Genomic DNA, 113,770 nt, shown 5'->3' with positions numbered 1-113,770 from the left:
CCCCCCCCCCCCCCCCCCCCCCCCCCCCCCCCCCCCCCCCCCCCCCCCCCCCCCCCCCCCCCCCCCCCCCCCCCCCCCCCCCCCATCGCGGGACGCAAGTAACCGGCGTTTCCGATACAGCGCGACAGGCTCTAACGTGTCGCGACCAGCTTCTTTCCTTGCGGACGCGTGGGCCGCATGGCGTCCTCGGCGGTGTCGCCGGCAGCCGGTTGCGGGCCGGGATCTGCGCTGTCCGCCAGCCCGGTGACAGAGCCCCCCAGTCTGGCCATGCGTTGCAGGGCATCGGCGCTGCGCCTTGCGGAACCGGCGATGGATATCAGGGCAAGGCTTGCCCCCGCCAGTAATATCAACACCGCCGCGCCCAGAAGCCCGGCAAAGATCGGCATGGGGGGAACACCCTCTGACTGACGGATCAACAGGATCACCGCCACGACCAGAGCCGCAAGACCGGCCAGGAAGACCACAACCACCAGTCGTTGAATCCAGATCATCGCACTTGCTCGCATTATTGCTTTTCCGGCTTTGTCCCACTGTCCTGCGGGTGCCATCAGTCCCCGCATATTTCAAGAAGTCTCGCGCGGTCCGCCGGTCACCTTGTCGTGCGCGACAGGCTTGCCAGATGCCCGGCCCCCCGTCCGGTTCGGGCCTGTCTATGCGCCCGGCAGGCATTTTCTTGCCGACATGAAGGTCGCGAAAATGCCGGAATCGGCGGGACCCCGCGCGCGGCCATTATTGCCGGTCCACGCGGCGAACCAATTCTGTCAGAGGTCGTTATGTCCGAGTGCGCGTCATGAGCCGCGCACCTGCATGACGGAAAAGGAGTTACATATGTTCCGCCAAATTACCCTCGCTCTCGGCGTCACCCTTGCGGCATCCGCGGCGTTCGCACAGGAAACCGGCGAAGCACCGGCAGCGCCGGAAGCGCCGGCGGCAGAAGCGCCCGCGGCAGGCGCAGTAGACCCGGCAGAGGTCTATGAAGCGGCACGCAACCAGTTGGGGATCCTCAAATTCTGCCAGGAGCAGGGTTTCTCTGGGGAAGAAGCGGTCGCGTCGCAAGAGAAAATGATCGCCATGTTGCCCGAGGGCGATGCTGATGCCGGTGCGGCTGCCGAACAGAAAGGTGCCGAAGGTACGGTTTCAGGCGGCGGCGCGGAAATCTCGCTTGAAGAAGCCGCCAGCCAGCAAAGCACAACAGTTGATGCTCAGTGCAAGCAGATCGAAGCGGCGGTGAATCAGGTCGCAGAGCAGCTTCCCGAGGGGTAAGATTGAAGCTTTTCGGCATTTTGGCCGGTTAAAATGATTATGGGCCAGCGGTTTCGCTGGCCCTTTTCATTTACCCGGTCAGGTCACGGGGTTAGATCGGGTGATCGCCTTTGGAATCGATGACCCGCGTCGGCAGACCCATTTCGCCCAGAAGCTCCAGGAACGGACGCGCGGGCAGTTCCTCGACATTCACCATCTTCTTGACGTCCCAGACGCCGCGCGCGATCAGGATCGCTGCCGCGACCGGAGGAACACCCGCCGTATAGCTGATGCCCTGACTGCCGACTTCGTTATAGGCATCCTTGTGATCGGCGACATTGTAGACGAACACCTCGCCCGCCTTGCCGTTCAGACTGCCCTTGACCAGATCGCCAATGCAGGTCTTGCCTTGGTATTCGGGCGCAAGACTGGCCGGGTCCGGCAGAACGGCCTTGACCACTTTCAGCGGCACGACCTCCTGCCCTTCGGCGGTCTTCACCGGATGCTCGGACAGAAGGCCAAGATTTTGCAGCACGGTGAACACGTTGATGTAATGATCGCCGAAACCCATCCAGAAACGCACATCCGCATCCTTGTAGCGGGCCGAGAGGCTGTGCACCTCGTCATGGCCGGACAGATAGGCGGTGCGTTTGCCGACCACGGGCAAATCCCATTCGCGGCCGATCTCGAACATCTTGTTTTCCTGCCATTCGCCACCCTGCCAGGAATAGACGGTGCCGGTAAATTCGCGGAAATTGATCTCGGGATCGAAATTGGTGGCGAACCATTTGCCGTGGCTGCCCGCGTTGATATCCACGATATCGATGGATTCGATCTTGTCGAAATACTCGTCCTCGGCAAAGCGGGCATAGGCATTCACCACGCCCGGATCGAAACCCGCGCCCAGAATCGCCGTGATCCCGGCCTTTGCCACATCCTCGCGCCGTTTCCATTCATAATTCGCATACCAGGGCGGCGTCTCGCAGATCTTGTCGGGTTCTTCGTGAATGGCGGTGTCGATATAGGCCGCGCCCGCACGGATACAGCCTTCCAGCACGGTCATATTGATAAAGGCCGTGCCCACATTGATCACCACGCCCGCATCGATCTTCTTCAACAACGCCTCGACATTGTCGGGATTCAGGGCATCCAGTTCATGACTGGTAAAGGCCATCTCGTGACCCTTTTCACGCAGCGACTCGACGATCTTGTCGGCCTTGGCCTTGGTGCGGTTGGCAATATGCAATTCGCCAAACTCGCCCGCCCATTGCGCAACCTTATGTGCGGTGACCCGAGCGACGCCGCCAGCGCCAATGATAAGGATATTCTTCTTCGCCAATTCTGTCTCCTTCCGGGGGTGGCAGAGGTTGGGTCGCCTTATGACAGGCTGCCTTTATAGTCATCGTAAGTAAAGCGGCGGACCAGCCGCAGCCGTCCATCCTCTTCGCGGATCGCAATAGCGGGCATGGGCACGCCGTTGAACCAGTTTTTCTTGACCATCGTATAGCCCGCCGCATCCGCGATGCTGATCCGGTCGCCGACCTTCAGCGGCTGCGGAAAACGCGCCTCGCCGAAGATGTCGCCCGCAAGGCAGGTCTTGCCCGCGATCTGGTATTCATGCCCGCCGTCCTGCGGCAATTTCGCGGTTTCGCGATAGATCAGCAGATCCAGCATATGCGCCTCTATGCTGCTATCCACGATGGCGACATTCTTGCCGTTGTCGATCAGGTCCAGAACCGAGACTTCAAGCGTGGCCGCGCCGGTGATGCTGGCCTCTCCGGGTTCAAGATAGACCTGCACGCCGAATTTCTGGCTGAATGCCGCCAGACGGTCGGCCAGACGATCTAGCGGATAGCCCTCGCCGGTGAAATGGATCCCGCCCCCAAGGCTGACCCAATCGAGGCGTTGCAGCATATCGCCGAATTCTGTCTCGATCCGGGTCAACTGGTGATCGAACAGATCGAAATCGCCATTCTCGCAATTGTAATGGATCATCACACCGCTGATCCGGTCCAGCGCTGCCTCCAGCCGGGCCGTATCCCATTCGCCCAGCCGTGAAAAAGGCCGGGCGGGGTCGGCCAGATCGAAGCCGCTGGTCGAAAAGCGCGGGTTCAGACGCAAGCCGGTGGTGATGCCTTGGGCGCGATCTGCGAAACGGTCAAGCTGACCCAGCGAATTGAAGATGATCTTGTCGGCGTAACCCAGCGCCTCGTCGATCTCGTGATCCGCCCACGCAACGGAATATGCGTGAGTTTCCTTGCCAAATTCCTCGTGCCCCAGCCGCAGTTCGAACAGCGAGGACGACGTCGTGCCATCCATGAAATCGCGCATGAAGTCGAAAACCGACCATGTCGCGAAACATTTCAACGCCAGCAGCGCCTTGGCACCCGAGCGTTCGCGCAGAAGGGCAATCTTTTCCATATTGCCGCGCAGACGGGCCTTGTCGATCAGGTAATAGGGCGTCTGCAATTCGGACATCTGGCAACCCTTCATGGCGAAAACGGACATCCCGTATAGCCATCACCCCCGCTTTTCGCAAGGAAGCATGACAGACAGGTGACGCAAGGCCGCGCCGTTTATTCGAAGGTCGCGAGCCGGCGGAATTCACGCTTGAGAAGATCAAGCTCGGCACGCATGAGCTTGATTTCGGCCACCAGCTCATGCTCCAGCGGAGCGCCTGCCATCAGATGCAGCCGATCCAGTTGCACCGCATCCGGTTGCGGCGCCTCCGCTTCCTGCCCTCCGTCCGCGATCAGGATCAGGCTATGCGCGCCATCCGACAGGAATGACGCCGGCAATTCGACCGTGACCTGCCAAAGCCCCTCGCCTTCGGCCGCGGACAGATTGGCAAGCGCCACGATCTCGCCCAGATGCACCAACGCGACACGGGCAGGCGCCTGGGCGGCGGTCAGCATCCCGGTCCAGATCCCCGCCTTCAATCCATGATTTTCAAATTGCAACATGGAAACTCCTACATCTCGGCCCGCGGATAACGCGCAAGGGCGATATCGCGAATGGTGACGGCATTCATATATGGTGACGTGAAAATCAGGTCCAGCCAGACCTTCTCGACCGACCTGTCGGACAGATCGGCATAGGCCAGATCATATTCGCCAATGCTGTAATCGCTTGTCGCGCCTTCGGGAATCCGAAGTTCGCGCAGCACCTGTTCGGTATTCGGCCCCTGCACAAGATTCAGCCGGCCATAAACGGTCAGCGGAGTCTCGGTCCGGAAAGCCGCCTCAAGCTGGATGACATGGCTTTTGCCAAGCCCGTCCAGAATATCGGCGGGCAGATCCAGCGACAGGGACAGATAGCTGCCGGTGAATGCCATTACCTCAAGCCGCAGCCCGAATGGCGCGTTATCCCCGGCATCCCGGTTCTGCAATTGCCGCAGGATCAATGCCCGATGTTCGCAATCATGCCAGACTGCGATCTCATCGGCCAGTTTCTGTCCGGCCCCCGGCGCCGCTATTCCGGCGGGAATGACCGGGCCGCACATAATCCCCGGCCGCCATGCCCAGTCGGTGCCCGGCCGGGACACGACCCGGCCCAGCCCCTGACGGGCGCGAATCGCCCGAGGGTCCGAAAGCTGCAGAAACGTGCCAACCTCACGATACAGTTTGACTGCCTCTTCGCGCAGGCTGCGCACGGGCGGACGCCCCCCGTTACGCAATGATTCTGACAATACAGACCATTTCTGCGCGGCCTTTTCACGGACAGGAGGAGCCAACCAGGCCTTCAATCCGAATGCCATCTTAAATATCCCCGATAAAAACTAATCCGGGCATAAACCGACACGCATCCGGGAACAAGCATCAGGCGACCAATGCGTTAAGTCTCGCGGCGCAAATCAGGTCGTTTTCGGTCACTCCGCCTGAATCATGGGTCGTAAAGGCGACCTCGCAATACCCCCAGCCAAAGGAAATATCGGGATGGTGACCCTGCTTGTTGCCAAGCCATGCCGCCAGATTGGCCATCTCGACGGCTTTGGCGAATCCCTTGAATTCGAACCGCCGGGAAATGGTGGTCCCGTCCTCCGACAGGGTCCAGCCGGTCAGATCGGCAAGCTCTTGCCGGATCTCATCGCGGGCCATGGGCGAAACCCCGCCCCGGCAGGGTTCGCAGCTTCGGTTTGCCCAATCCGCATTGGTCATTTGTCCAACCTGTCTGTCCATATAACGAGTTCAACATGACTCAGGTAATACTGAACCCGCTGGCAGCAAGATGCAAATGCTTGTGACGGAAGCACTAACCGGAAGATCAACACATCGAAATACTGAACCTCAAACTCGCGACTTTCGACGGCATAGCTCCACGACCGTCATGCGAAAAGCCGCGCAAGCCTTGCCTGGCCTAGAAATGAAGTGAACCGCGAAACTGTATCAGGTCCAGATCAACATCTAGGCTGTCTGGATAACCACCGCTGACATCAAACGACTGGTGGGTGAATTCCGTACCAACGGTAAACTCTTCAGACACTTTGAATTCCACGCCGAGTCCGTAGGTGAAATCGGTTTCCGAGAGGCCAGGGTCGTCGGAAAGGTGAGCGACGCCCGCATTCAGGTAAGGTAAGAAGCGATTCCAGCCGTATCCAATGCGACCGCGCAGACGCCAAAGGTCCGCAGTACCATCGAAATCATCAAACTGGACGGCGTTGTAATCAAACTCGCCACCGACGACAAACCCTCCAAGCTCACGCAAATAACCGGCGTGAAGGCCATAACCGTCGAAGTCCTCATTTTCCGACCGACCTTCCTCACTGATTTCAGCTTCGCCCTTCCCGAATTGCAATCCTGCATATCCTCCGGTCCAGTCTGTACCGGTTTTAGCGAAAGCGACATCGATAAGTTCGAAACTGGCGGGCTTCTCGCTGCCCGCGCTTGCGGCAGAGGCGACTAAAGAAATTACAATAGCTGTGGCAACGGGTCTCATCGGGATCTCCTGTATATTCTGCCACCGTTATGACCCCAAGAGCTTAATAATCCGTGTATTTCTGATATCGTCGCGGCAAACACCGCTACAGAAGCGGCGATGCCAGCGCGAGAAGGTTGTTGCGCAGCCGCCTGAGCCAGCTCCAGTTCCGCACCTCGTCCAGCGAAATCTCGCGCGATCGCTCGACATAGCTTTGCTGCCTCTGGTCCAGCCCGGCGACGAAATCCGCATCGAACAGCGCCATGTTAACCTCGTAATTCAGCTCGAAGCTGCGCCGGTCCAGATTCGCGCTGCCGATCATGGTCATGCGCCCGTCCACCGTCAGGATCTTCGCATGCAACAAGCCGGGCTGGAACAGAAAAATTCTGACCCCGGCGGCCAGCAACCCGTAATAGAACCCCTGGCTTGTCGATCCGACAACCAGCGAATCGTTCCGGGCGGGCAGGATCATGGTCACCTTGACGCCGCGCCGGGCCGCCGCCCTGATCGCGGTGTCCAAAGCCGTATCAGGCACATAATAGGGCGTGGTGATCGTCACCCGCTCGCGCGCGGCATGGATCATCGCGGACAGGCAGTCCGACACGCTGCCTTCACGCAAATCCGGCCCCGTCGCCACGACCTGCGCGATCATGCCGGGCTCCGCCACGCCGTCCACAAGCTTCAGCATATCGCCCAGATCGCGGCCCGTATAACTCATCCAGTCACCCAGGAAAACCGCCTGCAATTGCCGCACGACAGGGCCTTCGACCGAGACCAGGATATCGATCCAGGGCGCGAAACGCGGCTTGACCGCAAATGCCATGTCCGAGCAGTTCCGGCTGCCGGTAAAGGCGATCCGGTTATCCACCACCACGATCTTGCGGTGATTGCGCAAATCCACCCGCTGGAACAGAAAGCTGATGAATGGAAGCCCCCAGGGAAAGGCGGTCACGCATTCGGCGCCCGCATCCTTCATCTGCTGCCACAGTTCCGAGCGCACCAGCCCGCGCGAGCCAAGGGCATCCACGATCACCCGGCATTCGACCCCGCGCGATTCGGCGCGGATAATCGCCTCGGCAATCTTCCGGCCGCTGGGATCGGGCAGCCAGATATAGAACAACACATGGACGTGATCCCGCGCACCGTCGATGGCATCGACCATCGAATCGATCGCGGCATCCGATTCCTCCAGCAGGCGCAACCGGTTCCCGGTCACCGCCGGCATCCCGCCCACCGCAGCATTGGCGGCGATCACCGGCCGGGCGAAATTCGGAGGCTCGCTCAGAACCCGGCTGCTGGGCAGGCGCAAACCGGTCAGCCGGTCGCGCACATCCGCCATACGCTGCACCTCGGCCCGGTTCATCCGCACTTCACCGAACAGCAGATAGGCGATGATTCCAAGCAGCGGCAGCGCCTCGATCACCATGATCCAGGCAAGTCGCGCCGAAGGGTCCAGCCGCGGTCTCAGCAACACGCGGACAATCAGTGCCACGGCAATCAATGCATGAACGAATACCAGGATCGAAGCCCACATTGCGCCATCTAGCCCCGGCCATGCGGGAATTGCAATTCCCGTCCTTCCCCCCTAATTGGAACGGGGAAACAGCAAAGGCCGCACGCAATGAACTGGATCACCAATTACGTCCGCCCGCGCATCAACTCGCTGTTCTCGCGCCGCGATGTGCCCGAGAACCTGTGGACCAAATGCCCCGAATGCGGAACCATGCTGTTCCATCGGGAATTGTCGGATAACCTGAACGTCTGCACCAATTGCGACCATCATCTGGCGATCACGCCGCGCGAACGCTTTGCCACGCTGTTCGACGGCGGCCTGTTCAGCGAGGTGAAAGTGCCCGAGCCGCTGGCCGATCCGTTGCAGTTCCGCGACCAGAAGAAATATCCCGACCGGATGAAGGCCGCACAGAAATCCACCGGCGAAAAAGAGGCGATGCTGGTCGCCGAAGGCGAGATGGGCCGCACGCCCGTTATCCTTGCCGCGCAGGATTTCAGCTTCATGGCCGGCTCGATGGGCATGTATGTCGGCAATGCGATCGTCGCCGCGGCCGAGCGTGCGGTGGCTCTCCGGCGCCCGCTGGTGCTGTTCTCCGCCGCCGGCGGCGCCCGCATGCAGGAAGGCATTCTCAGCCTCATGCAGATGCCCCGTACCACCGTCGCCATCGAGATGCTGAAAGAGGCCGGTCTTCCCTATATCGTCGTCCTGACCCACCCGACGACCGGCGGCGTCACCGCCAGCTATGCCATGCTGGGCGATATCCAAATCTCGGAACCCGGCGCATTGATCTGCTTTGCCGGCCCCCGTGTCATCGAGCAGACCATCCGCGAAAAACTGCCCGAAGGTTTCCAGCGCGCCGAATATCTGCTGGAACATGGCATGCTCGACCGGGTGACGCATCGCAAGCAGCTGCGCGACGAACTGATCTCGGTGCTGCGCATGCTGGGCGGCCTGCCTGCCCCGACCCGCGCCGACCTGCCTCCTCCGGAACCTGCTGCCGAAATCGCAACGGCCGAGGAAAAACCGGCATCCTGACGTCTTCTTCTTTGTCCAAATACCTCGGGGGTGGGGGGGGGGCCCCCCCCCCCACTGCGGGCGCTGACGCCAGGCGCCCCCAACCGAAACCCCCCACAACCGGCGCCCCCCCCCCCCCCCCCCCCCCCCCCCCCCCCCCCCCCCAACGCCCCCACCCCCACCCCCCCCCCCCCCACCGGCGCCCCCCCCCCCCCCCCCCCCCCCCCCCCCCCCCCCCCCCCCCCCCCCCGCTTGTGCAGCATGAGCCATTCTGACACCATTCTCGACCGCCTCATGTCGCTGCACCCCAAGGTCATCGACCTGTCGCTGGACCGGATGCACCGCATCCTCGCCGCGCTTGGCAATCCCGAGCGCCGAATCCCTCCGGTGATCCATATCGCCGGAACCAATGGCAAGGGCTCCACCCTCGCCATGATCCGCGCCGGGCTGGAGGCTGGCGGCGCGTCTGTCCATGTCTATACCTCGCCGCATCTGGCGCGTTTTCACGAGCGTATCCGGCTTGCTGGCAAGCTGATCGCCGAACCCGATCTCGCCGCCGCGCTGGAGGAATGCGAAACCGCGAATGGCGGTCAGCCGATCACCTTTTTCGAGATCACCACGGCCGCCGCCTTCCTCGCCTTCTCACGCGTTCCCGCCGACTATACCCTGCTGGAAGTCGGCCTTGGCGGCAGGCTGGACGCCACCAATGTGATCCCCGACCCGCGCCTGACGATCATTACTCCTGTCAGTATCGACCATACCCAATATCTGGGTGAAACGCTGGCCGAGATCGCGGGCGAGAAAGCGGGCATCATCAAGCCGCGCACACCCTGCATCGTCGGCCCGCAGCAGGAAGAAGCCCTGCGCGTGATCGAGGCCCGCGCGTCCGGCATGACGGCGCCGCTGTCGATCCATGGTCAGCAATGGCAGGTCGCAGCCGACCGCGGGGGAATCGTCTTTCAGGACGATCACGGATTATGGGATCTGCCCCGCCCCAATCTGATCGGCGATCACCAGATACAGAATGCCGGCAGCGCACTTGCTGCCCTGCGCGAATTGGGTGCGGACGAGACGCAGGCCCGCGCCGCCATGACCGGCGCGGAATGGCCCGCCCGGATGCAGCGCCTGAGCCACGGCCCGCTGGTCGAGGCCGCCGGTCCGCAGGCGGAACTCTGGCTGGATGGCGGCCATAACCCGGCGGGCGGAGATGCGCTTGCGGCTGTGCTTTCCGGCCTGCCCTCCCGTCCGACGCATCTGGTCTGCGGAATGCTGAACACCAAGGATATCACCGGCTATCTGCGCCCGCTTGCCACCCATGCCGAAAGCCTGACAGCCATCGGCATCGAAGGCGAGGTCAACACCCTGCCCGCCGAAGCGACAGCCGGTTTCGCGCGCGAGGCGGGCATGACGGCGCATATCGCCGAAAGCCCGATGCAGGCGGTCACCCGGATCGTCGCATCCTGTCCTCAGGCCCGGATCCTGATATGCGGTTCGCTTTATCTGGCCGGCAGGATATTGCGCGAAAACGGGTAACCGCCCCTTCCCATCAGTCCGGGCTCAACCGGCCGGGCTTCAGATACAGCGCCCGCCATCGACCTCCATCGCGACCCCGGTGATCATCGACGCCTCATCCGAGGCAAGGAAACAGGCGGCATTACCCAGATCCTCGGGCGTGGAAAAGCGCCCGATCGGAATGGTCGACAGGAATTTCGCCCGCATTTCCGGGGTATCCTCGCCCATGAAACTTTTCAGCAGCGGTGTTTCTCCGGCAACCGGATTAAGTGCGTTCACCCGGATGCCGAACGGCGCAAGCTCGATCGCCATGGCTCTGGTCGCGGTGATCAGCCAGCCTTTCGAAGCGTTGTACCAATTCAGCCTTGGACGCGGCGAAACCCCGGCGGTCGAGGCGATATTGACGATATTGCCCTGCCCGGCCCGTTTCATGATAGGCACGATCTCGCGCGCCAGCAGATAGACCGACTTGCAATTGACCGACAGAACGCGGTCGAAATCCGCCTCACTGACATCTTCCAGCAGGCTGGGCAAATGGGTCACGCCGGCATTGTTCACCAGAATGTCGATCCCGCCCAACCTGTCCTCTGCGGTCCCGACCAGTTCCGCCACGCCGGCGCCGTCCGCGATATCGGCGGCCACTGCGATGCCCCCGATCTCATCCGCGATCCGCCCGGCGGCGTCGGAGTTGATATCCGCAACCACGACCTTCGCGCCTTCGGCCGCGAATTTCCGGGCGATCCCCGCGCCGAAACCCGAACCGCCCCCGGTCACGATCGCCCTTTTATCGGCCAGCCTCATAATCCCTTCTCCCATGTTGTGACGGATCAATGTCAATTCGGCGCGAAGGGCTGTCAAGCGGCCGGCCGGGAAAGGGGCCTGCTGCCACCGCCGTTCCGGCAACACGGGTGCGGCACTACAGAAAGCTTTGCGGATCGATATCGACGGACAGCCGTAAATTGGCCGGGGGCTTATGCGGAGCCAGCCAGTCGGCTATCGCGTTTTGCAACTGCGCCTGACGCGGCGCGTGGATCAGCATCCGCATCCGGTGCCGCCCCCGGATCAGGGCAATGGGGGCGGGCGCGGGTCCCCACAGTTCGGCCCCGGCCTCACGCAGGGGTTCGGCATGTGCGGCCAGATGGCGGGCAAAAGCTGCGACGGTCTCCAGATCGGGATGCGACAGGATGATCCCCGCCAATCGCCCGAAAGGCGGCATCCCCATCGCCTGCCGCCCCTCGGCTTCGGCATTCCAGAACGCCTCGTCCTCGCCCGACAGGATCGCGCGGATTACCGGATGATCGGGCTGATGGGTCTGTAGCATGGCCACGCCCGGCTCGGCCCCCTTTTGCCGCCCGGCCCGGCCCGCCACCTGCCGCATCAGTTGAAACGACCGCTCCGCCGCCCGCAGATCGGCCCCTTGCAGGCCAAGATCCGCGTCAATCACCCCGACCAGTGTCAGACGCGGGAAATTATGCCCCTTGGCGACGATCTGCGTCCCGATGATGATATCGGTATCGCCTTCGGAAATCTCGGCAATGGTTTCTTTCAGCACCCGCGCCGAATGAAACAGATCCGAAGACAGCACTGTCGCCTTGGCCTGTGGGAACAGCGTGGCCACTTCCTCGGCGATCCGCTCGACCCCCGGACCGACGGGCGCCAGCTTGCCCTCGACCCCGCAGGACGGGCAGGCTGTCGGAATGGGCTTTGTCTCGCCGCATTGATGGCAGACGAGCCGGTTCTGAAACCTGTGTTCCACCATTCGCGCGTCGCATTGGTGACAGCCGATCTGCTCGCCGCAGGCCCGGCAGACGGTGACCGGTGCAAACCCCCTGCGGTTCAGGAACAGAAGCGATTGCTGGCCTTTCTCGATCCGCGCCGAAACCGCCGCCGCCAGCCGGGGTGAGATCCAGCGGCCCGTGGGCATATCTTCGGCCCGCAGATCCACGGCCACCATATCGGGCAGTTCCGCCTCACCGTAACGCGCCCGCAGATCGAGGCGGCGATATTTTCCGCTGCCCGCATTCACCCAGCTTTCAAGACTGGGCGTCGCCGAGGCCAGCACCACCTGAGCGCCGCAAATCGAGGCCCGCAGCACCGCCATGTCGCGGGCGTTGTAATAGACGACATCTTCCTGTTTATAGCTGTTGTCATGTTCCTCATCGACCACGATCAGCCCCAGATCGCGGAACGGCAGGAACAGCGCCGAGCGCGCGCCGACGACCAATCCGACATCGCCGCGCCCCGCCATATGCCACAGGCGGCGGCGCTCTGTGCGGGTGATACCACTATGCCATTCACCGGGGCGAGCGCCGAAACGCGCCTCGACCCGTTCGAGGAACTCGGCCGAAAGGGCGATTTCGGGCAGCAGGACAAGCGCCTGCCGGCCCTGCGCCAGACATTCGGCGACGGCTTCCAGATAGACCTCGGTCTTGCCTGAACCGGTGACGCCGCGCAGCAATGTCGTGCCGTAACCGCCCTTTCCGATCTCCGCCCGCAGCGTATCGGCCGCGGATTGCTGATCGGCGGCAAGCGGCTTTCCGGGCAATGCGGGATCAAGCCGCGGATAGGGCGTATCGCGCGGCGCTTCGATCTCGGCCAGCGTTCCCTGAGCGACCAGTCCCTTCACGACTGACCTCCCCACACCGGCAAGCTGCGCCAGTTCCGATGGTGCGAAACTTGCGCCGCCATGATCGGCGATGACCCGAAGAACCTGAGACCGCGCCTCGGTCATCCGCGCAGGGGGATCACCCGCCGGCACGATCACCCGCCGCGCGGCGGGCGGCTGTTCCAGATCGGGCGCGCGCGTCGCCATGCGCAGCATTAAGGGCGGCAGGGTCAGCGTGTAATCGGCCGCGCGGGTCAGGAAATCGATGAAATCGGGCGGGAAGGGCTCGGCCTCGATCACCCGCCCGACAGGGCGCAGCTTGGCAAGCTCGAAATCGCCCCTGCCCTCGCCCCAGACCATCCCCAGCACCCGACGCGGGCCCAGCGGCACCTGCACCAATTGCCCCTGCCGCACACCGCCTTCGGGCGCGAGATAGTCAAGCACCCCCACAGGCTCGGTCGTCAGCACCGCAATGCGGCTGCGTTCGGGGAAGTATTCGGATGCGCTTTTGTGGATCATGTCGGGGCATTTCGATGCACAGGCCGATCAGAGCCGCGCAGCGCCCGTCCGCCGGGTGGGCGTCCCTTGGGTTGCGGTTCGCGTTTTATGGTGAAACCCCGAGCAAAGCACGATCCGCAGGTTAACGTCGCCAAAGCGCCCATCCGATGGGGCGGACGGGCGCTGCGCGGCGGCCCGCCGGGCCTTGATTCCGCGCGGGGATCATAGCTGTGATGATCGGATCTATTCGTTACATATTTCGTCAAATTTCCGAACAATCTCTTCCCGGCTCTTCCCAAAAACACCCATCTATAAACCCGACCCTTCGGTGCAGTTGCAAGAGCTTGTGAAAATCCTTGTCCCTCTTTCGGTCGGAACCCATGTGGAGTATGACGACAATCGAACCACATGAACGGAGCCGGGCCATGAAATTCTTTGTCGATACAGCAGATGTTTCCGCTATCAGGGAACTCAACGAACTGGGCATGGTGGATGGTGTGACAACCAACCCCTCGCTGATTCTGAAGGCCGGACGCGACATCACCGAGGTCACCCGCGAAATCTGCGAGATGGTGGATGGACCGGTCAGTGCCGAAGTCGTCGCCGAAAAGGCCGATGACATGATCCGCGAAGGCAAGACGCTGGCGAAGATCGCCGACAATATCACCGTGAAAGTGCCGCTGACCTGGGACGGGCTTAAAGCCTGCCGCGCGCTGTCGGATGACGGGCATATGGTCAATGTGACGCTGTGCTTTTCGCCCGCGCAGGCGATTCTGGCGGCCAAGGCCGGCGCGACCTTCATCAGCCCCTTCATCGGGCGGCTGGACGATATCCATCTGGACGGGGTCGATCTGATCGAGGATATTCGCACCATCTACGACAATTACGGATATGAGACGCAGATCCTTGCCGCCTCGATCCGCTCGGTCAATCATATCATCGAAGTCGGCAAGATCGGCACCGATGTCATCACCGCGCCGCCCAATGTCATCAAGTCGATGGCTACGCATATCCTGACCGACAAGGGTCTGGCGCAATTCACCGCCGACTGGGCCAAGACCGGTCAGAAGATTGGCTGATCGCGGCGAGAACCCGGATATGCCGCCGGAACTCGATCAGGATATCCGCGACAAGCTTTTGGCCAATCCCGGCGCGATTCTGGCCGATCGCGATCTCATGCGGGCGCTGGTCGACGCGCGAGAAGCCGAGATCGGCGAGAATGTGATCGACATTCGCGGCCGCGCGATGGAGGCGCTTGAACACCGCCTCGACCGGCTGGAGGCGCAGCATGAGAACGTGATCGCCACAGCCTATGACAACCAGTCCAGCACCGCCGTCATTCACCGCGCGGTGATCGGCCTGCTGGAAACCGCCGATCTGACCGGTTTCGTGGACAGTCTGCAATCCGCGATCGCACCGCTTCTGCGCATCGAGACGCTGCGGCTGGTTATCGAGGAAAGTCCGGCGGTTCCCGGCCTGCCCGAGGATGTGGTGCTTGCGCCGAAAGGCGGCATCGCCCGGATCGTCGCGGCTGGCAGCCGGACGCCCCGGGGCGACGATATCGTCCTGCGCCCGTCCGAGCCTGTGACCCAGCCGATCCATGCCCGCAAGATCGCATCCGAGGCGTTGTTGCCATTCGACCTTGGCGCGGATCTTCCCCGCGCGATGCTGGTCATGGGCAGCGCGGATGCCGCGCGCTTCATGCCTGCGCATGGCACCGATCTGTTGCGTTTCTTCGGGCAGATTTTCCGGCTGGTCCTGCTGATGCGGCTAAGGTCATGACCGGGTCCGGCCCGCTTGCCCTTGCACCGGCCATGTCGGATGCACTGGCCCGCTGGCTGGACACCGAAAGCGCGACGCGGGGGCGCGCGGCCCATACGATCAACGCCTATCGCACCGATCTTCTGGCATTTCTTGCTTTCCTCGGCGCGCATCACGGCGAGGCGGCGACCCCGAAATCGCTAGCCTCGCTGCGGCAGGCCGATATGCGTGCCTTTGCCGCATCGGAACGCGCGCGCGGATATGGGGCGCGATCTCTGGCACGCAGGCAATCGGCGGTGCGCAGCTTCCTGCGCTGGATATCGGACCGCGAAGGTTTCGACCTGTCCGCCGCCCTGTCCAGCCGCAGCCCGAAATATGCCCGCTCGCTGCCCCGCCCGTTATCGCCCGAACAGGCGCAGGACGCGCTTGACATGGTCGCGGCCGGTCATGACACGCCCTGGGTCGCGGCGCGCGACATGGCGGTGATGACCCTGCTCTGGGGCTGCGGGCTGCGCATTTCCGAAGCGCTTGGGCTGGATGGCCGCGAATGGCCCTTTCGCGACGCCCTGACCATCACCGGCAAGGGCGGGAAAGAGCGTCGCGTGCCGGTACTGCCGGTAGCAAGCGACGCCGTGGCCGAGTATCTGCGCCTCTGCCCCTGGCGCCTCGCACCGGATGAGCCACTGTTCCGTGGCGTGCGCGGCGGCAGGCTCGGCCCCGATGTCGTCGCCGCCTCGCTGCGCCGCGCCCGCGCCGCGCTGGGCCTGCCTCCGACCGCCACCCCCCACGCATTACGCCATTCCTTCGCCACCCATCTTCTGGCCGCCGGGGGCGATCTGCGCAGTATTCAGGAATTGCTGGGTCATGCCAATCTCTCCACCACACAGGTCTATACCGGAGTGGACGACGCCCATCTGATGGCGGTCTATCGCTCTGCGCATCCCCGGAAATAGCCGAAGCCGCCGCGCCAGATCCATGCGGCCCGCAAACGCTTTCGTCGACCGGGTTTTCATCCCGCTCTTTTCCGTCAGATATAGCAGGACGACTGTAATCCGATCATACCCGCCAGCAGCTCCACATCTTCTTCTTTGTCCAAATACCTTGCAGGGGGTCCGGGGGATGCAAAATCCCCCGGCCATCGCGGGACACAAGGGATGCGTTACCGCTGCACCCGCACCGGCTCATGCGCAGCTGCCGCCTTGTGATCCACGATCCGATCCGCGACCCAGGCACCGATGAAAAAGCAAAAGGTCGCCAGCATCAAAGGTCCGACAAAGATCGAGACCCCGGTCACCCCTGCCCCGATGGCGCAGCCCCCGGCCAGCACGCCACCGAATCCCATCAATGCCCCGCCAGTAAGGGATCGCAGCATCTGGGACACGCTGTGATAGCCTTCCAGCCGCAATTCACCGCCCACAAGCGCGCCCAGAAACGCACCAAGGAAAACGCCGGGAATCAGGCCAAGGCTGAAATCGAGGGCGAATTGCGCCGTCATCAGCGACATCACGACAGTGGCGGACGGCGCGGCGAATGTGGCCGAGACCACGCCCAGCGGCTCGAACGAGACCTGCGATTGCGCATAGGTCAGCACCCATCCGACGCTCACCGCCGCACCGGCGATCAGGGCGAAGATGCCCGCTTTCCAGCCGGTCCCCGCCCGCGCCGCCAGCCCGAATGCGGCAAGCAGGACCGCCCCGCCGATCACCATGCCCGGCACCGGACCGCCGCCGAAATGGGCCAGCAGATCCATATTCCGCCCGCCCTCGGTCATCGCCAGACCGTTCACGACCCTCCGGACCGGGGCAAGGAAGCCTCCGATAGTGAATTGGGCGACAAGGGCAAAGACCAGACCGGCCATCACGCAGCGCAGATTGCCGCTGCCCGCCAGCACCAGAAGCCTGCCCGAGCAGCCGCGCGCCAGCACCATTCCCACGCCAAAGATCAGCCCGCCGATCACCGCGCCCGACCAGCTTCCGGCGAAATTCATCAATTGCGCGGTATCGGTATCGAACAGCCCCGCCATCCGCGCCGCCTGTGCCGACAGCACCGCCGCGCCCACCGCCATCAGCCAGATCGCCATGCGCGGGCCGGGGCGTCCCCGCGCGAGTTCGACCGCCGCCGAGCGCAGGCAGAAAGCCGAACGTTGCGCCGCGAAACCGAAAAGCCCGCCTGTCAGAATGCCGATCAGCAACGCCGTATTCAGATCGCCCAGCCGTTCGGAAAGGGCGGTCAGCAATGTCAGCAGATCCATGGCGGGCTCCTTTCGCTTTCGGGCGGCTGTTTAATGACGTTTCGCTCGGGCAACTGCAAGGGCCGGCTTATTGCCGCCCGGCGACCTGCCGCCAGCAAAGCCGCCGGTCTCCTTCAACCGAACGCGCGGCATGAACGCCTCGGGCCACCGCCCGGGCCAGACTCGTCGCCGCGGCATGGCCAAGCAGGAAGGGCGCGGAAACCGCATTCGGCATCGGCTTCCTGCCGGTGGAAACCGCAAAAACCAGATCCCCGTCAAGCGGTGTATGGCTGGGCACCAGCGACCGCGCCAGCCCGTCATGCGCCGCCGTCGCCATCCGCAGAAGCCCGGCCTTGTCCATAACGGCATCCGTGGCGACAATGGCAATCGTCGTCGCCTCGCCCGGCTGTTTATAGGGCTGAGGCTCGGCATCTGCCGGAAAATGCGCGGGCAGGCCAAGGCCCCCGAACTCATCCTCCAGCTCCCACGGGGCGGCCCAGAAATGCGCGCTATCGCCGACGGTGGCCGAACCAAGCGCATTGACCGCCACAAGGGCGCCGACCGTCAATCCGTTCTCCAGCACCGCCGAGGCAGAGCCAAGACCGCCCCACAGGTTCCGGGTCAACGCGCCGGTCCCGGCGCCTTCGCTGCCAAGCGTGAATTCCTGCCCCGCCTCCGCATATGCGGCCCGTCCCAGTGCCGGATAGGGATTATCCCGCCAATCCTTGTCACCGCCATTCAACAGATCGAACAGGATCGCGCCGGGCACGATCGGCACCCGCGCGCTTCCCACGGCAAAGCCCCTGCCCGCCGCGGCAAGCGCCCCCATCACCCCGTCACAGGCGGCCAACCCGAAGCCCGAGCCCCCCGACAGCACAAGCGCATCCGCCTGCCCGACCAGCTTGTCGGGCGCCAGCAGATCGGTTTCGCGCGTGCCCGGAGCGCCGCCCATCACATTGACCGCCGCGACGAAAGGCGCATCCGCAGTCAGCACCGTGACGCCCGAGCGAAGCCGCCTATCCTGTGCATTGCCGACCTTCAGCCCCTCGACATCGGTAATAAGATTACGCCCGCCCGGTTTCATGTCCCGCTCCCCGCTATGGATGGCTCAGCATCACTGGCATAGCCGATCTTTACAAGCCATGCAGCGCCCCCTATCTGACTCCGTCATGGCTAATGATCGTGACAACAAGAATTACAAGGTAATCGCCGAAAACCGGCGGGCGCGTTTCGATTACTTCATCGAAAGCGATCTGGAGGTCGGCATCATGCTGACCGGGTCCGAGGTGAAATCCCTGCGCACCGGCCAGTCGAATATCGCCGAAAGCTATGCCTCGGTCGAGAATGGCGAGCTTTGGCTGATCAACGCCCATATCGCCGCTTTGTCCAATGCCGGGGTTTTCGGCCATGAAGAGCGGCGGCGGCGCAAGCTGCTGGTCAGCAAGCGGGAATTGTCCAGACTGTGGCAGGCCATTGGACGCGAAGGCATGACGCTGGTGCCGCTGGTGATGTATTTCAATCATCGCGGGCTGGTGAAGCTGAAAATCGGCGTCGCCAAGGGCAAGAAGGTCGCCGACAAGCGCGAAACTTCGGCCAAGCGCGACTGGAACCGGCAGAAGCAGCGTCTTCTTAAACAGGGAGGATAACCGCTCTTGGCAGATATTCTTGGCCCATGGTTGCCATTCATTATCCTGATTGCGGCTTTCATTCTGGCTGCGCGTTGGCAGACCAGGCAGTACCGCAACTATCTGGCCCAGCATACGGCCAGCACCCAGGAAATGGTCAAGGCGCAGAACGGCGCCCGCGACGCGGTTGAGCGTCAGACCGCCGCATTGGAGCGTATCGCCGTCGCCCTTGAGAATTCCCGCGAGCGATAGCGCCAGCAGCCATTGCAGCCAGCCCCGTCCCCCTGTAAATCATGCGTCAGCCGATAAAGGGGGAGCGATGCAGGACGATCCGAAAACGCTGGTTTCGACCGAATGGCTGGCCAGGCACCTGAACGATCCCGATCTGCGGATTCTGGACGCAAGCTGGCATATGCCTGCCACGGGCCGCGACGCCCGGGCCGAGTATGACACCGCGCATATCCCCGGTGCGCGCTTTTTCGATATCGACGCCATCTCGGAAAAACGCAGTGATTTGCCGCATATGGCGCCTCCGGTCGAGATGTTCATCAGCCGCATGCGCGCCATGGGCGTCGGCGACGGACATCAGGTCGTCATCTATGACAATTCCGATGTGCGCAGCGCCGCCCGTGTCTGGTGGACCTTCCGCCTGATGGGCAAGACCGATGTCGCGGTACTGGATGGCGGTTTCGCCAAATGGCAGGCCGAAGGGCGCGAGACCGAAGACCTGCCGCCGGTCATGCGCGACCGCCATATCACCGTGCAGCGGCAGGCGGGGCTGGTGCGCGACGTCACGCAGGTCGCGGCGGCCAGCAAGCTGAATGATCACGAGATCATCGACGCCCGCGCGCCCGAACGCTTTCGCGGCGAGGCGGACGAACCGCGCGCCGGTCTTCGCAAGGGCCATATCCCCGGCTCGAAGAACCTGCCTTTCGGTCGCCTGCTGAACAAGGATGGCACGATGAAGGACCCGGACGCCCTTCGCGCCGAATTCGAAGCCGCAGGGGTGGATCTGTCGAAACCGGCCATCACAAGCTGCGGCAGCGGTGTGACCGCCGCGATCCTCAGCCTTGCGCTGGAACGGATCGGCCATCGCAACCATTCACTTTACGACGGAAGCTGGACCGAATGGGGCAGTTTTCCAGACCTGAACATCGAAACCGGAGACGCCTGATGCTGTCGAACCTGAAACCGCAAGCCCCCGACAAGATCCTGATGCTGGTCGAGGAGTTCAAGGCCGATACCCGTCAGGGCAAGATCGATCTTGGCGTCGGCGTGTACAAAAACCCCGAAGGCGTGACACCGGTCATGCGCGCGGTCAAAACGGCGGAACAGCGCATCTGGGAAAGCCAGACCACCAAATCCTATACCAATCTTTCGGGCGAACCCGAATTCCGCAGCGCCATGGCGAAAATGGTGCTGGGCGACGTCCCGACCGACAGGCTTGCTTCGCTGGCCACCGTCGGCGGCACGGGCGCGGTGCGGCAGGGGCTGGAACTGGCCCGGCTGGCCAATCCGGATGTGACCGTACATGTCTCGGATCCGACTTGGCCGAACCATCTGTCGATCATGAAATTCATGGGCGTGCCTTTTGTCGAATACCGTTATTTCGACAATGAAACCCGCGATGTCGATTTCGACGCGATGAAGAAAGACGTCGCCAGGGCGGTCAAGGGCGATATCGTGCTGCTGCATGGCTGCTGCCATAATCCGACCGGCGCGAACCTGACGCCCGAACAATGGGTAGAAATCGCCGCGATCCTGGAGAAATCCGGGGCAATTCCGCTGATCGACCTTGCCTATCAGGGTTTCGGTGACGGGCTGGACGCGGATGCCGCGGCCACCCGCCTTCTGGCCTCGCGGCTGCCCGAAGTTCTGATCGCGGCAAGCTGCTCGAAAAATTTCGGCATCTATCGCGAACGCACCGGGAACCTGATCGTGCTGTCGGACAACACTTCCGACCGCGACCAGTCGCAGGGTTCGCTGGCCTTCCTGAACCGCCAGACCTATTCCTTCCCGCCCGATCACGGCGCCCGGATCGTCAGCACCATCCTGAACGATGAGGGGCTGCGCGCCGATTGGGCCGCCGAGCTGGAAGAGATCCGCAGCGGCATGCTTGCCCTGCGTGAACAGCTTGCTTCCGAATTGCGCGACCTGACGAATAGCGAGCGGTTCGACTTCATCGCAAGGCATCGCGGCATGTTCTCGCGACTGGGTGCCACGCCCGAGCAGGTGCAGAAGCTGAAATCCGATTCCGCCGTCTACATGGTCGGAGATTCGCGCCTGAATATCGCCGGGCTGAACCGCAATACCGTTCCACTGCTGGCCCGCGCAATCATCGAAGCAGGGATCTGATCCCACTATCGGGCAAGCTTGCGGCAAATAGCCGGCTGGCTTGCCCGACAGGTTTCGCAATGCGACGCACAACACGACCGCCTGCGCAGGGACAGCGATATTTCCGGGCGTGAAACCGGTGACGGTTTTGCCGGAATGCTTTAACGGCGCCCCAGTTTTCTTTCGATGAATTCGCGCAGATCTTCGATTTCGGCGCGGCTTTCGCGCAGGCTGTCCATGGCCGCCTGAAAATCGACCTGAGTCGCAGCCAGTTTTTGCCCAAGATCCGCCTCGCGTTCTTCCAGTTTGGCGATGGCGGCATCACGGGCATCCTCGGCCTCGTGCAGTTGCTGGGCCATGCGGTCAAGTTCGCCCATATCGGCACGGGTCGGCCGGGTCAGGCGCTGGATGATAAGGCCGATCAGCCAGCCGACGACAAATGTCGTGAACAGGATGACCGCGGTTGCGATTATGAATTCGTTTCGGTTCATTCGGCGGCGGCTTCGCTTTGCTGTTCCTGTCCTTCGTCGCCCCCGTCCTCTTCGATATCGGGCCGGCGACTGGGGCGGGGCGTGTCCTCATCGGGCGTCTGTACAGGTAGCCTAATGTTTTCCTCGCGCTCGTCCAGAGGCTGGTATTGCTCGCTTGCGCCCATCGTCGCGGGTGCGGCGCCCTGTTCGCGGTCCAGCAACTGCTGTTCGGGCGCAGGAGCTCCGCTTTCGGCTGCGGGGGCATCATTCCGTGGCCGCGGCACGATTTCCACGTCGTTATCCTCGTCCTGATCGGCGACGACCTCAACGATTTCCGGGTCATTCACCGGCTTGGCATCATCCGCGCTGGTCACGCCCTCGACCGTTTCCGGCGCCGCCAGGGGTTCGCTGCGGACCGGCTGGCTGGATACAAGACGAAACTCTATCCGGCGGTTCTCTTCGCGACCCTCTTCGGTGTCATTCGTCGCGATAGGCCGGCTTTCGCCATACCCGCGCGAGGTCATGTTCGCCGTATCGATGCCCGACTCGGACATCGCGGTCACCACGGCCTGAGCGCGCGCCCGCGACAAATCGGCATTGAACCCTTCCGAGCCCTGCGAATCGGTATGGCCACCGGCCTCCATCCGGAATTCCGAACAATCGGTCATCGCCTCGGCCAGCCGGTTCAGCGTCTCGGACGGATCGCCCGCGATCGTGGATTTGTTCGGCTCGAACCCGATCGTGGCTTCGGACATGATATTATTCAGCCGCCTGACGCATTCATCGCCATTGGGCAGCGCCAGCGCCGGATCAAGGCGGCGGTCATAACGGATCGCAAGCTTGTAATGCGCCCCCGCCCCAAGACGCTTGGAAAGAACCGCAGCGACCTGTTCGGCAGCGCGCGGATTGCCGGAATCGCCGGTCAACTCGATGAGATCGGGCGTCACCTTCAACGATCCTTTCTGCAATCCGTCAAGCGCCTCGAGCGCGGCCATGACCTTGACCGTCCAGCCAGCCGGAGCATTCTCGTCATTGCGCAGCTTGCCCTGAACATCGGCGAAGCGCGCGCGGGCGAAACTGTCTACCACTTCCTGCATCTTTTCGCCGGTCACGCGGCCGCGCATGCTCAGTTCCCGGCTGGGGGAAACGACAGCGGTGAATTCGAACGGCCCGGAAGAACCTTCCTCCGGCGCAGCCTCGAGTTCGGCATGCAGTGTAAAGACGTCGGGCAGCGCCTGTTCCAGATTGACGGTGGCCTTGTCGAATTCGCTGCGCTCGACGCCGGGGGGGATGGTCAGGGCAATATCGGCATTGGAAATCGTGACCGTACCCTGCCCCAGGGCGGCAACCGCCCCGATGGACGCAACGACGGCATCCGCCCAATCCGGCGAGGGTGCGCCAAGCGCCAGTGTACAACCGACCTGCCCCTTGGCCCCGGCTCTGATTGCCGCTCTCAGAATACGTTCCTGACCGGCCTCGTTATCAGCTGCGCAGGCATCGAAGCGCGCGCCCTGATCGTCAATCAGAAAGCGCGTCGTGAATGGCGCGATGACTGGCCGCGGCGCGGAAATATCGGTTTCAAGCTTCACGCCCTGCGGGCGCAAACGGTTCAGTTCGGTTTCAAGCCTGCCCTTCTCGTCCCGGCTTTCGGCAAGGATGCTGATCCTGACCGCTCTGGGCTCGATCGAAATCTTCGCCTGACGCGCAAGCTGTGCGGCGCGCATGGCGAAATTCAGCGAATCCTCCCATGTGTCGGGCGCCGGATAATCTGCCTGCTCAAGCAAATCCGTCACTTTCGGAGCAGCCGTCTCGCGTTCCAGCATATTGACCAGCGCCTTGCGGTCGGTCGAGGCGGGAACAAGGCCGATCAGGGAAATCCCATCATCGTTCCGCAAAAGTTCGATCGTGAAGTCGGGCGCGACAACGGGCTTCGCGGCGGTCACGGTGATCTCATCCACGATCCGGCTCGAGTCCACGATCTTGCCTGCCTCGGTGACCGCGCGGAATCGCTCGACCTCGTCCGGCGCGGTACCCGAAAGCCTGACCTGCAACCCGTCGCTTCTGACCTGAACCCAATCCTGCCCGGCGGAGATCATCGCCGACCTGACCCCTGCCTCGGAACGTTTCTCGATGAAATCGGTCCCTTCGCGCGCACCGTACCAGCACAAGCCGGCGACTCCGGCAAGGACGACGACAGTCGCCAATCTGTTTGACACGCCTTTACGGGACGACGCCATCTGCGGCACCTCGGGGTTGTTGCAAGCCGGGAAGGTCTAGCCCCGGCATCCGGCTGGCGCAATCACACAAGTCCCGCCAATGCGAGAAATATCGCCAGTATCAGCCCGGCATCGCGATTCGAGCGGAACAGGCGCAGGCAGATATCATTTTGATCTGGCTGGAAAATTCTTAGCTGCCAGAACAGATGGCCCGCGAACCCGGCCAGCCCCAGCCAGCCTATCAACAGATTGCGACCCGTAAGTGAGATCGCCACCGCCAGAAGCAGAACCGTCAGCAGGGCAAAGCCGCCCAGAATGCGCGGACTGTCATCGCCGAACAGGCGGGCGGTGGATTTGACGCCGATCAGCGTATCGTCCTCGATATCCTGATGGGCATAAATGGTATCGTAGAAGATCGTCCAGGCGATTCCCGCCAGCCACGCGATCACCGGCGCGATATCCAGCCGCCCCATATGTGCGGCATAGGCCAGCATGACGCCCCAGTTGAAGGCAAAGCCCAGGAAGATTTGCGGCCACCATGTGAAGCGCTTGGCGAAAGGATAGATCGCCACCAGCGCCAGAGACGCCACGCCCATCCAGATTGCCGCAGAGCCAAGGGTCAGCAGGATCACGAAGCCCATCAGAGCCTGCGCGACCAGCCAGATATAAGCCCCTTGCAGCGTCACCCGGCCCGATGGCAATGGGCGGGATCTGGTGCGGGCCACCTGATCGTCGATCTTCCGGTCGGTGATATCGTTCCATGTGCAACCGGCCCCGCGCATCACCAGCGCCCCCAGCCCGCAGGCAATCGCGATCCACAGGTCGCGCCACAGGGGCGCATCCGCCATCATCGCCAGCCCGATCCCCCACCAGCAGGGCAGCAGCAGCAGCCATGTTCCGATGGGCCGGTCGGCGCGGCTCAGATGCAGAAACGGCCTCCATGCTTCCGGCGCATAGCGGTCCACCCAGTTTCCCGCCGGTGCATCTGCGACTGTCTCTGGCTTTTTCGTCTGGCTTTGCATAGCGTCTGCCCATCATGGCAAGGATCAGGCTTTACATAGATCACCCGATGGCCAAGGGACAACCCGTCCCGGTCGAGGCAGCACAAGCGCATTACCTGTCGGGCGTCATGCGTCTGCGTGCGGGCGACGACATCCTGGTCTTCAACGGGCGCGACGGCGAATGGTCGGCGCGGATCGTTCAGGCGGGAAAACGCGGCGGCAGCCTTGAAATCGTCGCGCAGACCGCGCCGCAGCGCGATCCCCCGGATCTCTGGCTGCTCTTCGCGCCGATCAAGAAGGCGCGCACCGATTTCATCGTCGAGAAAGCCGCCGAGATGGGCGCCTCCCGGATCCAGCCGGTTCAGACCGAATTCACCAATTCCGAGAGGATCCGGCAAGACCGGCTGCAAGCCCATGCCATCGAGGCGGCCGAGCAATGTGGCGGAACCTATGTGCCCAAGGTCGGCGATCTTGTTTCCCTGCCGCGGCTTCTTGATGACTGGGACGAGCGGCGGCGGATTCTGTGGGCGGATGAGGTCATGGCGGGTCCCGTTCAGACATTATCGGAACTGCCTCGCGGTCCGTGGGCGATTCTTGTCGGCCCCGAGGGCGGTTTCTCTAATGCCGAGCGCGCGCGGCTGTCCGGGATGGCCGCGGTGACGCGAATCAGCCTTGGGCCGCGTATCCTGCGTGCCGATACCGCTGCCGTTGCGGCAATGACCTTGTGGCAGGCAGTGCTGGGCGATTGGCAAAAGGGCCCCGATTGAATAACCGGCCCGGTAAAAGCCACAAATATGCCGCATCGCAGCATTAACCAAAAATTCACCTACTGCGCGAAAAACGCATAGCTGCATTGCCATTTATGCGCCTACAATTCTGCAACTGCACAATCTATCTCCTGCTTATCCGAAACATGCCCGCAGATCGGGCAATCTGAATACAGGTGATAAGATGTCCGTCATTGAAACGAACCGCAGCGTAGCCGTTGGCGGGGTTGGCAATGTCGTCGCAAAATTGGTCTCGATGATCGGGTCGTGGAATGAAGCACGCAAGACTCGTCGTGAGCTGAGCCGCCTGTCGGACCGTGAACTGGACGATATCGGCCTGAACCGCGGCGACATCGAGCGGATTGCACGCGGCTACTGAGCCAAAGCAACCAGATGAACGAACCCCCGGAGGTTGTAACTCGCGGGGGTTTTTTCATGCCCGAAGCGATGCGGGCCATCCGTCTCGAAACCGGTGCCGGCATCTTTACCGGCTAATGACTGCCGGGACACAGCACTGCGCCCCGGCAGGTTCGTTCATTCGCCCGGATTCAGCGTGATCTGATGGCGCGCGGCGCGCTCGACCGCGTCGCGGGTATAGACCAGCGGGGCATATTCGCCCGCCGCCCAAAGCGGCGCCAGATCGCGGTAATGCGCGCTCATCGGATCGCCGGACTGACCGGGCGTATTGATAAAGCGGCTGTCATCCCAATTCCCCACATCCAGCACCATCCGGAACGACGCGCCTGACGTAACCCGGAACGCATCATTGTAACTGGCCGCACGCGGACTGAAGGCCGAGCCACCCATGGCAAGCGGCCCAACGTCCATCTGCTCGGCCAGACGCTCGGGCGCAAGCGTGCCAAGCGGGCTGACGAAATGCGCCTTGTGCAGATCACTCCAGCGCCAGTCCTGCATATCCTTGCCCAGAAGTTCGGTCGTCTCATCAACCGCCGCCGAAAGCGCCGCCGCCAGAATCTCGTCGCGTGCCTGTGCGGGATCGTCTCCAAGCCGGTCATCGGGCGTTTCCAGCAGATCGACGACCGCTGTCAGTGAACTGCGGCCCAGAAGATCGACCAGATCCCCGCCCAGAACACGCTCGCCGGTCAGCTTGATCAGATGTTTGCCGATCATCACCTCGGCCACCGCCGCCGCGGCGCTGTCGGCCGAGGTGACGCCATCCCAGTCCCGGATCAGCACCAACGCATCGCGATCCGCATCCGACGCGTCTTCCGGCAATTCGATCGCCTGCAACAACGCGACGATACGGCGCTGCATCATGCTGTGATCGTCATTCTGCAATGCCATGGAATCGGCGAGCGAGCTTTTCTCGGCCTCGCCCAGCACCTCGGCGATCCGCTGATAGCGCGACGGGTCGGACCATTCGAAACCGACCTTGTTCTGCTCATAGGGATAGTCGTCCGGCAGGTTCATCTGGTTCGCGGTGGCGAACCAGCCCTTTTCGGGATTATACGAGGACGGCAGTTCCGAACGGTCGAGGAACTCCCATTCATAGCTGCCATCCCCCGGCACCGGCAGCAAGCCGTCCCAGTTGGACCGCCGCGGCGACATCGCGCCGACGATCCAGCCGATATTGCCCTCGACATCGGCATAGACCTGATTTTCCGACGGGGCCGAGAAACGCTCCATCGCCGTGCTGAACTCATCCCAGTTCTGCGCGCCCATATAGTCGACCGAGCCGAAATAGGCCGAGGTGCCGGGTTCGAACCAGACGCTGCGGAAGGCGAAAGCGCGGTTGTTCTCCTCATCGATCTTCAGGACCGGGCCATGCCGGGTGAATTTCATCTCGATATCCTGCGGCGCACCGTCCCGGACATCCACCTGATCCTCGATCACCTCCATGTCGACCCATTCGCCGTCATAGCGGTACTGGTCGGGATTGTCGGGATTCAACTCGTAGACAAAGATATCTTCCTGATCGACCGCGAAGATCGTCAGTCCGAAACCGATCGTTCCGTTATGGCCGATCGAGATGCCGGGCAGCGCAGGCTCGCCCGCCCCGATGATCGACATGTCGGGCGAATTCAGATGCACCACATAGCGCAGCGACGGCACACCATGGTCACGATGCGGATCGTTGGCCAGGATCGGTCTTCCGGTCTCGGACCGGGATGGGGCAATGGTCCAGTTGTTCGAGCCGATCTCGCTGACATTCGCCCCGCTGGTGCGCAGAAACCTTATCGAATCCAGCTTTGCGTCTTCCTGCATTTCCTCGTCGGCTTCCGGCTGGGCCGGATCGATATCCGCAGGCGGTGTCTCTTCCGGCGGGGCAGCATCGGGTGGCGCGGCATCATCGGCCTTTTCGTCCGGTGCGACAAATTCGACCTTCTGAGTGGCGAGTTCATATTCGGCCAGAACGTCCTTGGGGATCGTGCAAGGATCCAGCCCCTCGGGAACGGTCGGGGTCCAGTCGGGTTCCAGCTTCTGCCGCAGTCCGTCGGCCTCGATCCCGTGTTCACAGGCGATCTGCGCGCGCGATACCTCGGACGCGGCATTACGGGTCAGGCCGTGGCTGCGAATCCGCACCACATCCTCGGTCGACCAAAGCGCCGGTTGCGAGCCGGTCAGGCCGAATTCGACCGGCAGCGGCAGTTCTTGGTCAAGAACCTGCTGGACATAGGCGTTGACGCCATCGACGAAGGCTTCGGCATAAGGTTTGCTGTTCGGGCCATAGGCTGCCCATTCCGCTTCCATATCCCCACGATACAGGAACATGCGGGCGGCTCTGTCCTGATCGACGAAACTTGGACCAAAGCTTTCCGCGAGCTGACCCAGCCCACGCTTGCGCCACAGATCGATCTGCCATAGCCGATCACGCGCGGCATTATAGCCTTGCAAAAACAGCGCATCGCGATCCGACCCGGCATAGATATGCGGCACACCCCATTGATCGATGATGATCTCGGCCGCCTGTTCCAGCCCGGGCACGTCGCGCGTCTCGCGCGTGACACCCGACGCGAGTTCTGCCGCCACCGGCATGCTCCACAAGGCGGTTCCGGCAGCCAGAAACCCCAGGAATGTCCAGTTCGTTCTCATGTCTTTTTCTCCTCTCTCCCTGCCGGACTATCGCCCGCAGGTTGAAACGAAGAAAGGGTGAAACTTGCACATCGTGAAAACTGGCAGGGTTCAGCCGGTGATTACGGGCCCGTTCCCGCGGCCGCATGCAATCGGAGCGGGTATAGCAGTCAATTTCGCACCAATCGATATGCTGATACCGCTCTTCCCGGGCTGGTTTCCAGCCTCGCGGGAATGAGATGTTGGGAAGTGTGGATTGCCGCACAATTCGCCCTTTCGGATTAAATGAAATCAAGGGGTTAGCCGAAGCGTTGCTCACCATTTTTTCCTTTTTCGCCAAGGAAAAGTACCTTTAGAGCGTCCGGTGCAATTGCTTGCTCTGCCGCGACTTTAGCCATTATGAGGAGAAGCAGATGTTCTGCGCACCACGCCCGGTACCTAGAAATAGCTGTCAGGCAAGCTGAGAGACATTTTGATCCCCTGCCTTTTACTGGCGCGCATTTCAGTCTATCACCAAGAGGCCATAGGTGAGCAGGCTTGGGCGGCAACATTGGTAAGACAGAACGATACCGGTGCCAAAATAGCGCTGATTCGGCAGCAACTGTCCGCGTTGGATGCTCGGCGAAAGAAGCTCCAGCGGGATCTGTACGCGCTCGAGGCAGAGCAACAATCCGAAAGGGCCGTAGCTAACGCGCCGCCCCTGACGACGCATGCCCCCGTAACAAGCAATTCGCCGTCGTCAGAGAAAGTCAGGCTGTTCAAGCGCATGTTCGCCGGTCGTCCTGACGTTTTCCCCATACGATGGGAGAACAAGAGAACGGGACGCTCCGGATACTCCCCAGCCTGCTCCAATGAATGGGTCAAAGGTGTCTGCGGTAAGCCGAAGGTGAAATGTGGGGCCTGCCCCCACCAAGCCTTTATCACGCCAACAGATGACATTATCGAAAGGCATTTGCGTGGCGGGGGCGGCGGCACTGGTGATTTTGTCGCCGGTGTATATCCCTTGCTCACAGATGAAACCTGCTGGTTCCTCGCCGCGGATTTCGACAAGCAGTCCTGGGCAGAAGATGCAAGGGCGTTGCTGGAGATTTGCCATGCCAAGGGGATACACGCTGCCTTGGAACGATCAAGATCGGGAAATGGCGGGCATGTGTGGATATTCTTTTCCGAACCTGTTCCGGTACGCGCAGCTCGGCAGCTTGGCGCAGCCCTGATCACCGAAACGATGGAAAAGCGGCCCGAAATCGGCTTCGCCTCGTATGATCGCTTCTTTCCCAACCAGGACACGATGCCGCTCGGCGGTTTCGGCAACCTGATCGCGCTTCCGCTGCAGAGACATGCGCGGGAAGCGGGTAACAGCGTCTTCGTGGATGCCGAACTACAACCCTATGAAGATCAGTGGGCGTTCCTGTCTTCACTGCCAAGACTGCCGGCCAGTACGGTTTTCAGGATTGTAGACGAAGCCGAACTATCGGGACGCGTGCTGGGGGTTCGGATGCCGGTGGATGACGAGCATGCGGACGAACCATGGAAAATGCCTCCGTCGCGGCGTAGCAAGCCGCCTGAACTTAACGCGGTGCTTCCACAGAGCATCAAGATCACGTTCGCGGATCAGGTCTACATCGATAGAACTGACCTGCCGCCAGCCATGATTGCTCGACTGGTGCGCCTGGCCGCATTCCAAAACCCGGAATTCTATCGCGCACAGGCCATGCGCCTTCCGACATTCGGGAAACCCCGGATCATCTCCTGCGCAGAGCTTCATAACCGGCATATTGCCCTGCCGCGCGGATGTATTGACGACGTTGTCGAACTCATACGGGGTTGCGGCAGTGACGTTACATTCGATGATCAGCGTGAACAGGGAAGACCGCTACAGACGAGCGTGTCGTTTGAGGGGGAATTGCGAGAACGGCAGCGCCAGGCTTTTGACGCGCTCACTGCCCATCACAATGGTGTACTTGCCGCTACAACTGCTTTTGGCAAGACGGTCGTGGCGGCCGCCCTTATTGCCCATCGTGCCCGGAATACGCTGATTCTGGTTCATCGCCGGGAACTGCTGACGCAATGGGTGGAGCGCCTGAGTTCCTTTCTGAAGATCGACCGAAAACAGATTGGCACCATCGGCGGCGGAAAACGGCGGCCGACCGGCATTGTGGATGTCGCGCTTATCCAAAGCCTGGTGCGCAAAGGTGAGGTGGACGATATCGTCGCCGATTACGGAAACCTGATCGTCGATGAATGCCATCATCTTTCCGCGGTGAGTTTTGAACTTGTCGCCCGGCGATCGAAGGCCCGTTACGTGACCGGCCTGTCTGCAACCGTTGCCCGAAAAGATGGACATCACCCGATCATTTTCATGCAATGTGGCCCCATCCGTCATCGAGTTGAGGCAAAGGAGCAGGCTCTCGAGCGAGGTATCCGACAACGCGCTCGCGAACGATCTACCGAATTTGAGCTCCCATTATCCCTGGCGATGGACGAGCGACCATCGATGCCGGCAATCTACGCAGCAATCGCACAGGACAGCGCTCGGAATGATTTGATCTTCGACGATGTCCTGAATTCGCTTGAAGCCAAGCGTTCGCCCATCGTGCTTACCGAGCGAAAGGATCATCTTGAATATCTACAGCAGAGGTTCTCGAGTTTCGTGAAGAATCTTGTTGTTCTGCGTGGCGGCATGTCCGCGAAGGACCGTAAGACGGCCGATTCTTCCTTGAACGTCGCCGACAACACAGAGCGCCTGATTCTCGCCACTGGTCGATATATAGGCGAAGGATTTGATGATGCTCGGCTCGACACATTGTTTCTTACCATGCCGATCGCCTGGAAGGGCACGCTGGCGCAATATGTCGGTCGGCTGCATCGTCAGTATGCCGGCAAGAAAGACGTCTTGGTCGTCGATTATGTCGATAGTGCTGTTCCCGTCCTTGCAAGAATGGCGACAAAGCGGCGTGCGGGTTATCGCGCTTTGGGTTACGTGATGGAATGATGGCTGCTTTCAGGAAGCGCTTGCAAGCTATTAACAAACGTGCCCGGCCAATTTGGCATAGATGTCACGCTCGGCTTGTTGCTCCCCGCGTCCATCCCCGACAAAAACGAACTCGAACCATGGCTTTCGCAAACGCCACCTTGCCCATAAGGCGCATCATCGTCCATGACCTTTCTTCGGATCAGAGGATTTCCGTTCAGCTGGACCGCCAAGAGTGTTGGTTGGGAAAATCTTCGATCTCACGCGGATGGGAGCTGCTCCTGCGGGCCTAGTCGAGCGTAGTTCGGGGCCTGCCAGAGGCCCCGAACCAGACGGAATGCTACTCGGAGGCTCGGTACCCCTTCGTCTGCCGCCGTTCCGCGAGGCGCTCTACAAGGTCTTCGGGCAGATCGTCCCAACGGTAGATTCGACGCACGCCAGTTTGTGCAATAGCGGGTTCGACACCAAATGCTTTGAGATCGGCGTGCTGCAATCTTAGGAGACCCGAACGATGGCGTTGAATTTTGCCAAGTGAGCCGTGGGTCGTTCGAAACCTGTCAAGTGACTGCGGTGTGACGAGAAGATTCGTAATCCGCGTGACCGTGCATTTACGCCTACGGGCTGTTAGAAAGCCGGTGTCGATCAAATACCGAAGTGTTCTCATATCGAGAAATAGTTCCCGGCAAACCGGGCCAAGAGGATACCCGTTGTGGGGCTGGTCCCGTAGCGCCTCGAGAACCTGGTCGCTCTGAACCAATAGTCCATCGAGCCGGTAAGCCTCGGTAAGCCGACCCGCTGCTGCGGTTTTTCCATCCAGGATTAACCGCAGGACATCCGGCGTACTGCACTTTGCCTTCCGCGTCGCATCTGCGACGCGTTCCATGCCGAGGCCAGGATATTCGAGGTGCTCCGTGCCTTGAAAAATGCGCGCGAGGAAGTCGTCCAGATAGAATCTGTCGAACCCTTTGTGCTTTCGCTTGTTCGGCCCTGTCCGCGGCTGAAGCAAGCCGCTCCTGTGAAGCTGCTTGAACATGTTAAAGCTGGCGCCGATATAGTCAGCGGTTTCTGCCTCGTTCAAATAACGAGCTTTCTCAGCCACCAGTTCGGCTACTATTTCAGCTGGAATTGGGCCGTCCAACCGAAAGCGGCCAGCGCCATCTCGCTCCCCGATCCCACGCGACAGCAGCATATCTTCAAGGATCTCACGCCGGCAGCCAACTTCGAGGTATGCGGAGCGTAGCGAGTGAAGACGACGCTCTTGTAGTTTCCGCCCCAGAACGACGGTTCCTGACTTGATCGGGTAATTCTCGATGAAATAAGCACGAACGACATCGCGCAGTGCCCTCAGATCCTGGCGGTGTTTTCCGTTTGCTCCCAGAAGACGTTGCAGTTCCCCATACTGGGGCGACGGCTGGTTGGCCCGTGGCTTTCGGCCACCGGCGGTGAATTCCGCAAGCGCATCGGTGATGGCCGCCTCTCCCCCATCAAGGATACGAAACCCTGTCAGAAATGCCTTCCGGAACGCGGTCAGGTCAAGCCTGGAACTGTACGCGTTCTTCCCATGACCCAGCAATGTCCCCAATGCGACCGACGCTTTGCAGAGGGCCGGGATTTCGAGATTGTCACACCAGGACGCTTCATGTTCACCGTATATTCGGGCGGTGAGATAGCGATCTATGTCGTCCGCTTCCCCGAAGGTGGCCGTGCAATCGCTGGACCCGTCGCAATCACCAAAAGCGGCACGTATAAAACCGGTTGTGTCAAGGCGGTGATACCCCTGTCCTTCCGGACGATGGGTGAGCAACAAATCTCCATGACGTACGCAGCGCATGATTTGGGGGATTTGCCAATGGAGACGATGGATCGCAGCCCAAATGTCTGATCCTGCCTCCAGATCTTCGCGGATGCACGCGGGGCAGACTCTGATTTCCCCGCGCGAAAGCGTCTGTGTGTCCATTGCTTCGGCCCCCACTCGGTAGCGCATGGTGGAGGACTTGATGACCGTCGTGGCATCAAAGGAATCGGCTGGCAGTCCTGCCAGTTTCGTCACCTCAGTCACGGTTTCCACGGCACCGGTCGAGAGTGCCGGCAGGTCGATCCCGACATCCAGACAGAAGCTCATAAGGCTTTCGCAGTGATTTCGGGCAGCCAAACGCGACAGGTAGGATGTTGGTGGTTCAGTCGGCGCGGGAGCCAGGGTTAGCGCGAGCCGGGTCATATCAAATCCCACCTCCCAAAAGTTTTCTGCTGTCGATCCGCTCGAAATCCTCTGCAACAAACGGATTCAACCCGTCCACACAGCCGGAGCGCAGCGTGAAGGCTTCTCGGAAGTCCCTTGGTTCCAAAACCGATGCTTCACGCAATAAAGCCCTCTCAATAGCTGCAATGATCAATTCAATCGTCAGGCCAAACTCCCCGGCCGCCGCATGGATCAAGCGGGCCGCAAAATCTGGCAACAGAAGGTCTTCGGCCGGAGTGAGATCGGCCTTGGCCGCATAGAAGGATATCGTGGAGAAAACTTGTTCGATGTCGTTGATCGCGTTCAGACTGGGGAACTCTATCGGATAGAAGCGTCGCGCAAGTTGCGGATCGTGGTTCAGCATGTTTTTCAGTGCGGGCATGCCCGACAAGATCATACCCACCGGCCACGACCTGTTTTGCATCAGGGATTTGAGCGTGTTGATCACCGACTGCATCTCGCGAGGAGTCTGATGCAGTGACAAATCCTGAGCTTCATCGAGATGTAGGAAGAGGGTCCGACGGGCGTGCAAATGCTCTCGAACCATGTCCCAGATGATATAGGCCGTCTTGTCCCGGCGCAGGGGATAGCCAAGAGAATGCAACGCCGTTTGTCCGACAAATTTCAGCGTTGCAGGAGAAGGCACCGGAAAGCTGACGACATCACACCTGATGTCGTCAATTCCGCCGAGAACCAGATCACTGGAGCTGCGTAGAAGCCGGTTGACGGCAGTGGTCTTGCCCGAACCGGACGCGCCGATCAGTGCTATGCCGCGTGCTTCGCTTACTACGCCTGCGTCCATCTCGAAGCGGCGGCGCTCAAGGAGGGTCTGAAACTGCCTCTGGAAGCTGGCATAGGTAGGGTTGGAGGCAAACGCTGCGCGCAAGGCGAGCATCCGTTTTGCCACATCGTTATTATTCATCGAAAAACTCCCAGCCAGTATCCGATTTCTGCTGTTTCGGATCGGTGATTTCCGTTGCTTGTCGGGGCGCGGGTTTAATCACGTCGCCCAGAAGGCCGGCACCTGTCGGAGCATCGGCAACAGGCGCTTGCTGCTGCTTCGGTTTGATCGATAAACCCAGAAAGAGTTCTCGCTCCAGCCGCTCGAGATCACGTGCGGTCAAATCGATCGGCTTTATGCGCCGCCTCGCCATTGCATCGGCATTGATTTTTCGGATTTTCTTGCGCGCCCGTATCACGATCTCTTCGGTGAGTTCCACTTCCTGTCGATGTTTCAGGCGGATGTGCTGGACCACCTCGCGCCAGCCTTCGAGAGTCATGCCCCAAACTGCCTCGGAGACCGCTTTCGCACTGTACCACTCATCGACGATGAAGACGGAAACATGCGTCAGGTCATTGGGGTCGACACGCACCGGAATCGGCTCCCAATCCCCTCGCAGGTAGGCCTCTTGAAGCTCCGGGCAACTGTAGTCGATCCCGAACACACGAAGACCATGCCGACCAACCTTGTGCTTTGCTGGAATGCCGAATGCCGCGCACCAGGTGGTCTGATCGGGAGCTGAAACTACCCCTTGCTCTCCGGCAAGGCGACGCCATGCATTGGCAGGTGTTTCTTCATTCAGACCCGCGTGCTTGCTGTTGTGGTAGATGTCCACGATGAAGAGCGTGAATATCTTCGCAAGATCATCGTCCGTCAGCGCAGCCAGCTTTTCGCCGGGATAGTCCCCCAGTTGTTGCACATTGGAAAAGGACCTACCGCTCAATTCCGGCATCAACTGGGAAGCAAAGGTCAGGAACACCCGTTCAACATGGGCGCGAAGCTTCGGCACACCAGCCGTTGTTGCCATTTGAGTGCAGCCTAGGTCGGTTGCGGTTCCGATGAATTCCGGCGCGATGAATGCGGAACCTTGATCGTGGACGATCGAACCAATCCCGCCGTAAAAATCCCATGCGCATTCACAACCTGTCGCCCGTGCGATCTCGGTCTTGTCCCTCGTTACAAGCGCCAAAGTTCTGATCGCATCAGCAGAATTGGGTTGGGCGCTTATCAGGAATCCAACCACGCAACGCGTCGCCACATCGATTGCCAGATAGAGATAGCGCCGCCCGACGTTGTAGCGGGCTTTTTCAGCTTCCTCTAAGTCATCAAGGCAACCAGCTTCGTGAAAGAGCGAGAAAACATCGATCGGCCATTCATCAATCTCGACGCGCTGAAGCGGATGGAAAACCGTGACGCCGTTCTCATAGAGCGCCATATCCCGCTTTGTTTCATCAGCACCTCGACGCGTTGCTTTCTTGATGAGTTTCCCGAGTCGCGCCAACCGGCGATAGACTTCACGCTCAGATGGTACCCGAAGTGTTGGCAGTCCGTTCGCGCGACGCCGAGCGTTCTCGTCATGAAAGCAGTCCTTCACGTCCCTGGCGATTTTCGCTTTTGGTGGCTGTCTGCGAGACAGATATCCGCCCAAGCATTCGTTCAGGAGTTTAACCGTCTCAGGACAATAGCGCGCGGCATAACTGGTATCGGATCGTTGTTTCCGCACCAGGGCCAGAGGGTCTCGGCCGTGGCGTTCGTACCGCCTCACCCACGTAAGCAATGTTCGAGGACTTGGTGGATCGAGCAGCTCGCTTTTTCTGCCGACCCTCTTGGTCGTTCCGATGTGCTGCACTGAAACTGAGCGCGCATTTACCCGCTGTGTCAGGATTGGCATGAAAGACTCAATGCTGGCTTCGGTACGCTGGACCTCTTGACGCATATAGGCACTCAGGAACTCAACGCAGTACCAGCATCCCCACGCCGCCTTCCAACGCTTTTTCTCGGGCAGAGTGCTGAAATACGTGTGCTCGTGATGCAGGCGCTGAAGGGAACGCTTTCTTGACAGGTGGCCACGTCGCAGGCGCGTCGTAGGGGCCGCGAGCAGGGTTGCCACCTCCTCCATGGTGAGAGGGCGTGTGATTGTTGGGTTGTCAATCTGTTGAAGAACAACGCCATCGCGGTGTTGGTCGGATACGAGGTAGTCGACCCCGTCCAAAGAGATGCAATCCGTTGGGTCGAAGCGAAAGCGGAGGGTCATGCTGCACCTCCCGGCACAATTCTTGTGTTCGGTTGGATGTCGCCCATGTCCAAAGCGCGCGCGGCACCGGAATAGAGGGCTCGGAAGGCGGCACGGAAACCTCTCCCCTCCAGCCTGCTCGCTTCCACACATTCCGCGATTGTTCTCTCTGAGGTGAGTGACTGCAAAACATCCAGAATGGCAGCGTCTGCCTCGGGATCCGGGTGACGCCGGAATTCATGTAGCCGTTCCGCATTTCGGGCTTCTGCGGAGGTGAACGAGCGATCCGTTACCAGCAGAACTTCATCCGCGAAATCAAACGGCGTTGCCTCGCGAATTCGTTGTAACTCAGGGCGGAATGCCCTTCGCTCAACAATCGCGGCGGGCTTGACTGCCAAGGCAAAGCGTTCGTCGGACTGTAACGTAATCAGGAAATCGAAGAAATGATCCTTGGCTCGACCTTCACCGTCAATATAGCAAATGGACGGCGGCTGATCCCAGATATCGACTACATCGGGACGTGCCAGCAGCAAGTGAAGGACCTGGAGTTCGAGATGGCTCTCGAAAATCAGCTTTCTGCTGTGTGGTTGCCCGTGAAGCCTAGCGGAAATCGTGCCACGGCAGCTAGCTCGAGAACGTGCTGGTGGACGTCGTGTCGCACGCGACGGCATGGGGGGACGGAACGAGGATGAATTGTGTTGTACCATATGGTCTGGCCCCGACGATCAGCCACAGTTCACCGATCGCCCAAAGGCGCTTCTCCTTTCATGAGACATAAAGAACCTGACCGCCGCGAGAAGCGGCGCTCAGTGTTGACTTTTTGTTCGGTTCACGGGAAAAGAGAGTATCGACGCAATCGATATTTTCTGACGGCCTTGGGAGTGTCCGCTTCCAGGGCCGTCCCCGTTTCAGGGGGGGGGTTAGGAGGTCATCATCTTGCACCCCCTTTCTCCAGATATCTTGAAGGCCAGAGTTGTTCGGGGTTGGAACCAAGCTTTTCGGCGATTGCCAGCTCGACCCGACGAGATGTGCATTTGCCTTGGCTGGCAGTGATGACAGTTGTCGTCGACAATCCAAGCTCACGGGCGATTTGTGAAAACGAACTGCCCACTGCATGCAACCGCATCTTGATCCCGTAATGGCAGTGTTGGTCCATATTCGTGCTTGACTCCAAGATATGGTGTTTGTGAGCAGTGCCCCATAGTCTATAGATTCGGGCCGCGAATCGGTCAATATGTTTAAGAATCAATTAGTTGCTGTATTCGCTCTCGTTTATGTACACCTTATAAGTTTGTTGGACGAGAGATCGAAAATGACGGGCACAAGATATGGCGAACCGAGAGGAGGTCCAATGGTCGTATATAATTTCGATGGGGCATACAGACATGACGGTGGATACGTCCCCACCCACGAAGGGTTCACATTTGTTCCCTTTAGCGAACTCATTGAGAAAATGGAGCAAACCAGGTCGCTTCTCGAAACCAGAAAGCACTTCAGGATTTCATCCCAGGCTCTCCGCGCACTTCTGACCAAAACGGGATACGATTTCGAAGCGCTGATCGTTGGTCAGTATAAAAACGAGAGGGTCAGCGCCGGCACGCTCATGCAGCGACATGGTCTGGGCTTTGCGAAATTGCACGAAATCCTGACGAAGAATGGGGTTGTTCTTAAGCAAGGCAATCGTAAAGACAAGATCGATAGTGAAATTTGCCGAAAGGCTGTCGAGCGGCACGGAGGAAATAAATCCGCCGCAGCACGGGCTCTTGGTATTGATCGGGGCACCCTGGCAAAGCGCCTTGTTGCTCGTGAGGCGCTGACCGAACCTCGCGTCAGAGGCTCAGAAACCGGGCAGTAGCCAGTTGAGCGTCGGTCTCGGAGCTGCGGAGACAAACGAAATTCGGGGCCTGGTGGATCACTTTCAGCGCCTATCTCCGGGATCGCCGGAGTTGAGCGGGATTGTGAACTCGCTGGCATCAGCCCCATATCCCCTGGAACCGCACCGCCGCCGTGCGGGTGTAGCGGGAGGTATGGCGGGGATCGCGATGGCCGAGATAATCCTGAATCAGGCGCAGATCGCGCCCGGCATGGGCAAGCGCATGGCCGCAGGAATGGCGCAGCATATGCGGATGGATCGGCCCGAGCCCTGCCCGCCTGGCGATCGCAGTGACCAGGTAATTGACGGCCTGGCGGGTCATTGGCTGGCCACGCTCCGAGAGAAACAGCCAGGGCAGCGCATCGCGTCGCACGGACAGGACACGCCGCAAGGCGCGGAGTTCGTCTCCGGTCAAGGGCTGGTTGGTGGCAAGACCGCGTTTCAGCCGCCGGACCCAGATGTGCCCGGAGTTGAGGTCGAGATCATTGCGCCGGAGCGCAATCAGCTCGCTGACCCGCAGCCCGTGGCGGTACATCAGCAACAGCATGAGATGATCGCGCGCACCATGCCGGCCGGATTTCGCCGCCGCAAGCAGGCGCGTCATCTCGGTCGGGATCAGGTAATCCCGGTCGCGCAAATGCGCATCGACCGGCTCGGTGCCGTCACTCTTGACAAAAGACCGGTTGGGACGCGGGTCGCTCATGCCATTTCTGTCCTGCAATTGCCGGGATTGCTTCCGTCAACTCTCGACAAAACGCATATTCTGTAAAGAGTTTAAGCCCTGTTCAGCCTATCGCGAAACGCTACGGGTGACGAGCCTTGAGGCTGTGACGGTTAGCTTCACTTCTCAAAGGCGTAGATTTTTTTGTGAGATCAAGAGGGTGGTGCAGAAGTGGGATTGCCGGCCTCGCCCTGGTACTCGTATGCTGAGGCAGTGGCCGCTTTTGCACCGGGATTTACCATGGCTCGATACAATCCAAGCGCCGACCTTTCGCCGCTTTATGAAACGATGGATCGCCTTCGCACCGATTGCCTGATCAATGATGGTTCGCTTCTATCACCAGGTCGGTCACTTTGGACCGCTGATAACTTTGCCGGACTCCAGCGAACCTATGTCCAAAACCTTGACGCCGGCGAAGGAAACTTTTTCGAGAAGCTCAAAGCTCAGCTTTCTGATTCCACGAGCGACGGCCGCTGTCTGATGGCCGAGTTGATCTGGTTGCTCTACGCGTTCCAGCGCTCTGATGTCGCCCCCTCGACCAAAGATCAAAAGGTTCGCGAAGTCTGGTCATGGTCCGGCGGGGAACTGCAGCCAGAGGTTGCGGCACTTACCGACCCAGTACTTCAAGGCGTCGGGCGCGCCGGACAGGGATATAATAACAATAAATGGCGCGAACTCGTCCTACTGATAACCGCCATGCAGGATCTGAAAGCGAAACCCGAGAACGAGCGTCGTCATTTAGTCTCTGACGGAGAAGCATTCGCTTCATGGATGGACGTGCATGTCGAAGGTGATAACCGTCAATTGCGGCACATCCTGCCGTTTCTGTTTTTCCCTGATGACTATGAGCGCATCAGTGCTGCATCGAATAAGCGTGACATCCTTGTAGGCTTTGGCGCAGCTTCGCCGGCGGAAGTGCGAAGCATGAGTTTTGTTGAGCTCGATGCGGCGCTCGTAACACTGCGGAAGGAACTTGAGGCAAAACACGGTTCGCGGGTCGATTTTTACGAAGGGGATTTCAGGACCGTCTGGCAGAAACCTAAAAAGAAAAAGCAAACTTCTGCACAGGAAATGAACGAGGATGAGATCGTTCCACCCTGGAACAACCATGAACTGAATACGATTTTCTACGGCCCACCTGGTACAGGAAAAACATTCAGCACCGCGAGACGTGCTGTCGAGATTTGTCTGGGGCAGGCACCGGAAGACCCGATCGCTATGCGTCAAGCATACAACCAATTGGTCAAGGACGAACGCATCGGCTTCGTCACTTTCCATCAAAGCTATACCTATGAGGACTTTGTCGAGGGACTGCGGCCTCGCCCGATGGCGTCAGGCGCGGGTTTCACCCTGGAGCCGGAAGCTGGAATCTTCAAAATAATGGCAGAGCGTGCGTCGGAACAACAAGGCAATCATGTTCTCATCATCGACGAAATCAACCGCGCGAACATTTCCAAGGTCTTGGGCGAACTCATCACGCTGCTCGAGAGCGACAAGAGAATGGGGGCATCAGCAGCGACAACGGTGACATTGCCTTATTCGAAATCCGCCTTTTGCTTGCCACGAAACCTTTACATCCTTGGCACCATGAATACCGCGGATCGCTCGATCTCGCTGCTGGATACCGCATTACGACGCCGTTTCGTCTTTGAAGAGCTCCCACCTGATATATCGATACTCGTGGATATCGAACTCGATGACAGTGCGCTCGATCTGGCGGCCGTCCTAACAAGCATCAACCAGCGACTGATTTATTTCCTCGGTGAGGACGCTCAGATCGGCCACGCATGGTTTATGGGGATGAAGACGAAGGCCGATCTAGACCGGATCATGGCCTTCAAGGTCATCCCTCTGCTGCGCGAGTATTTTCATGATGATCTCGAACGTGTTCGGGTCGTTCTGGGAGGTGGCGACGGATTTCTATCGCGATCGCAGCTGCCTGTCCCGAACGGGGCGGAAGGTTATGCGGAAGATCGGTATCGTTATTCGGACATTTATCGCGAAGAGGGGGCCTATCCGGAAGAAGCTTACATTACGCTTCTGGGTCAATCCTAATGTGGCCTGGCCGTCACCACTATACGGTGCCGGAATGGTCGTCCCTGCCCGTCGGGCCCGATGGCATAAGTGAACTACAGGCCGAGCAACTCCATCTTGCTGCGATTTCAGCGGCCAGACGACTTGGTGTTCCCGAAAACGGTGTGTTGGCGCGGGGCTTCCGGCGGTTGGAAACACGACAAGTCTGCGGGATCATTGCTGCGCCGGGGATCTCTTTGGAAATCCTGCCCAAGCTGAAAGATGACGACGGTGCGTTGCGCGCGACCCTAATCCGGATGCTCGCCTTGGCTTTTGATGTTCCACTTTCGGAGGGCCAAATCACTGGTTTGAGCACACAGGACAATGATCTCCTTGAAGTATTCATCAACTTGTTTGTGACGCGTCTTGCGCAACAGGTGCAGACTGGACTCATGCGGGCCTATGTCCCGAAAGAGGAATTGTTGCCCAAGTTGCGTGGCAATCTTGATCTACGGCAACAGATACTGCGCCGTGCGATTGATCCTTCCCGGCTGCATTGCCGTTTCGAAGAATTTTCCGAGAACACGCCTTTGAATCGCCTGCTCAAGACATGCCTTTTGCATGCTGGTTCCTTCGCGCGGACTGAACCGCTTCGTCGGCGTATTACCAGTCTAACAGAACGGTTTGCGGGAATTCCGCAAAGTCGCGCACCGTTAAAGGAGCGGATCGTCTGGAATCGGTTGAATGAACGCTTCCGCGACACTCATACTTTGGCACGCATGTTGCTTGAGGCGGTGTGGCAAAATACGACATACGGCACCTTCACTGGGGTGGCCCTGTTATTTCCAATGAACCTGTTGTTCGAGCGCTATGTATCGCGCTGGCTGCAAAGGGCGCTGCCTGCAGGAACGGTGTCGGTGCAACGCCGGACGTACACATTGCTGCAGCACGGGGCTTATCCGTTGATTCCCGACATCGTGATCGAAACCGATGCCGGACCGCTGATCATTGATACCAAGTGGAAGGATCTTGGCGACCCAATCGGATCAGTCTCCAAGGTCAGCCAAGCCGACCTCTATCAGCTCGCATCCTACGGAGCGGTTTATGACGCCAACCGCGTAATACTTCTGTATCCGGGAACTGCACAGGATCGGCAGCCAACGGTGTGGCAATATACCGCAACAGATCGACAGGTAGAAATTTGGCTCGTCGATTTGCGGGCCACTCAGAACAGGAAGGACTGGGAAATGCTCGCGCGGCAGCTCGTCACGCAAGTTTAAAGCAAGATATATCAGCGCAGGAACTTTACAAAACGCACTTTCTGTAAAGAGTGTATGCAGGCAGCCCACCTCGACTGGATCATCAGAGCATTCATTGCTACATTGCTGCTCTGAACCGGAAGCACAGGAGTTTTCCCCGCCTTCCCCACGCACCTTACCCCTGATCTCGGTATCGCATTGATGAATCTTCACCTCCACGGAACCGTGGATGTCGAGGCTGGAAATGCGCTCTGCGATTGTGGCCTCGCCTTCCCGAAACGCTTCTCTGACGTCAACACGCAAGGTCAGTTTCTTGGCTTCGACGCTATCACCTTGGAGCTCGGTGCCTATGTGGAGATCGGCCGAATCGAGCAGACCCGGGCAGCGAGGCATCGTTTCGTGACTGAGGCTTTCGCCCGAATGGCTGTCGATCAATACGCGACGGCGGAAATTGTGGTGTTCGAGCACTCTTATCTTGAGAAACTTCTGCCTGACTGGCTGGAAGCGGCTCATGAGCGCTCGGCCAGGCTCTGGCGTATCCCGCTGTCAACTTCAGTCAGCACAAAACCGTAACACGTGCAATTTCCCAAAGGATTGATTCCCGAGTCTCATCAATTTTGACTCAACGATCTCATCAGGTTTGAATAACGACCGTTCCACGCGTCAGGATGTCTGTGCATGTGCAACGGTAGCGAAACCTCTGCATCAGTTCCAGGCAGCTTCGGCACAGGCACGACGGTAGTGAAGGCGGGAAGCGCGGAGACCTCCAGTATCGCAGCGTTTCCCGCCTTCGCGGTTCAACGGGCATATTTTGTTGAAAAACTCCGCTTGTTTGACGGCCCAAGCGCTGATTCAATTCTCATATAGGGGCGGGAGGATTGGCGATGATGGGGCCGAGGCAGGAAGCGCAACCAGCGCTGTTCTACGAGTTCTCGCTGGAAGATCATGTCCCGGATGATCACCTTCTGCGATCCATTGATCGGTTCGTAGACCTGGGCAGCATCCGCGCCCACCTTGCGGATTTCTACAGCCACACAGGGCGTCCGTCCGTCGATCCCGAGTTGCTGATCCGCATGCTGTTGGTCGGCTATTGCTTTGGCATTCGCTCCGAACGGCGGCTCTGCGAGGAGGTGCATCTGAACCTAGCCTATCGCTGGTTCTGCCGCCTCGACCTGACCGACCGGCAAGGGGCGCGCCAAATATCGCGCCCTGCAACTGACCTGTCAGGTTTGTCCGTCGAAACAGAAATGCTGCCCGAACGCCGATGCCCGATGAATAGGCCTTACCTGTTCTCTAAATGTATCGATGCATCTCGGCTGGTTTGTCGCGCAACGCCCGGTTACCTTTAGTGCCGATTCGAGCCTGTAACTGGAATGAATGACGTGACGCCTGAAGAAATCGAACACGAGATGCACAAGGCGGCGTTCGACCAGAACCACGCCTCGTTTCGCTCCTTAAACCAGCAGATGTGGCAAATCCCCCTGATCTCGATGACGCTCACCGGCGGTTTATGGTTTGGCGTATCGCGCGTGGAGGAATTTCCTCTATTTCAGCTAGCTCTGCTTTTCCTCGCAGCAGCCGGAAACGGCGCGCTTTTTGTGATCATTATGCGCCTGCGCTTTGTCATGCAGCAGCATCTCGATTGGTTGGAGAAGACCTATCCAGCCGGACATGTCTCGGCCAAGGGTGCCCAATGGTACAACAAACCGTTCCTTGTTCGGTCCTTGTTCCAGTTCATGCTATTGCTCGCAGCGATCCTCAGCTTGATTCTCTTGATCGTGACTGCTTGGACTAGCCGTGGAGAGGTATTTGGCACCATGCCGCAAGACCCAGCCCTGACCTATTACGAGGAGCACGCAGCCCGCCTTGCAGACGGCTACGAAACCTTGTCACTGGAAACCGCGCACCCAAAGATTCTCACACTAATCAACGAGCATTTTGATGAACAGCCTTTGGCCGTCCTCGATGTCGGCGCGGGGACAGGACGCGATGCGTCATGGTTTGCAGCTAACGGCCACCGGATCGTTGCCGTGGAGCCCTCGGAAGCCATGCAGGCCATCGGTAAGCGTCTGCATCCATCGCCTGATATCGAATGGCGATTAGACAGCTTACCTGATCTAGCCGACACGCGCGCAACCGGCGAGACGTTTGACCTGATCATCCTCAGCGCCGTTTGGATGCACGTCAAACCGGATGACAGGCGCCACGCATTGGAAACCCTCGCCAGCCTCCTGAAACCGGGCGGACGGATTTACCTAACCTTGCGGATCGGCCCCTCCGAACCTGGGCGCGGCATTTACCGCGTCTCCGAAGAAGCATTGCAAGACCTGCTCAGGAAGCTCGCGCTGATGGCAGAAAGACTGGGCGAGCAAGCGGATTTGCTCGGACGAAATAACATCCACTGGGTCGCTATGGCCGTTTCAGCTTCGAAGAACTAAATTTCCAGTTCGAAAGTGCGTCGCCAATCTACCAAAGGAAATCTTCAGCGCTATAATCGTCTCCAATGCTGCGTTTGATCCTGGAAGATAGAGCTTTGTCCACGCTCGGCTTGATCAGGCCATAATGTTTCAGAATAACATCACGCACAATCGCGGCTCTTCCAACGCTAATCTTGTGAGTGTCGGGATCGAAGATCAGACCTGCGTATGGTCTATATGCCAGCTCCGTTGGCAGATCAGAATACAACGCAACCGCTTTCTTTATCTCATCGACTACCTTTTGCTTTACAGCAGATGGAGATTGCTTGGGTTCTTCGAATGTAGCAGTAATTGACGGTTTAACTGCCGCAGCCACCAGTTGAGCAAACATGCGAAGTCCAACAGGGCGAAACAGAATATGACCGCCGTCTTGTCTGCGGTTCTCTATGATGACCTTTTCTGGATCATTGCCCGCGAGGCACCTCTTCGTCTCAGGGAAAGCTTCCATCAAAGACGTGAAAAAACACTCAGCACACGCCCGATAAACGTCAGTCCACTCGTCATCCGGGCGGTTATACCTCAAGTCGTCTGCCGTCCTTTTAGAAATAACTTTAAAAAGATCAAACAGAAGGTCGTACAGTGTCACAATCGCGGTAAAGACCTTGGTGTCACTCGGGGAAATGTTCGCGCTGGTGCGAAAAGAGACAATGCTTTCCCTCGATAATGGATCGAACTTCTCGACGAGATGGCGAGTGGCAATAGCCATTACATCATCCTCATCCAGCGCAATTGTTTCATGTTTCTTCACAGAGACGGCTCGTTTATTCAGAGTTGTGAACAAACGTCGTGATCTTGTCCGGCCAGCATCGCTGGGATCGTGCGCAACAAGCATCACGGTCACTTCCTCAGAACCAAGGTATTCATTTTCTTTGTTAGGGTCTGAAAGTGCTTCCCGAATTCCGGCGAGTCGATGCTGGCCATCCAATGGAAAGAGGTGTTCTTCACCACTTAATGACAAAAATCCAAATGAATCTAGCTTGGCCCGATCCAGCGTGTCTGGGTCGAATACAAGATTGTCGTTCTGTTTGCGGATTGAAAACTCCAGCCAGTTGGGCTCGCCTTCAAAAACGGCGACGACCATGGCAGGGAAAAACCTTTCGACTTCATTCTTGAGGTAGGATGCAATATTCTCAGCGCGACCGGATTTGATGGAGCGCTGCACCATATCAGACAGGCTTTTGTTCTGATATATCTCATCGCTCAAATAGATGCGCTCGTTGACTTCATCCAGTGTCATCAAGGTAGTATAAAACGCCCATTTTCCGATCCTCCCCTTGAGTGCGGGTAGGTACGTAGGATCGGGTCTTTTCTTCTTCTTCATAGGCCTATCCTCTCAACACTGGAACTATGCGCCGTATCTCCGCGCTAAAATCATCTGTAACACAATGTGGTATGACGGCATCATTCAAGGCTTCTTCGATCTCTTTTAGCTCGCACATGTCGTCATCTATCGGAGCAAAAAAGAAGTCCAGATCATTTGGCCATAGCCTAAACAGGTTTTCAAATTTGGGTCGTTTGGCTCCTATTCGGCAATCTCGGACATATTCTTTGTATCTCTTGCGAAGGGTCCTGGATGTTTCACCAAAATAGACTAAGACGCCATGGGACGGCATTATCGTGTCCTTCACCGAGACACAAAAAGCATAAACGCCGCGTTGTTCCGGCACGTCATTGGCGGTATTTTCACCAAAATCAACTTTGTCCCAGTTCAACGCCTGCGCCGTTGCCGCGTTGCGCCACGCATCCGGCCATACGAACACATTGATCCTATGTTCGCGAAAATAATCTAATGGTGACTTCGGCTCACTCTTCTTGGCGGCGAGATCATATAATTCACTCACTGGTAATACTCTCCGCATACGCCACCTGATCCGCGCCCTTGGCAACCTACCATGCCTTGACCTTCTTCGTTGTCTTGTCGAACCGGACGAAGCATTGGCCTGTTTGCAGGTTAGTAAGGTTCGCGCCTTTGCCAAGCACACGGGCGGCTGCGCCGGGCTTGGCGTTTGTCGCAAAGGCGGCGACCAATCCCATGTTGTCGAGGAACTCGTCATCTTCACCCGAGAAGTCATCTGGGGATTGCGAAACCAGCATCACCGCACCACCTTTCGAGCGGCTCATGCGGATCAGGCGAGAGAGTGAAGGTAGCTTTGTGCCGAGTATCTGATGCGCTTCATCAATCATGCACAGTACGCGCAAGCCGCGCGCGCCATCCGTTCCTGTCTCGGCATCGGCAAGCCCGTTTAGATGCTGGTCTAGCGCGTCCAGAAGAAGATTGACCACGATCGTACGGCTATCTTCCGGTACATTGGGTGGCAGTTTAATGATCCAGCTCTTTTGGAAGAATTCCGCCGGAGACATCTTCGGTTCGAACAACGGGAAGCGACACAGCTCCTCCATGCTGGACGATGCGCCGTCTTCCTTGGCCTCATGTTCTTCATAGACTTCCAGCAGGCGGTCACGGATATGATGCATCTCGCAAGGCTCTTCGCTCGACAAAGCCCGCGCCGCCGCCTCATGGACATAGTTGCGTTGCCGGTCGCCAAGCTTGGAGCCCTTCAGGCGTGAGAAGGACTGACGGAAGCGAAGCGCGGCTTCGTCAATCCCGAACTGATCCTTTTGAGAGAGTGCGAGCACGTCCAGAGGGATTGGCATACGCGGAGGCTCAATAACTTTCGCTTCAAAGGCTTCACCCAGGGCCGTTTGTCCTTGCGTTCCGGTAAAGTCTGCCAAGTCACCCTTAAAATCGAACGCAATCAGCGGCACCGGCGCTTGCTCGCGAACCGAGCGCAGCATCGCAGCCGCCATAACCGTTTTGCCCGAGCCACTTCCGCCCATGATCGCGGTATGCGGCGCGCTGCCCTTGCCGTTCAGGCTCCAGAAAACTTTCTCCTTGGTCGAAACATCTTCGCCAATCTCGCCCAGGGGCACTTTGATCTCACCGCTGGAGAAGGTGACACCAGTTTCGCCCTCAGCGCCGGAGAAGAGCAACCGGCCACCAGAAGTCGGCAATTCGGCAACTTCGGCCAAGTGGCGCACGAACCTCGCAATATCCTCTCCCGCCTGCCCCCACTCTTCATCCAGCTTGGCCAACCCGCGCCGCCAATGGGCACCGACCAGAGAAATCAGGCGCTTGGTGTCAATATCCGGCTCGCCGGTTCGCTCTACAATCAGCGCTAGCCAGACCGACAAGGCCGTGCCCGTACCAAATAGCGTATCTCCTTTGATCACCTTGCCTTGATCGAATTCTTCATCCGGCAGTTGTACGGGCGCATTCATTGCCAAGGACCGTGAAATCGCCAAGCGCGCGGGCAGATAGCGCTTGCGCATCCCGAGCCGTCCCATGAAATCGGTGTTCAGCTTGTCGCTGTCATAATCGGTACGAAAATTCGCGCCCGCCACTTCAACAAGGGAGATGCTCATGCCTGACCTCCCGTCTCTTCGAAATAGCCGGGCCGGACTGTCGATTGCCCAATATCTCCAACCCGTTCAAAATGAACGAGATATTTCTTCTGGACATGCGGCTCGATTTCCCGCAAATACTCTCCGACGACTTCCGTGTTGGTCGAGAGCAGGATGACTTGATGCTCGCGCTGCACCAGGTGATTGAGGACGCCTTTGCGGTGCTCGATGTCCAGTCGCCCTAGCGGTGTATCGACCACCATGGGGAAGCCGCGTCCCGAAACGGATGACACCGCAGATATCAGGGCTTGGGTAAAAATCTGCTTCTCGCCCGCCGAGAGGTCATAGCCCCGCAAATCCATGTCATCGGTATTCAACAGTTGTACATCGCAGTTTTCGTCAATCGCGATCCGCTCCACCAGGTCCTTCTTATGGGCCATGGCACGGTGTGCCTTCGTCATGGCAGCAGCAATCGCATCGATCTGGCTCGGCACAGCCTTGGCGACAATCTCATCGACCATCAGCGCAACCTTGTTGGCACGCGCGGCGCGCCGCGCAGATGGCGCGGCCTGATCAAGCTGGCCGGAAAGCTTCGTCAATTCTGTGTTCTTCTGATTGATCTGAGTTTCTAAAGACGCCATTTCACGCTTCAGTGCGCCGATCTCCTGATCATATTGCTGAATCTCGCCGTTCACCTGGGTCAGGCGTTCGCGTTTTTTATCGACATGCGGCGCAACAGCTTCGGTGCGCGTCACCTCATCTTGCAGACGCTTCAGGGAATCCTCATTGGCCGCGATCGTGCTCAAAAGTTCTACAATCGCCGGAGCCCCCAGCTCATCCAGCTCATCCAGCCGGTCGATCACCTTGGAGCGCTCCAGCTCGTTCAGATAAGGATGCAAGTACTCATCAGCGCAGTTATCGGGCGGGGGATACCAGAGTTTTTCCCAGGCACCTCGCGCGCTATCCAGCACGCCTTCCCGTTGGCCGTCACTCAAGGAAGGATTGATCTCCTGCATTCCGGTATCAACTGAAGCCAAGAAGCGCTCCAGATTACTATCGCCCTGGTTTTTTCCACTTTCCCAACGCTCCCGCACGCCCTCACTCAAGAGCCGATCCTTGATGCTCTTGCGCAGGCCAAGGCCGGAAAGCGCCAATGCCAAATCCTTCATAAGCAGCTCTTCAAGCTGGGCATTCCCGCCTTCGATAGCGCGCTCATGGTTCTTAATTTGCTCGAATTGCTCTTGAAGCAAAGCTTGTGACCCCGAGCCAAAGCTCGCCAGCTCTCGGATTAGATGCTCCTGTTCTTCTTTGAGGGTCGCCCGGTACGGTTCTATTTCAGCAAGGCGGTCGGTCTTCTTATCGTTCTCGAAATTAAGCTGGTGGCGTTCTAGCTCAATTTTTTCGATTGTTTTATCAGAAACATTGGGCGAATCTTTTCGGCGCACTTCCGCATAAGCGCGCAAGTCTTTTGCCAACCGCTTCAAAACAGGCATTCCAAGCATGCCTTCGATACCATGCCGCACTTGATCCGACATTGATCGCTCAGCCAAAACACTTACCTGTTCGCCGTCGAACATGAAGAAATGTGCGAGCGTGAACGGCAATAGATTCTCGGCTATATACTCACGAAACCAGTCCGCGCGGTCATTGCCCTGCAACGCGCCCGGACCAACAGCTTTGCGCGTCGTGCCCTCATAAATATGAATTTCTTCGTCCTGCGCGCGGTAGACGCCGGAATCACTGAAGTGCCAGATACGCTGGATTTCCAGCGGCTCGTCATTCTCATCGGTAAAGATCAGCTTTACGGAACAGGATGTGCGGCCTGCTGCTGTCGCACCCCGGTGAAGCGCCTTTTCAAGGAAGTTCTTGTAGGATGTGGCAAGCCGTTCTTTATCCGCTCCTGAGAACGGAGAGCGGGCAATGAGCGGCAAGCCATCGCGCCCGAACATACCAAGCACAATAGCTTCGAAAAGACTTGTCTTGCCGTAGCCGTTGGGCGCGCCAATGAGAATGATATTCTTGCCGCTTGCCGGTGCGGGAAAATCGAAATTGGCCGTCGTATAGGCCTTCCAGTCTCGCAAGGTGATCTGTGAAATGTGCATAAGTTATTTTTCGTCCACCTGAATGCGGTCCAGAATATCGTCAAAGGAATCCCAGAGGCCAGCACGGCGCTGCTTTCCCGTTTGTTCGACTTCCGCCTGAACAAGCTCTTCGAATTCCGCAAAATGCATGCCGTTGGCTTTGCAGGCGTCCTTGATCATGGCGCGCCCTTCCAGGTTATCGAGAAGCACGACAACATTACGCGGCATCTACTTCTCCTTTACAATTTCACGAACACTCATGGTTCTGGCTTTACTATGGCCTGCGATTTCCTCTGACCAGAGCTGGTGAATGAGATCAACTTCCTCTTCCGTGATCAAGCTCTGCCCTGTTTCTTTTTCCAGAGCGCGCAAGCGCTCGAATATCTCGGCTCTGGTTTGAAGCGTAAAAGGGCCAGGGACAAAGATGCCGCCATCAGTGATCGTAATGCGGCCATCGCGCCGCCGGGCTTGTCTGCGATCTTTCTCGTTGCGGATAGAGGCAAGCCAGTCGCGAAAGTCGAGAAGCGGCGTGAACTCGGCGTAGCCGGACTCAACAAAGCCTTCCAGGCTCCTGTCTTTCTCCACCACAGTGCAGGTCCAGCAGCCAAAACGCGATGACGTGGTGCCGCAGGACGGAGCATCATCCTTCGACGTGACCACCGGGCATTCGCCGCCACCTGCATCACGGTACAGACCGATCAGCTTGAGATGCGACCCGCCCCAAGGCGGCTCGTTGAGCGCAAGAAATTCCCAGACATCATCGGTATCCAACTCAACAATGGGGCGGAAAACCATGCAGCCAGGTAGATCGTTGTGCTTATTCAAACGCTCACCATTGTCGTAGCGGCCCACCGAGGCCGCGCGCGTGGCGCTTTCGGACCTGCGCACTCCAAGGAGCAGTATCACTTGCCCGGCTTCTTCCGCCAAGCTCTTGATATAGCGGCTTGTTGGCAGGATTTTCATCCTGTCCGTGCACCAACGGAACGAGCGGTTCGGCGAGGGGTAGCCGCGCCCGATCAGATTCACCCAGAAAGACTGATCAGGGGCCGGTCGCGTGATTTTAGTAACGATTGGCAAGCTGAACGCTTCGGCGGCGTTGGAAATTTCTTCAATGCTGTCAATGATGTGCTGGACAACCAGCGGGCTCTCGACGAGCGTATCATTGGCAACGATATGCACCTGCCGCGTGCGCTGCGAAGGCGGAAGCGTTAGCAACATCTCGAACACGAGATGCGCGACCAGTGTGCTGTCTTTTCCGCCGGAATATCCGATAATCCAGGGCCAGTCATGTTCCTGGCGGTATTCATCAAGAAGTTCTGAGCGGATGGCCCTTAAGAGTGCCACGCTTTCATCTTCGAGTGCGAGTGCTTCAGCGCCGTCCATCTTCCTGCCATCCCTTTGCTCTCCGCGCTTCCCGCGCTTTTTCTGTATCTTGTCTAACAGGAGCCCCTTGCTACTGTAAATCGCGGATTAGTGTCTCAGATGGCATTGGGCAGGTAACACTCGCAGCGAATGGCCAGCTCCCACGGGCCGCAGCGCGGCACCCAGATAGACCGCTCAATGGCCGGTTCGTGCCGTTGCCGGTCCACCGATTTCGAACCGAACGTTCGAATTTCGCGTTGTCCTTCCCGACGCCTCTTCCTCACACAGCGTCCTCGTCATCATCTTCGGCGACAGGAATCTCGCGGACATCAATCTCAACGAGGCGCCCTATTCTGCGTTCGCGGTACTCCTCCTCACTGGAACGTCGCTCGTATTCGGGGTCATTGGCATCAATTAGGCCGTCGATCTCCCGACTTGGCCCAACTGAAGCGTTCAATTCGTCGAGCGTCGGGAAACTCCTAACGGCGACGCTATCAATGGCACGCGCCTCATCTGTAACTGAAGACAACACTCCAGAAGCTATCACGAAGCGCATCTCGGAGCCGTCCACTTCCAAAATGTCTGAAACTTCGGCGCCGACATACCGACAGCGTTCGACCAGATAATGCCAAGGGATGCAATGTGTCTCTATATCGCCCAGAGCCTTCGGAGCAATCGCCTTCACAGTATTCGCGCTGACAAGCAGGCAACCGTATTCGAATTCGACAAAATCTCCCGGAGTGGGCTTTGTGGCCCAGTGGTTACGCTGGTTCTCAGCAGAATAAATGCAGTAGATAGGCTGCAAGCGGTTGGCCTTGGCATCCTTGCTCAACAAGTCGATCTGCTGCGCGCCTGACGATTTCACCTTGTGTGGTATCTTCAGCGCGCCGTTTTTCTGCAATCGCTTCGCCTGAACCCGCATTCGGAACTTCCCGCGCCGTCCGATAATGTGCCATTCCCAGTCCGCGCCGTTCAGAGCCTCTTTCTTCTTTCCGAATGTATGCAAAGTGACAATTGTAGGATGGCGGCGACGAAGTTCCAGCAGATTGGTTTCCGTAATTGTTTCTTCGCCATAGCTGACATGAACATCGTCCCGATGCGCGAACCCAAGATTTTTCGAGGTCGCATGGGCCAACTCCAGCAAGCTATATAAAAGTGATCATCTCAAATCCACGCCTCTGCATCTTTCTGCCACAGCGTGCCGGAAATTTTGTCGGAAAAATCCAGCTTCCGGCGGTCTAAGGTTGGCGACGAGAAAACTAGGAGTATTCCTGGCCGCTCGATACGGCAGCGTTAGCGAGGGCAAGGCAAAGCTAGGAGGCTTACCAGCAGTTCGGGCTGCATTTCGCAGCATGCAAGAAGAACTATACTCAAACTGAACGACTACCAGCTAGCGCCGGTAGAATCGGCCTGGCTGTCAGACCGCATGCTGACCAGCCGCATCCACCGCCGCAAGCCAGCGGGCAAGCCGATGCCGCAGGCGACCTCCCGGGCCAATGCGAAGATCTTCCACGAGCGCCGCGCAGCGACGGGATTGGCTCCGTCCGGAGCGGCCTGAGAAGAACAAAAATCGGCCCCGAATCCTCAGGATCAGGTCCAGAAACACCCTGTTATGCGCTGAGCGCGCCGCCAACGATCAAGAAACTCAGTGGGTACTTGCGGGTGTCCACTTCATGCAGGATCAGACTACGCTCAACGGCTTCGTCAGCCACTTAAGATAGGTCAGAATCACTACATCAAAGGAAGTTTATGTGCCAGAAAGGCAGAATATCTCTGCAATCCACAGGAAGCACAAATGGTCGGAGCGAGAGGATTCGAACCTCCGACCCCCTGCTCCCGAAGCAGGTGCGCTACCAGGCTGCGCTACGCTCCGACCGTAGGATGGGCAGGTAGCGCGGCAGGCGCGGGAATGCAAGGCCCTTCATTTCCGGCGGCGCCATATTCTTTGGAGAATGGTCGATTTGGGCGTGGTCACCGATTCCGTGCGCAGGCGGGCCACCATCGCTGGGCGGTTGTCCGAATTCCCGCCGTGGCTTTCCCGCCAGACGATATAAAGACCCGAACCGATAATCACCCCGGCACCGGTCAGTGTCGCCGCATCCGGCATCTCGCTGAACAGATACCAGCCATAGACCGTCGCCCACAGAATCTGGGAATATTGCATCGGCGCGACAAGCGCGGCCTCTCCCGCGCGATAGGCGAGAATGACCAGAAACGCCCCCGCCAATCCAAGGCAAGCAATAACGCCGGTCAGGGCCAGATCGGTAAGCTGCATGGGCTGATAGGTCACGCTTAGCGCGGTGCCGGTGACGAACAGGTTGCCCAGCATCGGCCACATCAGCAGCACAAGGGGACGCTCGCTTCTGCCCAGCTTGCGGGTGATGACGGCGACGCTGGCGCTTGCGGCAGCACCCAGCATGGCGGCGAAATGGCCGGGCTCCAGGTTTTGCGCACCCGGGCGCAGCACGATCAGCACACCGACCAGACCGAACAGGATCGCCCCCCAGCGATGCAATCCGACCCGCTCACCCAGCAGCGGGATCGACAGGATGGTGATCAGCAGAGGCGTGGTGAAGAGGATCGAGTAGACCTGCGCAAGCGGCAGGACCGAGAAGGCGAAGAAACCGCAAAGTCCCGCCGTGATGCCGCAGCATGCCCTTAACACGACCCAGCCGGGGCTGTTGGGTCTGAGCGTGCCGGGATTGGGATCCTGCAGCAGGATCAGTGAGACCAGCGGAAATGACAGCAGCGACGAGAAGAACAGGATCTGGAAAGAATGGTAGCTCTCTCCCAGAACCTTGATAATGGCGTCATGGGTCGCGTAAAGGCCCATCGCCGCCAGTTGCAACATGGCACCGGCGGCATTGCCGGTCAGCCGCATTCATGTCCTCGTGGAAAGTGCCGCGACGATCCTGTCGCCCATTTCCGAGGTGCTGACCGGCGTTCCGCCCCCCGGCCCCATCAGATCGGCGGTGCGCGCGCCATCCGCCAGAACCTTCTCGACCGCCCGCTCCAGTTCGGCGGCGGCATCGCCCTGATCGAAACTGTAGCGCAGCGCCATCGCGAAGCTGAGGATACAGGCGATCGGGTTCGCCTTACCCTGCCCGGCGATATCCGGCGCGCTGCCATGCACGGGTTCATACAGCGCCTTGGGCCGGCCATTCTCCATCGGTGCGCCAAGGCTGGCCGAGGGCAGCATTCCAAGCGAACCGGTCAGCATCGCCGCCGCATCGGACAGCAGATCGCCAAACAGATTGTCGGTCACGATCACGTCGAACTGGCGCGGATTGCGGACAAGCTGCATCGCGCCGTTATCGGCATACATATGCGACAGCTCGACATCCGGGTATTCATTGTCATGCACCCACTGCACCTCTTCGCGCCAGAGGATGCCGGATTCCATGACATTGGCCTTCTCCATCGAGCAGACCCTGTTGCCGCGCCGCTTCGCCAGCTCAAAGGCGGAACGGGCCACCCGCCGGATCTCGCCGCTGGTGTAACGCTGGGTGTTGATGCCCACGCGGCCGCCCTCGTTTTCCGGGGTATTGTTGTCGTCATGGATCCCGCGCGGCTCGCCGAAATAAATCCCCGAGGTCAGTTCGCGCACGATCAGGATATCGAGGCCGGTCACGACCTCGCGCTTGAGCGACGAGAAATCGGCAAGCGCGTCGAAACATTGCGCAGGCCGCAGATTGGCGAACAGGTCCATTTCCTTGCGCAGGCGCAGCAAGCCCCGCTCGGGTTTCAGGCTGAAATCGAGATCGTCGTATTTCGGGCCACCGACCGCGCCCAGAAGCACCGCATCGACCTGTTGCGCCTTCGCCATCGTCTCATCGGCCAGCGGCACGCCATGCTTGTCATAGGCCGAGCCACCGACAAGATCGTGGCTGACATCGAAGCTCATCCCGCGATTGGCCTGAAACCAGTCGATCACCTTGACCACCTCGGCCATGACTTCGGGGCCGATCCCGTCACCGGGCAGAACAAGCAGTGAATAGGGGGCGGTCATGCGTTTCTCCTCAATAGCATGGCATGGGGTTAGACCCGGCGCGTCGGACGGTCAAGATCATCACCGCACCTGCTCCATCAGAAGCTTGCCCCGCGAACAATCCCAGCTTGCGTCCGGGGCACAATCGCGCGGTTCCAGATCACGGGTCAGGCAGATCCGCACCTCCTGAAGCGCCTCGCCGCTGCAAGTCACGGTGATGCCTTCGCGGGTCAGGTTCGGATTTACCTCGATAAAGGCATCCTCGACCACGGACGGAGGCAGGGTGATATCCTTGTCAAGATCGTCGAACACCTCGGGAACAGGGACCTGTTCTGCCGCGTCGCGGATTGCCTGATAATAGCCGCGCGCCGAAAGGCCGGAACAGCGACCGTGTTTCTTCCACTGATACCACGCAAGCCCGCCCGAACCCATGATATCCTGCATCGACTGGCTTTCGCGGCGTGACGGATCGCGTTCATCGGTTGCGCAATATTCCGGCCAGCCGTCTTCGTATTGCGGCCACAGGCCATGCACCACGAAATCGGTCTTGCGCCCCGTGTCGCATTGCGCTGCGTCCCTTCCGTCGCCTTCGTTCCGGCACCATGACGGCGACCAGCTAAGCGACAAAATGTAATAGTCAAACTCGCCGGCGACATCTTCAGCATGAACGGTCAGCGGGCACAGGGCGCACATGGCGGTGGCGATCAGGTATCTCATGGGCGTTACCCTAGCCGCATGACCGGCATCGTCCAGCCCATATTGCGCGAATCCCCTTTTCTAACCGCATGGAAATCGCTATATGCACGGACAATTCCCCCGAAAACGAGGAATGGCCCCCGCCGAAAGCCGTTTTCCCGGCACGGAGGGGACATGCAATCGGGGCAGAGACGCGAAGGAGACTGACATGAACAAGCCATTGATGGCCAAGGCCACCGCCGTCTGGCTGGTCGACAATACCACGCTGAGCTTCAAGCAAATCGGCGATTTCTGCGGATTGCACGAACTCGAAGTGCAGGGCATTGCCGATGGCGATGTGGCGGCCGGCGTCAAGGGATATGATCCGATCGCCTCGAATCAGCTTGACCCGCAAGAGATCAAGCGCGGAGAGGAAAACCCCGCCTACAAGCTGCGCCTGAAGCACAACCCCGCCGCCGAGGGCGAGGAAAAGCGCCGTGGCCCCCGCTACACGCCCCTGTCCAAACGCAAGGATCGCCCCGCAGCGATCCTGTGGCTGGTGAAATTCCATCCGGAACTCGCCGATGCCCAGATTGCGCGGCTGGTCGGCACCACCAAACCGACCATCAACGCCATCCGCGAACGGACGCATTGGGATATTCAGAACATCCAGCCGATCGACCCGGTCGCGCTTGGCCTGTGCCGTCAGTCCGAACTTGACGCCGCCGTTCAGAAAGCCGCCAAGAAGCGCGGCGCCGAGGGCGAGGTGATGACAGATGACGAACGCCGCAAGCTGGTCAGCACCGAAACCTCGCTGGCCATGGGCGAAGAGGCACGGTTGCCGACCGCGATTGCCGGGCTCGAGAATTTCTCGCTGTCAAAGGATGACAATGCCGAGAAGGAAAAAGAGCTTGATGCGGACAGCTTCTTCAACCTGCCCGATCAGGATGACGAGGAAGAAGAAGGCGACGACGACAAGGACTGATCGTTGACGGCGGTCACATCGCCGGCGATCACATCAAAAGGGCCGGTGCGGCTGTTCCGCACCGGCCCTTTGATTTCGCAGATCCGCCGCTTGTCAGCCGCGGCTACGTATGGCGCGATAGCCCCAGATCAGGATACAGGCGCCGATCACGGCGATCACAAGCTGACCGATCCAGCCCCCGGCGGTTGTGCCAAAGATCAGCCGCGCCAGCCAGTTACCCAGCAAGGCACCGACAATACCCAGAATGATGTTCGTCAGCAGACCGTGATCTGCCTTCATGACTTTTTCGGCGATCCATCCGGCGATACCGCCCAGAATGATTGCCATAAACCAACCGACACCTGACATCTGGTACTCTCCCTTTCTTGTTGAGACGGGCGCTTGGCCCTCTTTAGCAGGAATGCGTGAACACATGAATTGGTTCCCGCAATCCCGTTGGTTTGGCCCGATCCGTTCAGCCCGGATCAGACACCTGTCGTCACTTCGGTAAACGCGCGTCGCGCCACAGTTTCAAAGCCTTTCCGGATCACCACTTGCTTGATCTTGTTAGAGGTAATGCTTGCCGCTACCCCTGTTGCGGCACTGCGGACCCCGGCGCGGAAATAACTTTGCCAGATCCCATCCGCGACCAGACCGGCAGCAAATGAAGTGAAGATATCCGCGGCGACAGTCCGGATCGACGGGTCGCGCAGATAGATATCCACATCATTGCGGGCAGCCATGGCGACTTCTGCCACTCCGGCATTCTCCATGCCGAACAGCGAAGAGCCCACACGCTCGATCAAACTGACTTCGCCATCCTTGTTGCCATCCCGGCCATCGAAATAGGATGCAATGGCAACAACATCATCGCCAATGAACCCTATGGCCCCGATATCCCGGCCGAATTTCGAAACGACGACCCAATCGAACTGATCCGGCATTCTTCTCTCCGTCACTGGAACTCGTAATGGAACTTCCCGTCTTCAACCTTGATGGTCACGTCCTGCATATCCTCTCCGTTTACCATACGGCCAAGAACCTGGCGTGACAAATCCGGAAGTATCGAATTGGTAATAATATTATCGATCATCCGGCCACCGCTATCCGGATCGCGGCACTGATCGACGATATGGGCGATCACCGCATCGTCCCAAAGCAGATTCGCGCCCTGTGAATCCTTCATCCGCCGCTTGACCGAACCCAGCTTAAGGCGCGATATCCCGCCAAGAACTTCGGCACTCAGCGGCACATAGGGGATCGAGACGATCCGGCCCAGAAGCGCGGGTGGAAAGGTTCCCAGCAATTCTTCCTTCATCGAGACTTCAAGCGTTTCCTCATCCTCGATCACGCCTTCGGGCGCCAGATTCATGATCGTGCCGGTGCCGACATTCGAGGTCATCAGGATCAGTGTGTTGCGGAAATTGATCGGGCGTCCGTTGCCGTCTTCCATCTGGCCCTTGTCGAAGACCTGAAAGAACAGTTCATGCACATCCGGATGGGCTTTCTCCATCTCGTCCAGCAGCACCACGGAATAAGGTTTGCGCCGCACCGCCTCGGTCAGACGGCCACCCTCACCATAGCCGACATAGCCCGGAGGTGCGCCTTTCAGAAGGCTGACGGAATGCGCCTCCTGGAATTCGGACATATTGATGGTGATGACATTCTGTTCGCCGCCGTAAAGCGCCTCGGCCAGCGCAAGCGCGGTTTCGGTCTTGCCGACGCCCGAGGGGCCGCACAGCATGAACACCCCGATGGGTTTTTCCGGATTGCCCAGCCCCGCCCGCGCCGTCTCGACCCGGCGGGCAATCATCTGCAGGCCCTGATCCTGCCCGATCACCCGCTCTTTCAGGTGATCCGCCAGCGTCAGCACCGCCTGCAACTCATCCGCCACCATGCGGCCCGCCGGAATGCCGGTCCAGTCGCTGATGACGGTGGCCACGGCCTGATCGTCCACATGCGGATAGATCATCCGGTCATCGGCATTGATTCCCGCCAGCTTGGCCATGCCCTCGGTCAGTTCGGTGCGGATAGCGTCGTGATCGACCTCTTCTCCGCTTTCCCCGGCCAGCCTTGTGCGCAGCGACAGGATATTCTCGACAATCGCCTTTTCGGATTCGTAAGCCTGCTGCAACGCTGCCAGTTCATCCTTTTTGGATTGCAGCGCCTCATCCAGTTCCGCCAGCCTTGCATCCGACGCGGCACCCAGTTCGCGTTCGCCCTGTTTCGCCGCGATCTCGGATTCAAGAGAGGCTATCGCGGCCTGCAAATCCGCAATCCGTGCCGGGATCGACGATTGGCTGACCGCCACCCGTGCGCAAGCCGTATCCAGCAGCGACACCGCCTTGTCGGGAAGCTGGCGGGCGGGCAGATAACGCGCCGACAGCTTCACCGCCGCCTCGACCGCAGCATCCGAAATGCGCACCTTGTGATGATCCTGCATCGGCCCAAGAAGACCGCGCATCATGTAACAGGCCGTCTCGATATCCGGTTCATCCACTTGCACGGGCTGGAAACGGCGGGTCAGGGCGGGATCCTTCTCGAAATAGTTGCGATATTCGGCCCATGTCGTCGCGCCGATGGTGCGCAGCGTTCCCCGCGCCAGCGCCGGTTTCAGCAGATTGGCGGCATCGCCCGTGCCCTGCGCACCGCCTGCCCCGATCAGGGTATGCGCCTCGTCGATGAACAGAATGATCGGCGTGGGACTGGCCTGAACCTCATCGATGACCGAGCGCAGCCGCTGTTCGAACTCACCCTTCATGCTGGCCCCGGCCTGCATCGCGCCAATATCCAGCATATGCAGCCGCATCCCCTTAAGCGCCGGGGGCACCTCGCCCGCGGCCAGCTTCTGCGCAAACCCCTCGACCACTGCGGTCTTGCCCACGCCTGCCTCGCCGGTCAGGATCGGGTTGTTCTGGCGGCGGCGCATCAGCACATCGATGATCTGCCGGATCTCGTCGTCGCGGCCCACGACCGGATCCATCCTTCCTTCCGCCGCATCCGCCGTCATATCGACCGAGAACCGGCCAAGCGCCGTCGAAGCCCCCTGCCCTCCGGCAGCCGCCCCCCCGGCATGGCGCAGCCCGCTGCCATCCATCGGGCGCATGTCCTCTTCTTCCGAATCCGCCCAGATCGTGCGTGCCTCGCGGCCGATATGATCGGGGGACAGCTTGTCGAACACACCGGAATATTGCAGCAGCGCCTGTCGCAACTGATTGTCGTTCAGAAGCGCCACCAGCAGATGCCCGGTGCGGATCTGCGCCTCGCCGAAGAACAGCGAGGCATAGGTCCATGCATGATTCAGCCCATCCGCCAACCGTTCGGATATCCCCGGCGTCTCGGTGACGTTTTTCTGCAACGACGCCATGGCGCGGTCCAGATCCTTCAGGACCTGCGCCCGGTCGAGCCCGGATTCCCGCAATGTCAGCGAGATATCGCAATTCTGGTTCGAGATCGCATGAAACAGCCAATGGCACAGCTCGACATTGCGATTCCCGTCCGAACGCGCCTGCCGCATCGCCTGAAGGAAGGCGTCATAACCGACACGGTTCATCTTGCCTGCAAATTTCTCGATGGTGATCGCGGTCATTCTTGGCCTCTTGCTTCTCAGGCCCCGTGGGTCAGGGCAAATCGTGAAATCTCGATACGTTCTTGCGCCCGCATTTCGGCGGAAGGAGTCAATGCGGCAAGCCAGCCCAGTGAAATCGTCTCTCCCATCCGAGCCGGCGGGATCTCTGATGGCGGCAGGGTCAGGGCAAGATCGACCTCGTAAGAGCGGCCGAGATACCAATACACAAGATCGGAAAGCCGCTCGTGCCGTTCCTGTCCCGGCAAAAAGCTGCGATATGTCTCGACATCCGGAATATGCAGGTGAATGCAGATCTTTTCATTGATCGACTTCAGCCGCGCGCCCAGATACACGTCCCGCCCCAAAGCACCGCCCGAGCCCAATCCACGGCGTTCATCTGCCTCGAATTCAAGCCAGGTGGGCATATGCTCGTCCACATCGGCGGTAAGGCCGAAATAACTTTCGACCATCTGGCGCAGCCGGACAGCACTGCGCACCCGCCCGCCGAAAAGCGAAACCAGCGGCAGCCGGGCGATATCGGGGAAACTGTCATGCTGCCGGAAAGCCGGGCTGCCGATCCCGGCGACGGCTGCGATATATCTTCCAAAGCGATCCTCGTCGGGGCGGTCATGCTGACTGATCGCATGGGCATCGGACCAGGCGCGGAAGAAAAGCTGATAGAACCGCGCCGCAAGAATATCGACGAATTGGACAAACCCGTCCTCGCCTTCTTCCTGCCAGCGCAGAACCTCTTCGGTCAGGCTAAGCGGCAGCGCGCCATTCGGCCCGAAAAACCCCATGAACTGCGCACGTAACCTGGTCCTGTTTCCATGTTGCGGCTCTGCCAGTTCGACTTCGCGCGCCGGAAAGGCCAGCCGCGGATCCTGCCCGATCTCGACGAAATCGTCACGCAGCCTGCTTGAGCGCCCGATACGAGGACGATCCGACGCCTCGCGTTCAAGCCGCCGCAGCAAGGCCAGAATATGCGCGCCCTCCACGCTCATATCAGGGGGCCTGTCCCGGTGCGGGGTGGCCATCTTTTGATCAACCCGCGCTGCTTGCTGATCGTCACCATCTGCGTAAAGCTGTTGATGGTGACATATTCGGCAAAGAACCGGTCAAGCACCGCCGCCAGAAGGATGACGCCGCTTCCCTCGAAGCCGGTTTCGTCGAATGTCACGGCAATCTCCAGCCCGCGCGCCGGAAAATATCCCTCGGCCCGGCGAAGCGAGCGGGTGATCGGCCGCACCTTCAACTCGACAAGCCCGTCGATCTGCGCCTCGGTCACGCTGTCCGACAGGTCGACGAACAGGGTCAGGATTTCGCGCAGACTGGCCGCGCCATCCCTGCCGTAACGATCGTCGAGCCCGAAATGATTCAGTGCCAGATACGAGATCAGCCGCCAATAGACATCCCCCTGCCCCATGCGATGAGGGCCCGCCTTTTCAGTTTCGGTCATCGCTTCGCGGGGCGCGGTCGGGCCGTTGATGCAGGTCACCGACATATCGCTGTCGGTCACGACATGGAAATCCTCGGACCGTGCCAGCGGCAGCGCGGCGGGCAGGTGCCGGTTCGAGCATAATGTCCGTAAATGCAGCCGGTGCGCACGACGCCCCACGATCGCTTCCGGTGGCTCGTAGATCGAGACATAGGTTTCGGTTCCGCGATATCCGCTGCGTGTCCCGTGACTGCGTTCGGCCTGTGTCAGACGGCGCGGTTTCCTGCGGCTGGTAAAGTAATATGTCGAATGCTGCGCGACCGAGCCTTGCGGCAACGCATATAGCGGCTGAACAGCCACGCGGTCATTGGTTGTCCCGAAACTGGCATGGACCCTCAGGATGCGATGCACCTCGTAATTGGTCATCGGGCTGGAATCGGGCGTGACGACATATTCATGCCGTTTATCGTCCAGCCGGATCTGGTTCGATCCCTCTTCGAACAGGTTGATCGCAACCGCGCAGTTCAGCCGCATATCGCCAGGCTGCGTCAATCGCGCCAGATCCTCGTCCGCGCGGTCGAATTCAAGGATCACCTGCATCTGGTCGGTGTCGATCCTGCGCAGGATATCAGCCAGCCCGGTCAGGCGGAACCCAAGAAAGCGGCGGGGAAAAGCAAAGAAATCCCGCAAAAGAGAGAAACCTTCGAACAGGGTGGATTGGCGGTCAAAAAGCTGCTCGTCCCGGTTGAATCCGATCTGCTGGATCTGGTCGGGATGCAGACGCAGGAAAACCGGATCGCCATTCGGTCGCAACCAGCGCAGCGAGATGCGCGTGACATTACAGTGAATCTGCTCGTAGAGGGCGATTGCCCTGAACATGTCGGCGGTCAGATGAAAACTCAGCTCATCCTCGTTCAACGAAGATAGCGGCTGATCATGGGTGGTCCGAAGGTCAAGCTGCAGCCCGGCGCGGGTCGCACGGTCGGGGTCCTGACCAAGACTGCCAAGCGCGGTCGTGCGGTCGTGATAGGTCAGTTCCGAGATCGCCAGCGGCATGACCTTCAATGCCGAGGTCAGGCTGAAGCGGCATGTCACGCGGGTGTCGGAATCGCGGAAATTCGCGTCCAGATAGGTTCCGCGGGGATAATTCCTGACGATCGGATCGCCCGAATCCTTCGTTGTCGGAGGGGCCTGCACGACCATGCAACTGGGAATCGGCGCAAGCGCATCGGGGAAAATCTGCTCAAGCAGTTCGGTGGTGAAGCCCCGGAACTCTTCGTCAAGCTTAAGCTGTACCCGCGCGGCCAGAAAGGCGGTTCCTTCCAGAAGCCCGGCAATCGTCGGATCGATATTCTCGCGCAGGACGCCACCAAGACGGTCGGCAAGCCCGGGAAATTCCTCGGCGAACTCGGCCGAGCGTTCATACAGAATATCAAGCTCACGCTCATAGGCGTCGCGGAAAGCCTTCTTCATCCCTCGCCCTGCATCCGCTTCATCGCCACCTTGCCCGCCGCCGGATCCACCTCGGCATAGAATTGCAGCGGGATATCCGTGGGGTCCGAGATCATCTCGGCCATGATTTCAAAGGTCAGTCTTTGCTCGGCCGAGGCATCGTTCTCATCCACCCGCACCTCGATACTGTCGGCCCGCAGGCGCGGCTCGCTGCGGATCAGGGCGATACGGATCGCATTGGCCAGATCGCCCGGGGTCCGGTTGTGCCGCCACAATGAATCCATGTCCTGAAATCCATGATTAACGATCGAGTCGCGCACCCGTGGCGTATCCGACAGATCCGCGACGACATCCAGACGGATCGTATTCATCAGATTGGCGATATCCCTTGCCAGATTGCGGCGCAAGGACGCTTCGCTTGCGCCTTCCCGGCGTTTCTGGCTGACCAAAGTCAGGTCTCGCTCACCTTCGGTATAGTGCCTTGTGCCATCGCGTGAATCGCGACGAGCGGCCGAATCCCGGAAGATATGCAGCAATGACATTTCACGCAGCCCGCCCCGCGCGATGTTGTCACCCGGAGCACCGGGAACGCGACGTGATGACATGGGTCCTCCTGACCGTCTGACTGAGGATCATGTTAGGATCATCCCGAACCAAATAAAACAGGGCCGGCACGTGAATGCGCACCGACCCCGCCTAGATCACAAGGATCAAAGAGCTTAGGCGCTCCATTCCTTGTTTTCGGCGATATCCCAGCCGGACATGGTTTCGGCGCCGGGCGCACCCGAATCTTCCTGAAGCGTGTAAACCACTTCGAATTTGCGGAAATTCAGCGTCAGGGTTTCCTGAATGCGGTCCAGACCGTCTTTCGCGCCGCCGGTGTTATAGCTGGTGATCATGATGTTTTCCATCTTGATCCGGAAATACTCGACTGGTGCAGCGCCGCCCGATTTGCGGACGATCAACTCGCCATTTTCGATATGCTCGCCCGAAGTGGCACGCTTGATCAGGTCATTGGTGGCCAGATCGACATATTTGGTCAGGGTGATGTCCTGCACATTGACCTTGCCGCCGCCGCCGCCCGAGCCGATATGCGTCGTGCCGGACTGGGTCAGACCCCAGTTCCATGCCAGAACATCGATTTCGTCGCGATGCGTATCGTCCTGGGATTCACCCTTGATGCTGTTGGAAAGTTTCAAAAAGATATCGACAGCCATATTAAGCTCCTTTTACTTCGGCAGCCATACTAGATAGTCATTTACCCTTGGGTAACTTGGAAACCAAAGACATACCGATGTCCATGCCTTCCAACTGAAAATGCGGCTTCAGATAGAATTTTCCCATGTAATAACCGGGGTTTTCCTCGTCTTCCACCACTTCCACTTTCGCCCCGGCCAACGGTTTCTTCGCCTTTTCCCGTTCGGTCGCACTTTCCGGATTGCCCGAAACATATTTGTTGACCCAGGTCTGGAGCTGGGTCTGCAGTTGCAGGCGATCAGGGCTCTGCCCGATCTTGTCGCGGACCATACATTTCAAATAATGACTGAAGCGTGACACCGCGAAAATATATGGCAGGCGCGAGGACATATTGTCGGATGCCGTCGCCTGTTCATCCACGTATTTCTTGGGACGATACAAGGTCTGCGCGCCGATGAAGGCAGCCTTGTCGGTATGTTTGCGATGGATCAGACCGATCAGCCCGGCCTTGGACAATTCGCCCTCGCGCCGGTCGGTGATCGAAATCTCGGTCGGGCATTTCAGATCCTTCGAACCGTCGCCGGTGTCGAAATTGAAGGCCGGCAGGTTCAGAACCTCACCGCCTGACTGCACGCCACGGATCTGAACGGTCCAGCCATGTTCCTTATGGGCGCGGTTGATATTCACCGCCAGCGCATGGGCTGCGTTCATCCACGAGAATTTCTTGCCCTCATGCCCGTCGGTCTCTTCCTCGAAGTTGAATTCCTCGACCACCGAATTCGAATTCTGGCCATAGGGTTCACGCGCCAGCACACGCGGCATGGTCAGGGCGACATAGCGCGAATTCTCGGAATCGCGCAGCCCGTTCCATGCGGCATATTCCGGCGTATCGAAAATCTCGGACAGATCGGGCGGCACGCTGAGTTCGTTCCAGCTATCCATGCCCAGAAGCTCGGGCGCGGATGCGGAAATGAAGGGCGCATGGGCCGCTGCGGCGATCTTGCCCATTTCACGCAGAAGCGACACATCGGCCGTGCTGTGATCGAAATAATAATCCCCGATCAACGCACCGAAAGGCTTGCCGCCAAGCGTCCCGAACTCTGCCTCGTATATGACGCGGTTCAGGGGCGACTTGTCCCATTTCGCGCCCGGATAGCGCCGGAACATCTGCTGAAGCTCTTTCTTCGAGACATTCATCACCTTGACGCGCAACGACGCGTCGGTTTCGGAATTATTGACCGTATAGGCAAGGCCGCGCCATGACGACTCGATCGTCTGGAATTCCTGATGATGGATGACCTCGTTCAACTGCTCGGTCAGCTTCTGGTCAAGCTTCGACAGCATCGCGTCGATCGTGTCGATCACATCCTCGGCGATGACGGTCTGATCGTCCAGCGCCTCGCGAACAAGTGCCACGACGGCGTTGTCCACCTCTTTGGCAGCAACTTCCGAACGGGGTTTGATGGTCTGTTTCAGAATGTCCGAAAATTCATCCAGCTCGGACAGGCCGGTGGCTTCAGAAACCTGAGCCTGATTTTCCTGCGCCATGATCAGCCGTCCTCTTCAGGGTTGTCTTTCTGGGATTCACGCTCTGCAAGCGCGGCCATCAATTCGGGGTCATTCAGCAATTTGCGAAGCTGTTCCTGAGCCTTGGGCTTCGAATTCATGTAACGCTGGAGATTGGCCAGATGCTGACGGGCCTCCAGAAGTTTCTTCAGCGCCGGGATTTGCGCCGCGACCTTCGCCGGGTTGAAATCGTCCATGCTTTCGAATTTCAGCGTGACGCCCAGACGGTCGCCGCCACCCATCTTGTTTTCCACATTGAACGAAACCGCCGGCGCGACGCTTTTCATATAATCGTCCAGGGTTGTTCCGGTGACATCAGTAAAGTCACGATCTTCGATATCGGGTTTTTCAACTTCCGACGCGTTGCCGGACAGATCGGACATCACCCCCATGACAAAGGGCAATTCCACCATTTTTTCGGAATCGTAAGGATCTTCGTATGAAATATTCACCCGCGGGGGGCGGTTGCGCTTCAGGAAATCTGTTGATTTATCGGATGCCATTTGTACCAACCCCTTCGCTGCGGGATAACAGAAACGTCATTAAGACGCAGTGTCAATGCGAACTCATCAGGAAAACTAACCTTCTTTCACTGGCGCAACAAGTAGTTCGGCCATAATCGCGTCAAATCTCTTTTCCAGCATTTCACGCGCTTTGACAAGTAAAAGAGGAATTGGGCTGGCCGGCTCCTGCGCCGAGAAATACCCCTCTACACCCAATAAATGCCCGATAAGATCGCCGCGCCGGGCAATCGGGGGAAGCGCCGCGGGCTGACCCGTGCCGTTCCTGTCCTGATCCAGCCCCGATTGCGTCAGTTCCTTCAGCCGCGCCATCGGCAGGCTGAACCCGCTGCCCTGTCCGATATTCAGCATGACATTGCCTGCCTGACCCGGCATCAGAACCTCGATCGCCTCGACCAGCGGCGCGCCGACCAGAAGCCGGGCCTGGGTCACCAGGACAAGCGCAGGCGAAGACGGTTCGTTCGCCGCAAGCCATGCTTTCGCGGCATCAAGCGCGGCGGCGCCAGTCGCCCGGTTGGGGATGGTCGGAACCGCCCCGGCGGTGGTTTTCGGTGGCAAAGCGGGTTGTCCGGCAGGGCTGACACCCGCCGCCGGGGCTTCTGTCACGGCCGGATCGCCGGTCCCTGCCTCCACCGCCGCCGCATTGGCTGGCGACCAGACGCGAAGATCGGGGCGGGCCGAGACGATCATCGCCTGCATATCGGCAATCGCCGTTCTCAGCGCGGCAAGATCGGGCGTAAAGGCCCTGGACGGATGCGATGAGGCAAGTCCGGCTATGCGATGCAATGCATCGGCGATACGGGTCAGGTGATCATTCGCAGTCTCGACCACACGCCTGTTGCCTTCGGCCCGCAAAGGCCCCAGAAGATCGCTTCCGGCGATGTCCTGTTCGGATTTGCGGGGTTCGACCTTGCCGCCCGCGACCATATGCCTGCGCAGCGTAACGTCGCCGTTGGCGACGATCGACAGGTGCAGAAGCGGCATCACGACCGTGGGCTGATGATTCAGTGCCTCTAGCGTCGCCCGCCTTTCGCCCGCGCCACGATCAAGCCGGGGATGCAGATCATCGGGCCATTGCGCCATCATTGCGGCGATATCCTCGATCGTATCCGCAAATTCGCCCAACGAGCCGCCGAGAATCTGGAACCGTGCCAGCAAGCTCATCAATCGCAGGTCGCGGCTGCGGCCCAGCAGCCTGCCGATCGTGGCTTTCTCGACGGGCAGATCGAATTCCTTCCGCGCGTCGAAAAGCTGATCCTCCATGCCGTTCTGCTCGTTTCCCGGCGTAAAATAACGCTCGGGCATCCGCGCTTCGGCTTCGAAATAATATTCGACGAATTCGGGATCGTCTTCCTGTTCCAGATCCGGCCCGCAGGGGTCTTCTTCCAAGATGGGCTCCAGCAGATTGACAGATGCCAATGCAGTTCTCCTTTTCCCTTGGGCAGCCTAGCTCCGACCCTGGCCGCCCTGCTCATCGGCTTTCCGATAAGAGGCCGCGAAAAGCCGGATGAATTCGTCCAGAATACCGTTCTCGCTGGCGGTCTTGGCGTCCCAGCGTTGCACATATGCATCCCATGCCCGCGATTTGCGGCCGCCAAGGGCGCCGCCTTTGACCTCGGTCTCGATCCGCGTCGGTTCCAGATCCTGCAACAACTCGATCAGGGCGGGCTGAAGCGCGGCGAATAATGCGCCCTGATGGCGGCGCAGATCGCCCAGTGCCTCATCGAAACCGGCGGCCCCGGTCAGGAAACCGGCGCGGGGACGCAGGAACAGCGCCTCTATCGCCTGTTCAGCATCCGGCAGGAACTTGAGCGGATTGTTATCGGTCGCACCCCGCATCGTCCGTTCGCCGCCGCGGGTGAAATGCCGCGCCGAGGCCCGGTCCTGCAGCGCGGTCATGAGTTGCGACGCCGAGGCGCGCATCGTCTCGCCCAATGCGCGGCCCAGCATATCTGGCGCAACTTCTGCGGCAAGCGAGACATCTATTCCCGCCCCTTCGCAAAAGGCGCGGACGAAGGCCGACTGATCAACCGGCGCGGGCGGAGGAGCCGGTGGAGCCGCAGGAGCTACCGGTTGCGGCGCTTTGCCGCCGGATTGCGGCGGCACGGCCGAAGGCGGCGGGGTTTCGGCGGAAGGGGGCTGGATATCGGCCGGAAAAGCAAGAAAATCATCGCTGAAATCGCTTTGGCGACGTGCGTCTTCCCCGATTGGCAGGTCGATCGGCGGAGGAATATCCCCGCCCACGGCCCAGGGATCATCGCCCGGCTCCTCGAAAACCGGCTTGTCGACCCGGTGTTCGGGCAGGGAATTGGGCGAGATCGCAACCGCGTTCTGCGGCATGTCGAACAGCGCGACGACGATGTAATGCCCGACCTGAAAGCGGTCGCCATTCCGCAGTGCATGCGCGCCGTCCAGCCGGTGCCGGTGTCCCTGCAGGAATGTCCCGTTGGTCGACACATCCCGCAGCCACCATTGCTGACCGTCGAAACTGACATCGAAATGGTGTCCCGAGATATAGCGGCTCGCATCCGGCAGCACCCAGTCCATACCCTGACGGCGCCCCACCTGAATTCCGGTTTCGGGCACAACGATACTGACCGGGCCGCCATCATCGAGGACTTGGAAATTCTCTATCTGCAGGGTCAGGGTCATGTCACATCAATACGCGCGGAAAAGGGATTCGGCCATGTCGAGAATCCGCGCAAGGTAAACCGAGCGCTGCGACAAGGGAACCCGCGCGAGACATGACAGAACCGCGCTGTTTATCGCGACCGGGGCTTTATGAACCGGCGCAGGCTCGGGATCGTTCGGCGCCGGTCTGCCCGTGGACCAGCCGACCGCAAGCCCCAGCAGAACCGAGGGCCCCCGCGCCGGCGCCCACAGCGCCTCTTTCATGATCTCATGGCGCATCCGGATCGTCGGGTTCGACAGCCAGGCGGCGATCTGCTGCATCATCGGGCGTTCCTGCGGATGCAGATGATCAGCCATCAGCCGCAGACATTCATAACCCCAGCCTGCCGCGTTCGTGGGCAATGCCGCGAAAGCGGTGAATGTCACCGCCTCTTCCGGCGTCGTCGAAGCCCGCAGCCGGGCAAGAAAACGCAGACCATCCTCGTTTTCGCGCGGCCTCAGCTTGACCAGTTCGGACAATCGTTCAAGCTGTGCGAAAAGCACATAGGGCTCTTCGTCCCGAAGTGTCCTGTGCGGCCGTTCCGTCGTTTCGTTCTGGTCAGAAGCGTTCATTTCAATCCTTCGGCAGAAATCGGCATATCACCATGACCGCGAATGGATTATGAAAAGACCAATTACCCAATACAACCCGCAACATGACATATCCGGCAATTTGCCCGAAGCCGGTCCGCCGCGGGACTGCCGTCAGAATCTTCGCGGCATTCTGGCCACCGTTCTGGTGACGCATCGCCGCCCCGAATCGTCATAAGTCTGAAGCGTCCGGGCGGACTGAACAATTTCGCGTATCTGTTCGGACGCGGATTTCGCACCCTCCATCGCGGCCTGAGCCAGATTCTGAAGTTCTGTCAGGGCGGCCCGGACCTGCTCCCTGATATCGTCATCCTCTGGCGGCGCTTGTTCCGCCGTCACCGCAAAACGTTCGATTTCTTCCAATGCTTCTGCCGCGTCACCCCTGACGACAGCGGCGCGGGCCGCCTTCAGGCGGGTGATCAACGCGCTCATTCCAGGGGTCCGAGGGCCAGATCAAGGCGGGCGGCCAGAAGCGCGGCATATTCGCGATTCATGAAGCTGGAAAACTGCTCTTCCCCATGCCCGCCACCAAACCCTTCCTGATGGGATGGAGGTCTGACATATTTCAACATTTCCTCAAGAAATGCCTGTTCGATCCGGTCCTGAAGAACCGGCGGATTGACCCTGCCCTGAATTCCAGCGCCAATTGAAGCGATTTCCATTTCGCCATCCTCGCATAACCGACGAATCCGCTTTTAGCGCCTCCGGGTAAACAATTGGTAAGAACCGGGCTGTAGAAGATCCGAACCACCTTTCGATTTCGGGATTGCTGCCGATGGATCTCAACGCGCTTCTGAACATGACCGCCGTTTCGGGCAGTATCCCGGCATCGCCCTTCGATGCATCGCTTCCCGACGCGTCGATAGCGTCGGTGATACCGGGCGAAGACATGGCGTTTTCCGATCAGCTTCTTGGGCTTCCGGCGGATTCCGGCGATGATCTTCCCGCCTTGCCAGACGCTGCGGCACGCGCAGCCGGGGATCTGCCGGAAACCGACCCGATTACCGATATGATCGCGGCCCTCACCGGAATTGCCACGGCAATACCTGCCCCGTCAGGCATGCATTCGTTACCGGAAAACCCATCCGGACAGTGGGAAGAACCGCAGCCAACAGCCGATATGCAGGATGGAAATACCTTGCATTTGAAACAATTTCAGGCTCGGAGTGCCGGTGTCGCAACAGACCATCTTCCCGCGATTGCCGCCGAGGGCGCGCAACCCCGCGCACCGGACAATGCTGCGGCCCGGATCGCGACACCGCCGGCGGATGAAGCCGCATCCCTTGTGCCGAAAGCAAAGGACCCGCCGCCGGGGACCGTGACGGCAACGGGAATCTCTCGCCATCCGAAACCAAAGGATCGCGATACCATCCTTGCGCAAGCGCCTCGGAATATCCCTGCGGAATTCGCCTCGCCCAGTTCCGAGAATATCAGGCCGACCGGCGCCCCTTCTCAGGCGCATACTCCTTTACCTCCTGTCGGCAGCGCCCCCACATTGCCAATTGAACCGGCGTCCGGTGCCGCGGCAATGCCGGGAAATTTCGAATTTCAGGGCGATGCGCTTGGAAATCCGCCGCGTCTTACACCCGGTGACGGGCTTTCGGCCAATACGGGAATATCGCCGCAGGTGGAAGCCCGGGGAACATCGCCCAACACGCCCTCGGTCATTCGTCAGATCGCGGATGCCGTCGTCACGACCCGCAATGACTCCGTCGAGATCACCTTGTCGCCCGAAGAACTGGGCAAGGTGCGCATGATCCTGACCGGTCATGAACGCGCTCCGCATCTGGCAATCTGGGCAGAACGGCCCGAGATACTCGAACAGCTTCGGCGCAATGCCGATCTGCTGATGCAGCAATTCAGCGAAGAAGGGATGCCGGACGCCACGCTAAGCTTTCAGGATCACAGGCAGCGCGGCGATGCCGACCAGATGAATGGCGACCAGCCGTCCGGGAACGAAGATAATCCGTCCCATGCCAGCGCCGGGCCGATCACCGGCGGTTCGCTTGCTCCCGAAACACCAATCGCGTCCGGGACACGCCGGATCGATGTCAGAATGTGAGGTCATGGAAAAATGATAACCGCTGCAGGACAGACCACCGCCAGCACGGCGACCGCCACCACAACGGATGAGCCGGTAATTGGCGCGGGGGCGGATTTCGACACGTTTCTTGCCCTGCTGACCACGCAGCTTCAGCATCAGGACCCGCTCAATCCGCTGGAAGGCCATGAATTCGCCGCGCAGCTTGCGACCTTTTCGGGGGTCGAACAGCAGGCATATACCAACAAGCTTCTGGGCCAGATGATGACGGCACTTGGCGCCAATGAACTGGGACAGGCTGCCGGTTGGATCGGGAAAGAGGCGCGAACCACCGCTCCGATCTGGTTCGGCAACGAGCCTTTGACGCTTGAGATCGAGCCGGTATCGCTTGCCGATGATGTCGAGCTGATCACCTATAATTCGGCGGGATTGGAGATCGCGCGGGAGCGCATCGGTTCCGGCTCCGGGCAGATCGACTGGTTCGGGCGGGATACGCAGGGCGAGAAACTGCCTGACGATCATTATTATTTCCGGATCGAAAGTATTCTGAACGGCAATGTGATCGCCCAGTCCGAGGTCGGCGCCTATGCCCGGATCGAAGGCGTCCGCAAGGTAGAGACGGGCACCGAACTGATCCTTGCCAACGGAACCACGATCGCCGCCTCGCAGATTGACGCGCTGCGCAACGCCGAATGATCGAATTGCTTCCTGGCGAATACACCCGACAAAGGGGCGGCGTGTCGCGGAAGCGTTACCGTGCGGAAGCTTCGTACCAGTCCAGAACAAGCCCGGCCCAGCCTTGCGGGACGATATGTCCGCCCGGGTGCAGCGCGAATGTCAGCGGGAAGGCGGAATCGCAATCCCAATTCCGGATCAGGAAATCGCCGCTCTGTCGGAAACCGGACGGATTTTCGCCCCTGCATCCATTCGTCGCCCGCCAGATCCGCATTGCCGCGAATACATCGCCCTGAACCATCTGACCGTTTTCGACGGCACGGCCTTCAAGCGGCACGGTGCCGTCGGACCAGCCATGAGTGTGATACAACCGGACAGGTGCCTTGCAGCTATCGGGCAGCGGATCCCAGAAACTGCCGGCCACAGGCGCATATGCACTGAAACTTTCAGGGGACTCGCAGGCGACGTAACTCACCATCGATCCACCGATGGAAAACCCGCCCAGAAGCATCCGTTCCCGATCCAGCCTGAACCGCTTTGCGGCGTCATCCGCCACCGCACGCAGAAAGGCCGCCTCGTCACGGCCCTCGCGCCGTTCAGGATGAAACTGCCAGCTTCGACCGTTACGCTCGGGGCGCGGTGATCCGTCAGGCGCGATCACCGCATAGCCACGCCCGACCAGCGCATCCATCAGTTCCCGGTTCTGCATGACCGACGCGCCATCGCTTCCCCATCCATGCAGAAAGATCACGGTCGGAAGACCGTCCGGCACGGATTCCTCATCCGGAACGGCAAGATGATAGGTTCCGTCTTCCCGCCCGCCTTCAAGGCGGCACGGCTCCGCTGCATCCGCGCATTCCGCATGCGCGGCATCCGGCAGCAGCCCGGCAAGCATGAACAGCAACATGGCCCGGAAACAGATCGTCATGCAGCTTCCCATCCTGCCGGGGCGGGCCATCTCAGTCATTCCAGCGATAAAGCCAGACTTCGCTGACCCGAACATCGTCACGACGCAGTTCCGCACGCATTTCGGGACGGCTTCCGTCCGGCGCGTCCAGCGTGAAAGCCAGCCGCATGCCCCCTGTTACCGGGTTGAACTGAACCGTGGGATTCCGGATCTCTCCTGTGCGGGTCAGAACCCGTGCCTCGATTTTCGAGGGATCGTTGCCAAGCGCCACATGTTTGGCGTAATCTATAGTGAATATCCGCCCCTTCTCGAATACCCGCAGGCCCGAGCGTGTATTCTCGATCTGCGCCACCGCGCCATCGATCGGCGCGGCGCTTCCCCAATACAGCCGGTAGGCAAAGCGATGCTCTTGCCCGGCACGGAGCGGCGCGGCGGGGCGCCAGAAAGCCACGATATTGTCGTAAATTTCCTTGTCCGCGGGAATCTCGACCAGAATGACGGAACCCGGCCCCCAGGAACCTTGCGGCTCGACCCATAGCGACGGACGGCGTTCGTAATGTGCTTCGAGATCGCCGAAATCACGACTGTGGCGCGCCCGCTGCATCAGGCCGAAGCCGCGCGTTCCGCTATCCACGAAATAGCTGATGCCAAGCCGCCTGGGGTTGGCCAGCGGCCTCCAGATCTGCTCTCCGGCGCCATTCAGCATCAAAAGCCCGTCACTGTCGTGAACCGCATCGCGGAAATCGTCGAAACGCGCGCGGTTGGTTTCATCGAACAGAAACATCGAGGTGCCGGCCGCGATCCCCGCCTCGGACAGGTCGATGCGCGGGAACAGCACGGATTCCACCTCCATCAGGGTCGTCACGCCAGGCGTGATCCGGAAACGGTAAGCCCCCGCGACACTGGGGCTGTCCAGCAATGCATGAACCACGATATCCGGGGCTCCGGGCGCGGGGGCCTCGATCCAGAATTCGCGGAAGCCGGGAAATTCTTCGCCCCCCGGACTACCGGTGCCAAGCGCAAGGCCACGCGCGGACAGGCCGTAAACCTGCCCACGTGCAAGCGCGCGAAAATAGGTTGCGCCCTGAAAAACGGTATATTCCTGAAACACCCCGCGCTTTTCCAGTTCTCCGCGCAGGCGAAAGCCCGAAAAGCCCATTCCTTCGGCCGGAAGATCGGGAAACTTGTCGGTCTTGTCGAAAACCTCAAGATCGAACAGCGCCGGGCGCGATTGCCCCTCTTCGACGATATTGATCTGCACGGGACGGTTGAACAGGTAACCCGCTGGAAAGAAATCCACTTCGGCCGGGCGATCACTTTTGCGCCAAAGCGCGTGACGTTCATCGAACCAGATGCTGCGATACTGGTCATAGTTGAGTTTTCGCCATTCAGCAGGCACGGCGGATGCCGGGACGTAGAGACGTGAGGCCAGTTCCTGAGCCTTGTCGCGCAGGGTTTCGGGACCGAAAGGCACCGGCTCTCCCAACGCGACGGGGGGATGCTCTTCCGCCCGAACAGGAAACCCCAGAAAACCGGTCAATGCGGCCAATGCCGCTGACGACAACACCTTCCGTCTGTCCATCGAATTATTCCCTACACTAAAAACTTCGAACTCCGGAAATCGGGGAATGTTCCGTCACATCCGCGGCAGGTCGGACCGGCTGCCGCCACGGCTGACGCTTGATATAAGAGACGAAATAAGCAACGCCGGTGATGATTGCCATGCCAGTCAGATTGACGAATGCCGCCATGAACAGGCCGCGACCGAACTCGTCGAACAGCACGCCCAGAAGCCGGGCAAGCAGCATCGATGTCATGAATACTGCCAGCGATTGCTGCCCGACCTTGCGGATGACACCCACGATTGCGGTCCAGGTCACGCCGCCATGCAGCCAGGATCCGTTCGGCCCCGCCGCGATCCAGGCCAGATAGGCGAGACTCAGGAAATGAACATAACGCAGGATGCCGAAATCCGTCTTTGTGATCAGGAAGTTCCATTCATCCCGCCATTCCCGGATGAATTCGAATTCGCGGTAAATCCTGAACCATGCAAAGGGGATGGTTGCCAGAACGATCACGACGGCAAGAATGATCAACCCGCGATTGACCGGAGGCGCGGGCAGCCAGCCCAGCATGAAGGCAAAGCCGGTGAAGAAAACCAGTTGCCATGTCAGCGGATTGAAGAACCATTGCCGGGAACTTCCGCTGCTGAACCAATATTCGGCCGGAAAGCCAAATCCGGTGACGCTTGCCGTCAACCACAGGATGACGCAGAAGCCCATGGCAAGGTTGGGGTGAAGCCCGGCCAGCCCCATGACCAGCGGCAGCATCGCAAGGATCACCAGATACATCGGCAGGATGTCGAAATAATTCGGCACATAGGTCAGCGTCATCAGCCCGACCAGATTCGGCCCCGGATCGTTGAGAAACGGATACAGGTTCAGCGATCCCACGTAATCCTTGTTGAACCAGCCGGTAAGATCCAATGCGATCATGGCAAGCAGGATCGCGAAGAACAGGCCGATATGCGCCCAATAGACCTGCCAGACCCGATGCATGATCCGCAGCGCCCCCATCACCCAACCCGCCTTGCTGAAGACCGCGCCGAACGCGATCGCCGACGCCATGCCCGAGCAGAACACGAAAATCTCTGTCGCATCCGAGAAACCGAACCGCGCCGGGATCCACAATGTCCAGGGATTGCCGCTGATATGGGCGATCAGGATGATATACATCCCCAGCCCCCGGAAGAAATCGAGACGCGGATCCCGCGCAGGTTTCGCCGCGGGAAGCGGGCTCGAAACGGGATTGCTCATATGGTCTCCTTGGCTCGGGCACGGGCAGAGTGGCCTGAATATGCATTCTCCCTGACTGATGCCAGAAATTCCAGCCTGCGCAATGTATAACCGTCCTGACACCCGGCATGTGCCCGGGTCCGTTCCTTCAGCAGATTCTCGGTTTCATCCAGAAATCCCGCGCGCAGCCCCGCCTCGACCGCGATCCGGGAGAAGACATCGCGCTGCGCATGACTTCCGCCCACCGCCTGTAATTCCTGCACCGCCTTTTGCAGATTAAGCCAGGCCATGCGGTAGTTCCCGTTGGCATATGCATGCAGCCCAAGCGCGGTATGATGCCCGTTCCGACAGATAATCGCCTTCGCATCGCCATCGGAAGGCCGCGCTCTGGCCATATTGCCGACAAGGCGGGCCGCCGCCTGATCCCGCCCGCCACCGATCAGTCCAAGCAGATAATGCAGATCGGCAAAGGCCAGACAGCCATCGCCAGCCCGCTTTTCAGAGAATTCGGCCACTTCTTCCCAGCGATCACCGACATCGACACCCTCGATCTCGAGCCGGGCCAGAAGCGAGGTCGCATTCGCGATGTCACGGTAATCATCCGTTTTCTCGCGCCGGATCTCGCTGTCGTAAAGCGCAAGCGCGGCATCGAAATCGCCGATATCCAGATGCATCAGGGCCTGATGCCACCAGACATGGAAGCGGAAATTATTACAATGCGCCCAAGAGGCTTCGCGCCCGTTCAGCCAGTCAAGCCCCTCTTGCGCGCGGCCCGTCATATCAAAAACATGGGTCACCGCATGCAATCCCCATGCGTCATCCGGCGCAAGTTCGACCGCCCGCTGCCCCGCCCGTTCGGCAAGGGCATATTCGCCGGCTTCCTCAAGTGCAAAGGCGTGGCAGCCCAGCACATAACCTTTGGCGGAATGACCCTCGTAATGGGGTAATATCGTTTCGACCGAGCGACGCATGAGATCGGGCCGCCCCATCACGAATTGGATCGCCTGCACCATCTTCATGGCCAGTGCGTCACGCGGGTTATCGTCCAGCACCTGCTGCAGGCATTCTGCAGCGGCCACCGGAGAGCCCCGAAGCCAAAGCGCAAGCGCCTGCAGGAAACCCGCCTCTCGCGCGGTCGGGGGCCGGCGTCGCGCAGCGGCCAGCGCAGCCTGATATGCCTCTTGCGCGACTGCGATCATCTCGCGGCGGCCAAGAAGCAGGCAGGACAACCCGCGGACCGCCTGTGCCAATGCGAAATCGGGATCCCTGCCGATCACCGCATTCAGATCCGCCGCGGTGGATTCCGCATGGGAGAGGATACCATTTACCACACGGTTCCAGGTCTCGATATCCGCCGCGCCGAGCGACGTGCAGATCCCCGATAGATCCGTTGCATATGCCATTGATTGTCTCCACGATTGCGCACCCGGACAGCGCTGGCGAAGCAGTCTGCCCCGGGATCAGTGCCAGCCACTTCGCCGGTCAGGGCGAATTGTTACACCAGCGTCAACATAGTTTAACCGAATGTTATCCACATACGTGGTCATTCGTTGGCAACGCTGTCAGATACGATCAAGCAATTCCTGCGGGACCGGCGCTCTCATCGCCCCGGAGACATGACCTCGCTCACCCGCGATGCGGGTCGTGACATAGGCGTCGGACACTGTCGCCACGCCGGCCCGGATCAGGACCGAAGCGGTCAACAGCAGCGCCGTACGTTCGGCAAACCATCTCGCCTCGCCCTCGGGCGGCAGGCCGGGCCAGCGTTCGGCATGGGCTTTCAGTGCCGCGTCATAGCGCCGGTCGCTGCCTGTGGCCGCGTCCAGCTCTGCCCGCAGGCATTCCGCCGCCAGAGGTTCCCTGGCCAATGTGCGCAGGATATCCAGGCAGATGACATTGCCCGAACCTTCCCATATGCCGTTCAGCGGCGCCTCTCGGTAATAAAGCGGCTGGCCGGTTTCCTCGATATATCCCATACCGCCCAGCACCTCCATCGCCTCATAGGTGACGACGGGGCAGCGTTTATTGCCCAGAAACTTGGCCAGCGCCACGCCTATCCGCGCAAAGGCGCGGTCCTCTGGGGCCGTGCCGTCGAAAGACCGCGCCACCCGCATTCCAAGCGCCAGCGCCCCTTCGCAATCAAGCACAAGATCGGCCATGACGGCCTGCATCAGCGGCTGATCGATCAGCCGTTTCTGGAACGCGCTACGGTGAATGGCCCAATGATGGGCGGCGACCAGCGCCCCGCGCATCAACCCGGCGGGGGCAAGGGCCGTGTCCAGCCGCGTATGATGCACCATCTCGATGATGGTCCGCACGCCCGCGCCTTCATCGCCCAGACGATAAGCGATCGCATTGTGATATTCGATCTCTGCCGATGCGTTCGAACGGTTGCCCAGCTTGTCCTTCAGCCGCTGGATATGGATGGCGTTCCGTTCACCTTCCAGCCAGCGCGGCACGAGAAAGCAGGTCAGGCCGCCCGGAGCCTGCGCCAGCGTCAGGAATCCGTCCGACATCGGCGCCGAGCAGAACCATTTATGCCCGGTCAGCCGGTAATAATCACCCTCGGTGACGGCGCTCGTGGCATTGCTGCGCAGATCCGAGCCGCCCTGCTTTTCGGTCATCGCCATGCCAAGTGTAGCGGCTGATTTTTCAGCGATCGGGCGGGTCGAAGGATCGTAGTCGCGGGCGCTCAGACGCGGTTGCCAGACCGTCGCAAGCTTTGGATTCGCCGCCAATGCCGGAAATGCGGCATAGGTCATGGTCATCGGGCAGCAATGCCCCGGCTCGGTCTGGCTGGCCAGATAGACCATCGCGGCATGGGTGACATGGCCGCCTTCGGTCCCGTCCCAGGCGATACCCGCATAACCCGCCCCAAGACTCGTTTGCATCAGCCTGTGCCATGCGGGATGGAAATGCACCTCGTCCAGCCGCCGCCCGCCCGGATCGAAAAGCACCAACTCCGGACCGTGCCGGTTCGCGTCCTGCCCGGCCTGCCGCATCCCGGCACTGCCCATGGCCTTCCCATATGCAGCAATCACCTCTGCCCGACCGCCCTCGCGGAAGACGGCATCGCGCAAGGCGATATCACCCTGCCACAGGTCGCAGTCGCCGCGGCTGGGTGGCTGGTTGCCAACCTCATGCGTGCCGAAATGCCTGCGGGGCGCGGATAGGGCCATGACTCCTCCTGTATTCAGGATAGGGGCGCGAGGCTGAAACGGTCCAGCATCGCGGCGAATGACGTAGCGTTACTTATGCCGATATGCGGTCATCAGCTGTGAAGCGGCAAAAGATGACGGGCGCGGGAATACCCGTAACAGCTTGGAAAAATGATATTTCAGGGGTCGAGCAGCGACAGATCTCAACCTCCGTAAAATTCCGTATCATTTGTTCCGTACATTTATATTGTTCAAACGTACGAAATTATGTTATTCATTAACTCAACAAGAAGCAACAATCAAATCGGCAGGGGTGGTTATGGAGTATGACTATGTTATCGTCGGTGGCGGTTCCGCCGGAGCGACTCTGGCCAATCGGCTAAGCGCGGATCCGAAGAACAGGGTGTGCCTTCTGGAAGCGGGCGGAGAGGGGCGCGGCCTGATCGTGCGTGCGCCGGTCGGCGTCGTTGCCATGATGCCCGGATATGGCAAGATCAATAACTGGGCGCTCAACACCGTGCCGCAACCGGGGTTGAATGGCCGGATCGGCTATCAGCCCCGTGGCAAGGCGCTTGGCGGATCGTCCGCCATCAATGCGATGCTGTATATTCGCGGCCATGCCAGCGATTACGACGAATGGCAGGAATTGGGGAACGAGGGGTGGGGATGGCAGGACGTGCTGCCCTATTTCCGCCGTGCGGAAAATAACGAGCGCGGCGAGACGGCAGCGCATGGCGCCGAGGGCCCCTTGCAGGTCTCGAACCAGCGCTGCCCCCGCCCGATCACAGCGGCATTCATCGAGGCGGCGCAGGAAAACCAGCTTGGCTACTGCGACGATTTCAACGACGGCGATCATGAGGGCGCGGGTTATTTTCAGGTCACGCAATTCCATAGCGGGCCGAAACGGGGCGAGCGCTGCTCGGCTGCGGCCGGCTACCTTCATCCGATCATGGGCCGGCGCGGGAACCTGACGGTCGTCACCGGTGCACAGGCGACGCGCATCCTGTTCGAAGGCAAGCGTGCCGTGGGAATCCGCTATCGCCGGGGCAAGACCGACCACGAGGTCAGGGCCGGGCGCGAGGTCATACTGGCAGGCGGGGCATTCGGGTCCCCGCAACTCCTGATGCTGTCGGGGGTCGGCCGTCCCGACGATCTGCGCCAGCACGGGATCGAAACGGTGCATGAACTGCCGGGTGTCGGCCAGAACCTGCAGGACCATATCGATTTCATCATGGGCTACAAATCGAAGGACAAGGACAATTTCGGCATCGGTTTCACCGCGGGCGCCCGGATGGTGAAAAAAGCCCTGAAATGGCGCAGGAACGGCGATTCCATGATTGCCTCACCCATCGGCGAGGGGGCGGCGTTCTTCAAGACTTCACCCGATCTCGACAAGCCCGACTGCCAGATCCATTTCGTCGCCGCCATCGTCGACAATCATGCCAGGACATTGCACTGGGGCTATGGGTTTTCATGTCATATCTGCGTCTTGCGGCCGCATTCCGTGGGCGAAGTCTTCCTGCAAAGCGGCGATCCGCTTGCCCCGCTGGGAATCGATCCGAAATTCCTCTCGGATGCGCGCGATCTTCAGACGCTGGTGAAGGGGGCAAAATACACGCGGAAGATCCTCGAATCCCCGGCGCTTGCGAAATATCGGCACAAGGAACTGTTCGGCCTCCATGACGACATGACCGATCAGGAATGGGAGCAGGTGATCCGCAATCGCGCCGATACCGTCTATCACCCGGTCGGCACCTGTAAGATGGGTCATGACGATATGGCGGTCGTGGATAGCTGCCTGCGCGTACGCGGGATGATGGGGCTGCGCGTGGTCGACGCCTCGATCATGCCGACCCTGATCGGCGGCAATACCAACGGGCCGACGATCATGATCGCCGAAAAGGCCGCGGACATGATCCTTGCAGAAGCGGCGGGCGACAGGATGGGTCTGGCCGGATAAAACCAGGGAAAAATGGGAGGAAATGTCATGAGTGGAACGATGATGTATCAGCCGCTGACCACGGGCAGCCTGATCGACCATGCCGCCCGGTATCACGGCGGCACCGAGATCGTCTCGGTCGAGACAACCGGCGGAACCGCGCGAAGCGACTGGGCCACCACCCAGGCCAATGCCCGCAGGCTGGCCTCGGCGCTGGACAGGCTGGGGATCCCGGCGGGTGCGCGCTGCGGCACGATCGCATGGAACAACCGCCGCCATCTGGAAATATATTTCGGCGTCGGCGCGGGCGGTCGCGTAACCCATACGATCAATCCGCGACTGACGCCCGAGCAGTTGGTCTTCATCGCCGATGATGCGGGCGACGAGGTGATCTTTTTCGACCGCACCTTCCTTCCCGCCGCCGCCAAATTATGTCCGCATTTCAAAACTGTGAAACATGCCGTTCTGATGGGGCCGCGCGACGACGAGGCCGCCGGAATGATCGAGGGACTGCTGTTCTATGACGAACTTCTGGAACAAGGCGATCCGGATTACCAATGGCCGGATCTGGATGAGCGTTCGGCCGCGGCGCTGTGCTACACATCGGGCACCACGGGCAATCCCAAGGGGGTGCAGTATTCCCATCGTTCGCTGGTCCTGCATGCATTCGGGGCCAATCAGCCGGATGGCACCTGCATCTCGGCCATGGACTCTTTGTTGCCGGTGGTTCCGATGTTTCACGTCAACGCATGGGGTATCCCCTATATCGCCGCCATGGCCGGGGCGCGGCTGGTCATGCCGGGGCCGAAGCTGGATGGCGAAAGCCTGATGAACCTCATCAACGACGAGAAGGTGAATGTCGCCTTCGGTGTGCCGACCATCTGGATGGGGTTGTTGCAGGCCCTGCGCTCTTCAGGCGGGAAACTGCCTCTGCTCGAACGGACCTTTGTCGGCGGCACCGCTTTGCCCCCCTCTATGATCGATGCCTTCCGCGAGGAATACGGGGTCGAGCTGATCCACGCCTGGGGAATGACCGAAACCGCCCCGGTCGCCACGCTGAACAAGCTGCTGCACAAGCATCTGGATCTGCCGCAGGACGAACAGCGCAGGTTGCGCCACGGCCAGGGACGCCCCCTGTTCGGAGTCGAATTGCGGGTGACCGACAGCGAAACAGGGCGGTTGCAGCCCAATGACGGCGAAAGTCAGGGCAATCTGCAAATCCGCGGGCATTGGATCGTCGAAAGCTATTACGGCAAAAGCGAAAACGCCCTGACCGAAGACGGCTGGTTCGATACCGGCGATATCGCCACGCTGGATCCCGACGGCTATATGGTCATCCGCGACCGCGCCAAGGATATCATCAAATCGGGCGGCGAGTGGATCAGCACCGTCGATCTGGAAAATATCGCCATCGCCCATCCCGGTATCAGCAATGCCGCAGCGATCGCGGCCCGTCATCCGAAATGGGACGAACGCCCGGTGCTGATCTGCATCCGCGCCGAAGGCTCGGCCGTGGAAGAGGCAGAATTGCTGGCCAGCTATGACGGCAAGGTGGCGAAATGGCAGGTTCCCGACCGGGTGATCTTCGTGGACAGCCTGCCCATCGGCGCAACGGGCAAGGTACAGAAGAACAAGCTGCGCGAAGAATACGGACATATCCTGACGGAGGGCGCAAAATGAATGTCACGCATGCCTTCACCGATCATACCACGCTGGATACCGCATTGCAGGAACTGGATGCAGCCAAACATGATTGGGCGCGGGTCTCCGTCGCCGAACGGCAGGCGATCCTGTCCGAGATCAAGGACGCGTTGCTGCTGGTGGCCGAGGAATGGGCCAGGACCGCGTCACGCGCCAAGCAGCTTCCCGAAGGCAGCCCCCTCGAGGGTGAAGAATGGCTTTCCGGCCCCTATGCCCTGATGTCCGCCTGCAACGGCTTGTCACAGACGCTTGCGAAAATAGAGGGCAAGGCATTCCTGAACCATCTTCCGCGCCGCCAGTTGCCCAATGGCCAGCTTGCCCTGAAAGTCATGCCCCATTCGATCTGGGACCGGCTGCTGCTGTCCGGAGTCAGCGCCGATATCTGGATGCAGCCGGGCGTCACCGATGCCAATCTGCCGGCTCATGCTGCGATTGCCTATGATATCCCGGTCACGGAACGGCAAGGGAAAGTGGCATTGATCCTGGGCGCCGGAAATATCGCCTCGATCGCGCCGCTGGACGTGTTCCATAAGCTGTTCAACGAAAATCAGGTCTGCATTCTCAAGATGAACCCGGTGAACGATTACCTGACGCCGTTCCTGAAAACCGCGCTGGCGCCATTGATCCGGCGGAACGCGCTGCGGATCGTCAGCGGCGATGGCGCGACCGGCGCCTATCTGACCGAACATCCGCTGGTCGAAGAGATGCATATCACCGGTGCGCAGGCAACGCATGACGCCATCGTCTGGGGCACGGGCGAAGAGGGCAGGCGCAATCGCGCCAGCGGCACGCCCCGCAACAACAGGCGTTTCACGTCGGAACTGGGCGCGGTCTGCCCGACAATCGTCGTGCCCGGACCGTGGAGCCGCGCCGATATCCGCTTTCAGGCCGAACATATCGTCACGCAGAAACTGCATAATTCCGGTTTCAACTGCATCGCATGTCAGGTCATCATCACGCAAAGGGGTTGGGAACTTGGCCCGGCATTGTTCGAGGCCGCCAAGGCGGTCGTTGCCCGCTCGGCCCGTCCCGCCTATTATCCGGGCGCCGTGGATCGGATGGAGATTTACATGGCTAAATCGTCCGAGCGCGTAAAACTGCCGCGTGGCGATGCCCCCGCCCTGATCGTGACCGAGACGGGCGATTCCGATTATTTCCGCGAGGCCGAAGTTTTCGCCCCCGCCATGTCGCGCACCAGATTGGCTGCCTCGGATCCCGAGGATTTCCTGCGCCGCGCCGTCGCCTACGCCAATGACCAGCTGCACGGCACTTTGGGCGCGAATATCCTGATCCATCCGAAAACGCTTCGCTCCATCGGGCGCGGGCGCTTCACGGAAATCATCGCGGAACTGCGCTATGGCACCATCGCTGTCAACGCATGGACCGCGCTGGGCTTTTTGCTGGCGCCATGTCCCTGGGGCGCCTTTCCCGGCCACAGCCTTAAGGATGTGCAAAGCGGCATTGGCACCGTGCATAATTGCAGGATGCTGGAAAAGACCGAGCGGACGGTGATCGAGGCTCCGTTCCGGCCCTTTCCGCGCAATCTGCTGAGTGGCGGGCGGACGCTGTTGCCGCGCCCGCCATGGTTCATCACGAATCGGCGTCAGGATCGGCTGGGCAAACTTCTGGTCGACTTCCAGCATCGTCCCGGCTGGTCCAAACTGCCAAAGATCTTCATGAACGCTTTGCGGGGCTGAATCGAAAAGAGAACCGATGAATCAACATATCCCCGATCCGATCACCAAGCTGGAAGAGCGCGCCAATCGCAAGGCAACCAAGCGCGAAGCCCGGAAAACCGAAATCGCCGTCAGCACGCTGGACGCCCTGAAGCAGCTTGGCTACGCCAATACCACATTGCGCGACATCGCGGCGCAATCCGGCATGTCCCTTGGCAGCCTGACCTATTACTTCACGGACAAGGCAGAGCTGATCACCTATTGCGTGCGGCTCTACAAGGCCGAGTTCATCGCCCGGGTCCGGGGCTCGGTGACGCAGGCGCAGGGGCGGGATGCGGTAATCGCGGCGCTTGCGGGTGAACTGGTCCGCTCGATGACCGAGGATTTGCCGACGCATCGCCTGTGGTACGATATCCGCAATCAGGCAATATTCGAGCCCGCCTTCCGCCCCGTCGTCGCCGAGATAGAGGCCGCGCTGGTGGATACGGTGGCCGATGCAATGCGCGCGGCGGGTCACGAGGATACCAGCGCCGCCGCGATCGGCTATGCGTTACTTGACGGGTTGTTCCACTATCTGATGCAGAACCGGGGCGAGGAGACGCAAGATCAGCTTGCGGCCAGTTTTGCCGCCGTCTTGCAGCGGTTTTTCTAGATTACGCAGCGTGGTGTTCGGGAAACAGCGCGCCGTTATGTTTCGGGTCAGGAGGTAAAATGAGATTGCATATCATCGCGGCAGCATTCGGGCTGACCGTGGCCGGCGCGGCATTGGCGCAAGACGCGAACGACGCGACCGGGGCAACGCAGGCCGCCAACGCCGCCGTTCTCGAAAGCCTGCCATTCGAGGATCGGGGTTCCTTTGAAAACGCCCGTCGCGGCTTTATCGCGCCGCTGCCCGGGGACGTGATTACCGGCGCGAATGGTGCGCCGATCTGGGACCCGGCGAAATTCGACTTCCTGCAAGAAAATGCCGATGCGCCCGCAACGGTAAATCCCAGCCTGTGGCGACAGTCGCAACTGGTGAATATCGGCGGGCTGTTCGAAGTCGCCAGCGGGATCTATCAGATCCGCAATTACGACCTGTCGAACATGACCGTGATCGAGGGCGATAAGGGTATCACCGTCGTCGATCCTCTGGTATCGGCGGAAACAGCGAAGGCGGCGCTTGATCTCTATTACGCCAATCGCGGCGAGAAACCGGTAAAGGCGGTGATCTACACCCATAGCCACGCCGATCATTTCGGCGGTGTGCGCGGCGTGGTGGATGAGGCCGATGTGGCGGCGGGAAAGGTGAAAATCTACGCTCCCGAAGGCTTCATGGAACATGCCATCGCCGAGAATGTGCTTGCGGGCAACGCCATGGCGCGACGGGCCAGCTATCAATTCGGCAATCTGCTGCCCCCGGATCCCAGGGGGCAGGTCGGCTCGGGGCTGGGTACCACCACTGCAGCCGGCACGATCACCCTGATCCCGCCCACGGATTACATCAGCAAGGACGGGCATCGCGAGACGATCGACGGTCAGGTCTATGAATTCATGATGGCAAATGGCTCTGGAGCGCCGTCGGAATTCGTGTTCTACATGCCGGAACTCAAGGTTCTGAACATGGCCGAGACAGCGACGCATATGCTGCACAACACCTATACCCTGCGCGGCGCGAAGGTCCGCGATCCGCTTGAATGGTCCAAATACCTGAACGCCGCCATAAATCGCTGGGGCGACAAGGTCGAGATCCTGTATAACCAGCATCAATGGCCGGTCTGGGGCAATGCCAAGGCGGTCAGGCATCTGAAACTGCAACGCGACATGTACCGCTTCATCCATGACGAGACGCTGCGGCTGGCCAATCACGGCTATACGATGACCGAAATCGCCGAGATGATCGACCTGCCCGACGCGATCGAGAAAAGTTTCTCGAACCGCGGCTATTACGGGACGTTCAATCACAATGTCAAAGCGACCTATATGCTGTATCTGGGCTGGTTCGACGGCAATCCCGCGAACCTGAACCCCCTGCCCCCGGTCGAGACCGCGAAACGCTATGTCGAGGTGATGGGTGGCGCGGATGCGGTGCTGGAACATGGCCGCAAAGCCTATGAGGCGGGCGATTACCGATGGGTGGCGCAACTGGTCAACAATGTCGTCTATGCCGATCCCGGGAATCAGGCCGCCAGGGATTTGCAGGCGGATACGCTTGAACAGCTGGGCTATCAGGCGGAATCAGGCGTCTGGCGGAACTTCTACCTGTCGGCTGCGAAGGAATTGCGGCACGGCATCGCCGAATTGCCTGCGCCGAATGCTGTCACGCCCGACACCCTGCGCGCCATGAGCCTTGATCTCTATTTCGACTACATGGCCGTACGCCTGAATCATCCGAAGGCCGACGGCAGGAAAATCACCCTGAATTTCGTGTTTCCCGATCTGGACAAGACCTATCTTCTGGAACTGGAAAACGGCGTGCTGAATCATTCCGAAGGCTCCCGATCCGATCAGGCGGACACGACGATCACGCTTGACAGGGCAACGTTGGACGCGATCACATTGCAACAGACCACGATGCAGGAAGCCGTGCAGGCCGGGAAAGTGAGTGTCGAGGGCGATCCCGCCAAATTGCAGGAAGTGATGTCGCTTCTCGATACATTCGGGTTCTGGTTCAACATCGCCACACCGAACCCGGCGCCCGTGCAATAAAATCCGGAAAACCGGAACGGGTCGGGCTGGACATTTCTCTGGCCCGCCCCTTAGCCTCGCATTGACTCACTTCCCGAATGCGAAAGGCAACCGATATGGCGAAACCGTTCAACCGCATCCTGATCACCGGCGCAGCAGGCGATCTTGGCGGCAAGCTGCGCGAAGGGCTTGCGCCGCTGGCCAATCATCTGCGGCTTGCCGACCGGATGCCGATCCCGGATTTGCAGGCGCATGAAGAAGGGCTGACCTTCGATCTGTCCGACGAGGCCGCGACGATCGGGGCCACGCGCGATGTCGATGCCATCGTCCATTTCGGCGGCGCCTCGCGCGAGCGGGTCTGGAACGATGTGCTCGATTCCACCATTCGCGGCAGCTATCATATTTACGAAGGCGCGCGGAAACATGGGGTCAAGCGCGTGATCTATGCCTCTTCCATCCATGCGGTCGGCTATCACGCCAGCGATTCGCATATCGATACCCAGGCCCCGGTCAGGCCAGACAGTCTTTATGGCGTCTCGAAATGTTTCGTCGAAGCGCTCAGCAGCCTGTATTGGAACAAATTCGGGATCGAGACCGCCTGCCTGCGCATCGTTTCCTGTTTTCCGGAGCCGGCGGACCGCCGGATGCTGGGATCCTGGCTGAGCTATGATGATTGCATCCGGCTTGTCGCCTCTTGCCTGACGGCGAATTATGTCGGGCACAGCACCATATTCGGCGTCTCGGACAATCGCGCAAAACTTGTGGACAATTCGAAAGCCGCGCATCTGGGCTTCGTGCCGCAGGACAGTTCCGAACCCTATCGGGCACAGGTCGAGGCCACGACAGAGCCGCTGGATCCCATGGCCGCGACCACCCGCCATCTGGGGGGCTGGTTCGTCGATCTGGGCCATCCCGACGATGAGACCGCGCGATGAGCGAAAGCCGTGATGTCGTCGTCATCGGAGGGGCAGTCATCGGCTCGGCAGTGGCCTATTACCTGACTGCCAATCCCGATTTCGCCGGCTCGGTCCTCGTCATCGAACGCGACCCGACCTATGCGAATGCCTCGACCGCGCTATCTTCCTCTTCGATCCGCACGCAATTCTCGAACGAGATCAATGTCCGGATAAGCCAATACGGTTTCCAGGTCATTCAGGAATTTTCCTCGATGATGGCGGCGGGCGATCACCGGCCTGATCTGAACTTCCATCCCGGCGGCTACCTGTTTATGGCCAGCACGGAAGATGGCGTGAAAACCCTGCGCGAGAAACACCGGGTACAGCAGGCATGCGGCGCCGATGTGGTCCTGTGGACGCCCGAGGAACTGGCCCGTGCCTTCCCCCATCTGCGCGTGGATGACATTCTGCTGGCGTCATATGGCCGCTCGGGCGAGGGGTGGTTCGACAATATGGGCATGATGCAGGGTTTCAAGGCCCGGGCCCGGGCGCAGGGCGCGGAATATCTGAGTGATGAGGTCGTCGCGATCGGCCATGACGGGCGAAGGGCGGGCTCGGTCACGCTGAAATCCGGGCGTCAGATCAATGCCGGATGGATCGTCAATGCCTCGGGTCCGCGGGCGGCACTGACCGCGCGGATGGCAGGGCTTGATATCCCGGTCGAGCCGCGCAAGCGAACCTCTTTCGTGTTCGATTGCGCCCGCTCGCCCGAAGGCAGCGCGCGGGTCAATGACGGGCGCCTGCCGCTGATGGTGGATGTCTCTGGCGTTTATTGCCGCCCCGAGGGCCGCTATTTCCTGACCGGCGCGCCGCCGCACAATGATGTGGCTGTCGATCCCGACGATTTCGAACCCCGCTACGAGGAATTCGAGGATATCATCTGGCCCGCGCTTGCCGCCCGCTCGGAAGCTTTCGAGGCGATCAAGCCCGTGAACCAATGGGCAGGGCATTACGCCTTCAACGTTCTGGATCACAACCTGATCCTTGGACCGAATCCGCAGATGCCGAATTTCATCTTTGCGAACGGGTTCTCGGGTCACGGGCTGCAACAGGCCCCGGCCACCGGGCGCGGCGTATCGGAACTGATCATTTACGGCGGCTTCCGCACGCTTGACCTGTCTGAACTTGGCTTCGAACGGGTTCTGGAAAACCGCCCCTTCCTGGAGAAAGTGGTTATCTAAGACATGCACCGGCGATCAGGCTCTGGGCATATCGCCTGCCGCAACTGATCGATTTTGCCGCCCTCCCTTCTTCATCCGGATATCCCGGGATTGCCGGCGAGCCGCGCCACTGGTTCAGGAACCCGCCGGCGATAGGGAGCAATACCTTCGGCCGCCCGATATCTCAAAGCGCCTGCCCGTTCAGCAGCCTTGGCATCGGATCGACCGACAGTCCCGCCGCCTGCCGCATGAAGCGCCGCCGCAGGCCCGGGATTGCCGTGACCGCGCCCATGCCCGCGCCCCGCAAACCGGCAATCACCGGATTTTCGCTTGCGAACAGCCGGTTCACCGTATCCATTCCCAATGCAAGGCTGGTCGCGTCGAACCGGCGCCATTGCTGATACCGTTCAAGCACATCCACTGCGCCGATATCCTCGCCGCGCCGCGCCGCCTCGACGATCACCTGCGCAAGCGCCGCAACGTCGCGTAGCCCGAGATTCAGCCCCTGCCCGGCAATCGGATGCACCCCATGCGCCGCATCGCCGACCAATGCGATCCGCGGGGCTGTATAGGATTCCGCCAGGGACAGGCTCAGCGGATAGGAAAAACGCTGCCCTGCCAAAGCGATTTTTCCCATAAAACCACCAAACCGGGGTTCCAGCACCCGCAGGAACTCCTCATCGGGCAGGGATTTGATCGCCCCGGCATTGGCATCCGTTTCCGACCAGACCACGCTGCTGCGATTGCCCGGCAGAGGCAGAATCGCCAGCGGGCCGGTCGTCATGAAATACTGATGCGCGATGCCTTCATGCGGCAATTCATGATCGATCGCAGCGACAAGCGCTGTCTGCCCGTAATCCCATCCCTGACGCCCGATGCCCGCCCGCCGCGCCACGCCCGAACTGCGCCCGTCAGCTCCGATCAGCAATTGCGCCGTGATCTGCCGGTCATCCGACAGACCGGCGGTGACATGCGCCGCCCCGATATCCTGCGAGATGACGGAAACACCCGGCATATGCGTGACGGAACCATCCATTCCCGTCAGAAGCGCACGGTAAAGGAAACGATCCTCCAACATGTAACCGACCGGGCCTTCCTCGATCTCGGCGCTGTCGAAATGCAGGAAAAACGGGGCGGCCCCCTCTCCGGGCTGCCCCTGTGACGCCTTGACTTCGCGGATGGGCTGACTTTCGCCCTCCAGCCCGCCCCATAATCCAAGCGCCCGCAACAACCGCTGCGAGGCCACGGCAAGCGCATAGGCGCGCCCGTCGAATTCATCCGCCGCCCGCGCATCGGCAGGCCGCGGGTCGATCACGGCCGCGCGCAGCCCCGCCCCGGCAAGAGCAAGAGCCAATGCGGGGCCGTTCAGTCCGCCGCCCGCGATCACGATGTCAAAATCAGTCGTCATGGGCGGCACTCATGCATGGCGCGCGGGCGAAAGCAATGTCACCCGTCGCCCTCCGCTTCAAGGATTGCGGCAAGGCCGCTGCGATAATCGGGATATTTCAGCGTGATGCCCAGATCGCGCTTGATCCGCATATTCGAAACCCGCTTGCTTTCGGCATAGAAAGAACGCGCCATCGGGCCCAGATCGGCCTCTTCGAAAGGCACGGCCGGAGGGATCGGCATGCCCAGCATCTCGGCGGCGAAGGCGATGACATCCTGCGGCGGGGCCGGATCGTCATCGCACAGATTATAGATCGCCCCGGCTTCGGGGGCATTGATCGACGCCATCAGGATCCGGGCGATATCCTCGGCATGGATCCGCGAAAATACCTGTCCCGGCTTGACGATCCGCCGCGCCGTGCCGTTTCGCAGCTTGGCAAAGGGACCTCGCCCCGGACCGTAGATTCCCGCCAGCCGAAAGATATGCAGGGGCAGGTCATGCCTGTCTGCCAATGCCTGCCAGTTATGCTCCGCATCGACCCGCATCCGGCCACGGGCAGTCGAGGGCGCAAGCGCGCTGTCTTCATCGACCCAGCCGCCGCCCCGGTCGCCATAAACCCCCGTCGTGGAAAGATAGCCCAGCCAGCGGGGCCGCGCCTGTGCCAGCTTTTCGGCAAAATCCGTCAGCACCGGATCACCGCCTTCCTCAGGAGCCGCGGAAACAAGGATCGCATCGGCGCGGGTAACGGCCTCGCAGAGTTCGGCTTCCTGTCCCGGCCACAGCAAGGGCAAGGCTCCGGCGGCCGCGACGCGATCCGGATGGTTTCTGGTGGTGCCGGTAACCCGCCACCCCTGCGAGATCGCGACTGGTGTCAGATAAGCGGCGGTATAGCCATGACCGAAGATCAGCATTTCCATGACATCAGCCTAACGCCCGCGGCAAAGCTGCGCCAGACGCTTGCTTGTCGCAGACAGGGCAGGCAGGGTTGTGGAAAAGAGGTTGAAAAAATGGACACGGATTCGCGTTTTCTGCCGGTCGAGACGCCGCGCCCTTCCGCGCGCGAACAGTTTACCGATGCCGCGGAGGCTGTTTCGCGGCTGCGCGAACTCTATGACGAGGCGACCGGCTTCCTGCAGGATCACTTCATCAGACTTCTGGGCGGAGAGCGGCCGAAGGCCCGCTATCGCGCATTCTATCCAGAGCTCCGCCTGATCGTCTCGGGTCACGACAAGATCGATTCGCGGCTGTCATTCGGCCATGTCACCCAACCGGGAAGCTATGCCGCGACGATCACCCGCCCGGATCTGTTCAAGGACTATCTGACCGAACAGATCGGCCTTCTGATCCGCAATCACGGCGTTCCCGTCAGTGTCGGCAGCAGCGATACTCCGATTCCGATGCATTTCTCCCTTGCCAACCAAGATCTCAACGTCCCGCAGGAAGGCGTGCTCGACTTCTCGCTTCGCGATGTGTTCGACGTTCCGGAGCTGAACACGATGAACGACGATATCGTGAACGGGGTCGCCGGATTGCTGCCGGACGGCGCGCAGCATCTTGCCGCCTTCACCGCGCAGCGCGTCGATTATTCGCTGGCCCGGCTGCAGCATTACACCGCGACGGCGGCCGAGCATTTCCAGAATTTCATCCTGTTCACCAATTATCAGTTCTATGTGGACGAGTTCGAGGCATTCGCGCGCCGCGCCCTTGCCGATCCCTCTCTCGGTTATGAATCCTTCGTCGTCCCCGGCAATCACGAGATCACGGCAGCCGATCAGCCCCTTCCGCCGCAGGTGAAGATGCCGCAGATGCCGACCTATCACCTGAAGCGCCCCGGTTCGCAGGGGATCACGCTGGTCAATATCGGCGTCGGCCCTTCGAATGCGAAAACCGCGACCGATCATATCGCCGTCCTGCGCCCTCATGTCTGGCTGATGGTTGGTCACTGCGCCGGGCTGCGCAATTCGCAAAGCCTCGGCGATTTCGTGCTGGCCCATGCCTATCTGCGCGAGGATCACGTGCTGGACGACGACCTGCCGGTCTGGGTGCCGATCCCGGCATTGGCCGAAGTTCAGGTTGCCCTGCAAGAGGCCGTGGCCGAGGTCACCCAACTTGACGGCTACGAATTGAAACGGATCATGCGCACCGGCACGGTCGCCACGATCGACAACCGCAACTGGGAACTGCGCGACCATTCCGGCCCGGTGCATCGTCTGTCTCTGTCCCGCGCCGTTGCGCTTGATATGGAAAGCGCCACCATCGCCGCCAACGGCTTCCGCTTTCGGGTGCCCTATGGCACGCTGCTTTGCGTCAGCGACAAACCGCTGCATGGCGAGTTGAAGCTGCCCGGCATGGCGACGGAATTTTACCGGACCCAGGTCGAGAACCATCTGCTGATCGGCATCCGCGCGATGGAAAAGCTGCGCGAAATGCCGCTGGAGCGTATCCATTCGCGTAAATTGCGGTCATTCAGTGAGACGGCATTCCTTTGAAACTCCATAATCTGCACGAAATCACGCCGAATTCGCGAAGTTTGGCGAAAAAGGCTTGATCTGCCCCGCAAAACCGTGTGTAGCAAGCTTTATGCCGAAAATGGCGCAAACTGTTAGCGCATGAAACAGGGCGAGAGGAGACAGAAATTATGGCAACGCCTTCCGCGAAACCGATGACGAAAACGCAACTTGTGGCCGCTCTGGCAGAAGAGCTGGGCTCGGACAAGAAATCCGCTGCTGCAGCTCTGGACGCGATCACCACGGTCGTGACCCGCGAAGTGTCGAATGGCGGCGCAGTTACGCTGCCGGGCATCGGCAAGGTCGCCTGCCGCGCCCGCCCCGAGCGTCAGGTTCGCAACCCCCAAACCCAGGAAATGATGACCAAGCCGGCTGACAAGCAGGTCAAGGTTACCGTTGCCAAGGCACTCAAGGACAGCGTCAACAGCTGATCCTGCTCCGCTTGGCGGATTTTTCGGGCCGTACCCTATCCGGGTGCGGCCTGTTTTCTTTTCCGGCCCCGCACGAATCGAAGCTGGCCTTGACCGACGTGATCCACTGCGGTCAACGCGATCAGAGCATATCGGCCGCCCGGATTCGCTTCCCCTTACTCTCCCTTCTTCTTTGTTCAAATACCTCGGGGGTCCGGGGGGCAGCGCCCCCGGCCATCGCGGGACGCAATTAACCGGCGTTTCCGATTCAGCGCGACAGGTTCCGGGCATCCTCGGATGCCATCGCCGCAAGTTTCGCGACCGTATTCAGATTGCGGGCGGTTCCGTCATTCATGGCCGGCAATCCAAGCCGGGACCGTCCCATGCCCGACGGATAGTGGATAAAGACCTCGGTTCCATTCGGAACGATCTCTTCGTCGGCCAGTCGCTTGGCGGTAGTGACGATCCCGTCCGGCGCGGCATGATCAAGGAAAAGAACCGAAACCTTATTGGGCGCCGCATCGGGAAATGGGTTACGCTCAAGGATGCTGCGCATCTGCGCGCCATCCCGGATCATGACGCCGACCGGTTTCCCCATATGCTCGGCCAACCGCCGCTCAAGGTCAGATTTTACGGTTCCGTCCGGCAGATCGGTATCGAAAACGACATTCCCGGATTGGATATAGGTCCGTACATTCCCGAAACCGGCTTGCTCACAGATCATGCGCAGGGCCGCCATCGGAAGCTTGCCGGTTCCTCCGACATTTACGGCGCGAAGCAGGGCAACAAGTGTCTTCATGAGGGGAGCTTAAACCAGACCGTTTTCGCCGACCATGGCCGTCATCTTCGAATCGCCGGACATGAAGGATCGCTTCAGCCGGCATGTCCCGCTGCCGACCCGCTCCCTTCGCGGATACCTGGTGTGTTTTACGCCTTCCTGCGTTCCTTCCGATCTGCTAGCCGTTCTGCATTATCTGCAGGAAAGGCCGGTCATGGATATTCGCGCGATCCTGATGGGGGTTAGCTTCGCGGTCATGTGGGCCTCGGCCTTCACCACCACGCGGATGATCGTCACCGAGGCGCCGCCGCTTCTTGCCCTGTCGCTGCGCTTTGCGATTTCCGGCGTGATCGGTATCGCGGTCGCGTGGCTCATGGGCGAGACATGGCGCAATCTCAGCCGGGCTCAGTGGCGCGCCGTGATCATGCTGGGACTGTGCCAGAACGCAATTTATCTGGGGCTGAACTGGATCGCCATGCAATGGATCGAGGCCGGGCTTGCCTCGATCATCGCCGCGACCATGCCGCTGATGGTGGCGGCAATGGGATGGGTCTTCATGAAGGAACGGTTGCCGCCAATCGGATTCGCGGGGCTGCTGTTGGGGCTGACCGGGGTGGTCATCATCATGGGCGCAAGGCTTCAGGGCGGCAGCGACCCGCTTGGGATCGTTCTTGGCTTCATGGCGGCCTTTGCGCTTGCGGTGGCGACACTCTCGGTCCGTGGCGCAAGTTCGGGCGGCAATGTGATGATGATCGTCGGCCTGCAGATGCTGGTCGGCGCCCTGACGCTTGCCATCATCGCCCCGTTCTTCGAAAACTGGAATGTCACACCCGACGGGCGGCTGATCTGGGCCTTTCTTTACACCATTCTTGTACCGGGGCTGGCCGCGACCTGGATCTGGTTTTTGCTGGTCAAGCGGATCGGAGCGGTGCGCGCCGCGACATTCCATTTCCTGTCGCCGTTTTTCGGAGTCATGATCGGTGCCCTGGTGCTGGGCGAAAAACTCGGCGCAAGCGATGTGTTCGGCGTCGGAATCATCATGGTGGGAATCCTTGCCGTTCAGCTTTCCAAGGCGCCGGCGAAACTGCCACAGGTCAAACGGCCGCCCCCTGCGTGATCACCCGCCGATCAGGAGGCGTAACGGATTCCCTTCCTTGCCGATCTGGTCTAAAGCATGTCGGGAATGCTGTGGAGGCTTGCCATGTTTACTGTTTCCTTAATCGCCGCTCCGAGACTCGCCAATCTGCACGAGGAATTGCTGGATGAATTGGCAAACCGGTGGAAAGGCGCGCATCTGAAATGGCTTAATCCCGGCATCGCGGGTGAATTCGAGATTCCCGCCATTCCCGAAGATTTCGATCAGGTCCGGGCAGATTTGCAGACCATCCAGCTTGATCTGACTTTCCAGCCTGCCGAGGGGCGGCGCAAGGCCGTTCTTCTGGCCGATATGGACTCGACCATGATCGAGCAGGAATGCGTCGATGAACTGGCCGAAATGGCAGGTGTCGGCACAAGGGTGGCCGATATTACCGAACGCGCAATGAACGGCGAGCTGAATTTCCACGAGGCGCTGGTCGAACGGGTCGGGCTTCTGGCCGGGCTGAAGGAAAGCGTTATCGACGAGGTTCTGAAAACCCGGATCACGCTGGCGCCGGGCGGGCGGGAACTGGTGGCGACAATGCGGGCAAACGGCGCCTATACCGCCTTGGTTTCGGGCGGTTTCACGGCCTTTACGCAAGTTGTGGCGGAATGGCTGGGCTTTGATGAGAACCGGGCGAATACGCTGCTGGTTGAAGACGGTCTTCTGACCGGCCGTGTCGCCCTGCCCATTCTGGGGCGTGAGGCAAAGGTCGAGGCATTGGAACAGATCACCACCGAACGCGGGATTGCCTTTGCCGATGTCATCGCGGTCGGGGACGGCGCGAATGATCTGGGTATGCTGCAGATCGCCGGCGCAGGGGTCGCCCTGCATGCCAAGCCGTCAGTCGCCGAGCAGGCGAAACTGCGCATCAATCACGGCGATCTGACCGCGCTGCTGTATCTTCAGGGTTATTCCGTCGAGGAATTCGTCACCGGCTGATCGCGCCCACGGGTGTCGCCCCGGAAGCAACCCCCTCCCCCGCACGGGACCATGGCGCTTTACATCGCCCCGGCAAAAGCGCATTGCCGTGGCGGCCGCGTTTTCGGTCAACCGCCGGTAACCGCGCCGCCATTCACCTTTGCCGGAATATCCGATGTTCGAGATAAGTCTTGATCTTGTGCTGATCCTGATTGCCGCGGGTTTCGCGGCGGGTTTTATCGACGCCATTGCCGGGGGCGGAGGGCTGATCACGGTGCCAGCACTGATGCTGGCCGGTGTCTCGCCTGCGCAGGCATTGGCGACCAACAAGGTGCAAGCCGTCTTCGGTACGGCAACGGCGATCATCAGCTATGCCCGACGCGGGCTGGTCGATCCCAGGAAACAGTGGCGGGCGGCGCTGGTTGCCGGCGCGGGCGGAGTTCTGGGGGCGGCACTGGTCAGCTATCTGCCGACCGACAAGTTGCGGCTGATCCTGCCCGTGATCCTGATCGGAGTTGCCGCGTTCTTCGCCTTGAAACCAGGCCTGAACGATCTGGACCGGCGGCAAAGGATCGTTCCGGCGATTTTTACCGCCTGTATCGTGCCCTTCATCGGCTTCTATGACGGTCTTCTCGGACCGGGTGCCGGTTCATTCTACATGATCGCCTTTGTCACGCTTGCCGGTTACGGCGTGCTCAAGGCAACCGCGCATACCAAGCTGCTGAATCTGTTTTCCAATCTGGGCGGCCTGCTGAGCTTTGCACTGGTCGGGCAACCCCTGTGGCTATTAGGCGTGACGATGGGAGCGGCGCAAATTCTGGGCGCCGCACTGGGCGCAAGGCTGGCCGCACGGATCGGTGCAAGGCTGATCAAGCCGCTTCTGGTCGCGACATCCACCATACTTGCGCTGCGTCTGCTTTGGGACATGTTCTGAAGCCGTTTGCGGGCCGACACCCGCTCTGCCAAGGGGTGTCGGCCGAACGGTAATACAGAGGGTCGATTGGGGGCGTGGCCCTCTCAGCCGTTATCAAAACAGAAAATTGCGTCGGATTCGTGACGAATCAGTCGGGGAACCCCTTCGCGGTCCGCATTTCTCCGGTCACGATCCCGCGCCAGTTCCGCACCGGCCCGGTCAGCAAGGCTGAAACCACCGGATCCTTCGCATCCAGAACCCCCAGATGCACCAGCAGCGCGGTAATCGCCGCCTCGCTGGCGCGGGTGGCACCGTCCAGTGCCTTGACCGCAACACCCAGTCCCTGCTCGGGCAGAATGGCGACGAACACGCCCTCGGCCCCGGTCTTAACGGCGACGCGGCCCTGCATCGCCCGCATCAGATCGGTACAGGCGCGACCCTCGCCCGCGACCATCTCGGGATATTTCCGCATCGCATCGACCAGCCGCCGCATCGCCTGCCCGCGCAGGTCGCCGCCCGGATCGGCGAAACGGGCCATGCCACGGGCCAGCCCCTGAAGACTGCATGCGTGATTGGGTGCCGAGCAGCCATCGATGCCAAAACCGGGACTGGTTTCACCCGTCACCTCTTCAAAGGCGGCTTTCGCGGCGATCTGGACCGGGTGATCCACCTCGACATATTCCGCGCCGCCGCCAAGATGCCGGTTCAGCGTCAGGAAGCCCGCATGTTTACCCGAACAATTGTTATGCCTCTGATCCGGCTCGGTATCGGAACAGGTCAGCCGGCGGTTCTCATCCTTGTCTCTTGGCATGTGACAGCCGCAGCGCAGATCCTCCTCGCCCAAATCCAACGTCTTCAGCCAGTCGCCGACGGCCTCGGCATGCATGGCGGCCCCGCTATGGCTTGCGCAGGCCAGTGCAAGTTGCCGCTCGGACAGCCCCACCGCATCCGCCGCGCCGCTTTCGACAAGAGGCAGGGCCTGCACCATCTTGCAGGACGATCTGGGGAAGATCACCTCGTTCGGCGCGCCCCACGCCTCGACGACGCCGTCCGTATCGCAAATCACGGCATGGCCGAGATGAAGGCTTTCACAGCGTCCGCCGCGCCAGATTTCGATCATTTCCGCTGCCTGCATCGATTTTCTCCCTGACAATTGCGCGATTTTACGCATGCTCCCCTTTTTCATGCCGCGTTTTTCGGTATCCTGTCCACAGAAGGTTGAAAAGGCCGACGCAATCAGCAAAAACGTCGAACCAAGCGGCGAGAGTATGGCAGGAGATCAGAGCATGGGAAAATTCACGCTTCGCGGGATGACCGCAGTGGCGCTCCTGATGGCCGGGCTGGGGACAGCGGGCGCACAGGAATCCAACAATGTCGTGGCAACCGAAGGGGACTGGACGGTATTCGCGGCCGACAATCCCAAGGAATGCTGGGCGGTATCACCCCCGAAATCGACGGTGAACACCGATAGCGAGGGCAACGAGAAAGAGGTGACCCGGGGCGATATCCGCCTTTATGTCGCCTATCGTCCAGGAAATAACGGCGAAGCTTCCTTTACCGGCGGCTATCCTTTCGCACCCGACTCGACGGTCGAAGTCGATGTGGGCGGACAGAAATTCAATCTGTTCACCGAGGGTGAAAACGCCTGGACCGGCAGCCCGGACGAAGATCAGAAGCTGATCGCGGCGCTGCGCGGAGGATCCGAGGTCGTGATCACCGGCCGCTCTTCGCGCGGGACGGTCACCAAGGATACGTTCAGCCTGTCGGGCATCACAGCAGCCACGAATACCGCGAAAGAGCGTTGCCAGTAGCGATCCACAGCGCTTGATCCCTGCCGTCGTGGCGTGAAAGCTGATGCTTTCGTGCCATAGTGGCATTTTAACGCACAATATCACAGGCGCCCTGACAATCGCGGGACTCCTGCGTGAATGGTTGATTTACGGCCTGGATTCGCTTATGTCCGGGCCTTCAATCAATTCTCCGGTGCCCCCTCATGTCTGCTCCGATCACGCAGGATGTTCTGACCATCCCACGAAAACTTCCCGAGACCGGGCGGACGAATATCGTCGGCCTGACGCGCGGGCAACTGCGCGAGGCATTGATTGCCGCCGGCACGGCCGAGAAACAGGCAAAGATGCGCGTCGGGCAGATCTGGCAATGGATCTATCACTGGGGCCTGCGCGATTTTGCGCAGATGACCAATCTGGCCAAGGATTACCGCGCCCTTCTGGCCGAACGTTTCGAGATTTCACTGCCCGAGATCGTCTCGCGGCAGGTCAGTGCCGATGGCACGCGCAAATATTTGTTGCGGATCGCCGGCGGGCATGAGGTCGAGGCAGTCTATATCCCCGAGGAAGGCCGCGGCACATTATGCGTGTCATCGCAGGTCGGCTGTACGCTGACCTGTTCCTTCTGCCATACCGGCACGCAGAAGCTGGTACGCAACCTGACCCCGGGCGAGATCGTCGGGCAGGTGATGCTGGCGCGGGACGATCTGGGCGAATGGCCGGTTCCGGGCGCACCCAGGGATGAAACCCGGCTGATCAGCAATGTCGTCCTGATGGGTATGGGCGAACCCTTGTATAATTTCGACAATGTGCGCGATGCGATGAAGGTGGTGATGGATAACGAGGGGCTTAGCCTGTCGCGCCGCCGAATCACGCTTTCGACCAGCGGCGTCGTCCCCGAGATCGCCCGCACCGCCGAAGAAATCGGCTGCCTGCTGGCGGTCAGTTTCCATGCCACCACCGACGAGGTGCGCAACACGCTGGTGCCGATCAATCGCCGCTGGAATATTCAGGCGCTTCTGGACGCGCTGCGCGAATACCCGCGCCTGTCCAACAGCGAGCGGATCACCTTTGAATATGTGATGCTGGATGGCGTGAATGACAGCGACGAGGATGCCCGCCGTCTGGTCCGGCTGATTCGCGGCATCCCCGCCAAGATCAACCTGATCCCCTTCAACGAATGGCCCGGCGCGCCCTATAAACGTTCAAGCTGGGACCGGATTCAGGCTTTCGCGGATATCGTCCACAAGGCAGGCTATGCCAGCCCGATCCGCACCCCGCGCGGAGAGGATATCATGGCCGCCTGCGGGCAGCTTAAATCCGCGACCGAGCGTGGCCGCAAGAACCGCGCGCAGATTGCGGCGGAAGCTGCGGGGTAAGGAGCCACAGATCTTCTCAACACCGGGGTGCTGTCCGTCCGCCGGCGGATCTTTTGAACCAGTGGCGCGGCCAGCCGGGATATTTCCGTGAAGAAAAAGGGGCGAGGCGTTCTTTGCCGGGCCGCGCTTGTTTCAACCCGCTTCGTCCCATTCATCGATGATCTTCACGGCCTCATCGGCGGTTTCGACATAGCGGAACAGATCCAGATCCGAATCGCTGATGGTTCCCGCCCGGGCCAGCGCTTTCCAATTGATGACCTCATCCCAGAACTCGCGCCCGAACAGCAGGATCGGGATACGTTTCATCCGCCCGGTCTGGATCAGGGTCAGCGTTTCGAACAGCTCGTCCATCGTGCCGAAACCGCCGGGGAAGACCGTGACCGCGCGGGCGCGCATCAGGAAATGCATCTTGCGGATGGCGAAATAATGAAAATTGAAACAAAGCGCCGGGGTGACATAAGCGTTCGGCGCCTGCTCATGCGGTAGCACGATGGACAGGCCGATGGACTGGCCGCCGGCTTCTTCGGCGCCCTTGTTGCCGGCCTCCATCACGCCGGGGCCGCCACCGGTGCAGATCACATATTCGCGCCCATAGGTCTGCATGCTGCGCTCTGTCATGATATGGGCGAAACGGCGGGCCTGTTCGTAATATTTGGCCAGTTCACCCAGGATCGGGGTCCGCGCCTCATCCGCATGTTCGGGCGCGGGAATCCTTGCGCCGCCGAACAGGACCACGGTGGACTCGATCCCGCGCTCATCCATGATCATCTCGGGCTTCAGCAATTCAAGCTGCAAGCGCACGGGCCGCAATTCCTTGCGCAGAAGAAACTCCCGATCCATATAGGCCAGCCGATAGGCCGGAGCCCGGGTCTGGGGCGTATCGGGAATACGTTCCGCGCGGGCCGCATCTTCATCGCTATGGGGCATGGAATGGGTCGTGTCTTCCTTGTCGGTCATCTGGTCCTCGTGACGGGAATGGCGGCCACCGCGCATTGCACAGGGCTTTTCCTACGCTTATAGCCGTGAAGGAACAGTTTCCACCCGAAGCCGACAGATCAGGAAAATCGCCGACATGACCGAAGCTCTGGAAAAAGCCATCGAAGCCGCCTGGGAAAAGCGCGCCGATATCACCCCCGCCACGCAAGGAGAAGCCCGCGAGGCTGTGGAAGAGGCGCTTAACCGGCTGGATAACGGCGCATTACGGGTCGCGGAAAAGCGCGGCAATGACTGGCATGTGAACCAATGGGCGAAGAAAGCCGTTCTGCTGTCCTTCCGGCTGAAGGACATGGAGGAAATGGCCGGTGGCCCGCAGGGCGCGAACTGGTGGGACAAGGTCGACAGCAAGTTCAGGGACTGGGGCGACAACCAGTGGCGCGCCGCCGGTTTCCGGGCCGTGCCGGGCGCGATCGTGCGCCGCAGCGCATTCATCGGCAAGGGTGCGGTGCTGATGCCATCCTTCGTCAATCTGGGCGCGAATGTGGGCGAAGGCACGATGGTCGATACCTGGGCCACGGTGGGCTCATGCGCGCAGATCGGCAAGAACGTGCATCTGTCGGGCGGCGTCGGCATCGGCGGCGTGCTTGAGCCCCTGCAGGCCGGGCCTACTATCATCGAGGATGATTGCTTCATCGGCGCCCGGTCAGAAGTGGTCGAGGGCTGCATCATCCGCGAAGGCTCGGTTCTGGGCATGGGCGTCTATATCGGCCAGTCCACCAAGATCGTGGATCGCGAAACCGGCGAGATCATGTATGGCGAGGTGCCCGCCGGTTCGGTAGTGGTGTCCGGTTCGCTGCCATCGAAGAACGGCGTGAACCTGTATTGCGCGGTTATCGTCAAGCGCGTGGATGCGAAAACGCGGGCCAAGACCTCGGTCAACGAATTGCTGCGCGACTAGGGCGCGGCGCATCCCGATCTGCGGCGCTTCGGCATTCCGTTGAAGCGCAGGGGCGCCGCGATCATCCGTTGAGGGAAAGCAGACGCTATTGCGTCCGCACTCTCCCCCGGAAGTTCACCCCAGAGTCTTCCGGCCCCGAGCGACGAGTTCCTGCATCTCCTTCAGGGTCATTTCACCGAACATGCCTTCGTCGCCGGTGATGAAAGTCGGCGTCCCCATCAGCCCCATATGTTCAGCAAGTTCGCTGCTGTTCCGGATATGCTTTTCCACTTCGGGCAATTTCATATCGGCCCGCAGCTTATCCTCATCCAGCCCGACCTTGCGCGCGGTGCGCATCACGGTCGCCTCGACCGCGCGCTCCTTCAGGCCCATGAGCGCGGCGTGAAACTGCCAGTATTTCCCCTGTTTGAGCGAGGCGAGCGATGCCTGCGCCGCGAAATACGATCCCTCGCCGAAAACTGGCCATTCGCGGTAAACCACCCGCAATTGCGGATCGGAAGAGATCAGCTTCTGCACCGTGCCAACCATCTTGCGGCAGAACGGGCAGTTATAATCGAAAAATTCGGTCAGGGTGATATCGCCCTTGGGATTGCCCAGTACCGGCGCGGTCGGATCGCGTTCCAGATCCTTGCGCAATTCCTCGGGCATGGGATTGGGGCGATCGGCGGATTGCGCGAAAGCCGAAACCGGCCCCAGACCGGCAAAGGCGGCTGTACTGACAAGAAAAAGACGGCGGCTTGGCATCGGTAATCCTTTCACACGATCAACGCGAAATCCTTTTCAGGATAGAGGAGGCCGAATACTGGCGGCCAATCACGCTCTTGTGGGGCGGGCGGAATATATGGCCAGGTGATGCCAAAATGTCCGCCCCCCGACCCTTTTCCGGGCGCCGGAGGGCGCGGGTATGGGAAGCCGTCATCCCATGCCTGCGATATCCGGTGTCAGCGGGTGAATTTCTTGTATTTCACCCGTTTCGGCTCGACCGAATCTGGTCCAAGACGGCGGATCTTGTCTTCTTCATAGGCCTCGAAATTGCCCTCGAACCATTCGACATGCGCATCACCCTCGAAGGCAAGGATATGCGTACACAGGCGATCAAGGAAGAAACGGTCATGGCTGATGATCACGGCACAGCCCGCGAAATCGTCCAGCGCGGCCTCCATGGCCTGCAGGGTCTCGACATCCAGATCGTTGGTCGGTTCGTCCAGCAGCAGCACATTGCCGCCGGTTTTCAGCAGCTTGGCCATATGCACCCGGTTGCGCTCACCGCCTGAAAGCTGGCCGACCTTTTTCTGCTGATCGCCGCCCTTGAAATTGAAGGCGGAAGCATAGGCGCGGCTGTTCATCTGCACATCGCCCAGCTCGATCTGCTCGGCCCCGCCGCTGATTTCCTCCCATACGGTCTTGTCCCCGGCAAGCGCGTCGCGCGACTGATCGACATAGGAAAGCTGTACGGTGTCGCCATAGGTGATCTCACCCTCGTCAGGCTTTTCCTGACCGGTCAGCATCCGGAACAGGGTCGATTTACCCGCGCCGTTCGGCCCGATCACGCCAACGATCCCGCCCGGCGGCAGGCTGAAATCAAGCCCTTCGATCAACAGTTTATCGCCCATCGCCTTCTTCAGGCCCGAGACCTCGATCACCTTGTTGCCCAAACGCTCGCCATTCGGAATGATGATCTGGGCACGCGACAGCTTTTCGCGCTCGGATTGACTGGCCATTTCGTTATAGGCGTTGATCCGCGCCTTCTGCTTGGCCTGCCGCGCCTTGGCGCCGGCCCGGATCCATTCGAGTTCGCGTTCCAGCGTCTTTTGCCTGGCCTTGTCCTCGCGGCCTTCCTGCTCCAGCCGCTTGGCTTTCTGTTCCAGCCAGGCGGAATAATTGCCCTCATAGGGAATACCCCGGCCACGGTCGAGTTCCAGGATCCAGCTTGTGATATCGTCAAGGAAGTAACGGTCATGGGTCACGGTCAGGATCGTGCCGGGATACTCGATCAGGTGCTTTTGCAGCCAGGCAATAGTTTCGGCATCCAGATGGTTGGTAGGTTCGTCCAGCAGCAGCATGTCTGGCGCTTCCAGCAACAGCTTGCACAGCGCCACCCGGCGGCGCTCGCCACCCGAAAGCGTCTCGACATTGGCATCGTCGGGGGGACAGCGCAGAGCCTCCATCGCGACATCGATCTGGCTGTCCAGATCCCACAGGTTCTGGGCGTCGATCTCGTCCTGAAGCGCGGCCATCTCATCGGCGGTTTCGTCCGAATAGTTCATCGCCAGCTCGTTGTAGCGGTCCAGCTTGGCCTTCTTCGCCGCCACGCCCAGCATGACATTCTCGCGGACATTCAGCGAAGGATCAAGTTGGGGTTCCTGCGGCAGATAACCGACAGTCGCCCCTTTGGCCGCCCATGCCTCACCGCTGAAATCCTTGTCCAGGCCGGCCATCACCCGCAGCAGCGTGGATTTACCGGCGCCGTTCACGCCGACTACGCCGATCTTGACGCCGGGAAGGAAGTTCAGGCGGATATTCTCGAATACCTTCTTGCCGCCGGGATAGGTCTTGGACACGCCGTCCATGTGATACACGAACTGATAGGACGCCATCGGAATCTCCTGCTGGTTTTGCCGCTATGTAGGCCATCGCAGCGCGGCATGAAAGGGTGGACGCCGGTCAACCACATATTGGCAGCCAAAGAGGCACAGCTCGGCCAATATAGCCCGGACGATCACACGCCAACCTTGTTCGCCCGAACCTGCGCTCTTCTTCTTTGCGCAAATATCTTGCCGGGGGTCCGGGGGATGCAAAATCCCCCGGCCATCGCGGGACGCAAAAAACCCAGGAAGGTATTTAAGCAAAGAAGAAGCCCAGGGGATTTGCGCCCTATACCTGAAGCAACGAGAGTCAGGGTGATTCAGACAGTATCCAGATAAAGTTCAACAGTCTCTTCATCGGTAAGCTCAGCCATGTAATGCAGTTCCTGACGCTTGGTCATCAGGTAATTCTCGATCAGGTGATCGGGAAAGATGCGGCGGATGTCGTCGCATTTGTCAAAAGCCTCTATCGCGGCGCCCCAATCTCCGGGAAGCTGCTCCAGTTGCTTGTCATAAGCATTGCCTTTGAACGGCCTGGGCGGCTCGATACGATCCTCGATCCCGTTCAGGGCCGCGCCCAGAATGGCCGCCACTGTCAGATAGGGGTTCACGTCGCCGCCAGCCACGCGATGCTCGATCCGCCGCGCCTTGGGGGGGGAGGACGGGATGCGGATCGCCGCCGTCCGGTTCTCATAGGCCCAGCCGATCCCTGTGGGGGCATGGGCATTCGGCACCAGCCGGTCGTATGAATTCTCATGCGGCGCGAAAAGCAGGGTCGAGCCGGGCATGGCCCGCAGGCAGCCCGCCACGGCATGCCGCAACTGATCGGTGCCCGCTTCCCCGCCATCATCGAAGATATTGCGCCCATCCCCAGTCAGGATCGAGAAATGCATATGCATCCCGCTACCCGGCCAGGCGTCATAGGGTTTGGCCATGAAACTTGCGGCAAAGCCGTAAGATCGGGCCACGCCCTTGACCAGCATCTTGAACAGCCATGTGTCGTCGGCGGCCTTCATCGGATCGGCCTGATGCATCAGGTTGATTTCGAACTGCCCCGGTCCGGCCTCGGAAATAGAGGTATCGGCGGGAATATCCATCATCTCGCAGGCGTCATAAAGCGCGGAAAAGAACTGATCGAACGCATCAAGAGCGCGCAGGCTGAGGACCTCTCCGCCGGTGCGCCGCTTGCCCGAGCGGGGGCTGGGTGCGACGCGAAGCTGACGGCCGGAATCGTCGATCAGGAAGAATTCCAGCTCGGTCGCCACCACCGGCACCAGACCTGCCGCCTTGTAGCGTTCGACCACGCGGGCCAATGCCTGCCGCGGATCGCCCGCATAGGGGCTGCCATCTGGATGGAACATCCATAGCGGCAGGATCGCGGTCGGCGCGTCCAGCCAGGGCATGGGCAGAAACCCCCGTTCGGTCGGCAGCAAAAGCCCGTCGGGATCGCCGGATTCGAACACCAGCGGGCTGTCATCGATATCCTCGCCCCAGATATCCAGATTAAGCACCGAATAGGGGAACTTGGTCCCTTCCTCCATCAGTTTCTGGGCAAAGCGGGCCGGCATCCTTTTGCCGCGCGCCACGCCATTCAGATCGGCGGCGGCCACGCGGATGGTCTTGACGTCGGGATGCTGTCGCAGCCATTCCATGATTTATCTCATAAGTTGCGGACGATAGCGCAGCCGTCTTGCCGCCCCCGGCAGGTGCCGGTTCAGATAGCGGTTCACGATGCCGAACAGTCCGATCAGGATCAATGTGCAGATAATGAAATACCCTGCAACGATGGGATAGGCCACAAAGGGATTGAAGGTCTTGTCAGCGAAATAATTGGCGTAATAGAGACTGTCGCCATTTTGCCGGAATGCCGGGAAGCTTGAAAAGAAGACCAGCGTCGTGGCATGGAACAGAAAGATCGCCTCATTCGTATAGGACGGCCATGCCAGCCGCATCATGGTGGGCCATATCACCCGGCGGAATCTGGACCAGCCGGCAAGACCATAGGCATCCGCGGCCTCGATATCGCCTCTGGGGACCGACATAAGCGCGCCGTGAAAGATTTGCGCCGCATAGGCCGTGGTGTTCAGGGTCAGCACGATCAATGCGCCCGCCCATGCCTTGGTCAGCCAGCTTGTCTCGACCGTAAATCCGAAAATTTCGATCCCGGCCCGGGGCAGCATCACCAAAGCCTGATAGGCCAGAAACAACTGGATAAACAACGGGCTTCCCCGGAACAGGAAGATGAACCATTCCGCAGGTTTGCGCAGCCAGCGGTTCCGGCTTGCCTTGGCCAGGGCAAGCCCGTTGGCAAGGAAGAACCCGAAGAAAAGCGCAAGAAAGGCGAAATACAGGTTCCAGATCAGACCCGAGCCGATCAGCGTGAATTGCTGACACAGGGTGAAATCGGTTCGCGGCAGCAGCCGCTCGCCGAAGCCGATCGAACGCAGGGCATAATCCGCTATGGTTTGCGCACAGCTCATGCGGACCCTTTCGGCATGACAGGGCCGGGATGATTGCCACAGGCTGCCCGTGCGGCTGTCGTTGCGACATGCGACATTCCGCCCATTTCCATCACACTCCCTTGCGGATTGCATCGCCGCCCAAGGTCGCCTGCCCGCGCGACAGCCGCCAGGTCAGGCGGGCAAGGATTTTCTCGGAGCACCATGTCATCAGCAGATAGAAGACAAGGATCACAAGGAAGTAATACAGCCGCCAATCGGGATGCGGATATGTAAAGGCGCTTGACTTGGCGCCGCCCAGTTCCCGCGCCCAATAGACGATATCCTCGACTCCCAGCAGAAACAGCAGCGGCGTCGCCTTGATCAGGATCATCCACAGATTGGACAGGCCGGGAAGCGCATAGACCCACATCTGCGGGATCAGGATGCGCCGCGTCACCTGCCGGGAATTCATCCCGTAAGCCTCTGCGGTTTCAAGTTGGGCGTGGGGGACGGCCTGCATCGCGCCATAAAGGACATTGGCCGCAAAGGCGCCGAACACGATCGCAAAGGCCACGACCGCCAATGCAAAGCCATAGGTGTCATGCACCCAGCCGGGGCTGGAGGAAAGCGGCAGCTTGGCCGCCGCGCAGACAATAAACTCGTTGCCCTGCCTGACCGGGGCATCGCTGTCGCAATAGACCTGATGCCGCAGCCATTCCAGCCCCTGATCAAGCGCGATCGGCACGAAAAGGAAGAAAATGATATCCGGCACACCCCGCACCATCGAGGTATATATCTTGCCGAACCATCTGATCGGCAGAATACCGGAACGTGACGCGATTGCCCCGCCGAAGCCGAACAGCAAGGCAACCGGCGCGGTAATCGCCAGCAGGGCCAGCACCGTCAGGAAGCTGCCGTAAAACAGCATATGCTTGCCCGATGTGAGGTAACACATCAGCCAGGAAAGCCCCTGAAGCGAGCCGGGTTCGGCACATTGTGCAAGCATATCCGCCACCGAGTAACCGCCTCCGGCCCGACAGCAAAGCCAGGCCGGCGACCGTGATCACATCATTCCCAGGTCTGCGCGTCCTCGCCGAATTTCTCGGAGATCAAGGCGTTCAGCGAACCGTCCTCTTTCATCGAGGCGATGGCGGCATTGAATTTCTCGCGCAGTTCATTGTCGGACTGGCGGACACCGATGCCGATGCCTTCGTCGAGCTCGACCTGTTCGCCCACGAAAATCAGGTCATCCCCCTCATCGACATAGGGTTTCACGACCTCGTGGTCACCAAAGCCCGCATCGGCCTCGCCATTCCTCACGGCGGCCAGAACTTCATCGATATTGGCGAATTCCAGCAGCGTGGCGCCGCTTTCGGCGATATAGCTGGACTGCACGGTGCCGGTTTGCGTGGCAATCACCCCGCCCTCCAGATCGACATCTTCCTCGAGCGCGACATAGGACGAGGGCGCGGGCGGCAGATAGGGATCGGTGAAAGCGATGACCTTCTTGCGCTCGTCATTGATGCTCATCGCGGCAAGGATCGTGTCGTAATTGCCCGAGACGAGGTTCGGAATGATCGAATCCCAGTCATTCGTAACCCATGTGCATTCCAACTCGGCGCGTTTGCACAATTCGTCGCCCAGTTCACGCTCGAACCCGCCGACTTCGCCCTTGTCGTCGATCAGGTTATACGGAGGATAGGCGCCTTCGGTCCCCATCCGGACAGTATCGGCCCAGCCCATTCCGGCGGTCAGGGCCAGAGCGGCCGCAGTCAAGATCAGTTTTTTCATTTTACTCTCCTGTTGGATAGTTACATGGCCTATGCGGCCATCGTGGCACTAAGGAACTGGCGCAACCTTTCGGTCTGCGGATCGCCGAACAGCCGGGCTGGCGGGCCTTCTTCGCAGATCACGCCCTGATGCAGGAAAATCACGTGATCGCTGACATCCGCGGCAAGGCGCATGTCATGAGTGACGATGATCATCGTCCGATGCTCTGCCGCGAGGGTCTTGATGACGCGCACGACCTCTTGCTGCAATTCGGGATCAAGCGCGCTGGTCGGCTCATCGAACAGAAGCGCGCGCGGCTGCATGCACAGCGCGCGGGCAATCGCCGCCCGCTGCTGCTGGCCGCCCGAAAGCTGTGCGGGCCATGCATCCGCCTTGTCGCCGATGCCGACCTTGGCCAGAAGCGCCCGTGCCCTTTCCTCGACCTCGGCCCGGTTCTCGCCCAGAACGGTCACGGGTGCCTCGCAGACATTCTGCAGAATCGACATATGCGACCACAGGTTGAACTGCTGGAACACCATGGACAGATTGGTGCGGAACCGCGTCACCTGCGCGCGATCGGCAGGTTGCCTGTCCGCGCCCTGCCCTTTCCACCTGACGGCCTCGCCATCGAAAAGGATCTCGCCCTGCTGACTGTTCTCCAGCAGGTTGCAACAGCGCAGAAGCGTGGATTTCCCGGAACCGGACGATCCGATCAGGCTGACCACATGACCCCGTGGCGCCGTCATCGAAACGCCCTTCAGCACTTCGAGATCGCCATAGGCCTTGTGCAGCCCCGAAATCTGGATGACGGGCGGAGCATCTGCAGATGAAGGATCAATCTGGCTATTCATACATCTATTGGGCGACAATTATGCGGCGAATGCAACGGGGCAGGCACTCAAACCATCAAGATTATGGATGAATCGTGATGGTCGTCCCGTTGCAGTTCCCGGTGGAGCGGATCACAACCGCCGCAACCACTTGCAAACGCGCTCAAACGATCTCGATCGAATATTTCTCGATCACGGTATTGGCCAGAAGCCCCTCGCACATCTTCACCACCTCGGCCTGCGCGGCATCGGCATCGGTGGCGTCCAGATCCAGTTCGATCAGCTTGCCCTGACGCACGCCGCCGACTCCTTTGTGCCCCAGCCCGCCAAGCGCATGGCGGATCGCCTCGCCCTGAGGGTCAAGCACCCCGTCTTTCAGCATGATGGTGACACGGGCTTTCATGGGTTAACCTTTCAGTTGATCGCAGTCGGTTTCAGGCTGGTGGTATTCGCGGGCATCAGACCAAGACGCCGCGCGACCTCGGTATAGGCATCGGTCAGATTGCCCAGATCGCGGCGGAACACATCCTTGTCCAGCTTTTGCCCGGTTTTCGTGTCCCATAGCCGGCAGGAATCGGGGCTGATCTCGTCGGCGACGATCAGGCGCATGAAATCATTGTCCCAGACCCGGCCGATCTCGATCTTGAAATCGATCAGCTTGATGCCGACGGCAAAGAAAACGCCCGACAGGAAATCGTTCACCCGCAGGGCAAGGCTGACCATATCGTCCAGATCCTGCTGGCTGGCCCAGCCGAACGCGGCGATATATTCCTCGGAGACCATCGGGTCGCCCAGTTCGTCATTCTTGAAACTGTATTCAATGATCGGACGCGGCAGCAGCGTCCCTTCCTCGATCCCCAACCGCTTGGACAGCGAACCGGCGGCGAAATTGCGGACAATGACTTCCAGCGGGATGATCTCGACCTGCCGGATCAGTTGTTCGCGCATATTGATGCGGCGGATGAAATGGGTCGGCACGCCGATATTCGTCAGCCCGGTCATGAAGAATTCGCTCAGGCGGTTGTTCAGGACGCCTTTCCCCTCGATCACCGCCTTCTTCTGGGCGTTGAACGCGGTTGCGTCATCCTTGAAATACTGAACCAGCGTTCCCGGCTCTGTGCCTTCATAAAGGATCTTGGCCTTGCCTTCGTAAATTTTCTTGCGCCGCGGAGCCATGATGGACCGTCCTTTCGCCTTTTGACTGCACGCCCTTAGCGCAGAAAGGCATCCGGGGGCAATAAGTCTTGCGGTGCGGGACGGCGATGGGCATATCATAAACCATAGCAAAACAGGGAGGCCGAAGAATGACCACCTTTGACGACCGTGAACATGCCCACGAGGCCAAGTTCGCCCTTGATGCAGATCTGCGTTTCAAAGCCGAGGCCCGTCGCAACCGTCTTCTGGGCGAATGGGCGGCCGAGTTGCTGGGAAAGACAGGTGACGACATAAAAATCTATGCTCAGGCCGTCGTGGCATCGGATTTCGCGGAACCGGGCGAAGAGGACGTGTTCCGCAAACTTGCCGGCGATCTGGAAGGGCAGGTGGATGCCGCAACGATTCGCGCGAAAATGGCCGAATTGATGGGTGAGGCCAGACGGCAGGTGATCGACGAAGGCAAGTAGATTCGGTCTGAACCCTATCGCGATCCCGTCGGGAAGGCCGCCATTCCGCCCGCGTCAGGCGATCCCAAGATGTCCGCGCAGCGTTGTGCTGTCATAACCCGCGCGGAACAGCTTGCGGGCGGCAAGTTTCGGCATCAGTTCATCGAAGAACAGCCGCATCGACTCTGTCGATCCTCCGGGCAAGGCGATAAAACCGTCGATTGCTTCGGCGTCGAACCAGCGGATGATATCGGCCAGCACATCATCCACCGTGCCGACCGACACCCAATGCGCCGAACCCACGACCTCGGGACGGGCCAGAAGAACGCGCAATGGCGGCTGATTCTCGGTGATGTAGCGGCGCAGCAGATCCGCATGGGTCCGGCTGCGCACCGGCTGATCGCCATCCGGCAGCATGGCCGGAACGACCGTTTCATCATCCCGCATCGCGGACAGATCGGCCCCAAGGATCGCCCTGACCTTGTCCAGCCGCGTTTCGCGGCTCAGATGTTCATGGGCGCGGCGATGCAATGCCCATGCCTCTTCCCGGGTCCGGGCGATGAAGAAATAGAGCCCCGGCAGCACCCTTATGGCATCGGGCGCGCGGCCGGCGTCAACCGCCCTGCGCCGCAGATCGGCCCGCAATTCTTGCGCCGCCGTCATATCCGGCGTTGCCGCGAATATCGCATCGGCCACCGAGGCGGCAAAGCCGCGCCCCTCATCCGAGGCGCCGGCCTGAAACAGGGGTATCTCGCCTGCGGGATGTTCCGCGATATTCAGCGGACCCCTGACCTGAAAGAACTCTCCGGCGTGACCGACCGGCTGCAACTCTGCTCCGTCGGCTGAACCGGGCGCAGGATGGCTGTGCCATAACCGGCGCACGGTTTCCGTGAACTCGACGGCCTTGCGATAGCGGGTCGCAGGGTCGGGCATCCCCTGCTGCCCGAAATTCTCGGCCCCCTCTATCGAGGTGACGA

The 113,770-nt window shown here is 60.0% G+C and carries 104 protein-coding genes, 1 tRNA gene and 1 pseudogene (1 of these 106 cut by a window edge); 39 read left to right on the top strand and 67 right to left on the bottom strand.

Annotated elements, in window-relative coordinates; translation table 11 throughout:
- Positions 1-131 precede the first annotated feature (131 nt).
- Complete coding sequence (locus tag Q0601_RS12270) at positions 132-491, bottom strand: hypothetical protein (protein ID WP_305290116.1); 360 nt, start codon at positions 489-491, stop codon at positions 132-134.
- 337 nt (positions 492-828) lie between these two features.
- On the opposite strand from Q0601_RS12270, the gene Q0601_RS12265 reads away from it, so the two are divergent.
- The gene (locus Q0601_RS12265; RefSeq protein WP_305290115.1) at positions 829-1,263 is read left to right on the top strand and encodes a pore-forming ESAT-6 family protein; all 435 of its coding nucleotides are present in this window, start codon (positions 829-831) and stop codon (positions 1,261-1,263) included.
- A gap of 91 nt (positions 1,264-1,354) precedes the next feature.
- Here the strand turns inward: Q0601_RS12265 and Q0601_RS12260 are convergent, their stop codons facing one another.
- The 7 genes from Q0601_RS12260 to cls form a co-directional block, all read right to left on the bottom strand.
- Positions 1,355-2,581, bottom strand: a complete 1,227-nt coding sequence (locus tag Q0601_RS12260) for a saccharopine dehydrogenase family protein (protein WP_305290114.1) — start codon at positions 2,579-2,581, stop codon at positions 1,355-1,357.
- 38 nt (positions 2,582-2,619) lie between these two features.
- On the bottom strand, positions 2,620-3,720 hold the full coding sequence (locus Q0601_RS12255; protein ID WP_305290113.1) for a carboxynorspermidine decarboxylase: 1,101 nt from the start codon (positions 3,718-3,720) through the stop codon (positions 2,620-2,622).
- A gap of 98 nt (positions 3,721-3,818) precedes the next feature.
- Entirely contained in the window at positions 3,819-4,205 is a 387-nt protein-coding gene (locus Q0601_RS12250) for a hypothetical protein (protein WP_305290112.1), read from the bottom strand.
- Between the two features lie 8 nt (positions 4,206-4,213).
- A complete protein-coding gene (locus Q0601_RS12245; RefSeq protein ID WP_305290111.1) occupies positions 4,214-4,999 on the bottom strand; it encodes a DUF6478 family protein in 786 nt (261 codons plus the stop codon).
- A gap of 61 nt (positions 5,000-5,060) precedes the next feature.
- Entirely contained in the window at positions 5,061-5,399 is a 339-nt protein-coding gene (locus Q0601_RS12240) for a 4a-hydroxytetrahydrobiopterin dehydratase (RefSeq protein ID WP_305290110.1), read from the bottom strand.
- 199 nt (positions 5,400-5,598) lie between these two features.
- Positions 5,599-6,177 carry an outer membrane protein gene (locus Q0601_RS12235; protein ID WP_305290109.1) on the bottom strand — a complete coding sequence of 193 codons (579 nt, stop codon included), beginning with the start codon at positions 6,175-6,177 and terminating at the stop codon, positions 5,599-5,601.
- 85 nt (positions 6,178-6,262) lie between these two features.
- Positions 6,263-7,690 (bottom strand): cardiolipin synthase, encoded by a 1,428-nt coding sequence (gene cls / locus Q0601_RS12230; protein ID WP_305290108.1) that lies wholly within the window; start codon positions 7,688-7,690, stop codon positions 6,263-6,265.
- A gap of 87 nt (positions 7,691-7,777) precedes the next feature.
- On the opposite strand from cls, the gene accD reads away from it, so the two are divergent.
- From accD to Q0601_RS12215, 3 genes are read left to right on the top strand one after another with little or no spacing between them, the layout of a single operon-like run.
- On the top strand, positions 7,778-8,704 hold the full coding sequence (gene accD, locus Q0601_RS12225) for an acetyl-CoA carboxylase, carboxyltransferase subunit beta (RefSeq protein ID WP_305290107.1): 927 nt from the start codon (positions 7,778-7,780) through the stop codon (positions 8,702-8,704).
- Between the two features lie 11 nt (positions 8,705-8,715).
- The gene (locus tag Q0601_RS12220; RefSeq protein WP_305290106.1) at positions 8,716-8,958 is read left to right on the top strand and encodes a hypothetical protein; all 243 of its coding nucleotides are present in this window, start codon (positions 8,716-8,718) and stop codon (positions 8,956-8,958) included.
- Positions 8,945-10,216, top strand: a complete 1,272-nt coding sequence (locus Q0601_RS12215; RefSeq protein WP_305290121.1) for a bifunctional folylpolyglutamate synthase/dihydrofolate synthase — start codon at positions 8,945-8,947, stop codon at positions 10,214-10,216. The genes Q0601_RS12220 and Q0601_RS12215 overlap by 14 nt, the downstream gene beginning before the upstream one ends.
- Before the next feature lie 39 nt (positions 10,217-10,255).
- Here the strand turns inward: Q0601_RS12215 and Q0601_RS12210 are convergent, their stop codons facing one another.
- Positions 10,256-10,996: a glucose 1-dehydrogenase gene (locus Q0601_RS12210; RefSeq protein WP_305290105.1), complete on the bottom strand. Its 741-nt coding sequence runs from the start codon at positions 10,994-10,996 to the stop codon at positions 10,256-10,258.
- 115 nt (positions 10,997-11,111) lie between these two features.
- Complete coding sequence (locus Q0601_RS12205) at positions 11,112-13,319, bottom strand: primosomal protein N' (protein ID WP_305290104.1); 2,208 nt, start codon at positions 13,317-13,319, stop codon at positions 11,112-11,114.
- A gap of 404 nt (positions 13,320-13,723) precedes the next feature.
- Between Q0601_RS12205 and fsa the strand changes: the two genes are divergently transcribed.
- From fsa to Q0601_RS12190, 3 genes are read left to right on the top strand one after another with little or no spacing between them, the layout of a single operon-like run.
- A complete protein-coding gene (gene fsa, locus Q0601_RS12200; protein ID WP_305290103.1) occupies positions 13,724-14,377 on the top strand; it encodes a fructose-6-phosphate aldolase in 654 nt (217 codons plus the stop codon).
- On the top strand, positions 14,370-15,080 hold the full coding sequence (locus tag Q0601_RS12195) for a DUF484 family protein (protein ID WP_305290102.1): 711 nt from the start codon (positions 14,370-14,372) through the stop codon (positions 15,078-15,080). Before fsa ends, Q0601_RS12195 begins: the two co-directional genes overlap by 8 nt.
- Positions 15,077-16,012: a tyrosine recombinase XerC gene (locus tag Q0601_RS12190; RefSeq protein WP_305290101.1), complete on the top strand. Its 936-nt coding sequence runs from the start codon at positions 15,077-15,079 to the stop codon at positions 16,010-16,012. Before Q0601_RS12195 ends, Q0601_RS12190 begins: the two co-directional genes overlap by 4 nt.
- Positions 16,013-16,218: 206 nt before the next feature.
- Here Q0601_RS12190 and Q0601_RS12185 read toward each other — a convergent pair whose 3' ends face one another.
- Together Q0601_RS12185 and Q0601_RS12180 are read right to left on the bottom strand one after the other, a co-directional pair.
- Positions 16,219-17,310 (bottom strand): YeeE/YedE family protein, encoded by a 1,092-nt coding sequence (locus Q0601_RS12185; RefSeq protein ID WP_305290100.1) that lies wholly within the window; start codon positions 17,308-17,310, stop codon positions 16,219-16,221.
- A 67-nt stretch (positions 17,311-17,377) separates the two neighbouring features.
- Positions 17,378-18,373 carry a P1 family peptidase gene (locus Q0601_RS12180; RefSeq protein WP_305290099.1) on the bottom strand — a complete coding sequence of 332 codons (996 nt, stop codon included), beginning with the start codon at positions 18,371-18,373 and terminating at the stop codon, positions 17,378-17,380.
- A gap of 85 nt (positions 18,374-18,458) precedes the next feature.
- On the opposite strand from Q0601_RS12180, the gene smpB reads away from it, so the two are divergent.
- The 4 genes from smpB to Q0601_RS12160 all read left to right on the top strand — a co-directional run bounded on the left by smpB (position 18,459) and on the right by Q0601_RS12160 (position 21,269).
- Positions 18,459-18,935: an SsrA-binding protein SmpB gene (gene smpB / locus Q0601_RS12175; RefSeq protein ID WP_305290098.1), complete on the top strand. Its 477-nt coding sequence runs from the start codon at positions 18,459-18,461 to the stop codon at positions 18,933-18,935.
- A 6-nt stretch (positions 18,936-18,941) separates the two neighbouring features.
- Positions 18,942-19,166 (top strand): hypothetical protein, encoded by a 225-nt coding sequence (locus Q0601_RS12170; RefSeq protein ID WP_305290097.1) that lies wholly within the window; start codon positions 18,942-18,944, stop codon positions 19,164-19,166.
- Between the two features lie 67 nt (positions 19,167-19,233).
- Entirely contained in the window at positions 19,234-20,088 is an 855-nt protein-coding gene (sseA, locus tag Q0601_RS12165; protein ID WP_305290096.1) for a 3-mercaptopyruvate sulfurtransferase, read from the top strand.
- Positions 20,088-21,269: an amino acid aminotransferase gene (locus Q0601_RS12160; RefSeq protein ID WP_305290095.1), complete on the top strand. Its 1,182-nt coding sequence runs from the start codon at positions 20,088-20,090 to the stop codon at positions 21,267-21,269. Before sseA ends, Q0601_RS12160 begins: the two co-directional genes overlap by 1 nt.
- A 140-nt stretch (positions 21,270-21,409) precedes the next feature.
- On the opposite strand, the gene Q0601_RS12155 is transcribed toward Q0601_RS12160, so the two are convergent.
- The 3 genes from Q0601_RS12155 to ubiA form a co-directional block, all read right to left on the bottom strand.
- Complete coding sequence (locus Q0601_RS12155) at positions 21,410-21,739, bottom strand: cation:proton antiporter (protein ID WP_119751542.1); 330 nt, start codon at positions 21,737-21,739, stop codon at positions 21,410-21,412.
- Positions 21,736-23,955: an OmpA family protein gene (locus Q0601_RS12150; protein WP_305290094.1), complete on the bottom strand. Its 2,220-nt coding sequence runs from the start codon at positions 23,953-23,955 to the stop codon at positions 21,736-21,738. The genes Q0601_RS12155 and Q0601_RS12150 overlap by 4 nt, the downstream gene beginning before the upstream one ends.
- Before the next feature lie 62 nt (positions 23,956-24,017).
- Complete coding sequence (gene ubiA / locus Q0601_RS12145) at positions 24,018-24,956, bottom strand: 4-hydroxybenzoate octaprenyltransferase (RefSeq protein ID WP_305290093.1); 939 nt, start codon at positions 24,954-24,956, stop codon at positions 24,018-24,020.
- A 14-nt stretch (positions 24,957-24,970) separates the two neighbouring features.
- On the opposite strand from ubiA, the gene Q0601_RS12140 reads away from it, so the two are divergent.
- Together Q0601_RS12140 and Q0601_RS12135 are read left to right on the top strand one after the other, a co-directional pair.
- Entirely contained in the window at positions 24,971-25,702 is a 732-nt protein-coding gene (locus Q0601_RS12140; RefSeq protein ID WP_305290092.1) for a 16S rRNA (uracil(1498)-N(3))-methyltransferase, read from the top strand.
- 184 nt (positions 25,703-25,886) lie between these two features.
- Positions 25,887-26,081 (top strand): DUF1127 domain-containing protein, encoded by a 195-nt coding sequence (locus tag Q0601_RS12135; protein ID WP_119751584.1) that lies wholly within the window; start codon positions 25,887-25,889, stop codon positions 26,079-26,081.
- A gap of 155 nt (positions 26,082-26,236) precedes the next feature.
- Here the strand turns inward: Q0601_RS12135 and Q0601_RS12130 are convergent, their stop codons facing one another.
- Positions 26,237-28,756, bottom strand: coding sequence for a penicillin acylase family protein (locus tag Q0601_RS12130; protein WP_305290091.1), 2,520 nt, complete (start codon positions 28,754-28,756; stop codon positions 26,237-26,239).
- Positions 28,757-29,207: 451 nt separating this feature from the next.
- Here Q0601_RS12130 and Q0601_RS12125 point away from each other — a divergent pair, with 451 nt between their 5' ends.
- Positions 29,208-31,727: a TOTE conflict system archaeo-eukaryotic primase domain-containing protein gene (locus tag Q0601_RS12125; RefSeq protein WP_305290090.1), complete on the top strand. Its 2,520-nt coding sequence runs from the start codon at positions 29,208-29,210 to the stop codon at positions 31,725-31,727.
- Between the two features lie 319 nt (positions 31,728-32,046).
- Here Q0601_RS12125 and Q0601_RS12120 read toward each other — a convergent pair whose 3' ends face one another.
- From Q0601_RS12120 to Q0601_RS24690, 5 genes are all read right to left on the bottom strand, one after another.
- Positions 32,047-33,924 (bottom strand): TniQ family protein, encoded by a 1,878-nt coding sequence (locus tag Q0601_RS12120; RefSeq protein ID WP_305290089.1) that lies wholly within the window; start codon positions 33,922-33,924, stop codon positions 32,047-32,049.
- Position 33,925: 1 nt separating this feature from the next.
- On the bottom strand, positions 33,926-34,867 hold the full coding sequence (locus Q0601_RS12115; protein WP_305290088.1) for an ATP-binding protein: 942 nt from the start codon (positions 34,865-34,867) through the stop codon (positions 33,926-33,928).
- Positions 34,860-36,980: a Mu transposase C-terminal domain-containing protein gene (locus Q0601_RS12110; RefSeq protein ID WP_305290087.1), complete on the bottom strand. Its 2,121-nt coding sequence runs from the start codon at positions 36,978-36,980 to the stop codon at positions 34,860-34,862. The genes Q0601_RS12115 and Q0601_RS12110 overlap by 8 nt, the downstream gene beginning before the upstream one ends.
- Positions 36,977-37,492 (bottom strand): TnsA endonuclease N-terminal domain-containing protein, encoded by a 516-nt coding sequence (locus Q0601_RS12105; protein WP_305290086.1) that lies wholly within the window; start codon positions 37,490-37,492, stop codon positions 36,977-36,979. Before Q0601_RS12105 ends, Q0601_RS12110 begins: the two co-directional genes overlap by 4 nt.
- A gap of 398 nt (positions 37,493-37,890) precedes the next feature.
- A complete protein-coding gene (locus tag Q0601_RS24690) occupies positions 37,891-38,085 on the bottom strand; it encodes a helix-turn-helix domain-containing protein (protein WP_370656128.1) in 195 nt (64 codons plus the stop codon).
- 225 nt (positions 38,086-38,310) lie between these two features.
- Here Q0601_RS24690 and Q0601_RS12100 point away from each other — a divergent pair, with 225 nt between their 5' ends.
- Positions 38,311-38,814, top strand: a complete 504-nt coding sequence (locus Q0601_RS12100) for a helix-turn-helix domain-containing protein (RefSeq protein ID WP_305290085.1) — start codon at positions 38,311-38,313, stop codon at positions 38,812-38,814.
- A 118-nt stretch (positions 38,815-38,932) separates the two neighbouring features.
- Here the strand turns inward: Q0601_RS12100 and Q0601_RS12095 are convergent, their stop codons facing one another.
- Complete coding sequence (locus Q0601_RS12095) at positions 38,933-39,535, bottom strand: tyrosine-type recombinase/integrase (protein WP_305290084.1); 603 nt, start codon at positions 39,533-39,535, stop codon at positions 38,933-38,935.
- A 258-nt stretch (positions 39,536-39,793) separates the two neighbouring features.
- On the opposite strand from Q0601_RS12095, the gene Q0601_RS12090 reads away from it, so the two are divergent.
- The 5 genes and pseudogenes from Q0601_RS12090 to Q0601_RS12070 all read left to right on the top strand — a co-directional run bounded on the left by Q0601_RS12090 (position 39,794) and on the right by Q0601_RS12070 (position 45,263).
- Complete coding sequence (locus Q0601_RS12090; protein ID WP_305290083.1) at positions 39,794-41,608, top strand: McrB family protein; 1,815 nt, start codon at positions 39,794-39,796, stop codon at positions 41,606-41,608.
- Positions 41,608-42,846, top strand: coding sequence for an McrC family protein (locus Q0601_RS12085; RefSeq protein WP_305290082.1), 1,239 nt, complete (start codon positions 41,608-41,610; stop codon positions 42,844-42,846). Before Q0601_RS12090 ends, Q0601_RS12085 begins: the two co-directional genes overlap by 1 nt.
- 180 nt (positions 42,847-43,026) lie before the next feature.
- On the top strand, positions 43,027-43,398 hold the full coding sequence (locus Q0601_RS12080) for a hypothetical protein (RefSeq protein WP_305290081.1): 372 nt from the start codon (positions 43,027-43,029) through the stop codon (positions 43,396-43,398).
- Positions 43,399-43,709: 311 nt separating this feature from the next.
- Positions 43,710-44,006, top strand: a pseudogene (locus Q0601_RS12075) (transposase); the annotation flags it as partial.
- Positions 44,007-44,198: 192 nt separating this feature from the next.
- Entirely contained in the window at positions 44,199-45,263 is a 1,065-nt protein-coding gene (locus tag Q0601_RS12070; RefSeq protein ID WP_305290080.1) for a class I SAM-dependent methyltransferase, read from the top strand.
- A gap of 28 nt (positions 45,264-45,291) precedes the next feature.
- On the opposite strand, the gene Q0601_RS12065 is transcribed toward Q0601_RS12070, so the two are convergent.
- From Q0601_RS12065 to Q0601_RS12015, 11 genes are all read right to left on the bottom strand, one after another.
- The gene (locus Q0601_RS12065; RefSeq protein ID WP_305290079.1) at positions 45,292-46,623 is read right to left on the bottom strand and encodes a DGQHR domain-containing protein; all 1,332 of its coding nucleotides are present in this window, start codon (positions 46,621-46,623) and stop codon (positions 45,292-45,294) included.
- Positions 46,624-46,627: 4 nt separating this feature from the next.
- A complete protein-coding gene (locus Q0601_RS12060; protein WP_305290078.1) occupies positions 46,628-47,143 on the bottom strand; it encodes a PB1 domain-containing protein in 516 nt (171 codons plus the stop codon).
- A gap of 46 nt (positions 47,144-47,189) precedes the next feature.
- Positions 47,190-48,725 carry an ATP-binding protein gene (locus Q0601_RS12055; protein ID WP_305290077.1) on the bottom strand — a complete coding sequence of 512 codons (1,536 nt, stop codon included), beginning with the start codon at positions 48,723-48,725 and terminating at the stop codon, positions 47,190-47,192.
- Complete coding sequence (gene dndD, locus Q0601_RS12050; RefSeq protein WP_305290076.1) at positions 48,722-50,806, bottom strand: DNA sulfur modification protein DndD; 2,085 nt, start codon at positions 50,804-50,806, stop codon at positions 48,722-48,724. The genes Q0601_RS12055 and dndD overlap by 4 nt, the downstream gene beginning before the upstream one ends.
- Before the next feature lie 3 nt (positions 50,807-50,809).
- Positions 50,810-51,013: a hypothetical protein gene (locus tag Q0601_RS12045; protein ID WP_305290075.1), complete on the bottom strand. Its 204-nt coding sequence runs from the start codon at positions 51,011-51,013 to the stop codon at positions 50,810-50,812.
- Positions 51,014-52,168 carry a DNA phosphorothioation system sulfurtransferase DndC gene (dndC, locus tag Q0601_RS12040; protein WP_305290074.1) on the bottom strand — a complete coding sequence of 385 codons (1,155 nt, stop codon included), beginning with the start codon at positions 52,166-52,168 and terminating at the stop codon, positions 51,014-51,016.
- A 259-nt stretch (positions 52,169-52,427) separates the two neighbouring features.
- A complete protein-coding gene (locus Q0601_RS12035) occupies positions 52,428-53,291 on the bottom strand; it encodes a DUF6615 family protein (RefSeq protein ID WP_305290073.1) in 864 nt (287 codons plus the stop codon).
- 652 nt (positions 53,292-53,943) lie between these two features.
- A tRNA-Pro gene (locus Q0601_RS12030) sits at positions 53,944-54,020 on the bottom strand.
- A 48-nt stretch (positions 54,021-54,068) separates the two neighbouring features.
- A complete protein-coding gene (locus tag Q0601_RS12025) occupies positions 54,069-55,028 on the bottom strand; it encodes a DMT family transporter (RefSeq protein WP_305290072.1) in 960 nt (319 codons plus the stop codon).
- Complete coding sequence (gene leuB, locus Q0601_RS12020) at positions 55,029-56,156, bottom strand: 3-isopropylmalate dehydrogenase (protein WP_305290071.1); 1,128 nt, start codon at positions 56,154-56,156, stop codon at positions 55,029-55,031.
- A gap of 60 nt (positions 56,157-56,216) precedes the next feature.
- Complete coding sequence (locus Q0601_RS12015; RefSeq protein ID WP_305290070.1) at positions 56,217-56,852, bottom strand: ribonuclease T2; 636 nt, start codon at positions 56,850-56,852, stop codon at positions 56,217-56,219.
- A gap of 187 nt (positions 56,853-57,039) precedes the next feature.
- Here Q0601_RS12015 and Q0601_RS12010 point away from each other — a divergent pair, with 187 nt between their 5' ends.
- Positions 57,040-57,795: a DUF1013 domain-containing protein gene (locus tag Q0601_RS12010; RefSeq protein WP_305290069.1), complete on the top strand. Its 756-nt coding sequence runs from the start codon at positions 57,040-57,042 to the stop codon at positions 57,793-57,795.
- A gap of 93 nt (positions 57,796-57,888) precedes the next feature.
- On the opposite strand, the gene Q0601_RS12005 is transcribed toward Q0601_RS12010, so the two are convergent.
- The 14 genes from Q0601_RS12005 to Q0601_RS11940 form a co-directional block, all read right to left on the bottom strand.
- Positions 57,889-58,143 carry a GlsB/YeaQ/YmgE family stress response membrane protein gene (locus Q0601_RS12005; protein WP_305290068.1) on the bottom strand — a complete coding sequence of 85 codons (255 nt, stop codon included), beginning with the start codon at positions 58,141-58,143 and terminating at the stop codon, positions 57,889-57,891.
- A gap of 116 nt (positions 58,144-58,259) precedes the next feature.
- Positions 58,260-58,718 (bottom strand): hypothetical protein, encoded by a 459-nt coding sequence (locus tag Q0601_RS12000; protein WP_305290067.1) that lies wholly within the window; start codon positions 58,716-58,718, stop codon positions 58,260-58,262.
- A gap of 11 nt (positions 58,719-58,729) precedes the next feature.
- Positions 58,730-61,363, bottom strand: coding sequence for a type VI secretion system ATPase TssH (gene tssH, locus Q0601_RS11995; protein ID WP_305290066.1), 2,634 nt, complete (start codon positions 61,361-61,363; stop codon positions 58,730-58,732).
- Positions 61,364-61,380: 17 nt separating this feature from the next.
- Positions 61,381-62,346, bottom strand: a complete 966-nt coding sequence (gene tssG, locus Q0601_RS11990) for a type VI secretion system baseplate subunit TssG (protein WP_305290065.1) — start codon at positions 62,344-62,346, stop codon at positions 61,381-61,383.
- Complete coding sequence (gene tssF, locus Q0601_RS11985; protein ID WP_305290064.1) at positions 62,343-64,253, bottom strand: type VI secretion system baseplate subunit TssF; 1,911 nt, start codon at positions 64,251-64,253, stop codon at positions 62,343-62,345. Before tssF ends, tssG begins: the two co-directional genes overlap by 4 nt.
- Complete coding sequence (locus Q0601_RS11980) at positions 64,250-64,837, bottom strand: type VI secretion system baseplate subunit TssE (RefSeq protein ID WP_305290063.1); 588 nt, start codon at positions 64,835-64,837, stop codon at positions 64,250-64,252. The genes tssF and Q0601_RS11980 overlap by 4 nt, the downstream gene beginning before the upstream one ends.
- 114 nt (positions 64,838-64,951) lie before the next feature.
- Positions 64,952-65,449 carry an Hcp family type VI secretion system effector gene (locus Q0601_RS11975; protein WP_305290062.1) on the bottom strand — a complete coding sequence of 166 codons (498 nt, stop codon included), beginning with the start codon at positions 65,447-65,449 and terminating at the stop codon, positions 64,952-64,954.
- Positions 65,450-65,486: 37 nt separating this feature from the next.
- Positions 65,487-66,977, bottom strand: coding sequence for a type VI secretion system contractile sheath large subunit (gene tssC / locus Q0601_RS11970; RefSeq protein WP_305290061.1), 1,491 nt, complete (start codon positions 66,975-66,977; stop codon positions 65,487-65,489).
- Positions 66,978-66,979: 2 nt separating this feature from the next.
- Positions 66,980-67,498 (bottom strand): type VI secretion system contractile sheath small subunit, encoded by a 519-nt coding sequence (tssB, locus tag Q0601_RS11965; protein ID WP_305290060.1) that lies wholly within the window; start codon positions 67,496-67,498, stop codon positions 66,980-66,982.
- Between the two features lie 75 nt (positions 67,499-67,573).
- Positions 67,574-68,935: a type VI secretion system protein TssA gene (locus Q0601_RS11960; protein ID WP_305290059.1), complete on the bottom strand. Its 1,362-nt coding sequence runs from the start codon at positions 68,933-68,935 to the stop codon at positions 67,574-67,576.
- Between the two features lie 27 nt (positions 68,936-68,962).
- Complete coding sequence (gene tagH, locus Q0601_RS11955) at positions 68,963-70,168, bottom strand: type VI secretion system-associated FHA domain protein TagH (protein ID WP_305290058.1); 1,206 nt, start codon at positions 70,166-70,168, stop codon at positions 68,963-68,965.
- Between the two features lie 6 nt (positions 70,169-70,174).
- Positions 70,175-70,759 (bottom strand): DUF6931 family protein, encoded by a 585-nt coding sequence (locus tag Q0601_RS11950; protein WP_305290057.1) that lies wholly within the window; start codon positions 70,757-70,759, stop codon positions 70,175-70,177.
- 132 nt (positions 70,760-70,891) lie between these two features.
- A complete protein-coding gene (locus Q0601_RS11945) occupies positions 70,892-71,209 on the bottom strand; it encodes a hypothetical protein (protein ID WP_305290056.1) in 318 nt (105 codons plus the stop codon).
- On the bottom strand, positions 71,206-71,439 hold the full coding sequence (locus tag Q0601_RS11940) for a hypothetical protein (RefSeq protein WP_305290055.1): 234 nt from the start codon (positions 71,437-71,439) through the stop codon (positions 71,206-71,208). Before Q0601_RS11940 ends, Q0601_RS11945 begins: the two co-directional genes overlap by 4 nt.
- 113 nt (positions 71,440-71,552) lie before the next feature.
- Here Q0601_RS11940 and Q0601_RS11935 point away from each other — a divergent pair, with 113 nt between their 5' ends.
- Both Q0601_RS11935 and Q0601_RS11930 read left to right on the top strand, forming a co-directional pair.
- A complete protein-coding gene (locus Q0601_RS11935) occupies positions 71,553-72,839 on the top strand; it encodes a flagellar hook-length control protein FliK (RefSeq protein ID WP_305290054.1) in 1,287 nt (428 codons plus the stop codon).
- Positions 72,840-72,851: 12 nt separating this feature from the next.
- Positions 72,852-73,514 (top strand): flagellar hook capping FlgD N-terminal domain-containing protein, encoded by a 663-nt coding sequence (locus Q0601_RS11930; RefSeq protein ID WP_305290053.1) that lies wholly within the window; start codon positions 72,852-72,854, stop codon positions 73,512-73,514.
- A 55-nt stretch (positions 73,515-73,569) separates the two neighbouring features.
- Here Q0601_RS11930 and Q0601_RS11925 read toward each other — a convergent pair whose 3' ends face one another.
- From Q0601_RS11925 to Q0601_RS11905, 5 genes are all read right to left on the bottom strand, one after another.
- Positions 73,570-74,421, bottom strand: coding sequence for a CE1 family esterase (locus Q0601_RS11925; RefSeq protein WP_305290052.1), 852 nt, complete (start codon positions 74,419-74,421; stop codon positions 73,570-73,572).
- Positions 74,422-74,452: 31 nt separating this feature from the next.
- Positions 74,453-75,982, bottom strand: a complete 1,530-nt coding sequence (locus Q0601_RS11920; RefSeq protein ID WP_305290051.1) for an OpgD/OpgG family glucan biosynthesis protein — start codon at positions 75,980-75,982, stop codon at positions 74,453-74,455.
- Between the two features lie 16 nt (positions 75,983-75,998).
- Entirely contained in the window at positions 75,999-77,216 is a 1,218-nt protein-coding gene (locus tag Q0601_RS11915; protein WP_305290050.1) for an OpgC family protein, read from the bottom strand.
- Positions 77,213-78,598 (bottom strand): tetratricopeptide repeat protein, encoded by a 1,386-nt coding sequence (locus tag Q0601_RS11910; protein ID WP_305290049.1) that lies wholly within the window; start codon positions 78,596-78,598, stop codon positions 77,213-77,215. Before Q0601_RS11910 ends, Q0601_RS11915 begins: the two co-directional genes overlap by 4 nt.
- A gap of 159 nt (positions 78,599-78,757) precedes the next feature.
- Positions 78,758-80,374, bottom strand: coding sequence for an acyl-CoA dehydrogenase family protein (locus tag Q0601_RS11905; RefSeq protein WP_305290048.1), 1,617 nt, complete (start codon positions 80,372-80,374; stop codon positions 78,758-78,760).
- 298 nt (positions 80,375-80,672) lie between these two features.
- On the opposite strand from Q0601_RS11905, the gene Q0601_RS11900 reads away from it, so the two are divergent.
- The 7 genes from Q0601_RS11900 (at position 80,673) to Q0601_RS11870 (ending at position 90,473) form a co-directional block, all read left to right on the top strand.
- A complete protein-coding gene (locus tag Q0601_RS11900; protein WP_305290047.1) occupies positions 80,673-82,313 on the top strand; it encodes a GMC family oxidoreductase in 1,641 nt (546 codons plus the stop codon).
- Positions 82,314-82,340: 27 nt separating this feature from the next.
- Positions 82,341-83,972, top strand: coding sequence for a long-chain-fatty-acid--CoA ligase (locus tag Q0601_RS11895; protein WP_305290046.1), 1,632 nt, complete (start codon positions 82,341-82,343; stop codon positions 83,970-83,972).
- Positions 83,969-85,690 carry an aldehyde dehydrogenase family protein gene (locus Q0601_RS11890; protein ID WP_305290045.1) on the top strand — a complete coding sequence of 574 codons (1,722 nt, stop codon included), beginning with the start codon at positions 83,969-83,971 and terminating at the stop codon, positions 85,688-85,690. Before Q0601_RS11895 ends, Q0601_RS11890 begins: the two co-directional genes overlap by 4 nt.
- A gap of 16 nt (positions 85,691-85,706) precedes the next feature.
- Positions 85,707-86,321: a TetR/AcrR family transcriptional regulator gene (locus Q0601_RS11885; protein ID WP_305290044.1), complete on the top strand. Its 615-nt coding sequence runs from the start codon at positions 85,707-85,709 to the stop codon at positions 86,319-86,321.
- A 59-nt stretch (positions 86,322-86,380) separates the two neighbouring features.
- Positions 86,381-88,357 (top strand): alkyl/aryl-sulfatase, encoded by a 1,977-nt coding sequence (locus Q0601_RS11880; RefSeq protein WP_305290043.1) that lies wholly within the window; start codon positions 86,381-86,383, stop codon positions 88,355-88,357.
- 95 nt (positions 88,358-88,452) lie between these two features.
- Entirely contained in the window at positions 88,453-89,271 is an 819-nt protein-coding gene (locus Q0601_RS11875) for an NAD-dependent epimerase/dehydratase family protein (RefSeq protein ID WP_305290042.1), read from the top strand.
- Positions 89,268-90,473: an NAD(P)/FAD-dependent oxidoreductase gene (locus Q0601_RS11870; RefSeq protein ID WP_305290041.1), complete on the top strand. Its 1,206-nt coding sequence runs from the start codon at positions 89,268-89,270 to the stop codon at positions 90,471-90,473. Before Q0601_RS11875 ends, Q0601_RS11870 begins: the two co-directional genes overlap by 4 nt.
- A gap of 163 nt (positions 90,474-90,636) precedes the next feature.
- On the opposite strand, the gene Q0601_RS11865 is transcribed toward Q0601_RS11870, so the two are convergent.
- Positions 90,637-91,860: a UbiH/UbiF/VisC/COQ6 family ubiquinone biosynthesis hydroxylase gene (locus Q0601_RS11865; RefSeq protein ID WP_305290040.1), complete on the bottom strand. Its 1,224-nt coding sequence runs from the start codon at positions 91,858-91,860 to the stop codon at positions 90,637-90,639.
- A gap of 38 nt (positions 91,861-91,898) precedes the next feature.
- Positions 91,899-92,756: an SDR family oxidoreductase gene (locus tag Q0601_RS11860; protein ID WP_305290039.1), complete on the bottom strand. Its 858-nt coding sequence runs from the start codon at positions 92,754-92,756 to the stop codon at positions 91,899-91,901.
- Between the two features lie 90 nt (positions 92,757-92,846).
- Between Q0601_RS11860 and Q0601_RS11855 the strand changes: the two genes are divergently transcribed.
- Together Q0601_RS11855 and Q0601_RS11850 are read left to right on the top strand one after the other, a co-directional pair.
- Positions 92,847-94,328: an AMP nucleosidase gene (locus Q0601_RS11855; protein WP_305290038.1), complete on the top strand. Its 1,482-nt coding sequence runs from the start codon at positions 92,847-92,849 to the stop codon at positions 94,326-94,328.
- Positions 94,329-94,477: 149 nt separating this feature from the next.
- Complete coding sequence (locus Q0601_RS11850; RefSeq protein WP_305290037.1) at positions 94,478-94,777, top strand: HU family DNA-binding protein; 300 nt, start codon at positions 94,478-94,480, stop codon at positions 94,775-94,777.
- 247 nt (positions 94,778-95,024) lie between these two features.
- Here the strand turns inward: Q0601_RS11850 and Q0601_RS11845 are convergent, their stop codons facing one another.
- Positions 95,025-95,555: a DUF1697 domain-containing protein gene (locus Q0601_RS11845; RefSeq protein ID WP_305290036.1), complete on the bottom strand. Its 531-nt coding sequence runs from the start codon at positions 95,553-95,555 to the stop codon at positions 95,025-95,027.
- A gap of 193 nt (positions 95,556-95,748) precedes the next feature.
- Here Q0601_RS11845 and Q0601_RS11840 point away from each other — a divergent pair, with 193 nt between their 5' ends.
- The 3 genes from Q0601_RS11840 to Q0601_RS11830 all read left to right on the top strand — a co-directional run bounded on the left by Q0601_RS11840 (position 95,749) and on the right by Q0601_RS11830 (position 98,527).
- The gene (locus tag Q0601_RS11840; RefSeq protein WP_305290035.1) at positions 95,749-96,651 is read left to right on the top strand and encodes a DMT family transporter; all 903 of its coding nucleotides are present in this window, start codon (positions 95,749-95,751) and stop codon (positions 96,649-96,651) included.
- Positions 96,652-96,735: 84 nt separating this feature from the next.
- Positions 96,736-97,614 (top strand): phosphoserine phosphatase SerB, encoded by an 879-nt coding sequence (gene serB / locus Q0601_RS11835; RefSeq protein WP_305290034.1) that lies wholly within the window; start codon positions 96,736-96,738, stop codon positions 97,612-97,614.
- A 154-nt stretch (positions 97,615-97,768) separates the two neighbouring features.
- Positions 97,769-98,527: a TSUP family transporter gene (locus Q0601_RS11830; protein WP_305290033.1), complete on the top strand. Its 759-nt coding sequence runs from the start codon at positions 97,769-97,771 to the stop codon at positions 98,525-98,527.
- A gap of 127 nt (positions 98,528-98,654) precedes the next feature.
- Here the strand turns inward: Q0601_RS11830 and Q0601_RS11825 are convergent, their stop codons facing one another.
- Positions 98,655-99,641, bottom strand: coding sequence for an asparaginase (locus Q0601_RS11825; protein WP_305290032.1), 987 nt, complete (start codon positions 99,639-99,641; stop codon positions 98,655-98,657).
- A 151-nt stretch (positions 99,642-99,792) separates the two neighbouring features.
- Between Q0601_RS11825 and Q0601_RS11820 the strand changes: the two genes are divergently transcribed.
- Together Q0601_RS11820 and rlmN are read left to right on the top strand one after the other, a co-directional pair.
- Positions 99,793-100,317 (top strand): invasion associated locus B family protein, encoded by a 525-nt coding sequence (locus Q0601_RS11820; protein ID WP_305290031.1) that lies wholly within the window; start codon positions 99,793-99,795, stop codon positions 100,315-100,317.
- A gap of 182 nt (positions 100,318-100,499) precedes the next feature.
- Positions 100,500-101,672: a dual-specificity RNA methyltransferase RlmN gene (gene rlmN / locus Q0601_RS11815; protein WP_305290030.1), complete on the top strand. Its 1,173-nt coding sequence runs from the start codon at positions 100,500-100,502 to the stop codon at positions 101,670-101,672.
- Between the two features lie 132 nt (positions 101,673-101,804).
- Here rlmN and Q0601_RS11810 read toward each other — a convergent pair whose 3' ends face one another.
- Entirely contained in the window at positions 101,805-102,629 is an 825-nt protein-coding gene (locus Q0601_RS11810) for an LOG family protein (RefSeq protein WP_119751800.1), read from the bottom strand.
- Between the two features lie 115 nt (positions 102,630-102,744).
- Between Q0601_RS11810 and dapD the strand changes: the two genes are divergently transcribed.
- Positions 102,745-103,566: a 2,3,4,5-tetrahydropyridine-2,6-dicarboxylate N-succinyltransferase gene (gene dapD / locus Q0601_RS11805; RefSeq protein WP_305290029.1), complete on the top strand. Its 822-nt coding sequence runs from the start codon at positions 102,745-102,747 to the stop codon at positions 103,564-103,566.
- Positions 103,567-103,680: 114 nt separating this feature from the next.
- On the opposite strand, the gene Q0601_RS11800 is transcribed toward dapD, so the two are convergent.
- The 9 genes from Q0601_RS11800 to purC all read right to left on the bottom strand — a co-directional run bounded on the left by Q0601_RS11800 (position 103,681) and on the right by purC (position 112,368).
- Positions 103,681-104,310 carry a DsbA family protein gene (locus Q0601_RS11800; RefSeq protein WP_305290028.1) on the bottom strand — a complete coding sequence of 210 codons (630 nt, stop codon included), beginning with the start codon at positions 104,308-104,310 and terminating at the stop codon, positions 103,681-103,683.
- 197 nt (positions 104,311-104,507) lie between these two features.
- On the bottom strand, positions 104,508-106,163 hold the full coding sequence (gene ettA, locus Q0601_RS11795; RefSeq protein WP_305290027.1) for an energy-dependent translational throttle protein EttA: 1,656 nt from the start codon (positions 106,161-106,163) through the stop codon (positions 104,508-104,510).
- A 308-nt stretch (positions 106,164-106,471) separates the two neighbouring features.
- Complete coding sequence (locus tag Q0601_RS11790; protein ID WP_370656129.1) at positions 106,472-107,806, bottom strand: glutamine synthetase family protein; 1,335 nt, start codon at positions 107,804-107,806, stop codon at positions 106,472-106,474.
- On the bottom strand, positions 107,807-108,631 hold the full coding sequence (locus Q0601_RS11785; RefSeq protein WP_305290025.1) for an ABC transporter permease: 825 nt from the start codon (positions 108,629-108,631) through the stop codon (positions 107,807-107,809).
- Positions 108,632-108,722: 91 nt separating this feature from the next.
- Positions 108,723-109,598 carry an ABC transporter permease gene (locus Q0601_RS11780; RefSeq protein ID WP_305290120.1) on the bottom strand — a complete coding sequence of 292 codons (876 nt, stop codon included), beginning with the start codon at positions 109,596-109,598 and terminating at the stop codon, positions 108,723-108,725.
- Between the two features lie 62 nt (positions 109,599-109,660).
- Entirely contained in the window at positions 109,661-110,383 is a 723-nt protein-coding gene (locus Q0601_RS11775; RefSeq protein WP_305290024.1) for a transporter substrate-binding domain-containing protein, read from the bottom strand.
- A 29-nt stretch (positions 110,384-110,412) separates the two neighbouring features.
- Positions 110,413-111,213 carry an ABC transporter ATP-binding protein gene (locus tag Q0601_RS11770; protein WP_305290023.1) on the bottom strand — a complete coding sequence of 267 codons (801 nt, stop codon included), beginning with the start codon at positions 111,211-111,213 and terminating at the stop codon, positions 110,413-110,415.
- Between the two features lie 142 nt (positions 111,214-111,355).
- Positions 111,356-111,595: a phosphoribosylformylglycinamidine synthase subunit PurS gene (purS, locus tag Q0601_RS11765; protein ID WP_305290022.1), complete on the bottom strand. Its 240-nt coding sequence runs from the start codon at positions 111,593-111,595 to the stop codon at positions 111,356-111,358.
- A gap of 11 nt (positions 111,596-111,606) precedes the next feature.
- Positions 111,607-112,368, bottom strand: coding sequence for a phosphoribosylaminoimidazolesuccinocarboxamide synthase (gene purC / locus Q0601_RS11760; RefSeq protein WP_305290021.1), 762 nt, complete (start codon positions 112,366-112,368; stop codon positions 111,607-111,609).
- Between the two features lie 128 nt (positions 112,369-112,496).
- Between purC and Q0601_RS11755 the strand changes: the two genes are divergently transcribed.
- Positions 112,497-112,814 carry a DUF1476 domain-containing protein gene (locus Q0601_RS11755; RefSeq protein ID WP_305290020.1) on the top strand — a complete coding sequence of 106 codons (318 nt, stop codon included), beginning with the start codon at positions 112,497-112,499 and terminating at the stop codon, positions 112,812-112,814.
- Positions 112,815-112,868: 54 nt separating this feature from the next.
- Here Q0601_RS11755 and Q0601_RS11750 read toward each other — a convergent pair whose 3' ends face one another.
- Positions 112,869-113,770, bottom strand: the 3' portion of a protein-coding gene (locus Q0601_RS11750; RefSeq protein ID WP_305290019.1) for an NtaA/DmoA family FMN-dependent monooxygenase. 388 nt of this gene lie beyond the right edge of the window; only the last 902 of its 1,290 coding nucleotides appear in the window; its start codon lies off the right edge, out of view; it ends in the stop codon at positions 112,869-112,871.

It is taken from the genome of Paracoccus wurundjeri, assembly GCF_030678915.1.
Lineage (GTDB): Bacteria > Pseudomonadota > Alphaproteobacteria > Rhodobacterales > Rhodobacteraceae > Paracoccus > Paracoccus onubensis_A.
This window is presented reverse-complemented; position numbering and strand designations above follow the sequence as displayed.

What these genes read in the sequence shown, in the direction of transcription:
- Q0601_RS12270 (WP_305290116.1), bottom strand. Translation starts at nt 491, where the DNA reads ATGATCTGGATTCAACGACTGGTGGTTGTGGTCTTCCTGGCCGGTCTT.
- Q0601_RS12265 (WP_305290115.1), top strand. Translation starts at nt 829, where the DNA reads ATGTTCCGCCAAATTACCCTCGCTCTCGGCGTCACCCTTGCGGCATCC.
- Q0601_RS12255 (WP_305290113.1), bottom strand. Translation starts at nt 3,720, where the DNA reads ATGTCCGAATTGCAGACGCCCTATTACCTGATCGACAAGGCCCGTCTG.
- Q0601_RS12250 (WP_305290112.1), bottom strand. Translation starts at nt 4,205, where the DNA reads ATGTTGCAATTTGAAAATCATGGATTGAAGGCGGGGATCTGGACCGGG.
- Q0601_RS12245 (WP_305290111.1), bottom strand. Translation starts at nt 4,999, where the DNA reads ATGGCATTCGGATTGAAGGCCTGGTTGGCTCCTCCTGTCCGTGAAAAG.
- Q0601_RS12240 (WP_305290110.1), bottom strand. Translation starts at nt 5,399, where the DNA reads ATGACCAATGCGGATTGGGCAAACCGAAGCTGCGAACCCTGCCGGGGC.
- Q0601_RS12235 (WP_305290109.1), bottom strand. Translation starts at nt 6,177, where the DNA reads ATGAGACCCGTTGCCACAGCTATTGTAATTTCTTTAGTCGCCTCTGCC.
- cls (WP_305290108.1), bottom strand. Translation starts at nt 7,690, where the DNA reads ATGTGGGCTTCGATCCTGGTATTCGTTCATGCATTGATTGCCGTGGCA.
- accD (WP_305290107.1), top strand. Translation starts at nt 7,778, where the DNA reads ATGAACTGGATCACCAATTACGTCCGCCCGCGCATCAACTCGCTGTTC.
- Q0601_RS12215 (WP_305290121.1), top strand. Translation starts at nt 8,945, where the DNA reads ATGAGCCATTCTGACACCATTCTCGACCGCCTCATGTCGCTGCACCCC.
- Q0601_RS12210 (WP_305290105.1), bottom strand. Translation starts at nt 10,996, where the DNA reads ATGAGGCTGGCCGATAAAAGGGCGATCGTGACCGGGGGCGGTTCGGGT.
- Q0601_RS12205 (WP_305290104.1), bottom strand. Translation starts at nt 13,319, where the DNA reads ATGATCCACAAAAGCGCATCCGAATACTTCCCCGAACGCAGCCGCATT.
- fsa (WP_305290103.1), top strand. Translation starts at nt 13,724, where the DNA reads ATGAAATTCTTTGTCGATACAGCAGATGTTTCCGCTATCAGGGAACTC.
- Q0601_RS12190 (WP_305290101.1), top strand. Translation starts at nt 15,077, where the DNA reads ATGACCGGGTCCGGCCCGCTTGCCCTTGCACCGGCCATGTCGGATGCA.
- Q0601_RS12185 (WP_305290100.1), bottom strand. Translation starts at nt 17,310, where the DNA reads ATGGATCTGCTGACATTGCTGACCGCCCTTTCCGAACGGCTGGGCGAT.
- Q0601_RS12180 (WP_305290099.1), bottom strand. Translation starts at nt 18,373, where the DNA reads ATGAAACCGGGCGGGCGTAATCTTATTACCGATGTCGAGGGGCTGAAG.
- smpB (WP_305290098.1), top strand. Translation starts at nt 18,459, where the DNA reads ATGGCTAATGATCGTGACAACAAGAATTACAAGGTAATCGCCGAAAAC.
- sseA (WP_305290096.1), top strand. Translation starts at nt 19,234, where the DNA reads ATGCAGGACGATCCGAAAACGCTGGTTTCGACCGAATGGCTGGCCAGG.
- Q0601_RS12160 (WP_305290095.1), top strand. Translation starts at nt 20,088, where the DNA reads ATGCTGTCGAACCTGAAACCGCAAGCCCCCGACAAGATCCTGATGCTG.
- Q0601_RS12155 (WP_119751542.1), bottom strand. Translation starts at nt 21,739, where the DNA reads ATGAACCGAAACGAATTCATAATCGCAACCGCGGTCATCCTGTTCACG.
- Q0601_RS12150 (WP_305290094.1), bottom strand. Translation starts at nt 23,955, where the DNA reads ATGGCGTCGTCCCGTAAAGGCGTGTCAAACAGATTGGCGACTGTCGTC.
- ubiA (WP_305290093.1), bottom strand. Translation starts at nt 24,956, where the DNA reads ATGCAAAGCCAGACGAAAAAGCCAGAGACAGTCGCAGATGCACCGGCG.
- Q0601_RS12140 (WP_305290092.1), top strand. Translation starts at nt 24,971, where the DNA reads ATGGCAAGGATCAGGCTTTACATAGATCACCCGATGGCCAAGGGACAA.
- Q0601_RS12135 (WP_119751584.1), top strand. Translation starts at nt 25,887, where the DNA reads ATGTCCGTCATTGAAACGAACCGCAGCGTAGCCGTTGGCGGGGTTGGC.
- Q0601_RS12130 (WP_305290091.1), bottom strand. Translation starts at nt 28,756, where the DNA reads ATGAGAACGAACTGGACATTCCTGGGGTTTCTGGCTGCCGGAACCGCC.
- Q0601_RS12120 (WP_305290089.1), bottom strand. Translation starts at nt 33,924, where the DNA reads ATGACCCGGCTCGCGCTAACCCTGGCTCCCGCGCCGACTGAACCACCA.
- Q0601_RS12115 (WP_305290088.1), bottom strand. Translation starts at nt 34,867, where the DNA reads ATGAATAATAACGATGTGGCAAAACGGATGCTCGCCTTGCGCGCAGCG.
- Q0601_RS12110 (WP_305290087.1), bottom strand. Translation starts at nt 36,980, where the DNA reads ATGACCCTCCGCTTTCGCTTCGACCCAACGGATTGCATCTCTTTGGAC.
- Q0601_RS24690 (WP_370656128.1), bottom strand. Translation starts at nt 38,085, where the DNA reads ATGCGGTTGCATGCAGTGGGCAGTTCGTTTTCACAAATCGCCCGTGAG.
- Q0601_RS12100 (WP_305290085.1), top strand. Translation starts at nt 38,311, where the DNA reads ATGGTCGTATATAATTTCGATGGGGCATACAGACATGACGGTGGATAC.
- Q0601_RS12095 (WP_305290084.1), bottom strand. Translation starts at nt 39,535, where the DNA reads ATGAGCGACCCGCGTCCCAACCGGTCTTTTGTCAAGAGTGACGGCACC.
- Q0601_RS12090 (WP_305290083.1), top strand. Translation starts at nt 39,794, where the DNA reads ATGGCTCGATACAATCCAAGCGCCGACCTTTCGCCGCTTTATGAAACG.
- Q0601_RS12085 (WP_305290082.1), top strand. Translation starts at nt 41,608, where the DNA reads ATGTGGCCTGGCCGTCACCACTATACGGTGCCGGAATGGTCGTCCCTG.
- Q0601_RS12080 (WP_305290081.1), top strand. Translation starts at nt 43,027, where the DNA reads ATGAATCTTCACCTCCACGGAACCGTGGATGTCGAGGCTGGAAATGCG.
- Q0601_RS12070 (WP_305290080.1), top strand. Translation starts at nt 44,199, where the DNA reads ATGAATGACGTGACGCCTGAAGAAATCGAACACGAGATGCACAAGGCG.
- Q0601_RS12065 (WP_305290079.1), bottom strand. Translation starts at nt 46,623, where the DNA reads ATGAAGAAGAAGAAAAGACCCGATCCTACGTACCTACCCGCACTCAAG.
- Q0601_RS12055 (WP_305290077.1), bottom strand. Translation starts at nt 48,725, where the DNA reads ATGAGCATCTCCCTTGTTGAAGTGGCGGGCGCGAATTTTCGTACCGAT.
- dndD (WP_305290076.1), bottom strand. Translation starts at nt 50,806, where the DNA reads ATGCACATTTCACAGATCACCTTGCGAGACTGGAAGGCCTATACGACG.
- Q0601_RS12045 (WP_305290075.1), bottom strand. Translation starts at nt 51,013, where the DNA reads ATGCCGCGTAATGTTGTCGTGCTTCTCGATAACCTGGAAGGGCGCGCC.
- dndC (WP_305290074.1), bottom strand. Translation starts at nt 52,168, where the DNA reads ATGGACGGCGCTGAAGCACTCGCACTCGAAGATGAAAGCGTGGCACTC.
- Q0601_RS12025 (WP_305290072.1), bottom strand. Translation starts at nt 55,028, where the DNA reads ATGCGGCTGACCGGCAATGCCGCCGGTGCCATGTTGCAACTGGCGGCG.
- leuB (WP_305290071.1), bottom strand. Translation starts at nt 56,156, where the DNA reads ATGACCGCCCCCTATTCACTGCTTGTTCTGCCCGGTGACGGGATCGGC.
- Q0601_RS12015 (WP_305290070.1), bottom strand. Translation starts at nt 56,852, where the DNA reads ATGAGATACCTGATCGCCACCGCCATGTGCGCCCTGTGCCCGCTGACC.
- Q0601_RS12010 (WP_305290069.1), top strand. Translation starts at nt 57,040, where the DNA reads ATGAACAAGCCATTGATGGCCAAGGCCACCGCCGTCTGGCTGGTCGAC.
- Q0601_RS12005 (WP_305290068.1), bottom strand. Translation starts at nt 58,143, where the DNA reads ATGTCAGGTGTCGGTTGGTTTATGGCAATCATTCTGGGCGGTATCGCC.
- Q0601_RS12000 (WP_305290067.1), bottom strand. Translation starts at nt 58,718, where the DNA reads ATGCCGGATCAGTTCGATTGGGTCGTCGTTTCGAAATTCGGCCGGGAT.
- tssH (WP_305290066.1), bottom strand. Translation starts at nt 61,363, where the DNA reads ATGACCGCGATCACCATCGAGAAATTTGCAGGCAAGATGAACCGTGTC.
- tssG (WP_305290065.1), bottom strand. Translation starts at nt 62,346, where the DNA reads ATGAGCGTGGAGGGCGCGCATATTCTGGCCTTGCTGCGGCGGCTTGAA.
- tssF (WP_305290064.1), bottom strand. Translation starts at nt 64,253, where the DNA reads ATGAAGAAGGCTTTCCGCGACGCCTATGAGCGTGAGCTTGATATTCTG.
- Q0601_RS11980 (WP_305290063.1), bottom strand. Translation starts at nt 64,837, where the DNA reads ATGTCATCACGTCGCGTTCCCGGTGCTCCGGGTGACAACATCGCGCGG.
- Q0601_RS11975 (WP_305290062.1), bottom strand. Translation starts at nt 65,449, where the DNA reads ATGGCTGTCGATATCTTTTTGAAACTTTCCAACAGCATCAAGGGTGAA.
- tssC (WP_305290061.1), bottom strand. Translation starts at nt 66,977, where the DNA reads ATGGCGCAGGAAAATCAGGCTCAGGTTTCTGAAGCCACCGGCCTGTCC.
- tssB (WP_305290060.1), bottom strand. Translation starts at nt 67,498, where the DNA reads ATGGCATCCGATAAATCAACAGATTTCCTGAAGCGCAACCGCCCCCCG.
- tagH (WP_305290058.1), bottom strand. Translation starts at nt 70,168, where the DNA reads ATGACCCTGACCCTGCAGATAGAGAATTTCCAAGTCCTCGATGATGGC.
- Q0601_RS11950 (WP_305290057.1), bottom strand. Translation starts at nt 70,759, where the DNA reads ATGAACGCTTCTGACCAGAACGAAACGACGGAACGGCCGCACAGGACA.
- Q0601_RS11945 (WP_305290056.1), bottom strand. Translation starts at nt 71,209, where the DNA reads ATGAGCGCGTTGATCACCCGCCTGAAGGCGGCCCGCGCCGCTGTCGTC.
- Q0601_RS11940 (WP_305290055.1), bottom strand. Translation starts at nt 71,439, where the DNA reads ATGGAAATCGCTTCAATTGGCGCTGGAATTCAGGGCAGGGTCAATCCG.
- Q0601_RS11935 (WP_305290054.1), top strand. Translation starts at nt 71,553, where the DNA reads ATGGATCTCAACGCGCTTCTGAACATGACCGCCGTTTCGGGCAGTATC.
- Q0601_RS11930 (WP_305290053.1), top strand. Translation starts at nt 72,852, where the DNA reads ATGATAACCGCTGCAGGACAGACCACCGCCAGCACGGCGACCGCCACC.
- Q0601_RS11925 (WP_305290052.1), bottom strand. Translation starts at nt 74,421, where the DNA reads ATGACGATCTGTTTCCGGGCCATGTTGCTGTTCATGCTTGCCGGGCTG.
- Q0601_RS11920 (WP_305290051.1), bottom strand. Translation starts at nt 75,982, where the DNA reads ATGGACAGACGGAAGGTGTTGTCGTCAGCGGCATTGGCCGCATTGACC.
- Q0601_RS11915 (WP_305290050.1), bottom strand. Translation starts at nt 77,216, where the DNA reads ATGAGCAATCCCGTTTCGAGCCCGCTTCCCGCGGCGAAACCTGCGCGG.
- Q0601_RS11910 (WP_305290049.1), bottom strand. Translation starts at nt 78,598, where the DNA reads ATGGCATATGCAACGGATCTATCGGGGATCTGCACGTCGCTCGGCGCG.
- Q0601_RS11905 (WP_305290048.1), bottom strand. Translation starts at nt 80,374, where the DNA reads ATGGCCCTATCCGCGCCCCGCAGGCATTTCGGCACGCATGAGGTTGGC.
- Q0601_RS11900 (WP_305290047.1), top strand. Translation starts at nt 80,673, where the DNA reads ATGGAGTATGACTATGTTATCGTCGGTGGCGGTTCCGCCGGAGCGACT.
- Q0601_RS11895 (WP_305290046.1), top strand. Translation starts at nt 82,341, where the DNA reads ATGAGTGGAACGATGATGTATCAGCCGCTGACCACGGGCAGCCTGATC.
- Q0601_RS11890 (WP_305290045.1), top strand. Translation starts at nt 83,969, where the DNA reads ATGAATGTCACGCATGCCTTCACCGATCATACCACGCTGGATACCGCA.
- Q0601_RS11885 (WP_305290044.1), top strand. Translation starts at nt 85,707, where the DNA reads ATGAATCAACATATCCCCGATCCGATCACCAAGCTGGAAGAGCGCGCC.
- Q0601_RS11880 (WP_305290043.1), top strand. Translation starts at nt 86,381, where the DNA reads ATGAGATTGCATATCATCGCGGCAGCATTCGGGCTGACCGTGGCCGGC.
- Q0601_RS11875 (WP_305290042.1), top strand. Translation starts at nt 88,453, where the DNA reads ATGGCGAAACCGTTCAACCGCATCCTGATCACCGGCGCAGCAGGCGAT.
- Q0601_RS11870 (WP_305290041.1), top strand. Translation starts at nt 89,268, where the DNA reads ATGAGCGAAAGCCGTGATGTCGTCGTCATCGGAGGGGCAGTCATCGGC.
- Q0601_RS11865 (WP_305290040.1), bottom strand. Translation starts at nt 91,860, where the DNA reads ATGACGACTGATTTTGACATCGTGATCGCGGGCGGCGGACTGAACGGC.
- Q0601_RS11860 (WP_305290039.1), bottom strand. Translation starts at nt 92,756, where the DNA reads ATGGAAATGCTGATCTTCGGTCATGGCTATACCGCCGCTTATCTGACA.
- Q0601_RS11855 (WP_305290038.1), top strand. Translation starts at nt 92,847, where the DNA reads ATGGACACGGATTCGCGTTTTCTGCCGGTCGAGACGCCGCGCCCTTCC.
- Q0601_RS11850 (WP_305290037.1), top strand. Translation starts at nt 94,478, where the DNA reads ATGGCAACGCCTTCCGCGAAACCGATGACGAAAACGCAACTTGTGGCC.
- Q0601_RS11845 (WP_305290036.1), bottom strand. Translation starts at nt 95,555, where the DNA reads ATGAAGACACTTGTTGCCCTGCTTCGCGCCGTAAATGTCGGAGGAACC.
- Q0601_RS11840 (WP_305290035.1), top strand. Translation starts at nt 95,749, where the DNA reads ATGGATATTCGCGCGATCCTGATGGGGGTTAGCTTCGCGGTCATGTGG.
- serB (WP_305290034.1), top strand. Translation starts at nt 96,736, where the DNA reads ATGTTTACTGTTTCCTTAATCGCCGCTCCGAGACTCGCCAATCTGCAC.
- Q0601_RS11830 (WP_305290033.1), top strand. Translation starts at nt 97,769, where the DNA reads ATGTTCGAGATAAGTCTTGATCTTGTGCTGATCCTGATTGCCGCGGGT.
- Q0601_RS11825 (WP_305290032.1), bottom strand. Translation starts at nt 99,641, where the DNA reads ATGCAGGCAGCGGAAATGATCGAAATCTGGCGCGGCGGACGCTGTGAA.
- Q0601_RS11820 (WP_305290031.1), top strand. Translation starts at nt 99,793, where the DNA reads ATGGGAAAATTCACGCTTCGCGGGATGACCGCAGTGGCGCTCCTGATG.
- rlmN (WP_305290030.1), top strand. Translation starts at nt 100,500, where the DNA reads ATGTCTGCTCCGATCACGCAGGATGTTCTGACCATCCCACGAAAACTT.
- Q0601_RS11810 (WP_119751800.1), bottom strand. Translation starts at nt 102,629, where the DNA reads ATGACCGACAAGGAAGACACGACCCATTCCATGCCCCATAGCGATGAA.
- dapD (WP_305290029.1), top strand. Translation starts at nt 102,745, where the DNA reads ATGACCGAAGCTCTGGAAAAAGCCATCGAAGCCGCCTGGGAAAAGCGC.
- Q0601_RS11800 (WP_305290028.1), bottom strand. Translation starts at nt 104,310, where the DNA reads ATGCCAAGCCGCCGTCTTTTTCTTGTCAGTACAGCCGCCTTTGCCGGT.
- ettA (WP_305290027.1), bottom strand. Translation starts at nt 106,163, where the DNA reads ATGGCGTCCTATCAGTTCGTGTATCACATGGACGGCGTGTCCAAGACC.
- Q0601_RS11785 (WP_305290025.1), bottom strand. Translation starts at nt 108,631, where the DNA reads ATGAGCTGTGCGCAAACCATAGCGGATTATGCCCTGCGTTCGATCGGC.
- Q0601_RS11780 (WP_305290120.1), bottom strand. Translation starts at nt 109,598, where the DNA reads ATGCTTGCACAATGTGCCGAACCCGGCTCGCTTCAGGGGCTTTCCTGG.
- Q0601_RS11775 (WP_305290024.1), bottom strand. Translation starts at nt 110,383, where the DNA reads ATGAAAAAACTGATCTTGACTGCGGCCGCTCTGGCCCTGACCGCCGGA.
- Q0601_RS11770 (WP_305290023.1), bottom strand. Translation starts at nt 111,213, where the DNA reads ATGAATAGCCAGATTGATCCTTCATCTGCAGATGCTCCGCCCGTCATC.
- purS (WP_305290022.1), bottom strand. Translation starts at nt 111,595, where the DNA reads ATGAAAGCCCGTGTCACCATCATGCTGAAAGACGGGGTGCTTGACCCT.
- purC (WP_305290021.1), bottom strand. Translation starts at nt 112,368, where the DNA reads ATGGCTCCGCGGCGCAAGAAAATTTACGAAGGCAAGGCCAAGATCCTT.
- Q0601_RS11755 (WP_305290020.1), top strand. Translation starts at nt 112,497, where the DNA reads ATGACCACCTTTGACGACCGTGAACATGCCCACGAGGCCAAGTTCGCC.